This window comes from Sorangium sp. So ce1335, from assembly GCF_051521615.1.
GTDB lineage: Bacteria > Myxococcota_A > Polyangia > Polyangiales > Polyangiaceae > Sorangium.
In genome coordinates this window covers 11614537-11729138 of record NZ_CP150363.1, presented here as the reverse complement: position 1 = coordinate 11729138, position 114602 = coordinate 11614537, and the positions used below count along the sequence as shown (strand labels likewise).

The window sequence follows — 114602 nt, the reverse complement described above, 5'->3', positions numbered from 1 at the left end:
CGTCCGCGGCATCTCGACGGACGTGACGCGGGCGCGGGTCGCCGAGGAGGCGCTCCGCGAGGGCGAGGAGCGCATGCAGGCGCTCCTCGAGTCGACCGAGCAGGGCATGTACGGGCTGGATCGCGCCGGGCTGTGCACGTTCGCCAACCGGGCCTGCGTGCGGCTGCTCGGCTACCGCGACGAGGCGGAGCTCGTCGGGCGCGCCATGCACCCGCTCGTCCACCACTCGCGGCCGAGCGGCGCGCCGCTGCCCGAGTCCGAGTGTCGGATCTGCAACACGCTCCGGAGCGGGGAGCCCGCGCACCTCGACGGCGAGCTGCTCTTCCGCGCGGACAGGACGGGCCTGCCCGTCGAGTACTGGTCGCGCCCCATCCTCAGGCAGGGCGAGGTCGTCGGCGCCATCGTCACGTTCGTCGACGTCACGGAGCGGAAGCAGAGCGAGCAGCTCCTCGCCGTGCAGGCGCTCATGAGCGCGCTCCGGGCAGACGTGAGCGCGGCGCTGGCCCGCTCCGGGACGATGCTCGAGCTCGTGCAGCGCTGCGCCGAGGCGATCCGGGGGCACATCGACGCGGCGTTCGCGCGCATCTGGCTGCTCGACGAGCGCGAGCAGGTGCTCGAGCTCCGCGCCAGCGCGGGGATGTACACGCACCTCGACGGCCCCCACAGCCGCATCCCCGTGGGCGCCTACAAGATCGGCCGCATCGCCCACGAGCGCCGGCCGCACCTGACGAACGACGTGCCGAACGACCCGCAGGTGAGCGAGAAGGAATGGGCGCAGCGCGAGGGAATGGTGTCCTTCGCGGGGTATCCCCTGCTCATCGAGGACCGGCTCATCGGCGTCGTGGCGATGTTCGCGCGCCGGCCCCTGCACGAGCACGTGCTCGACGCGCTGGGGGCGATCGTCGACACGGTCGCGCAGGGGATCGAGCGCAAGCGCGCCGAGGACGCGCTCCAGCGGAGCGAGGCCCGGCGCGCCGCCGAGCACGCGGTGCTCCGGCGCATCGTCGGGCAGAGCGGCGACGGGATCGTCATGGTGGACGAGCACGGCGTCGTCCGCCTGATGAACCCGGAGGCCGAGCGGCAGCTCGGGCCGGCCGCCGAGCGGACGATCGACGAGTGGGCGAGCGCGACGGGCTTCTTCACGCCGGACGGCGCCCCGATGCCCGCGGCGCAGACCCCGCTCCACCGCGCCCTGGGCGGGGAGAAGGTGGAGATCGCCCGCTGGCAGGTCCGGCGGCCGGACGGATGCGTGCGGGTGCTCTCCGCGAGCGCCTCGCCGCTGCGCCGCGCGGACGGCGCGCCCGCCGGCGCCGTGATGAACACGCGCGACGAGACCGAGCGGCTCCGGCTGGAGCAGGATCGCGAGCGGCTCCTCCAGAACCTCCAGGAGGCGGTCCAGGTGCGCGACGAGTTCCTCTCCATCGCGTCGCACGAGCTCAAGACGCCGCTCACCGCGCTCGTCCTCCAGGTGGAGAGCCTGCGCCGGGCGATCCGGCGCGGAGAGGCGGGCCAGATCGTGCCGCGGCTCGAGGCGAAGCTCTCGACCATCCACCGGAGCGTCTCCCGGCTGAGCGACCTCGTGAACGAGCTGCTCGACGTCTCGCGGATCAGCGCGCACGGGCTGTCGCTGCACGTCGAGGATTTCGACCTGATCGCGCTGCTCCGCGAGGGCATCGAGCGGTTCCAGGAGGTGCCGGAGCGGGGCTCGTCGATCCGGCTGCTCGGGAGCCCGGAGGTCCGGGTGCGCTGGGACCGCTCGCGGATGGAGCAGGTGGTGACGAACCTCCTGTCGAACGCCGTGAAGTACGGCGCCGGCGCGCCCATCGACGTGCACGTCGAGGCCGACGCGGAGCGGGTCCGGTTCGCCGTAGAGGACCGCGGCATCGGCATCGCGCCCGGCGACCAGGCGCGCATCTTCGAGCGCTTCCAGCGTGCGGCGTCGGTCATGCACTACGGCGGGTTCGGCCTGGGCCTGTGGATCGTGCGGCTCATCGTGGAGCAGCACGGCGGCTCCGTGCGGGTGGAGAGCGCGCCCGGGCGCGGCGCGACGTTCTCGGTCGAGGTGCCGCGCGCCGTCGCCGCGGCCGCCGCCGGGGCCGGGGCGCAGGCGGAGGGCGGATCGAGCGGGCCGCCTTGAGCGGAGCGATCGTGGCGGCGCCGCGACGAGCGGCGCTGCGTCACTGGCTCGCCGCCAACCTGCTGTGCTTGCGGCTGTAGCCGAAGTAGAGCGCGAACCCGAGCAGGAGCCAGATCGCGAGGCGCAGCCAGTTCTCGTTGGGCAGCGAGAACATCAGGACGAGGCAGATCGCGATCCCGAGGATCGGGGTGAGCGGATAGAACGGCACCCGGAACGGGCGCGGCGCGTCCGGCGCCGTCCGGCGCATGACGAGGACCGCCGCGCAGACGAACAGGAAGGCGAGCAGCGTCCCGATGTTGACGAGCTCCGCCAGGATCCGCAGCGGGAGGAACCCCGAGAGGGCGGCGACGACGAACCCGGTGAGGAAGGTGGATTTCCACGGCGTCTGGAACACCGGGTGCACCGCTCCGAAGAAGCTCCTCGGCAGCAGCCCGTCGCGGGCGATGGCGAGCAGCACGCGCGGCTGGCTGAGCATGAGCACGAGCAGCACGGAGGTGATCCCGGCGATCGCCCCGAGGGAGATGATGAACTGCGCCCACGGGAGGCCGACGCGCGCGAAGGCGTCGGAGACCGGCGCGTCGATGCTCAGCTCGGTGTAGGGCACCATGCCCGTCAGGACCGCCGCGACGGCGACGTAGAGGGTTGTGCAGATGATGAGCGAGACAACGATACCGATGGGGAGATCGCGCTGCGGGTTCTTCGCCTCCTCGGCGTGGTTCGAGACCGAATCGAACCCGATGTAGGCGAAGAAGATGGTCGCGGCGCCGGCGAGCATCCCGAGCGGCTCTCCCCCTTTGCCGACCTCGCCGAGGATCGTGTGACCGAAGAAGCTGAGCCCTCCGAGCCCGTACGGCGCGAACGGCCGCCAGTTGTCCGGGTCGACGTAGAACGCGCCGACGACGATGACGAAGAGCACGACAGCGAGCTTGAGCACGACCATCGCGGCATTGAACGTCGCGCTCTCGCGGATCCCCTTGAGCAGGATCACCGTGACCGCCACCGTCACGAGGATCGCTGGGAGATCGACGATGGCCCCCGTGGACACGAGCTCGCCGAGCACCGGATCGTAGTCGAACGGCGCGCTCCTGAGCTGTCGTGGCAGCTCGACCCCGAAGATCCCGATGAAGTCCTGGAAGTAATGGGACCACCCGTGCGCCACGGCGGCGGAGCCGACGGCGTACTCGAGGACGAGATCCCACCCGATGATCCACGCCGGCAGCTCGCCGAGCGTGGCGTACGCGTACGTGTAGGCCGAGCCCGCGACCGGCACCATCGCCGCGAACTCCGCGTAACAGAGGGCCGCGAACACGCAGGCGAGCCCCGCGACAACGAAGGAGAGCATCAGCGAGGGACCGGCCTTGTCGTGCGCTGCCTGACCGGTGAGTACGAAGATGCCTGTCCCGATGATCGCCCCGATCCCGAGGCTCGTGAGCTGGAGCGGCCCGAGGGCGCGCCGGAGGCGGTGCTCCCCCTCCAGCTCCTTTTTCAGGACGGACAGCGGTTTACGGGCGAACAGCCGACTCCCCATGGCCATTGGTGCGCTGACTCTACGGCCTGGCCCGGAGCACGTCAAGCCAGAGTCGGCCCGATCCGTCGCGATGTTGTTTCTGTTGTCCGCTCCCCGACATCACGGAACATGCCCAAGGACGAATTTCCTGGAGTCGCTCCTCTCCCGCGCACGCCTCCCGCGCACGCCCGCGCGACCTGCGAGCGGCCGCTACCTCGGTGCGTGGAGCAGGCGTCTTGCGGCTCACCGCGCTGACGCTCGCGTGGGCGCAATGTCCCTTCAGCTTTGCCTGCCAGCGTTCGTCTTCGAAGCGACGATTCGAAGCGCGAAGACCAGCTTTTGCGAGCGCTTGACGCTCGCGCGCGACACTTCTATAAGCGCGGGGCCCTCGCAGCCAAAGAATGAAAGGATGTAAGCGTGTCGGTCAAAGACCATCTATCCATCTCGCCCGAGGTCATGAATGCGCTCGCTGACGGCCGGCCGGTGGTGGCGCTGGAGTCGACGATCGTCACGCACGGGATGCCTTATCCGCAGAACCTCGAGATGGCGCGGCGCGTGGAGGGTGTGATCCGCCGGAGCGGGGCCGTGCCGGCGACCATCGCCATCATGGACGGCAAGCTGATGGTGGGCGCGAAGGCGCAAGATCTCGAGCGGCTGGCCGGGCTGGGCGGCAAGGCGGCCAAGGCCTCGCGGCGCGACGTGGCGGCGCTCCTCGTGTCGGGCAAGATGGCCGGAACGACCGTGGCGACCACGATGATGGCGGCGGCGTGGGCCGGTATCCAGGTGTTCGCCACGGGCGGCATCGGCGGCGTTCACCGCGGCGCGGAGGCGACCTTCGACATCTCCGCCGACCTCGAGGAGCTGCGTCAGACGCAGGTGGCGGTGGTCTGCGCGGGGGCCAAGTCGATCCTCGACATCCCCAAGACGCTGGAGACGCTGGAGACCAACGGCGTGCCCGTCCTCGGCTACAGGACCGACGATTTCCCTGCCTTCTGGGCGCGGCAGAGCGGGCAGAAGGTGGACCACAGGGTGGAGAGCGCCGAGGAGGCGGCCAGGGTCATCGCGCTGCAGTTCGAGCTCGGCATGGGCGGTGTCGTCGTGGCCAACCCGATCCCCGAGAGCCATGCCATGGACGCCAGGGAGATCGAGGCGCGCATCGAGGAGGCGATCAAGGGCGCCGAGGCAGAGGGGGTGAGCCGCAAGGACCTGACGCCGTTCCTCTTGAAGCGAATCGTCGAGCTCACCGAGGGCAAGAGCCTCATCGCCAACATCGCTCTCGTCGAGAACAACGCGTCGGTGGCGGCGGAGATCGCGGTGGCGATGAGCGCGCTCGGGTCCGAGGCCGAGGCGAAGCCGAACGCCAGCGCATGAGCGTGGCCGATCGCGTGGTCGTGGTGGGCGACGTGATGACGGACGTGATCGTCCGTCCCGAGGGGCCGCTGGTGCGGGGCTCGGACCGGCGCGCCAGGATCGAGAGCCGGCCGGGGGGCTCGGGGGCAAACCAGGCGGTGTGGCTTGGCTCGATGGGCGCGAAGGTGTCCTTCGTCGCGCGGGTGGGGGCCGGAGACAAGCCGCATCTCGAGGCCTATTTCAAGGGCTTCCACGTCGACCCGATCCTCGTGGCCGACCCGCAGGAGCCGTCGGGCGTGCTCGTCATCCTCGTCGACGCCGACGGCGAGCGGAGCTTCCTCACCGATCGGGGGGCGAACCTCGCGCTCGAGCCTTCGGACATGCCGGTGTGGCTCCTTGACGAGACGCGTCTGGTGCTCGTCTCGGGTTATTCGCTGTTCGCCGAAGGCCCTCGACGGGCGGTGCTGCAGCTCGCCGGAGAGGCGCGGAGCCGCCGCATTCCGATCGCCATCGACGCCGCGTCGGTGAGCTTCCTGCGGGAGGTCGGCGTCGGGACCTTCCTCGAGTGGACGAGGGGGATGTCGACGCTGCTCGCCAATGCCGACGAGGCGGAGGCGCTCTCGGGCACAGGTGACCTCAACGAGCAGATGATCGCGCTGGGGGCCTGTTTCGAGCGGGTGGTCATCAAGCGCGGCGCACGGGGCGCGGCGGTGGGCGGGCGGCAGGGCGTGCGCGTCGACCAGCCGGCGCCGCAGGTGGATGTGGTGGACACGACCGGGGCAGGCGACGCGTTCGCGGCCGGGTTCATCGCCGCGGAGCTCGAGGGCGCGGACGAGGCGGAGTGCCTGCGCCGCGGGGTCGAGGCGGGCTCGAAGGCGGTGGAGCACCTGGGCGGGCAGCCGACGACGACACGCATCGTCCTGGGCCCAGGGCGGCGGGGTCGTCGTGACGACGGGAGATCATGAAGATTGCCATTTACGGTTTCGGATCCATCGGCGGATTGATCGGCGCCCGGCTGGCCAGGGCCGGCTGCGACGTCAGCGCCGTCGCGCGCGGAGAGAACCTCGCCGCCTTGCAACAACGCGGCTTGCTGCTGCAGGTCCAGGAAGAGATCACCCGCGTGCCCATCCGCGCTGCGCAGGATCCGGCCGCGCTCGGCGCGCAGGACGTCGTGATCATCGCCGTCAAGGCCACCGCGCTGACCGAGGTCGCTGCGCGCATCGCGCCGCTGCTTTGCCCGGACACGCTCGTCCTCCCCGCGATGAACGGCGTGCCGTGGTGGTTCTTCGCGCCCGAGGACGTGCCGTATGCCGGCACCCGGCTCGAGTCGCTCGACCCGGGCGACGTCGTGTCGCGCGCCATCCCGCTCCGCCAGGTGGTCGGCTGCGTGGTTCACCTGTCGGGCTCCAGCCCGGAACCGGGGCTGGTGCGCGTCGGCCTCGGCAACCGCCTGATCCTGGGCGAGCCGGCCGGCGGACACTCGGACCGGGTGCGCGCGCTGGTCGAGTTGCTGCAGCGCGCCGGCTTCGACGCCAGTGCCAGCCCCGATATCCGGACCGACATCTGGTACAAGCTGTGGGGCAACATGACCATGAATCCGGTGTCGGTGCTCACCGGCGCGACGTGCGACCGGATCCTCGATGATCCGCTGGTGCGCGGCCTCTGTCTCAAGGCGATGCAGGAAGCGGCAGCGATCGGCGAGCGGATCGGCTGCCCGATTGCACAGAGCGGAGAGGACCGGATGGAGGTCACGCGCAGGCTCGGCGCGTTCAAGACATCGATGCTGCAGGACGCGGAAGCAGGCAAGTCGCTGGAAATCGATGCCCTGGTGACCGTGGTGCATGAGCTCGGCAAGCTGACCGGCGTGCCCACGCCGACGATCGACGGCTTGCTCGGGCTGGTGCGCCTGTACGGCCGCACGCGCGGCCTTGTTGCCGGCTGATCCTCGGGCGAAGCCCCTCGCCGGAGGCCTCCCATCTACCCCCGCCCACGCACAACCACCTCCCCCGCGCGCGGCGCCTCCCCGGCGCCCGGGCCCCGGCGATCCCGCGCTCGCCCATCGGCCGATCGCCCGCGGCAGAGCACTGGGCCCGCCGCCGCGACCTCTGGTAGCGGCATCCGAGCCCACGGCCAACCTGGTGCTCGCCGTGCTCACCGCCCGCCGTATCGCGCGCAACGCGGCGCCGCTCGCCTGCGCGCTCGTCCTCGGGGGGCTCGTGGTCCTCGACGCGGCCGAGCGCCGCCCGTCGCGGCCGCGGCGGCGCTCGTCGTGCTCGTCGCGGCGCTCGTCCAGCGCGCGCGGCGGCGGGTAGTGCGGTACTTTGGCTGAACGTGCGGGACTTTGGGAACCGCCAAGGACGCCAAGAAATCTCAATGATTTTGCGTCCTTGGCGTCTTGGCGGTTCGATCCTCTGCGGCGTGTCTGCGGTAAGTACCGCACCACCCGGCGGCGCGCCGCCGCCATCGAGGCGAACGCGCTGCTCGGCCTCGAGGTCGGCGCCCTACGCCGCGTGTTCATGCCGTGCATCGCCGCGTAGCGGGCGGCCTCGCCGCCCGCTACGCGGCGATGCAGCTCCACGGAGGCCGCGCCGCTGCTCCCGTCGCTCCCTTTGGCGCGCCTCGCCCACCCTCGTCAACGTGACCGCGAGGGGCGCGGGGGGCATCACCTCGCGAGAGCGGCTGACCCCGTGGTCCACGGAGGTGTCCATTCATGGAAGGACTGGCGCGAGCTTATTCCAGCCAGCCAGGGGATCCTGTGACATACCATTCCTGCTTTCGGAGCCATCGCTCATACTCGAAATAGATCTTGCGGAGTCCGTCCGGCTTTGCTCGGTAGTCGTCAAATTCGGCAATGAGCTGAAATAGAACATCAATCGCGTGCCGCTGCGTGGCCACGCTTGATCGATGTGCCGCTTGCGGATCCGGATTGCCCGGAAACGCGGCACGCAGCACCAGCGCGGTCCACGCCAGGTTATTCCCGGTGTCTAACCGCACGATCAACCACTCCCGAAATCCATTCAGCACCCCTCCGTGAGCAGCCAGGTCATAGCCGAGCACGAAGGCCGACGCCGCGGCGTACGTCTCTTCCCGAAGGCACATCCCTGTCCGCGACCGAATCTTCTCGAATAGCACACGAAATGCATTCATTCTCAGAACCCGAAGTCGATGTCGTTGGGATACTCCCAGAGTTTCTTGCACTCGGGAATCGGTAAACCTTGGTGCCCCGTCGTCAGATCGAATATCCGGCCGTCCTTGACCACAACTTCGTGATTCGACCAGTACCAGTTCTTCCCTCGAAATCCTCCAAGCGCCGGAGTGTCCTTGGGCGTGATCCTCACGACCTGGCCACCAATGAGCTTCTGAATCTGTGATGCGACTCCCTCGCAACCGTTCTCGCAGGCGTTGATGTCGCGGGGCTTCCACTTGGGCCCGATCGCGGTGCCCCCCTCGCGGGCCGAGGTGCAGCCGCTTCACGAGCCATCCTGCCAGCCTTGCCGACCTGTCCCGCGCCCTTCACGCTTGAATAAAGCTTGCCGGCATCGCCGACTCCAGGCGTAGCAGCCATGAGGCTCAATGACGCATTCCCCGCGTCACCTTCCCCCCAATAGACGCAGGCATTCACGACGTCGCATGTCGGGCCGATCGGAGGCGGCGCGAAGCCACAAGCGTCGAGGCAAACGTGCGTGAGCTGGCGCACGTCCATGTCCGATGTCGGGCCCACGATGTTGATCCCGGTCTCCCCGACGTCCGCCTCCGACGAGGGGCCGCCCTCGCCGCCGCCACGTCCTCCGCCAGGATCCGCTCCACCGGCGCCGCCGGAGCCCTCGATGGATCCATCGTCCTCGGGGAGGAGCTCCGCACCGTCCTCGAAGACATTCACCTCCTTCGTCCCAGTGCCGTCGCGATCGATGGTGACGCCCGGCGTGGGCGCCATCGTCACGGGCGTAGCGGGCGTGCAATGATTCCCGTCGCACGGCTCGAAGCCCGTCGGATCCCTCAGGTTGAGTGGATCATTCAAGACGTAGGCGTAGGGGTTGTACCCTTGCACCGTCAGCGGCGACGGGATGACGGGATCGGACGTGAGGAACCGACGAAGGCTCGGATCGTAGACACGCCCCTGCATATTGATCCAGCCGAGCTCATCGTCATGCTCGTGCCCCGTGAACCCGGTCCGCACGTCGCTGATCCCGAGGGGCAGACTGACGATCGGCGCCCCGTTCTCGTTCATACGCCCGCCGACCTCCGCGGACTCGTCCCTCACGGCGACCACGCGATCGGTGTCAACACCGCGGTTCAGCAGCACCTCCCAGTCATACGTCGTGGAGTTGACGTGGACCAGGTCCGTCTGCCCATCCCCGTTGAAGTCGCCGACGCGCGACGCGCCCCAGGGCATCTCTCCGTTGGTGAAGAGGACACCCGAGTCGAACGGCAACGTGATGGTCGGCTGGTAGCCGCCCCTGGCCGTTGACAAGGACACCTCGATCTCTCTCGTGGGGTAATCGCGAAAGACGACGAAATCAGCGCGACCATCCCCGTTGAAGTCGGCCATCCGCACGCCCTCGTCGGTGTTCTGATATGCATCAGGGAGCGGTCCATTCGGAACCGTTTCGACGGGCCCGAACCCCCTACCGGTATTCCAACTCACGCCCGTCGACCCGTCGTCGAACAGCGGATAAACCAGATCGTCCAACCCGTCCGCGTTCATGTCGATGAACAGGTCGTCCGTGTTGTCGTAGAGGTCTTCGGCGCTCTCGACGACGAGGGCTCCAGCGTCGGTCGTCGTCAGGAGCTGCATTGATGCGCAGCCGAACAGAACGTCCCCGAGCCCGTCGCCGGTCTTGTCCAGGACCCGCGCCGACGTGGCGCATGGCGCGGCGGCGCCTTCGATGACCTGAGAGTGGGGAGACAATCCCCCTCGGTTCCAGTGGATATGCCACTCTTCGGCGTGATCGCCGGTGTGAGGTCGATGGACGATCTCTGCGCGACCATCGCCGTCGACGTCTGCCGCGACTGCACGCAGCGGCAGGTAATAGCCTCCGGTCACAAAGACTCCTGGGAACGCCAGCCCTGCGGAGTCCAGCCGCTGGGTAGACGGATTGTATTGGAGAAGCGGATAGCTCGGATTCTCTCCCCACCCCTTCGCTGTGAACGCCGGCTTCCCGCTGGCATTCACATCCACCTTGATGGAATCGCCCACGAACAACATGAGCGTATCGTCAACGCCAGCGCCGGCTAGCAGTCGAATGGGCGCCCCCAGGCCGTCAGCGGTCCCCAGGCGCAGCCAAAGCGAGTTTTCCGTGGGATCGTCGTAGCTGGGGGGTGCCTCGGTTTCTGGCGGTGCCGAATATACCGTAGATGAGGTCATCTCGCCCGTCCCCATCCACGTCGATCACGAGCGGCTTCGGCTCGCTGTCCAGCGAGTGCGGCTTCGGCGCGTCGTGCGCGGCGACGGGCTTCGCCTCGAACGCGAGGGGCCGATCATCGTACTCCATCACCTTGGCGCGCAGGCACGACCCCTCGGCTCCGCACCGCTCGACCCGGTGGAGCTGCGAGCGCCCCGTCGTCGGGCTCTCCTCATACGACAGCCGGTACTCCCACGCCAGGGTCGTGTCGGGCGATTGCCAGCCCGGCGCGTACATCTCCAGCCTCTGCAGCCGCCAAGGCTGGCTCAGGCGCACTCCGCAGATGTATCGAAATTCATCGTCTGGGTTCGACTCGTACACGAAGCGGACCTTCCTGCGCGGAGCCTCTCCCTGACGTGACGTGTACTCGATATTTCGGGGCGCATAGGCAAAATCGAACGGCGCGGAGCTGTTCTGCTGCGTCCATGAGCCGGCCGGTCCGCGGACCGGCCGGCCCGCCGCGGTCAGTCCGGCGGCGCTCCGCGCAGCCGCCCGGAGCGACCGAGCTCCCGCAGGCGCAGCGTCAGCCCCCGCTTCGACACCTCGAGACGCGCCGACATGGCGTCGAGATCTCCGCGGCACGCGTCGTGGCAGCGCATCAGCTCGTCCTTCGGGATGTCCGCCGCCTTGCGGACGCGAGGGCTTCGCTCGATGAGACGGTAGAGGGCGGTGCGCGAGACGCCGAGCGTCGCCGCCGCGGGTCCGATCGACCAGTGGCTCTGCCGAAGCGCCCTGAGCAAGGCGTCCTCGTCGACCTTCAGGTCCATGGGGTGGTCCGCTGGATTGGCCGCGGAGGCGTCCGCATCTCGCCTCTCGGCCACGCGCGGTGCATCCGACGGGGGCCGCGCCGTCTGACGCGCCTGCTCCAACATCCGCTCCAGGCTCTCATCGATGACGATGGCGTCGGCGCCGCGGCTGGAGATCACGAGCTGCCGCGCCACGTTCCGGAGCTCGCGCACGTTGCCGGGCCAGCCGTGCTGGATCAGCCGCACCATGAGGGATCGAGGAAACCATGGCAGGGCGCCGTCCACGGGCGGCTCGAGCCGGGACAGCTCCCCGACGCGCGCGAGCTCCTCGCGCAGAAAGTGGAGCAGCAGGCGGGGGATATCCTCGCGGCTCTGGCGGAGCGGAGGAATCGTGAGCGTGTAGCCCTGTAGCCGATGCAGCAGCGGCGCGCGAAACCTGCCTTGCTCGACGGCCTGCTCCAGCTCGGCGTCCGTCGCCGCGATGCTCCGGACATCCACCGCGCGCTGCTCGCCCTCGCCGAGCGGCCGGATCGTGCCGGTCTCGAGCGCCCGGAGCAGCAGCGCCTGGACATCCATCGGCATATCGCCGATCTCGTCGAGGAAGAGCGTCCCGCCGTGCGCGCGCTCGAAGAGGCCCACGTGGCGGTGGTGAGCGCCCGTGAACGCCCCCTTCGCGTGCCCGAACAGCTCCGAGGCGGCGGTGGTCGGGGCGAGCGCGGCCATGTTGACGGCGAGCCAGGGACGACCGGCGCGCGGGCTCGCCTGGTGGATGGCCTCCGCGACGCGCTCCTTGCCTACGCCGGTCTCTCCCCGGAGCAGGACTGGTACCTGTAGATCGGCGACGCGCGCGACCGACCTGAGGACCTCTCGAGAGCGCCGCTGTCGCCGACAAGCCCGTGCCTCGGCGCAGGGGGCGCGGTGGTCACCACATGAACGAGGATCACGATCTGCCTGGAGAGCTGCAAAATCAGGCCGGCGCGCAGGGCCTCCGCTGGAAACCGATGCGCGTCGTCGACGGGCTCTCCTTCCACAGACAGCTGGCCTCGCCCCGCGGGCGTGATGGTCAGCGACCCGTCTTCTCCCCACGTCACAAGGTGAGGTTTCCGGCTCACGTGAGGATCGCAGAGCGGCGCGCGCTCGTGGCTGCGCGGCTGCGCGAGACCGGGCTCGAGGCGGGATAGGGGCACCGCGTACCCGGGGACGGCCAGCACGGTTGCCCGCGCGCCGACCCGGCGCATGTCCGGGTGGTAGAGCAGCGTGAAACGCAGGCCAAGGGGCCCCCCGGAGGCGCACCGCGCCGGCGGCGCGTCGATGTCACTCAGCGTCTCGACCTGATTCCATGACCCCCGGAAGGGGCGTTCCGCCGAGCTGCCCGGCTCGCCTCGCGCTCCCTCGGTCATCCTCGTCGTAAGAGCGGACGCCTGAGCGACAGCCTCGAAGCTGTCACCGCCCCTGATCTCGGTGCTGCACTGACGCTGAGACACGATCCGTTACTCTATCGCTGCTATCCCGGTGTTCGGCCAGCAATCAGTCAATCGCCACACAATCGCCACATTCCTGCGCCGTGCCTCCCAAAGGCCAACCAGCCCCGCTCGATCTCGCGCTCCTCTCGTACCGACCGCCCACGGTCCCGTGGGGTAGCTCAGTCGCGCCCGCAAGATCGTTCACGGTGCCCCCTGGCGATCATCGAGCCGCGCAGGTGTCGACAGGGACCGTTGCCCCGCCTCCGCGTATCCGAGCCACGCGCCTCGACCCCTCCGCCACCCACGACTCCAGGTCACACCTCACCCCCGCCCTCGCTCCTTTCCCCCCACCGGCCGGCCTCTCCCCTTCGCCGGCACAGAACTGGGCCCGCCGCCGCGACCTCTGGTAGCGGCATCCGAGCCCATGGCCAACCTGGTGCTCGCCGTGCTCACCGCCCGCCGTATCGCGCGCAACGCGGCGCCGCTCGCCTGCGCGCTCGTCCTCGGGGGGCTCGTGGTCCTCGACGCGGCCGAGCGCCTCCCGCCCGTCGCGGCCGCGACGGCGCTCGTCGTGCTCGTCGCGGCGCTCGTCCAGCGCGCGCGGCGGCGCGCCGCCGCCATCGAGGCGAGCGCGCTGCTCGACCTCGAGGTCGGCGCCCTCCTCGTCGTCGCGACGTTCGCCGCGGTCCTCCGCCTCGACGGCTCGCTCGACGGCGACGCCCACGCCGGCCTCTATGTCGTCATCGCCCTCGTGAGCGCCTTCGCCCGCCCCGGCGCGTCCCTCCTCGTCGCGCTGACGGCCGCCGCCCTCGAGCTCGGCGTCCGCTCGGCCATGGCCGCGCGCGGCGCGCCGATCGCGTGGGGCGCCGCCGCGCCGCACATCGGCTTCATGAGCATCTTCTCGGTGCTGAACGCGACGGTCCTCCGCGCCGAGATCAGCCGCGTCCGGAAGGCCTCCAACACCCGCCTCCAGGCCGAGATCGATCGGCTCCGCGACGACGCCCGCAGCTACCGCCTGCTCTCCGCCCCCGCCCAGGCGCGCGGCGTGGCCCAGAAGGGCGACGACGAGCGGCTCGCCCGCTCCGGCGTCGAGGAGATCCACCAGTCGGTGCTCTTCGCGCTCCGGCTGCTGCGCGAGTCGCTCGACCTCTACACCGCGATGCTGCTCTGGCAGAGCGACGCCGGCACGCACCTGCGCATCAGCGAGCTCGCGAGCGACGCCCCGAACCTCTCCGAGGGCCCGTTCCTCTCGGGCGACGGCGTCTTCGGCGCGGCGCTCACGCAGCGCGCGCCGGTCGTCATCGGCGGCCTCAAGCCCGGCTACAAGCTCCCGTACTACGTCGGCCCCTCCCCGGTGCGCGCCGTCTGCGCGCTGCCGGTGTTCGAGCACGGCCAGGCCCGCGGCGTGCTCGTCGTCGATCGCGTCGAGGACCGGCCGTTCTCGCCGCGGGAGCTCGAGCTCATCGACGAGGCGTGCCGCTACGCGGTGCGCGCCATCCAGAACGAGCGCGTCTTCGTCCAGCTCGAGCGCGCCAAGGTCGAGCAGGGCAAGCTCTACCGCGCCGCCGAGGCGCTCGGCGCCGCGACGACCGAGGCGGGCGTCATCGAGGCGGGCGTCACGAGCGCCCGCGAGATCACGTCGGTCGATTTCGCGGCCGTGACGCTCTACGACGAGGCGCAGAAGGTCCACGAGATCCGCGCCGTGAGCGGCGACGGCGGCGCCGAGCTGACGGGCCAGCGCTTCCGCCACAACTCCGGGCTCGTCTCGATGGTGCTGCAGAACCGGCACCCGCTCCCGTACCGCGGCGAGTACGACGACAAGCGGCAGGTCGTCTTCACCCGCCGGGTCGCGCCGCCGTCGATGCCGTCGATCATCGTGCTCCCGCTCTGCGTCCACGACCGGCCGCTCGGCACGCTGGTGCTCGGCTCGAAGCGGCGCGCGGCGTTCAACGACTCGGTGCGCAGCACGCTCGAGGTGCTCGCCAGCCACATGGCCGTGTCGCTCTCGAACGCCCGCATGATGCGGCGCCTCGAGGAGCTCGCGACGATGGACGGGCTGACGGGGCTCCTGAACAAGCGCGCGATGCTCGAGGTGGCCGACCAGAAGATCACGGCGGCGCGCCGGTTCTCGCGGCGGCTGTCGGTGCTCGTGACGGACATCGACCACTTCAAGAAGGTGAACGACACGTACGGCCACGACGTGGGCGACGTGATCATCAAGGGGCTCGGCGACGTGCTGCGGCGGGCGAAGCGGACGACCGACGCCGTGGCGCGCTTCGGCGGCGAGGAGTTCGTCGTGATCTGCGAGGAGACGGACGCGCGCGGCGCGATGCTGCTCGCCGAGCGCGTGCGCGAGGAGCTCGGCCGGACGACGTTCCACGCGGCCGGGAGCAACGGCCCGGTGCAGTGCCAGGTGACGTGCTCGATCGGCGTCGCGACGTACCCCGAGGCGGGCACCACGTGGGAGGAGCTCTTCAAGGCCGCGGACGAGTCGCTGTACGTCTCGAAGCGGTCGGGCCGGAACCGCTCCACGGCGTGGTCCCCGTCGATGCGCTCCGGCAGCGGGCACCCGCCCGCGGCGGAGGCGAGCGCGCCGGCGAAGGCGGGCTCGGAGCCGCCGGCGAGGCCGGCGAAGGCGGGCTCGGAGCCGCCGGCGAGGCCGGCGAAGGCCGCCTCGGAGCCGCCGGCGCCGGCGAGGGCCGCGGCGGAGGCGGGCGCCCAGGCGAGGGCCGCGGCCGCGAGGGCCGCGGGGGCGGCGCCGCAGCGCAGGGCGCCCGTGGGCGGCGGGGCCCCGGCGCTCGCCGGGCCGGACAGCGCGCCGGCGGCCGGGAGGCGCGTCGCGGCCTCGGCACCGCCGAAGGTGCCCGGCGCGCCCGGCGAGGCCGAGCCCCGGAGCAAGCCGAGGCGTCCGTCGGAGGCTGATCCGGCAAGCAAGCCGAAGACCGCGGCCTGAGCGCCCGCGCGCCGCTTGCGGCGCCAGCGCGGCGGGAACATAAGCCTGCTCGAGGGAGGCCAAGGAGGAGCGATGAGCTCGGACCCCGAACGCGATGACCCCAGGGAGGATCTGAAGCAGGGGCTGAGCCTGCTCTGGCGCGCGGCGCGCAAGACGGCCGGGGACCTGCGCAAGGACCTCGATCGTACGAGCGTCGGCAAGGCGATCGACGACGCCGGGCGCGAGCTCGTACGGGCGGCGACGAACGTCGTCGGCCGCATCGGCGCCGAGCTGAGCAAGGGCTCGCCGGAGGCGCCGCCGACACCGCCGGCGCCGCCGCGCGACGAGCGCCCCGAGGCCGGCGCGGAGCCCGAGGCGCCGGCGACGCGGCCGGCCGGCCCCACCCCGGAGGACCCTGGGTTCCGCATCGCGGTCGACCCGGAGGACCGGGGCGACAAGCCCCGCTGACGGGCGGCAGCGCGTCGCCGGTCACGGGGCGCGCGCCGCGTCCTTCCCGCCTTCCTGTTCACGCGCGCCGGCCCCGCCGCCGCGCGCAGCCGCCCCGCCGTCGCGCGCAGCCGCCCCGCCGGCGACCTTCGCGGCGGTGAGCCCGTCGGCCTGCACCACGCACGTCTGGACCGGCCGGCCGAGCGACGCGCGCCCCGTCACGGCGCCGCCCTGCGCGTCGAGGAACGTGATCCCGCCGCGCGCATCGCACAGCGCGAACCCGCCTGTGTAGGCCGCGCCGCCGAGGAAGTCGGCCTCGCCCGCGTGGGCCCACGCGGGCGCGCCCGTGCGCGCGTTGATGCCGACCGCGGCCCGGTAGTACGTCGCCACGAAGCGGTTCGCGTCGAAGCCGGGCCGGCCGGAGGCGCGCGGTCGCGCGTAGAGCCGCGCCCTGTCCTCGGCCGAGGCGGTCGGCGCGAGCACCTCGGTCCCCTGGGTCATCCACACCGGCGCACCGGGCAGCTCGCGCGCCGGCAGCCTCGCCGTCGAGGCGCGCCCGGCCGAGCCGAGGCCGATCGCCCCGTCGAGCCGCGTCGCCGCGCGGCCGCCGCCGAAGAACACCGCGCCGCCGAGCAGGAACGCGCGGCTCACCTCGTGGCGCAGCGCCGCCCGCGCGACCTCGCCGCCGGTCTGCAGGTCGAAGACCGTGACGTACTGCCCCTGCCACGGAAGGAACGCGTGGCGCCCCACGACCGCGGGCACGCCGATGTCTGCGGAGTCCTCGATCTGGCGCTGCACCATCCCGTCGTGGCCGATGGCGAGCACGACGCTCGTTGTGCCCGTCGTCGAAACGAGCGACACGACGGTGGTCTCGCCGTCGTCGCCAGCGCCGCGGAGCCTCCCGCCGGCGTTCCGCTGCCAGAGCAGCGTGCCGGTGCGCGCGTCGAGGGCGAACAGCTCGCCCTCGCCGAGCCCCACGACGACGCTCCCCGCGACGGCCGGACGCGCCTCGAGCGGGTGCGCGAAGGTCCACGCCGGGCCGCCGTCGAGCGGCACGCCGACGAGCCGGTGCGGTCCCGGGCCCTCCACGACGCCGACCGCCACGTCCGCGCCGACCGGGATGGGCCTGCCCGCGAACCGCTGCTGGAAGGCCGCGATGCCCGCGCCGCCGTCGTCCTTCCAGCTCGGATCGAACGCCTCGCCCTGCGTCTGTCCGCCGCCGCAGGCGCCCGACAGCGCCGCGAGCGCGGCGCCCGTCGCGAGGAGCAGCGCGCGGGTGTGGGCGCGGGCGGCGGCGCGCGGCGCGCGCGGGGTTCGCATGGGACGTCTCCGGCGGCGGTCGTAGCGCGGCTCCTCCTGGCCGGCCAAGCGCGCGTCGGCGCGGTCCGGGCGGCGGCGGCGACCGGGCCGGCGACCCGGGCGCGGGCCGCGCGGGGAGCGGAGGTCACCCGGGGGGCGCCGCCGCGGCGCGGAGCTTCGCGGCGGGCGCGATGTCGCTCTCCCACGGCCCCCGAGCTTCAGCCGATCACCGCGCAGCGCTCCTTCACCATCGCTTTTCCCAGACGCAGGAGACTCACGATATCGGCGATGTCTTCCGTGGAGAGCTGCTCTGGGATGGTGTCCAGCAAATGACACAACACGGTCGAAGACAGGCGCGCATGCAGCTCCCAGACCTCCTCGGCGCTGCGGGCGAACTCCGCGTGCCCCACCGTTCTCCCGATATCATCGAGCAGATTCCACGCATCCAGGGCGCGGTTGAGAGGAAACGAGGACGGTTCATCCGCTTGCCCTGGCAGGAAGTCCAGATCGAACAAAGCGACCGGACCGCCGTCGAGGGCAAGGCCTCTTTGTAGAGCATGACGCCGTGCCGCGCCTTCGCTGCGCCAGCACAGCAGCCTGCCCCCTTCGGCCATGACGCCGTCCGACCCGTTCGTGTACCAGAGGCAATACAGGCGTTCGCCATCGAGCGTCACGCCGCACGTGTAGTATTTGCGGTCCTCTCCGGTTCCCATACGGATCTCCCCCCGCCGTCGATTGGCCGGTTGCCCATGGATCACCCGCGCAGGCGCGATGGCGCCATCATAGCGGTTCGCGTGCGCCTTGCTCGTCTCGGCCCGATCCCGACGCCGGCCGGCCGGCGCGAGCCTTGAGCGACGGAGGCGCGAGGCGAGCGCCGGCGCAAGGCGGCCCCGTCGTGACCGCGCCGGACGGCCGAGGATCCTCATCCGGGGCTCCCGGCGAGAGGAGATGGGTGCGGGGACTTTCGAGGATCTCCCGGCGAGATGATCTCGGGAGATCGCCGGGCGGGTCGGGCGCTCGGAGGGGAAGTCGGAAGGCGTCGGGCGAGGGGAACCGCCCCCGGGCGGGAGGCTGGCGGCGGCCCGCGGGGCCGGGCTTACGCGCGCCGCTCGAAGGCGAGCTTGACGCCCAGGCCCACCAGCACCGCGCCGCTCGTCTTGTACACCCCCGCCAGCGCTCTGGGGCGCGCGCGCAGCCAGGCCGACAGGACGCCGGCGGAATACCCGACCGGACCCTTCACGAGGAAGGTGAGGAGCGCGAACGCCGAGCCGAGCATGATGATCAGCAGGGTCGGGTGCTGGGCGTCGCTCGGGACGAACTGGGGCAGGAAGGCGAGATAAAAGACCGTGATCTTGGGGTTGGACAGGTTGGACATCGCGCCTTCGGCGAACAGCTTGCGCAGGCTCGCCGTGCTCTTCTGCGTCAACCCGAGCGTGGCAGTGCGCGTGCGCAGGAGGGCGATACCGAGATAGACGAGGTACGCAGCGCCGATGAGCTTGAGCACGAGGAACAGGGGCCCCGAGGCCATGAGGATCGAGCCGAGCCCGAGCGCAGCGAGCATCGTGTGGCCCAGCAGGCCGACGCTGACGCCGGCCGCGGTCACCACGCCCGCCGACGAGCCCTGGGCAAGCGAGCGCGACATGACGAGGATCATGTCCTGACCTGGCGTCACGATGACAACAAGTGAAGTGATCAAGAAGAGTATGATCTGACTGCCCGACATCATACCAGTTCTCCCAAGTGGCTGCCCCGCGGAAGATCCGACTCTACCGAAATCTGCCGCCGATGCAAGCCGTTCCAGGCGCGCCATGTGCCCACTCGGTCGCGGCCATACTGCAACTCTCGAGGTGGCGCGCGGAGCGATGATTGAGTGGCCCGCGCCGCGCGCAGCCACAACGAAAAATTGCAGCCGCGACGCTCGCGCTCCCGCTTGGCCCCGAGCCGCTCTCACGACGTCACGGCAGCGAACCTCACGAGGTGACGGCCTGGCCGTGGTCACCGACGGCCATGCGCCCGAGCTGCTCTTATCGAAGTCCTGACCCGCAGAGTCCACGAGCGCGACCTCCACGCGCGCCAGCCAGGTCGGGCCACCCGTGCTGGGTGCCCGGTCGGCGGCGTTGGCTGGCGTGGGCGACCAACGCCCCCCTGGCGACCGCCTCGTTCATGACCCGACGATGACATTGCACGTGCCTTGCGTGCGAGCATTTCAACGACCGGCGCCGTCATCGCACGAATTCGACGTGCAAGTATTCAGAAGCTACGGCCAGGCGCGACGAATTGCTGCCGTGCACACAATTTTAACTTGAGGTAATTCCGGCCACATGTAAATGGTTGCCCGCGACGAGGCGCCGTGCCTTCGACGCCTGAGCACCGGCGCGCCCTGGCGCTGCCTGTCGCGGCGAGAAGCGGCCGAGGCGCGCGGCTCGGCGATTTCGTCCGTCTGTCAAACGATCGTCATTCGGTTCTGGCTTGCGTACCCGAGGGGAGGGGCGGCTGGCCTCGGCTCCTCCGGGATTCTCATCACTCGGAGGTCGTAACTTGGCTGTTGAGCGCGATATCGACGTTCTGCTGGATGGGCTCGTCCGCCCAGACGATCTGCAGGAAGATTGCCTGCTGAATCGGATCGTCAGGCCGAACGCCCGCTGCGAGTACGGGAGGGAACATCGGTTCGAGGAGATCCGAACGGTCAGCGACTATCAACGGAACGTACCTATCGTCACGTACAGCGACATCGAGCGTCAGATCGCGCGGATGGCGGATGGCGAGCCCGGCGTCCTGACCACCGAGCCCGTGCGCCGGTTCTTTGCGACCAGCGGCTCCACGGGCGCCGCGAAGCTCGTTCCGGTCACGTCGAGCCTCATCGCCGACAAGGCGCGCGCGTTCGGCGTCTACTGGGGACTGCTCTTCCAGAGCCACCCGGACGCCGACAGCGGGAAAGTCGTCGGAAATTTCTCCGACAGCGCCGGCGGCGGCAAGGTCGCCTCGGGCCTCCCGCTCACCTCGGAGGGCGCCTACTGGAACGCCGTCGGCGCCGCGACGCAGAAGCGCGGGCGGTCCCCCTTGCCGAGGTCCGTCAGCCAGATAGCGGACTCCGACAGCCGGTATTACACGGTGGCCCGCATCCTCCTCGAGGAGGAGGTCTCCCTGCTGATGGCGCTCAACCCGAGCACCCTCCTCCTCCTCTTCCGGAAGCTGAACGCGTACGTCGAGGATCTCATCAGGGACGTCGAGCGGGGCGGGCTCAGGAGCGACCTCGCGGTGAGCGCAGAGGTCCGGGACCACATCGCCGCCAGGTATGCGGGGAACCCGGCGCGCGCCAGCCAGCTACGCAAGCTCATGAGGAGCACGGATCCCGTCCTCGCCGCCCACGAGGTGTGGCCGACGCTCAAGCTCGTCGTCTCCTGGCGAAGCCCGATGCAGCAGCCTTATCTGCGCCTGCTCGAGCCGCACCTGGCGTCGATCCCTCAGCGCGACTACATCCTCATGGCCTCGGAGGGCGTCATCGCGATCCCGACGGAGGACCGGACGAGCGGCGGCGTGCTCGCCACTCCATTTCATTTCTACGAGTTCATCCCGGAGGAGGACGTCGGGTCGTCGAGCCCGCGCGTCCTGCTCGCGAGCGAGCTCGAGGTCGGCAAGAGCTACGTCGTGCTCCTGAGCACGACCGCGGGGCTGTACCGGTACAACATCGGGGACGTGCTCCGGGTCACGGGGATGAAGGAACGCACGCCTGTCGTGGAGTTTCTCCACCGGAGCGGATCGACGTGCTCGATCACCGGAGAGAAGCTGACCGAGGAGCAGGTCGTCCAGGCGATGAACGCCGTCGTCCCCCGGTTCGGGCTAGCGGTCGAAGGGTTCACGCTCCATCCAGCGCTCGACGGCTTCCCTCATTATACCCTGCTCCTCGAGCCCTCGGGTTCCCCCACGGTCCAGGAGCTCCGCGCGCTCCTGCGCGCGTTCGACGTGGAGCTCGCGGAGCGGAACATCGAGTACAGCGCCAAGCGAAGGTCCGAGCGGCTCGGGCCGCCCGAACTGTGGGTCGCCAAGAAGGGCTCCTACGACGCGCGTCGCCGGAGCAGGATCGCGGCTGGCGCGAACGACGCGCAGATCAAGCCCATCCACCTCACGCGCAACGCCAATTTTTCTGCCGATTTCCAGGTGAGCGAACGAGTCACCGGGGCGTAGGCCACGGCTGACGCACGCCGCGGCGTGGGCCGCTCGCGCGGCGCGCGCTCGCCAGGTGAGCACATTTCTCGCGGGTAACGCCGCCGCGCCGCCCTGCTCTATCGCCCGCTGACGTCGACCCCATGCGGGTAGGCGACGGTCAGCGCGTCCGCGGCGCGCCGTCGTGTGGAAGCGCGAGCCGGTCGCGTCGACCGTTGAGCCTCTCGTCGATGGCTGGCTCGTTCCGCTCGGGGATCGACGGGAGCACGGCGGCGACGCGGGAGACGCCGTCGCCATGGAGCGGTCATGTCACGGTCTCCTCGTGACACGCCACGATCGGGTCGTGCGGGCCACGCCGCACGATGGCTCAATGGTTGGACCGCGCGTCGCGACGCCACGGCTGGCAAAGCAACATTTTGCCGCGTGGCATTTCCCCCGATACCGACAACACGTCATGAAGAGCACTTGATTTATGTTTTTGATCGTTTAATGGATGGTTCCCACGAAACGAACCAAACGTTTCGGGGGACCCCGGGGGAAGGGGTGGCAGACCAGGCACAGTGATGTGACGCTGGTACGAAAGTCTCGTGGAGCCGATGGCTCCACGTCCAAGGGGGGATACCGTGCGACGGAGGACATCCAATGGAACTCGTTGAGCAGCAGCTTCTGACCCACATCAAGGACGACCTCGCCTCAAGCTTCAAGGGCGACATCCATCCTGATACGGACCTCGCCGGCATCATCGACTCCACGGCCATCATGGAGCTCGTGGTGTGGATCGAGGGCACGTTCGGCTTCACGGTGGAGCTCGACGACATCAACCCGGAAAACTTCGGGAGCGTTCGCCGGCTCAGCGACTGGGTCCGGAGGAACACGGGAAAGGCGGCGTGATGCTCATCCATGATCTGCTGACCGCGGCCGCGAGGCGGTCACCTGACAAGCTCGCGGCGGTGTTCAACCGAGAGCAGGCCACGTTCGCCACGATCCGGGAGCGGAGCCTGAAGGTGGCCGCCCGCCTGAAGCGCCTCGGCATCGGTCCCGGCTCGCGCGTCGCCGTCCTCTACGACAACAGCCTCGCCGCGCTCGTGTTCTACTGGGGCGTGCTTCAGAGCGGCGCGGCGACCGCCGACGTCTCGACGACCGCAGGACAGGCGGTGATCGAGGGGGTGCTGGAGGAGCTGCGGCCGGACGCGCTGGTGGCCCAGCCGCAGCTCCTGAGGAGGATGGTCACGGAGGGGTGGAGCGGGTGCCCGAAGGTCCTGCTCAGCACGACCGAGGCGTCGGACGCCATCGCTCCGCTCCTCGCGGCCGGCACGTCGTTTCACGCGCTCGAGGAGATCCTCGAGACGGAGCTCGAGGCGGATCGGCTGCCGCGCCCTGACCCGTCGAGCGTGGCGATGATCATCTACACGTCGGGAACGACGGGGCGCCCGAAGGGCGTGATGCTCAGCCACGCGAACCTGCTGTTCAACGTGACCGCCTTCAACGAGCGAATCGGGCTCACGAGCGAGGACAGCCTGCTCCTCGTCGCGCCGCTCAACTACATCCACGGGCGGATACAGCTCCTTACCCATACGATGCTGGGGGCGACCATCTTCTTCTCGGCCGGCTTCCGGTTCCCCCAGGAGGTGGTGCTCGAGCTGGAAAAGTACGCTCCTACCGGCTTCTCGGGGGTGCCTTTCCACTTCTCGACGCTGCTGGCCAACAGCAAGCTGAAGACGACCCCGCTGCCTCGCCTCCGGAACCTCATGATCACCGGCGGGGCGCTCCCGCCTCATCGCCTCCGCGAGCTGCAGGACGCGGTTCCGAACGCCGCGCTTCACGTCAACTACGGTCTGACCGAGTCGTCGCCGAGGCTCACCTACCACGGTCCTTCGCACGAGGTCTTCGCGCGCCCGACCTCCTGCGGGCGCGCGCTCCCAGGGGTCGCGATAGAGATCGTCGGCGCAGACGGGCAGCCTCTTCCTGCCGGGGTCGTCGGCGAGGTCGTCGCGAGCGGGCCCGGCATCATGAAGGGCTACGTCTCGGGGGACGAGCGCACGTCGGGACGGATCGACGCGCAGGGGCGGCTCAGGACGGGCGACCTCGGTTACCTCGACGCCGACGGATACCTGTTCCTCTCGGGCAGGAGCTCCGAGATGATCAAGTCGGCCGGCGAGCGCATCTTCCCGCGGGAGATCGAGGAGGTGCTGCAGGCACACCCGAGCGTCGGCGAAGCAGCGGTGTTCGGCGTGCCGGACCCGGTGCTCGGGGAGCGCATCGTCGCTTGCGTCGTTCCGGCGCCCGGCCACGCGCCCAGCGTCCAGGCGCTCAAGACGCACTGCCTGAAGTCGCTCTCGTACGTGCGCACGCCGAAGGAGATCTACGTCGTTCAGGATCTACCGAAGACCGTCTCTGGGAAGACCATCCGTGACGCGCTTCGGGCCAGGGTGCTCTCCTCCCTCGGCGATGCTCCGCTCGCCCAGGTCCCGAGCGCGAGCCATGTCGTTCAACAAGCAACCAACCTCTGAGGGAGGACGCGCGTGAAGATCGATCTGAAGGACAAGGTCGTCCTCGTCACCGGAGCCGGCCGTGGGATTGGACGAGAGATCGCGCTGATGTCGGCCGAGGCCGGCGCCAGCGTCGTTCTGGCGGCGCGATCGCGGGACCAGCTCGACGAGGTCGCCTCGACGATCGAGTCGATGAGCGGCGCGGTGAGGGTCGTCCCCGTGGATCTCCGTGAGCCAGGCGCGACAGACGAGCTGATCAAGGCGACCGTCGCCCGGTTCGGGAAGGTCGACGTGCTCGTGAACAACGCGGGCGCGAACAGCATCGCCAACCTGGTGATGTCGAAGGAGGAAGACTTCCGGGCCGTGTACGAGCTCAACGTGCTCGCGGTCTACCGGCTGACCAAGGCGGCGGTCCGGCACATGATCCGCGCGAAGTGGGGGCGCATCATCAACATCTCCTCCGTGTCGGCGAAGTACGGCTCCGCTTACAACAGCGCCTACGCGTCGTCCAAGGCGGCGGTGCTCGGCTTCACCCGCTCCGTGGCGCGCGAGACGGCGCAGCTCGGCATCACCTCGAACGCGATCTGCCCGTGGCACGTCAGGACCGAGCTGGTCGACGAGGCCATGGGCAGGCGCGCGAGGATGTTCGGGAAGACATCCGAGAGCTACCTGGCCGATATCGTCGCCGCCAGCCCGATGAAGAGGCTGATCGAGGCGCGAGAGGTCGGCAGCCTGGCGGTGTACCTCATGTCCGACCTCGCGGCCGGGATCACGGGACAGTCGCTCAATGTGTGCGGCGGGACGATGATGGAATGAGCGACCTGAGGAGCTTCCTCGAGCGCGTCAAGAGGGAGCGGCCGACAGACCTGCTCGAGATCGAGCGGGAGGTCGATCCGCGCTTCGAGACGACCGCCACCCTGATGAAACTCGAAGAGCGGCAGCGATCGCCGATCCTCGTTTTCAAGAAGGTCAAGGGCACCACCTTCCCCGTGGCGACCAACGTGTGCGGGTCGACGGGCCGGCTCGCGCTCGCGCTGGGGTGCCCGCTGAAGGATGTCTCTGCCCGGTACGCGGAGGGGATCGACGCGCCGATCAAGCCGAGGGTGACGAGCGACGCGCCCGTTCACGAGGACATCGCGGTGGGCGCGGCGGTCGATCTCCACCGGCTGCCCGCGCTCGTCTACCACGAGCACGACACCGACAGGCCCTACATCACGGCGGCCATCGGGGTCGCGCGCGACCCCGAGACCGAGCACGTCAACCTGAGCTTCCATCGCCTGATGATCGCCGGCCGTGACACCACGGGCATCCTGATGGAGCCTGGCAAGCACCTCGACCGCATCTTCCAGAAGTACCGCAAGGCGGGCGCGCCGATGCCGATCGCGTTCTTCATCGGCGCGCACCCGGCGTGGTCGCTCGGCGCGCTCTACTCCGGACCTCTCGAGGAGTACGACGTCATCGGCGGGCTCCTGAAGGAGCCGCTCCCCGTGGTCGAGTGCGTCACGCAGCGCGGGCTGCACGTGCCGGCGCGCGCCGAGATCGTGCTCGAGGGGTTCGTCTCGCCCGACGAGCTCATCGACGAGGGGCCGTTCGGCGAGTGGCCCGGCTTCAGCACCGGGGTCACGAGGACGCCCGTCTTTCACGTGACGGCGATGACGATGCGGAATGACGCCATCTTTCAGGACGTGGTGAGCGGTCATGTCGAGCACCTGATCCTGGAAGTCCCCGCGATCGAGAACCGCGCGCTCAGGAACGCGCGCGCCGTCGCCCCGGGCGTGACGGCCTTCTCGCTGATCGCCCCCTTCACGTCGGTCGTCGCGCTCAACAAGACGTCGGAGGACGAGCCGAAGCGGCTCATGGACGCGCTGCTCACGACGGACATCCAGGCCAAGCACCTGTTCGTCGTCGACGCGGACGTGAACATCGGCGATCTCCGCGAGGTCCTCCGCGCGGCCGGGCTGAACACGCAGGCGACGCGCGACGTGTACATCTATCCCGACGAGCAAGGGTCTCCGCTGGACCCCTCGTGCGCGTCGCACCTCGCGAGGACATCGAAGATGGGCATCGACGCGACCCGCCGGCTGAAGCCGGCGCGCCGCACGACCCGGAACAGCGTGCCCGCGAGCGTGCTCGACTCGATCGACGTGAATGAACTCTTGAAACGCCGCGCTTGATAGGGAGATCCCGACGAGCGCCTGCTCCACGCCTCATGGAGGGCAACAATGCAACCAGGACTCATCGCGAAGACAAAGGAAGGCCTCACCGTCCACGTCGAGACGACCCCGTCCAGCGACGGGCCGGACTGGCGTGACGAGGAAGCGTTCCGCGCGCATTACCGGACCCATGGATACGCGGTCGCGCGCGGGCTCCTCCCGCCGGAGCTCACGGACGAGGTCGTCGACTTCTTCCGGGCGGAGGTCAAGCCTTACCGCGGCCCGATCCTCCGGCAGCTCTCCGTCCGCATGGAGGAGAACAAGTTCTCCCCGGAGGGGTTCATGACCAACACGATCCTCAGCGTGCAGGATCTCACGGCCGAAGAGCTCAGGAATTTCCGGCGCAGCAGCCTCGATGTGCTCACCCATGAGCGCGTCCAGCGCGTCCTGAAGAGCCTGCTCGGCGAGCCGGCGAAGTGCGTCGAGTCGATGTACTTCGAGTCGAACTCCCGCGGGACGATCACCCACCCGGATCACCATTTCATGGACGCATCCATCCCCGGCGAGATGGTGGCCGCCTGGTACGCGCTCGAGGATATCCATCCCGGGGCAGGTCGCTTCTACATCATGCCAGACAGCCATCTCCTCGGCACCGACGCGCCGCGGTTCGCGCACCTCAAGAGGTTCTACGAAGAGTACGAGGCGCTCTCGCTCAAGACCACCGGCAAGTTCCAGGACAACGCCTCGGAGACCAACGCGGCGCTCCGCGTCGAGCACTCGCGGATGCTGGGCAGAGGCCTGGCCGAGCTCTCGTTCTATGCCCCGCTGATGCGGAAAGGCGACGTCGTGTTCTGGGGCTCGCGCGTGCTCCATGGCAGCTTGAAGCCCGACGATCCGAGCCGGACACGGAACTCGCTGACGGCTCACTACATCGGACGCTCCCAGGGATATGTTCAGTACGGGGCGCCGGCCGAGCTCTACCTCCAGGACGTGAACGGCATGCCCATTCATCACCTCCGGCCTGCGCGCTCGCAGAGAGAGGATTGATCCGTGAAGAACTACGAGACGGACGTTTTGATCGTCGGCGGGGGCGGCGCGGCGACCGCCGCCGCCATCAGCGCGCACGAGGCAGGCGCGCGGACCACCATCGCCGTGAAGGGGCGCTTCGGCCTCCCCGGCGCCCGCGGCGCCGGCGCGACGTCGAACCCGCTCGCGGATTTCTGGACGATCCGCACCGTCGGGCCGAAGGGCGGGCTCTTCAATCCGCCTGACCTCGTGCATCGCGACATGGTCCAGGTCGGGCTCGGCATGGCGGACGCCAAGCTGTGCCGCATCTTCGTCGAGGAGGTGGCTGACGCGATCAAACGACTGCGCACGATGGGCCTGGAGCTGCAGAGCAAGATGCTCGCGGTCATCCCGGCGGTCGCGAAGTCCGGCGGCACCAACAACATCGTCGCGCTCCAGAAGGCGGTGATCGAGAAGACGAACACCCAGGTGATCGAGCACGCCAACCTGACCGACCTGCTCGTCGAGCGAGGCCGCTGCTTCGGGGCCGTCGGCGTGGACGACGCGGGCGAGCCCTTCCAGATCCGGGCAGGGGCCGTCGTCCTCGCCACCGGGGGCGTCGGGCAGCTCTTCAAGTACAGCTTCAATCCGCCTGGCAACACCGGTGACGGTTACGCGATGGCGCTGCGCGCTGGCGCCGAGCTCTTCAACATGGAGTTCATGCAGCAGGGCATCGCGACGACCTGGCCTTGCCAGGCGATGGTGATGCTGTACGAGATGCCCGAGCCGTATCGCCTCTTCAACCGCGACGGGAAGTCGTTTGTCCAGAACTACCTGCCGGAGGGGGTGACGCTCGAGGAGGTCTCCAGGTGCAAGGCCATGCACTGGCCGGTGAGCTGCCGCGACAAGGCCATCCACCTTGATCGCGCGATCCACGGGGAAGCACTGGCCGGCCGCGCGACGGCGAACGATGGGGTTTATCTGGATCTCTCGTCCGCGCGCCGAGGTTTCTTGCCCGAGATGTTCGTGCACTACATGGCGGGCTTCGACATCGACCTCAAACGGGATCTGCTCCAGATCCAGAACCATCACCATACGAGCAACGGCGGCATTCGCGTCGACGTACACGGCCAGTCGAGCGTGCGGGGGCTGTTCGCGGCCGGCGAGGCGATGGGCTACCAGGGGGCAGATCGCCTCGGCGGCACGATGCTCGGCGGCTCGCAGGTCTTCGGCTTCAGGGCTGGCAGAAAGGCGGCGGAGGTGTCCAGGGAGCGCCCGGATTGCAGGGCCGACTCGGCGATGCTCGACCGGCTCCTCTACGAGCCGCTCGCGCGCCTCGCCGAGGCGAGCGGGCCAGCCCGCCCCGGCGACCTGCTCGAGCCGCTCCAGCGGAGGATGTGGGCCGAGCTCCTCGTCGACAAGGACGCGGCCAGCCTCAACCACGCGCTCCAGTTCGTCCTCGACGACCGCGAGCGGCTGGCGAAGCGGATCCGCATCGTCGAGCCGATGGACCGGGTGACCGCGCTCGAGCATCGGAACCTGCTCGACGTGGCGGAGGCGATCATCCGGGCTGCGTCGATGCGCACCGAGAGCCGCGGCTCGCACTACCGGTCGGACTACCCCGAGCGCAACGACGCAGCATGGCTGACCAATATCTTCATCACCCGAAGGAACGGCCAGCTCTCCCTGGAGAAGAAGTGGGTCAACGAGGAGTGGTCCGACCATCCGGGGGACGTACGCATCCTGCCATGGGGATGAGCGGGTCGCGGTCGATGGCTTTCGCGCCGGTGCAGCGATCGGTCGTGTGCGGGGACGGCTATCGACTCCGCTACCGGACGTGGTCGCCCGAGGGAGCTCCCCGGGCGACGCTCGTCCTGCTGAACGGCGTGATGAGCCATTCCGGCTGGTTCCAGCCACTGGCCGGGCCCCTGGTCGGTGCGGGGCTGAAGCTCGTCGGCGCGGACCGACGTGGCACCGGGTTGAACAAGGAGGCGCGCGGCGACGCTCCCTCGGCGAAGGCGCTCGTGGACGACGTGAAGAGCATCCTCGACGCAGAGCGCGTCGCCGGCGCCCCGGTCCACCTGGTCGGCTGGTGCTGGGGCGCGGTGCTCGCGATCAACGTCGTGGCAGAGCACGAGAGCTCCTTCGCAAGCCTCGTGCTGCTGGCCCCCGGCCTGTACCCCACAGAGGCGCTCAAGCGTCGGATGAGCGATCAGGAGGAGGTCCGCAAATCGAACCCTCCTGAGAGGCCTTGCCTGGAGAGCCCGATCCGCGAGGACATGTTCACGAGCGGGCCTTGGCTGGCGAGCTTCATCGCGACGGACGAGGATCGCACCCAGCATTTCTCGCCCCGGTTCCACGGCGTCATGACGAAGATGGCGATGGGCGCCGCGGCCCGGCTGAGGCACGTCGGCCTCCCGATGCTCGTGGTCCTGGCCGACGAGGATCGAGCGACAGACAACGCGCAGACCGAGGTCGCCCTTGGCCGCCTCACGAGCACGAAGGTCTCGATCGAGCACGTTCGGAGCGCGCACGGCATCCAGTTCGACGCGCCGGACGAGCTCGCGCGCATCCTCGTCTCGTGGACACGGACGGCAACGAAGGCGGCCACGCAGCCCCGGAGGAACGACAGCCGTGCTGGTTGAGAGCTTCGAGCTTCATCGCATCCAGATCCCGCTGAAGACCGCGTTCAAGCACGCGCGCCACGAGCGGACGGCGACCGACGCCGTCATCGTGGCGCTTCGATCCTCGGACGGCGAGGTGGGCTTCGGGGAGGTCCTTCCCCGCGACTACGTCACCGGCGAGACGATCGAGGGCGTCCTGAGAGAGCTCGGTCCGGCCATGGGCGCTCGCTTCGTGGGCCAGCGGTTCACGCGGCGAGATGAGGTCGTCCACCATCTCCGTCGAGAGCTGGACGCCGCCGGGCGACACCTCGCGACGTTCTCCGGGTTCGAGCTCGCCCTCCTGGATCTCGCGGGGAAGTCGCTCGGCTTCGCGCTCGGCGACGTCCTCGGCGGCGCCGTCCGTCCTCCGCTTCCCGCCGGCGTCGTGATCGGCTTCGAGGTCGAGACGACGGCGCTGCCCAGGTACTGCGCAGTCGTGCGCCTGTCGGGCAGGCGTCATATCAAGGTGAAGGTCGGCCTTCCGGACGACCGCGAGCGCCTGACGATCGTGTCGAGCCTGCTGAAGACGCCGCTCCGCATCGACGCCAATGGCGCATGGGCCTCGGCCGAGGAGGCCATCCGCAGCCTCCGCGCGATGCGGGAGATCCAGATCGCCTCCGTCGAGCAGCCCCTGCCCCCGCGGGATCTCGAGGGCGCCCGGCGGATTCGTGAGGAGCTGGGCCTTCCGGTCATGGCCGACGAGGCGGTATGTACGCTGGAGGACGCCGATCAGCTGATCCGCGCGCGCGCCGCCGATATCTTCAATATCCGCCTCGGCAAGTGCGGCGGAGTCCTCGGATCGCTGCGGCTCGTCGAGCGGGCCCGGGCGAGCGGGCTCCGCTACCATCTCGGGACGCTCGTCGGTGAGACGGGCCTTCTCACGCGCGCCGCGGAGGTCTTCGGCCGCTGCGTGCCCGGGTTCGACTGCCTCGACGGCAAGGCGCAGAACGAACACCTCCTGAGCGAGGATATCCTCGACAACGCTCGCGACGCGGTGGAAGCCCCCGTTCTGGCCGCCGGTCTGGGCGTGCGGGTCTCGAACGATCGACTTCTAAATCACGTGGTTTCAACATGAACCGAAAGCACATCATCGTCGCCCTGACGGGCGCGTCCGGCGGCATTTACTTCCTCCGGACAGTCCGCGCGCTCCTGAGGGACGGGCACCGCGTCGACCTGATCATGTCGAAGTACGGCCTGCTCACGCTGAAGGAGGAGACGGACTTCCGGGATCACGACGGCCAGTTCATCGACTATCTGTACCGCAAGTACGGCGACGAGGTGCGACGCGGCGAGGTCGTGACCTATGCCCAGCACGATCAGACGGCGCCCATCGCCAGCGGCTCGGGCAGCATCGATGGAATGGCGATCGTGCCGTGCACGATGAAGACGCTCTCCGGGGTCGCGCACGGGTCGTCCGGGAACTTGATCGAGCGCGCGGCGGACGTCATGCTCAAGGAGCGAAAGCGGCTCGTCCTCGTGCCGAGAGAGGCGCCCTACAACCTGATTCACCTGAAGAACATGGTCGCGGTGACGGAGGCGGGCGCGGTCGTCCTCCCCGCGAGCCCCGCCTTCTATCAGCGCCCCGAGACTCTCGATGATCTCGGCGATTTCATCGCGCAGCGTGTGCTCAAGCTCTTCGGCATCGACGCAGAGCTCTCTCCGAAGTGGACGGGGCTCCGCTCACCCGCGAGGACGTGAGCTCTCGCCGAGGAACTTCGTCATCCGGCCGCACGCGATCAGCTCCCCTTGCGGCTTGTCCCCCTGGGGCCTGCGCCTGACCTCGACGTCAACGACAGCCAGGGTCAATCCGCACCGGAGGACCTCTGCGTCGATCAGCACCGTGTCGCCAGGCTCGCCGGCCGCCAGGTAGGACACATTGAGGTCGGTCGTCACCCCCGCCCTGCGAAAGTGATCGGCAGTGACGACCGCGATCGTCCCGATGTCGTCGATGAGGGTCGCGATCGCGCCGCCGTGGAGCTTACCGAAGAAATTTTGAACTGATTCGCTGACGGTCAAGCTGGCCCGAACCCGCCCTTTCCCGACCTCTACGAGGTCGAGGCCGGTGAGCGAGCGGTCGAATCCGGCCTCCAGCATCGATTGAATATCCATGAGCACAGTATAGCTTGTCCACGGCAGCTCGCCCACCCCCGTTGTCGTCCGAGAGCCATTTGAGCGTGTCCATGCCCATGGCGACGCGAGCGGCCGCGGCGCGCGGCCTCACGGGTGCGCGACTCTGACCAGATCGCGATCAAGACTGCCCAGGTTCGGACAACCCGCGAGCGCCATGGCGATCGAGAGCTCGTCGCGCAGCGTCGACAGCACGCGCGCGACGCCCTCGCCGCCCAGCGCCGCGAGCCCCCAGAGCACTGGCCGCCCGACCAGCACGGCGCTCGCGCCCAGCGCGAGCGCCTTGAGCACGTCCGTGCCCCACCGCACTCCGCCGTCCAGGAGCACGACACCTCGCCCCGCGATCGCATCGGCGACGGACGGGAGGACGTCGATCGTCGCGGGCGCGCCGTCGAGCTGCCGCGCGCCGTGGTTGGAGACGATCACCCCCGCCGCCCCGCAATCGAGCGCGCGGACCGCATCGTCGGGCCGCACGATCCCCTTGAGCAGGACCGGCAGCCGGGTAAGCGAGCGAAACCATTCGATATCTCTCCACGTCAGCGAGGCGTCGTGTCGCGAGGCGATGTAGGCCGTGAGCGGCGAGCCCTTGCGCTCGACCCCATCGGCCGGGATCGCGCCAACGAGGTTCGCCATGGCGAGCCCCTCCGGCAGCACGAAGTTGTTCCGGACGTCCGCGAGCCGGCGGCCCAGCACGGGTGTGTCGACGGTCAGCATCAGCGCCCGGTACCCCGCAGCCTCGGCCCGCTGGACGAGCGCACGCGTGATGCCGCGATCCTTGTGCACGTAGAGCTGAAACCACCTCGGACCGTCGGACGCCGCCGCGACGTCCTCGAGGCTCGTGGTCGCGAGCATGGAGAGGGTGAAGATGGCGCCGAGCTCCGCGGCCGCCCGCGACGAGGCGATCTCGCCGTCCGGGTGAGCCATCCGGTGATAGGCCGTCGGCGCCACGAGGATGGGGAAAGGCACCTTCGTGCCGAGCAGGGTCGTGCTCATGTCCCGCGCGGCCACGTCCACGAGCACGCGGTAGTGGATCTCCAGGCGGCGGAAGGCGCGCCGGTTGGCCCGGAGCGTCCATCCTTCGTCGGCACCCGACCGATAGTAGTCGTAGGCCATCCTCGAGAGCCGAGCGCGCGCCGCGCGCTCGAAATCGCTCACGGTGAGCAGCGGAGAGGCGGGACGAGCATCCTGCATTGCATTCTCCTGAAGGTCCGGGGGCGCGCCCGCGGGCGCGCGCATACTGTGCGATCAGCGCGGATTTCAAGCCTGCGACACCGATCCGGTGCGCAAGCAATCCGACGCGGCAAAGGAACGTCTTGAAAAGAGGGCTCGACGCGGCGACCTGCCCGGATGGCTATGCTCCGAAAGGCGCAGCCGAGCACCTCCAAGGTGCGTCGATGCGAGCTCGGGTTCAAGAGGACATTATCCTCGTCGTCGTTGCATGAGGATGGCGCAGCAGCATTCAGGCGCATGGTCGCGCTGAACGCGGTTGACACGTGCTCTCCGATAGCGGCTATCGCGCGGTCGCCGAGACCTCGCCCCATCGCTCCCGCGCCGGCCTCGGTCGCTTCAGCAACAACCCCCTGCTCCTTCACGCGCCCGCCGGCCGCGGTGCCCCGCTCGCGACGTCGCTTCGCCGCGTGCTAGAAGGCCCCGTGCACTTCACCATCTGTCACGAGCTCGACGCGCCCCTCGACGCGGTCGAGCTCGCCGTGCTCTCGCGCGAGCTCGGGCCGCGGCTGGCCACCAAGGTCGCCTCCCTCGAGAGCGTCGTCACCGTCGAGCACGCGCTCCACCGCGGCGAGCTGCTCCGCGTCCTGCGCTTCCAGGCGAGCGCGCCGCTGCCGATCTTCGCGAGCTACCCCGTCGCGAAGGACGCGATGTCCTGGGAGGAGCGCTCGACCTACCGGCTCGCCGAGCACACGGCCACGTGGCAGGTCAGCCCCAAGGAGCAGTGGCGCAGCTACTTCCGCTCCGCGGGCACGTACCGGCTCGAGCGCCTGCCCGAGGGCCGCACCCGCCGCCGCGTCGAGGGCGACATCGAGATCCGGCTGCGCCTGCTCGGCCCCCTCGTCGAGCGCCTCGCCCTCGCCGAGGTCCAGCGGACGTACGACGCCGAAGCAGATACGCTCCGGGAGCTCGTCAACGCATGAACGACCTACTCCGCTCCGCGACCCGCCCCGCCCACCGCGCCCCCTTCGCCCGCGCCGCCGCGGCCCTCCTCGGCCTCGCCGCGCTCGCCGGCGCGACCGCCGCGCGCGCCGCGCCGGCCGACGGGCCCTCGCAGCCGATCCCCGACCCGGGCAAGGCCGTCGCCAGCAGCGACGACACCTCGGCGATCGCCGTCAACCCCGCGAACCTCTCCTTCCTGCCAGGCACCGAGCTCCGGTGGACCTGGGTCTCCACGGGCTCGACCTCGCCGCTGCCCGCCCGCGGCCACTCGATCGCGCTCGGCGTGCCGCTCTGGTTCGTGTCCACCGGCCTGCGCTTCGACTTCCTCGACCCGCCCGACGCCGCGGCCGCGCCGCTCGACAGCCCGTCGCGCTGGATCCGCTGGGGCCTCGCGCTCGACACCGGACCGAGCTTCGCCTTCGGGACGACGCTCGGCTGGGGCAGCTCCGACGCGCCGGCGCTCGACGGCTACTTCTCGCTCACGAGCGGCATCACCCTCCGGCCGTTCACCTGGCTCTCCCTCTCGGCCGTCGCGCGCGACTGGAACCGCCCCGAGAGCCGCCTGCGCAACGCCATCGAGCGCAGCTACGACCTCGGCATCGCCGTGCGCCCCGTCGACGGCCGGCGCGCCCTCGAGATCGGCCTCGAGACCGCCTACGTCGAGGACAGCGACCCCGACGAGAGCGGCGCCTGGGTGCCGCGGGCCACGCTCGGCCTGCGCGTGCCCTACGTTGGCACGCTCCGCGGCGACGTGACCCTGCGCGACCTCGCGGAGGACGGCGGCCCGAAGATCGCCGCCATGGCCGGCCTCGACATCAACGTCGACGAGCTGCAGGTCTCCGCCGGCGGCGTCTTCGGTAGCGCCGTCACGAGGAACGGCACCGGCTACTACGTCGGCGCCGCGCTCCGCAGCTTCTCCGAGCCGGGCGTCCGCCTGCCGGCCCGCGTCGTCCGCATCCGCCTCGACTCGACCCCGGGCGTCCGCAGGCACACGCGCTTCCTCCAGCAGCTCTGGCGCCTCGCCGAGGACCCGGAGGTCTCCGGGGTCGCGCTCGTGCTCCGCGCCGAGCCGGCCAGCTCGCTCGCCCACGCCGAGGAGGTCGGCGACGCGATCCGCAACCTGAGGCGCCACGGCAAGAAGGTCCTCTGCCACCTCGAGGACGCCGGCGGGCGCTCGCTCCACGTGTGCTCGCACGCCGACGCCATCGCCATGAACCCGGCGGGCGGGCTGCGCTTCTCCGGCATCTCGTCGAGCTACTTCTACTTCGGCGGGCTCCTGAAGAAGCTCGGCGTCCAGGCGGACATCGTCCGCATCGGCGCCCACAAGCTCGCCGCCGAGCAGTTCGCGCGCGAGAACGGCACCCAGGTCGGCAAGGACGACCACCAGGCGCTGCTCGACCAGTTCAACGGCGCCTTCCTCGCCGAGGTGAGCGCCGGGCGCCGCATCCCCGTCGAGGAGCTGAGGCGCCGGCTCGCGCGCGGCCCGTTCCTCGCGCAGGAGGCGCGGCAGAGCGGCCTCGTCGACCTGCTCGCCTACGACGACGAGATCGGCCGCGTCATCGAGGAGGTGATGGGGCGCTCGTCGCGCGTCGTCGACGACGCCCCGGGCGACGAGGCGCCGGAGCGCTGGGGCCACGCGCCCAAGATCGCGCTCGTGTACCTCGACGGCGACATGATCGACGGCGAGAGCCGGTCGATCCCGCTGCTCGGCGTCAAGCTCGCCGGCTCGTACACGATCGCGGGCGCGCTGCGCCGCGCGCGCGAGGACAGCACCGTCCGCGCCGTCGTGCTCCGCGTCGAGACCGGCGGCGGCTCGACGCTCGCGTCGGACGTCATCCTGCGCGAGGCGATCCTCACCGCGCGCGTGAAGCCGCTCATCGTCTCGATGGGCTCGTCGGCGGCGAGCGGCGGCTACTACGCGTCGGTCGCCGGCGGTCCTATCTTCGCGAACCGCTCCACCGTCACCGGATCGATCGGCATCTTCTACGGCAAGGTCGACGTCACCGGCCTGCTCCAGAAGCTCGGCGTCAGCATCGAGACGTTCCGCTCGTCGAACCGCGCCGACGCCGAGTCCATCTACAGGCCGTACACGGACGACGAGCGCGAGCAGCTCGGCGTCAAGGTGAAGCAGCTCTACGACCGCTTCGTCGCCCGCGTCGCCGAGGGCCGGCGCATGCGGCCCGAGGAGGTCGACGCCCTCGCGCGCGGCCGCGTGTGGACCGGCGCCCAGGCCGTGGAGCGCCGGCTCGTCGACCGTGTCGGCGGCCTGCGCGAGGCGCTCGCGGAGGCGCGCCGGCTGGGGCGGCTCTCGGACGACGCGCCCGTCCTGTCGCTCCCCGAGGAGGACACGTCGCTGCTCGGCTACGCCCTCAGCCTCGTCGGCTTCTCGGCCCAGGCGCAGGGCGAGCTCGCGAAGGCGACCATCCCGCCCGTGATGCTCGACGCCGCGCGCGCGCTCACGCCGTTCCTCGTGTTCGGCGCGGATCGGCCGCTCGCGCGCGGCGAGTTCGCCGGCGAGATCTCGTTCGGCGTCCCCCTCACCGCCCGCGAGGACGAGGAGCGCTGAGCCCATGCCGCCGACCGAGGCCGCGGCGCCGCTGCTCGACGCCCGCGCCGCGCGCATCGCCGTGGACGACGTCGTCGCGATCGACGCGCTCACCGCGGAGGCGCGCGGCGACCGCGTGCTCTGCGCCGGCGACACCGGCGCGCTCTTCGCGGCGCTCACTGGCGTGCCGTTCTCGGCCGTCCGCAGGCACCCGCCGGGCGCCGCGGCGGACGACGCCGCGGACGCGGCGCCCGGCGAGGCGCGCGTCGTCGCCGGGCGCCTCGCCGTCGCGGGCCGCGACGTCGCGCGCTCCGCCCACCGCGCGGCGACCGGGGCGGCGCCGCTCGATCCGCCGCTGCCGCTCGCCTGGACCGCGCACGACTACGTCGCCTGGGGCGCGCGGCTCGCCGGGGCCTCGCCGCGCGCGGCCGCCGAGATGGCGCCCGCCGCCCTGGCCCGCGTGGGCCTCGCGGCCGCCGGCAAGCGCGCCCTCCAGACGCTCGCGCTGCCCGAGCGCCGCGCGCTCGTCCTGGCCCAGGCGATCGCGACCGCGCCCGCCGTGCTGATCGCCGAGGATCCGCTCGCCGGCCTCGACGACGGCGCCGCCGGCTTCGTCCTCGCCGCGCTCGCGGGCGCCACCGACGGCCGCGGCGCGCTGCTCACGACGGCGCGCCTCGACGCCGAGGGCCCGCGGGGCGTCCTGGCCCGCGGCGCCACCGACGTGCTCGTGCTCGCGGGCGGCGAGCTCGCCTTCTCGGGCACGCTCGCGGAGGTCGCCGCCGGGGGCCGCGTCTACGCGCTCACCGTCCGCAGCAACGCCGAGCTCCTCCGCGAGGAGCTCGCTGCCCGGGGCATCCCCCTGCGCGGGGGCCCGGCGCGCTTCACCGCCGCCCTGCCCGAGGGCGCGACCACCCGCGACATCGTCCTGGCCGCGACGCGCTGCCGCGCCGCGATCGTCGAGCTCATCCCCCTCTTCTGAGGTCCGCCCGACATCCCCGCGCCGCCTCGCGCCCCCGCGCCGCGCGCCGCGCTCGCCACTGTTCGCCACCCGCCGGGCGGCGTAGTACCGTGCGCGCGATGTCATCCGAACCCGCCGCGAACAAGCCCTCCGCCGCTCAGGTCACCCCGGGCGGCCCGCCCCCCGGAGGCCGGCTCGCCATGCTCACCGCGTTCGCGGTGGGCGCCTCGTGGATCCCGGTGCCGGTGCTCCCCGACCGCATGCTGGTGCGCATCCGCGGCGCCATCGCGCAGGACACCGTCGCGCGCCACGGCCTGAGCCTCACCACCGACGCGCGCACCCTGCTCGCCCAGCCCGCCGCCGACCAGACCCCGATCCGCAAGGCCGCGCAGCTCGTCACCAAGGAGTTCCTCCGGCGGCTCAACCCGGCCCAGGCGCTCGCCTCCGCCGCGCGCGGCCTCGAGGTCTACGCCCTCGGCCACCTGCTCAACCGCTACATCACGCGCGTCCGAAGGACGAGCGCCGTGCGCATCCACGCCGACGAGGCGCGCTGGATCCGCGACGCCGTCGACCGCGCCGTGCGGCGCTCGCTCTCCCCCTCGCTCCGCCCGGACGTCACCGTCCTGCCGAGCGGCGCCGAGGATCTGCGCGACGAGTTCACGCGCTGGATCGACGCCTTCCTGCTCGCCGGCGCCGCCGCCCCCGAGTACATCGAGCGCCGCCTCGACGCGGCGTTCGACGAGATCGCCGCCGCCGGCCTCCCCCATGATTGACCCCGAGGATCGCACCGCCACGAACGGCGCCGCCGACGGCCCCGCCGCGGCGGAGGGCGACGCGCAGGGCGCGCGCGCCGCGCTCAAGCGCTGCCGCCGCATCATCGTCAAGATCGGCTCGAAGAGCCTCTCCGGCGACGCGTGGGACCGGCTCGCCGCCGAGGTCGCCGCGCTCCGCGGCCGCTCCGGCCGGAGCCTCGTCATCGTGTCGAGCGGCGCCATCGCGCTCGGCGTGGCGAAGCTCGGGCTCAAGGCGCGCCCGAAGGACATGGCGTGGCTCCAGGCCGCGGCCGCGGCCGGCCAGAGCGTGCTGATGCAGCGCTACGAGGAGGCCTTCGGCAAGGTCGGCCTGCTCGTCGCGCAGGTGCTCCTCACGCACGCCGACCTCGCCGACCGCACCCGCACGAACAACGCGAGGAACGCCCTCGCCGCGCTGCTCGAGGCGGGCGCCATCCCGATCATCAACGAGAACGACGCCGTCGCGGTCGAGGAGATCAAGTTCGGCGACAACGACCAGCTCGCGGCGATGGTGACCCCGCTCTGCGAGGCCGACCTCCTGATCCTGCTCTCCGACGTCGAGGGCCTGCTCGACCGCGACGGGCGCCGCGTGCCGTTCGTGCGCAGCGTCGCCCGCGAGGCGCGGCACCTCGCCGGCGGCTCGACGTCCGGCGTCGGCACCGGCGGCATGGCCAGCAAGGTGGAGGCAGCGCGCCGCGCCACGCTCGCGGGCTCGCACGTCGTCATCGGCGCCGCGCGCGAGCCGGGCATCATCACGCGCATCGTCTCGGGCGAGGACGTCGGCACCCTCTTCGCCGCCGTCCCGCAGCGGCTCAGCGCGCGCAAGCACTGGATCGCGTACACGCTGCGCCCTCGCGGCGCGATCCTCGTCGACCGCGGCGCCGCCGAGGCCGTCGTGTCGAAGAACCGCAGCGTCCTCGCCGTCGGCGTCCTCGGCGTGCGCGGCACCTTCCTCCCCGGCGACGCCGTGGCCGTCTTCGACCCCGACGGCGCCGAGATCGCGCGCGGCCTCGCGCGCATGTCCGCCGGCGACGCCGCGCGCATCGCCCGGAAGAAGCGCGACGACGCCGGCGACGACGTCGTCGTCCACCGCGACGACCTCGTCGTGCTCCCGAGCGAGTAGCCCCGCCCCCCGGCCGCGCTGCATGTAGGCGCGCCGCCCACCCGTCTGCGCGCCCCGCGACGATCGCGGGAACCTCCGCGCCGCGCCGCTGTCGCTCCCTCCCGTCGGCTCGTTCGGCTTTGACCGCTGCTTCCGGGAGGTCGGGGATGCGCTTCGGACTGTTCGTCGCCAACGGCTTGGTTCTCGCTGGGGTCGCCTGGACCGTCGGGCTCGGTCCGAGCGTGAAGGCCTCGCGGCTCTTGCCGCAGCACGCCGCGGCCGCGCCCGGCGAGCTCGCGGCGCTCGAGGCCCGCTACGCCGAGCGCCGCACGCCGGAGACGGTCACGGCGCTCGCCGCGGCGTACCTGGAGCGCGATCAGCCCGGCCTCGCCTCCTCCGCCCTCGACGCCGCGCCGCGCGAGGTGCGCGCGCTCCCGGAAGCGTCGCACCTCGCCGCGCGGGCGCTGCTCCGCCGCGGGCGCGTCCGCGACGCGCTCGCCGCGGCCGAGCAGGCGTCGGCGGCCTGCAGGACCGGCGCCTGCCCCGCCTGGCTCGAGGCGAAGTCCGCGCGCCAGCGCGCCTTCCTCGAGCAGCTCGTCGCCGCCGGCGTCGAGGACCCGCAGGGCGATCCGGCGGCCGCGCGCACCGCCTACGAGCGCAGCGAGAGCGAGGTGCGCCTCGTCGCGATGCGCTGAGCGCGCCGCGCACGACGCGAACACGATGGATGCGGCGGAATCGTGCTGGGCACACGGGCACGTGAAGAGTTCTGCCCGGACCCAATGGTTCTGATCTGGCTGAAAGCATTGCAGTCCGCCGGGCGCGCGCTGGGGAACTGGGGGAATCCGGGGGAATCCGGGGAAGGACAACGCGCTCGTGACGATCAGGCGACAGCGCCTGGGCGCCTCGGCGGGCGTGACGAACGTCGAGGTCACCTCCCAAGCTTGGAAACCCTGTCGTTGTCGAATGACGGTTACCGCCTTCTGTCGTAGCCTTGGGTCTTGCTCGGCGCGTCCGCACCGGGGGCGCTGTCCGATGGAACAACCGGTTGCGCTTGGGAGGGTCTCCCTCAGGTGGAACAGCCGCAAGCTCGCACGCGGAGCGTCCTGGCGACCGCATTGAGAGGGTTTTACCGATGCGGCGCCGCGGCCCTCGCCGCGCTCGCCCTCGCCGCCGCCGCGGGCTGCGCGCCGCCGATCACGAACGCCGGCCTCGCGATCCCCGCGGCCAAGCCGGGCCAGGAGGAGCGCCTGGTCCAGCTCCGGCCGCCGTTCGAGCTGGCGACGAACGAGGACGCCATCGTCCGGATCGTCACCGACGTGACGTGCACGGGGACGCTCATCACCGAGGACCTCGTGCTCACCGCGCACCACTGCGTCGCGGCGCGCGACGAGAACGGCAGGACGCTGCGCCGCGACCAGGAGCCCGAGGCGATCTCGATCGAGCTCGGCGGCGACCACCTGCCCTGGGGCGACGTCACGGTGCGCGCGGTGGTGTCGCCGGACTGCGGGTACACCTCGGGCGAGGGCGACATCGCGATCCTCGTCCTGTCGCGCCGGCTGATCGGGATCCCGACCCTCATGCCGCGGATCGAGGCCGAGCCGGAGCCGAAGGAGCAGGTGACGCCGTACGGCTTCGGCCGCTGCGCGCTCTCGCGCGATCCGATCCACCTCGTGCCGCGGCTCGGCGGCGCCATCGACGCGGTGAGCAAGGGGCACTTCGTCGCGACCGCCTCGATCTGCCCGGGCGACTCCGGGGGGCCGGCGCGCAGCGACCAGGGGGGCGACGTCGTCGGCGTGATCTCGTCGAGCGTGATGGACGGCGACGAGCACACGACGGGCACCTCGTACTTCAGCCGCCTCGACGTCTGGCCGGAGCTCTTCTCCGCGGCCCGCGAGATCGCGGCCGGCGCGAGCCCGAGCGAGCTGCCGCCGTACCGGAGCTGCCTCCGGTGACGGCGCCGCGGCGTCCGCGCGCCGCCCTCCCCTGCCGCCCTCGGCCGCCGCTGCGCTAGGCTGCGCTGTCGCATGCGGAAGCTGCTCAACGGGCTGCTGTGGATCCTGGGAACCCTGGTGGTGATCGGCGCCGTGCTCCGCGCGCTGGTCCTCGACGTCTGGACGGTGCCGGACGACCCGCTGCTCGGCGCCTCCATCGCGCCGAGCCTCGCCCCGGGCGACACGGTCGTCGTGCTGACGCGCGGCACGCCCGGCTTCGGCGAGCTCGTCCGGTGCCCGGATCCCGAGGCCCCCGGCAGCCACATCGTGGGCCGGATCGCGGGCGTGCCGGGCGACACGGTCGAGGTCGACCACAGCGCCCTCCTCGTGAACGGGCACCGCTACGACGCCGAGGTCGCGTGCGCCGAGCCGAGGCTGACCCTCACCGACCCGGCCACGGGCAACCCGGTCGAGCTCGCGTGCGACATGGTGATGATGGGCCCCGGCCTCCACCTCCGGGCGACGGGGCGCAAGCCCCCGCTCGAGCGCCGCCACCGCGTGGAGGTGCGGCCCGACACGGTCTTCCTGCTGAGCGACAACCGGAGCTACCACGACGACTCGCGCGACTTCGGCCTTCAGCCGCGCGCCGCGTGCAACCAGCGGATCGTGTTCCGCCTCTGGGGCGGCGGGGGCTGGGGCGACGCCCAGCGCCGCTTCACCTTCGTGCGCTGATCGCTTGACCCCTCCGCTCGTCGACGTCTAGAACCGTGGGTCTCTCCACCCGGGTCCGGGGATCCAGCGCGCCTCGCGGGCCGGCTCCTCCGTCCGGGCTAGCCCATCGGTCGGAGGTCCGCCCCGGCGGCCTTCCACTGGCGCGGGTCGGGGAACCGCGATCCCGCGGTCCTCCAATGCACCGAGGCGACGTTTGCACACCGAGCAGCACGAGATTGGCATCGTCTGTGGCCAGTGCGATCTGTGGAGCCCGATGGGCACCGCGCGTTGCCCTGAGTGCGCGAACGACCTGGCCCTGTTCACGGCGCGCCGGGCGAGCTCGCCGGCCATCCCGTCCCGGCGCTCCCCGACGCCCGCGGCTGGCAGCGCAGGCGGAAGGGCGGAGGCTCGGCTCGACCCGACGAGCTCGCGCGGCCAGGGGCGAGGCCCCAAGACCACGTCGTCCAAGAGCGAATTTGCGGAACTCTCCCAGGAGGAGCTGATGGAGCAAGCCCGTAACTACGTCTGCCGTTCCTGCTCGAGCGGTGTCCCCTCGGGCCACAAGTTCTGCGGGAGGTGCGGGACGGCGGTCCCGCCCGAGATCCTGAGCGCGCAGACGCTGTTCTTCGGGGACATGCAGAACCCGGCGAAGGCGAAGCTGATCCTCATCCGCGGCGAGGGGATGGACGGCCTCTCCTTCCACCTGAAGGCCGAGCAGCACATCGTCGGCCGCAACGGGCAGCTCGTCTTCCCGGACGATCCGTTCGTCTCGCCGAAGCACGCGAACTTCTTCTACCGCGACGGCAAGCTGGTGGTGCGCGACGAGGGCTCGCTGAACGGCGTCTACATCCGCGTGCGCGGCACGATCGACATCACGCCGGGCGACACCTTCCTCGCGGGCGAGCAGCTCTTCCGGCTCGATCCGACGCCGCGCGCCTCCGACGGCCAGGATCCGGACGGGACCTACTTCTACTCCTCGCCGAAGCACCCGAGCCCGTTCCGCCTGACGCAGGTGCTCCAGGGCGGCGCGGTCGGCATGACGGTCTGCGCGCGCGGCACCTCGCTGCAGATCGGGCGCGAGGGCGGCGACCTGAACTTCCCCGTCGACCTGTACATGTCGGGCTCGCACTGCCGGCTCGAGGAGCACAACGGCAAGTTCACGCTCACGGACCTCAACAGCCGCAACGGCACCTACGTGCGCATCAAGAGCGAGCGCGAGCTCGCCCACGGCGACTACCTGTTCATCGGCCGCAAGCTCCTGCGCGTCGAGCTCAACACGAACTAGCGCTGGCCCGCGGGCGCCCGGCCAGGAGGCGCGGCCCGCGCGCCGCGTTGTGGCGGCGCTCGCGCGGGCCCCGGACGCGCACCTCGGCCGAGCACCGGGCACCGGCGCCACGGCGTGCCTGCTAACATCGGCGCACGCCGGTCGACCCGGGCGCGCGTGCGCGCCGGTGCGATCTCCTCCCGGAGGACCCCTCGCCCATGACCACCCCTCGCTGGCCCCTCGACGTCCTCCGCGCTGGACCGGTCGCCGCGGGCGTGAAGCTGTGGCGCAGCCGTGGGCAGCTCCATGTGACCGTCATCGCCAAGGCCACCTTCGCGATGCTCGCCGGCGGCGAGGCGCGGCAGATCGAGCCGCTGGAGCTGATCCAGAGCGAGGTCTACACGCGGGGGCACCCGATGAAGCCGATCCTCGCTGCGAGCGAGCTCGCGCCGTGGCTGGAGCGCGCGGAGGTGGTGCTCATCGGCCACGCGTGGGCGCCGGGCGGGGCGCCGGTCCGGCGGATGCCGGTGCGGCTCGCGATCCTGCGCGGGGCGGCGGCGCTGGTCGACAAACGGATCGAGGTCGTGGGCGATCGGACGGCCACCGCGGCGTCGCCGGCCCCGGAGCCCCAGCCATTCGTGAAGATGCCGATCGAGTACCAGCGCGCCTGGGGCAAGCTCGGCGATCCGGAGAACCCCTTCGGCGTCGGGGCCCTCGAGGACCCGCACGGCAGGACCGCGCTGCCCAACCTGCTGCCGCCGGACGGGCGGCGCGCGCCGATCGGCCTCGGGCCGATCCCGCCGTTCGTGCCGAGCCGGGTGCGCAGGCTCCGCGGCGTCGCGCCCACCGAGCTGGACGGGATCGCGACGATCCCGGACGACTTCGACTGGTCGTACTTCCAGTCCGCGCCCGCGGATCAGCGCTTCGACCGGGTGCTCGGCGGCGAGCAGATCGTGCTGGAGGGCCTGAGCCCGCAGCACCCGGTGCTGGCCACGCGACTGCCTGCGCTGCGGGCGCTCGCGACGATCTACCTGCCGAACGGCGTGCAGCGGTGGGTGCTGCTGACGGGCGACATGCTGATCGTGCACCCCGACGCCGAGCGCTGCGCGGTGGTCTTCCGCGGGAGCTTCCAGGTGGCCCAGGAGGAGGCGCTCCCCGCGCTGCGCGTCGCGGTGGGCGTGGAGGTGGGGGGGCAGCCCGTGCCGTGGCCGGACGTCACCGAGGTGCTCGCCAGCGCGCACATCGCCGCAGCGGCGACGGCGGCGGAGCACGCGATGTCGAGGGACTGGAGCACCACGGTGAAGCTCGATGACGAGGACATCGTGGACGCGCCGGTGAGCGCCGCGGCCGCGCGGGAGCACCCGCTCGTGGGCACGCTGCCGCTCGCCGACGCGGAGCCGCCGCCGGGGATCGCGGCGCGGGCCGCGTCCTCGTCCACCGCAGAGCAGGGGGCTCCGGGCCGGGGCGGCGCGGCGGGCGCGCCGTTTCCGCTCGCCCCCGCGGGGGCGAGCGGCGATTGGAGGAGCGGCGAGCCCCCGGACGCTCCCTGGGCGGCGGCGCGCGCGACGGCGACCCTGGTGGCCGCGTCACCGCTGGAGGGCACGATCGATCTGGGCGAGACGGCCTCCGCGCCGCTGGAGGGCGCGATCGACCGGCACACGCCGGCCGCCGCGCCTGCGCCCGCCGCCGCGCCTGCGCCTGCGCCCGTCGCCGCGCCTGCGCCCGTCGCCGCGCCTGCGCCCGTCGCCGCGCCTGCGCCCGCGCCCGTCACCGCGCCCGCGCCCGTCGCCGCGCCTGCGCCCGTCGCCGCGCCTGCGCCCGCGCTCCTGCCGCCCACGCCGGCCCCGGCGCTGCCCGCGCGGAAACAAGAGCGGCCCGATCTCGTCGGGAGCCTCTACAAACGCTTCCTCAAAAGCTGAGCCGGAACGACGACGGAGGGACCATCATGTCGGAGGGAACCGTGGTTCGAGAGCGCGCCGCGTCCGTGCGGGCCGAGGAGTACCTGGGGCCAGCGCACGTCCTGGAGGCCCGCGGACAGGCGGTGGTGATCGAGCTGCCGGAGGGGGAGAGCGCAGAGGCGACGATGGCGCTGGCGATCCCGTATGCGCCGGCCGTGGGCGACGTGCTCCTGGTGATCGGCCGTGGCGGGCGCTTCTATGGGATCGGCGTCCTCCACGGGACGGGCAAGACGACGCTGGAGCTCCAGGGCGACGTCGACGTCCGGGCCGCGGGCGGGGCGCTGCGGCTGTCCGGGGACCGGGGGGTGGAGCTCCGGGGGCCGGAGGTGGACCTGCACGGCGACAAGGTCAGGGTGTTTGCGGGGTCGCTGGTGCAGAAGGCGGCGTCGCTCGTCCAGCGCGTGACCGACCTGTTCAGCCTGCACGCGCGCGAGAGCCACACCGTGGTGGACGGCTCGGCGACGACCAGGGCCCACCGCGCGACGGTGCTGACCGAGGAGACGATGACGATCAATGGGAAGGAGATCCACCTCGGGTAACAGGGAGGAGGCGCATGAAAAAAGCCCGGCGGCTGAGCCACAACGGGCACAAGCTCGGGACGGATGCCGCGACCGAGACGGAGGGCGGCGCGGCGACCATCCGCAATTCACGATCGATCCAGACGAAAGCCGAGACCCGGACCGACGCCCCCGACGCGAAGGAAACCGGCGAGACGAAGGACGAAGAGAGCGAGCCCGAGCCGCCGAGCCGCAACACGCCAGGCTCCGTGCTGGATCTGGCCCGGGATAAGACGGTCGAGGCGTACCGAGCGTCGTTGGATCGCAGCGACCACACGCCAGAGTTCGAGATGCTCGACGTCGGCCCCAAGCAGCGCGACGCTCTGCTCGATCTGGCGGAGCGTGTCGTCGAAGAGGCGCGCAGGACGATCGCCGAGGTGACCGCTCCGCCCAGCGCGGGGCTGACGTGGTGGCCCTACAAATCCATCAACAAGCGAAACGACACGAGGGACAAGGTACGTCAGAAAGAGCACTCTTATCCGGCGTGGGTCAACGCACGGCAGCTGGCGTACTCGACTGCCAGGCAGGGCACGTCGCCGCTTCACATGAGCATGGACCAGGTGCGCGCCTTTGGAGCTCGGGTCGCGCAGGCGAAGGTCGGCAATTGCCTGGAGCTCTCCGCGTTGGCGATATGGCTCCTCTCCCGCCCGGAGGAAGCCCACGGCGCGAACGTGGACATGGTGCGCCTCGGCAAGCGACTGCCCACCGCGGATAACGGCAACTTCGCGAGCGGAGATCACGTCTTCGTCGTCCTGAACCCGCCGGAGGCCGACGAGAACGGGAGATACCCGGGCAACTTCGACGACTGGGGCGAGGCGATCATCATCGATCCATGGGCGAACATCGCCTGCGAGGCGCGCGACCTCCCGGAGCGATGGAAGGAGAAGATGCGGAAATGGGCGCGCAAGGGGAAGGAGATCGACACCGTGACGAAGCACGGCGCGCGCACGAGACCGCCCGACCAAGAGCCCTGGATCGACGGCATCGTCGTGTTCGAGAAGATCTCGGTCACGAAGTCGCCGGAGCCCGATCCGCCCCCCGCGAGCGGGGCGACCGCCACGCACGACGCGGAGGCGGGCGTTCATCACGATCGGCAGTGCGCCATGTGCCGTGTTATGTGAGCGCGGGACCGGCCTTTCTCACGCCGAACACCGGAAGATCTCGATGCTCACTTCCTGGTCCTTACTGCTATTGTTGTCCAGGTAGATGCCCCCCTGCAGGACCCTCATGACCTCGTCCCAGGACGAACAGGACACAATCCCTGTCTTCTCCGTCTCGACCCATTCGCAGACGTTGATCAGCTTCGCCTGAATGAAGTCCTGGGCTGCCGGCGTCCGGCTCGGGTTCGCTTCCTCCACCGCAGGGCCCTTGCGCCTGGGGGTCGAGAGCGTCTTGGTGGAAGCCGTTCCGCAATTGGCCGTCGTCCTGCCGAGCGGCCTCGACGTCTTCCTACGCCCCATGACCCCCTCCCGAGGTCCCCACGTCGCGCTCCGGTCCCACGCCCACCCCCTGCACCTCTGCCCCATCCGGCAGCGCCACCCGCACCGCCGCCGCCATCCGCGCGCCCCCCTCGCCCGCGCACAGCGCCTGCCCCACCCCCTTGCCATAGGTCCTCTCCCCCGCGATCACCGCCCGCCCGTGCGCCTTGAGGCACCCCGCGAACAGCTCCGCTGCCGAGGCCGTCCCGCGGTTCACCAGGATCGTCACCGGGACCGAATACGGCTTCTCCTGCCGCGAGCGATAGACCATCTCGTCCCCGTCGCCGTCCGTCACCGTCGCCACCACGCTCCCCGCCGGCAGGAAATCCCCCGCGAGCTCCACGAACGCCCGCAGCTCTCCTCCGGGGTTGTCCCGTAAATCGATGATCAGCTCTCGCATCCCTTCCGCCTCGAGCGCCCGCATCGCCCGGTGCACCAGCGCCGGCACGTCCAGCGAGAACACGCGGATCCGGATCACCCCGATCCCATCGCCCAGCGCCGCGTGCGCCACGTTCCCCGCGTCCGGGAGCACCTCTTCCGGTGCCGCCGCGCACGTGTAAAATACGTTCACCGCGCTCGGCACCAGCACCGCGCCCACCGCGTTGTTCCCGGCGTTTCCGGTCGTGGGGCAGGTGAGATTGATCGCCGGCAACCCCTCGATGATCACCTTGGAATTGCCCGCCACGTAGGCCCCGACATCCATGTAGAGCGGGTGCGCCACCCCGGGCTCCATCCCGAAGGTCATCGGGATGGTCGTGCCGAGGTTCAGCGCGTTCATCATCGATACCTTCACCTTCACCGAGAAATTCACCGCCATCGCGTTGAGCGCGAAGTTCGGGTACGGAATCGGCACCACCACCGGCCCCACCGGCGTCAGGCACACGTCCGGAAATCCGATGTTCATCCCGGCGCCGTTGTTGCTTGCAGGCAGCATCCGTTCGCTCCTTCCTCCCGCTGTCATCGGGGCGGCCGCAGGGGTAGCCCTCGAGGTCGCGCGCGTTCTTCGACAGGTACGATATCTGTCCGCCAGCTCAGGCCCTCGATGGGAACAGCTTCGCATTCTTCCAATAGCCGAGGATCGCGCACTTCGACGTGTCGTTGATCGCGACCTCGGGGAATCCCTTACCATTGACCGGGAACCGGACGAAGCCATGGCAATTCGCGCCGTCGCGAGCCCAGGCGCAAAGAAAGTTGTCACTCTTGGCGACGGTCCCCTTCTTGAACGTTCCAGAGATCATGCCTTCCGCGTCGATCGACAAGCCAGTCACCTTCTGCAGATGGGCTCTGAGCTCATCATCGTCATTGCTCCGCAGGAGGCCGCGCACCGTATCCTCATTGCTCAGATCGATCAGCTTCAGCCTCTCGGTGATCTTGACAATCATGATGCTGCCATTTCCATATCTCTGGGCCGTATCGTAGTTCGACAGATAGATCTGCCCACCCGGCTTGAAGGCGTTGAACACCTTGCTGGCGCCATGGAAGAGGACCGCTCCCTCCCCGACCATAAACATCTGTGCCGACTGACCATTGAGCTCCACGCTCTCGAGCGATCCGTGGTCGTCGAACTCTTTGCCTATGGCAGCATTGAAGATAGCATCCAGGGATTCCCTCCGCTCTTCGCTCCCCTCCTCGTGCTGGCCCTCGTCGCTGGCGTTATATTGCCGGACGCGACTCCGGTCGATCCGGGACCGCTGCGATCCATCGTCCCCCCTGTTCGCGTGCGGCTCTTGCGCGACGGCGCTTTCCTCCGGTGTGCTCTTGGGGCGCTTCGGGGCAGGAGCGCTGTTACTGTCCTGCGAGTTGGCGCCGAGCTGCCGTGTTGTCTTGGCCTTGCCGCGGCGGGCGCTGGAATAGGAATTCTTCTTCCGCCTGCACATCTATGCCTCTGCGCCTCTCGATGCCCTCGTCGCGCGAAGGCCGACACCCTCCACCGCCGTCCCGACCGGCAGCATCACCCGCACTGCCGCCGCCGTCCGCGCGTCTCCTTCGGCCGCACAGATCGCCTGCCCCACCCCCTTGCCGTGGGTCCTCTTCCCCGCGATCACCGCCCGCCCGTGCGCCTTCAGGCACATCCCGGCGCCGTAGTTGCTCGCAGGCAGCACGCGTCCGCTCCTACCGCGGCGGCCGCGGGGGCGTGTACGCCTCCGCCTCCAGCCGGTCGACGTCCGTCCGGCGCGCGCCGAGGAGCTTCGCGCCGGAGAAGCGCGCGCCCTTGTCGTGCAGGGCGTGCAGGTTGGCGCCGCCGAGGTCGGCCTCGCTGAAGTCGGCCTCCTCGACCCGCGCGTGCGACAGGTTGGCGCGCTCGAGGCGCGCCGAGAGGAAGAGCGCGCCGCGGGCCTCGGCGTGGTCGAGCATGGCGTCCCGGAGGTCCGCGCCGGCGAGGTTCGCGCGCTCGAGGTCCGCCCGGGTGAACGTGGCGTACCGGAGCATGGCCCGCGAGAGCTTCGCCCCGCGCAGCGAGGCGCCGCCGAAATAGGCGGCCTTCGCGACGACATTCGGCAGGCTCGCGCCGTCCAGCGCGGCCTCGCGGAGCCTGGCCTGCGTCAGGATAGAGCCCTCGAAATCGGCGCCGCGCAGGTTCGCCTTCGAGAAATCGCTGCCCATGAAATCGCAGTCGCGGAGGCTCATCCGCTCGAGGTTCGCCTCCAGGAAGGCGCAGCGGTGCACGGTGAGGCCGGCGAAGGAGACGGCGCGAAGATCGACGCCGGTGAAATCGACGCGATCGAAGATCGTCTTGCCGAGCACGGCGCCATCGAGCGCGGCCCCGCGGAGGAGCGCCTGCTCGAGCACCGCGCGCGTGAGGTTCGCGCCCGAGAGCCGCGCGCGGTCGAGGATGCAGCGGACCAGGCGCGCGGCCGTGAGATCGGCCCCCTCGAGATCGGCCTCGACGAGGATCACCGACTCCAGGTCGCGGCCCGAGAGATCCACGCCGCGGAGGATCGAGCGCGAGAGATCGCAGCCGAGGAGTCTCGCGCCCCGGAGGTCCGCGCCGGTGAGATCGCAGTCCGAGAGGATCGAGCGCTCGAGGCGGGCGCCGCGGAGGCTCGCGCCCCGGAGATCCGCGCCGCGCAGCGAGCAGAGCGAGAGGTCCGCGCCCGTGAGGTCGAGGCCGGAGAGATCCGCGCCCGTGAGGTCGGTCCCGGCGAGGTCCTTGCCCGCGAGCTCGGGCCGGCCGAGCTTTGCCTCGTCGAGGACCACGCCGTGCATGCGCCGCGGGAAGCGGGCGCCGCGGAGGTCGGCCTTGACGAAGAGCGCGCGATCGAGCTCCGCGCCGTCGAGGTCCGCGCCGCCGAGGTCGGCCCCCACGAAGGCGCCGGCCTCGACGCGGGCGCGGACGAGCCGCGCGCCGCGGAGGTTCGCGCGCGTGAAGGAGGCGCGCGCGATGCGGGCCTCCGTGAGATCCGCGCCCTCGAGGTTCGCGAGGTCGAGGCGCGAGCCCTCGAGGGTCGCGCCGGCGAGCCGCGCGCCGGACCAGTCCGAGCCCACCGCCTCGACCTCGACGATCGTCGCGCCGGAGAGATCGGCGCGGGCGAGGCGCTGGTAAGACAGCTTCGCCCTGACGAGCCGCGCGCCGGCGAGCCGCGCGCCCTCGAGGTTCGAGCCGAGCACGAGCGCGCCGTCCAGCGCGCAGCCCGCGAGATCCGCCTCCCGCAGGTCGCACTCGACGAAGTGCGCGCCCGAGAGGACGCTGCCCGAGAGCTGCGCGCCGCGCAGGCGGGTGCGGAGGAACTTGACGCCGGAGAGGTCGAGGCCCGCGAGATCCCGTGCCACGAGGTCGAGGCCGTCGAGGCGGGCGCCGTGGAGCGGCGCGCCGGCGCGGATGCGCTCGAAGAGCTCCCTGACCGTCGTCACGCGCCCTCCAGGCTGGAGCGCCGCAGGTTCGCCCCCTTGAAGTCGCAGCCGGCGGCGCTCGCGCCCTCGAGGCGGGCGCTGTAGAGGCTGGCCCCGGCGAAGGAGGCGCCGTCGAGGCGCGCCTTGCAGAGGTCGGCGCCGAAGAGGTCGGCCTGCGCGAGATCGGCGCGCTCCAGGGAGGCGCGGTAGAAGCGGCTCCCGCGCAGGACCGCGCAGGCGAGGCGCGCGCCCCGTGCCGAGGCCCAGGAGAGGTGCGCCCGGGGGAGGGAGGCATACCGGAGGTCGGCGCCGTCGAGCTTCGCCCGGAGCAGCGCCGCGCCCTCGCCCCGCGCATCCATCAGCGTCGCGCCCTCCAGATCCGCGTCGGAGAAGCTCGTGCGCGGCAGGGAGGCGCCGGTGAGATCCGCGGCCTTCGCGGAGGAGCCGGCGCACATGCACGCGACGAGCTCGGCGCGGCGCAGGGACGCGCGATCGAGCTTCGCCGCCTGGAGGACCGCGCCCTCGAGGCGGAGCCCCTCGCCGTCGATGTCGCGGAGGTCGGCCTCGTCGAGCAATGCGCCGCGCCCGCGCGCCCCGGCCAGGCGGGCGCCGGAGAGATCGGCGCGCGTGAAGATGGTCTGGTCGAGGACGGCGCCGCGCAGATCGGCGGCCGGGGCGCGCGCGCCGCCGAGGTTGGCCTGGGAGAGGTCGGCGCCGGAGAGATCGGCGCCCGAGAGGTTCGCCTCGAACAGCACGGCCCGCGAGAGATCCGCGCCCGAGAGGCGCGCGCCCGAGAGGTTCGCCCCCGACAGGAGCGCGCCCGAGAGCTTCGCCCCGGAGAGGTCGCGGCCAGAGAGGTCCTGGCCAGAGAGATCCTGCCCCGAGAGATCGACGCCGGGGCCGGGCGCGGGAGGCAACGCCGCGGCCTCGCCGGGGGGGTGATAGCCCGGGATGATCTCGCGGAGCCGCGTGTCGGCGAGCAGCGCGTCGAGGCGCTCGACGCCCTCGAGCTTCGTCCCGCGCGCGGCCGCGTCCTGCCGGAGCTCCTCGACGCGCGCGACGAGCGCGGCGAGCGCGCCGCCCATGGGGACGCGCGGCGTGCCCGCGGGCGTGGCCGGGAGGTAGGCGGCCTGCCGCTGCGCCGGGAGCCGCGCGAGCGCCTGCGCGAGGGTGCGCTCGAGGTCGACGCCCTCGGGGGTGCGCAGGGCCCGGAGCTTCGCGACGAGCTGCCGCACGCGCTCCTGCTCCGGCGCGTGCAGGCCGCCGAGCCGCTCGGCGAGGAGCTTCGATACAGGGTCCGCCTCGTCCGCGGCCGGCGGCGGCGGACGAGGCGCGCCGTCGCGGACGAGGTCGTAGGCCTCGCGCACCTCCGGCGGGAGGTCCTCGAGGCCGCGCGGATCGCGGGCGAGCCGCGCGAGCTCCTCGCGGTATCGGTCGAGCGGCAGCGGCGCGGCGTCGAGCGGCTCGGCGGCGATGACGACGGCGCGCACGTCGGTGAGATCGTCCTCGGCCACCTCGGCGTGGCCGCGCCAGGTCAGGGTCACGAGGCCCGCGTCCGGCTCGACGAAGAGGGTGTCGAGGCTCATGCGGGCGTCCTGCACGCGGCCCTGGGTGTCCTCGACGACCGCGCGGATCCGGAGCCCCGGCAGGCGGAACGAGGCCGTCTGCGCGGCGGGGTGGAGGTTCAGCAGCGTGACCTCCTCGTCGCCGCGCAGGTGGCCGGCGAGGCGCTGATCCGGCGGGGCTGCCTGGAAATAGGCCCAGTCGAAGTCCTCGGCGTACCAGGGGGCGCGGGCCTCCCGGTACGAGGGCCCGTACTCCTTGCCGAGCATCCGGCGGCGGTCGGGCGAGTCCGGGTGGATCGGCCCGAAGGGCGCGGGCACCTGGCGGCCCTCCCGCGGCGCCGGAACGAGGAGCGATTTCGACCAGCTCCCGACCGCGAGCCCCACGGCGTGCTCGCGCGGCGGCTCGCCGGGAGGCGGGCGGCAGGCGCCGCGGAGCAGGAGATCCGCGGCCGGCTTCCAGTCGGCGAAATCGCCGGGGTAGGAGCACTCGCCGTCGCGCGCGCCGTCGCCTCCCTCGAAGGTCTCGGCGGTCAGCGCCCCTTGCGCGAGCTGCCCTTCCAGCGGCGCGAGCGGCTCGCCCAGGCGGAGCGAGAACCGGCCGCGGACGATGAGGACCGCCTCGGGCTGCGGCGGCCGCCGCGAGCAGACCTTGGCGCCGAAGGGGAAGGGCGTGAGGTTCCGGGTCTGCATCAGAACAGGTTGATGACCCCGGACATGAGGTTGTACGCCCCGGTGCTCACCGACTCGGCCGACGAGACGCTCGAGCAGATGTTCTTCACGTTGGTGCGGAACTGAGAGAGCTCCTGCCGGTTGGTCAGGTTGAGCTCGGCCTTGGGGCCCATGTTGATCGAGACCCCCGCCGTGAGCGAGACCTCGAGCATCGCCGCGATCGTCAGCTCGACCAGGCCGCCGATCGTGACGTCCTCGGTGGCGCCGACGGTGATCGACGTCGCGTTGCCGATGGTGACGTCGCTGGTATCGCCGATGGTCACCGACTGGACCTCGCCGATGGTGGTGTCCGCGACGAGCGAGGCGGTCGTCGTGCTGGACACGGTGCTCGCGGTGGTCTCGTCGCTGATCGACGTGGCGCTCGTGGTGCTGGAGAGGGTCTGCGCGGTGGTCTCGTCGCTGATCGCGGTCGCCGTCGTCTTGCTCGCGATCTGGTCGGCCCAGGTCTCGTCGAGGATCTGCGGCACTGGGCAGGCCGCGGAGCCGGTGTACGACTCGATCCGCTGGGCCCAGGTGGAGCTCAGGCAGACGGGGTTCGGGCGCTCGGCCGTGGGGGCCTCGGAGCCGGTGATGCTGGTCTGCTTGTTCCCGTAGAAGCGATCGAGCGTATCGCCATGGTAGGTGGTGTCGACGTCGCCCTTCTCGGTCTTCTCGGTGACCTTCCACGTGCCGTTGTAGTTCTGGACCCACTCGATGGTCGTGGCGGCGGTCCAGAGATCGGTGGCGTCCTGGATATGGCCGCCGGAGACGTCCCAGCCGGCGGTGTCTTCCTGCCGGCCGAGGACGAGCATGCGGTAATTGCCCTTGATGACCTCGACCTTGTCGCCGCGCGTGGTGGTGATGCGGTTGCCGTCGGAGTGGTCGCGCCAGCCACCCTTGGTGTGCAGCTTGGCGGTCTCGGCCTGCCGCTCGGCCTCGGGGACGAAATCGGGGCATCCGTCGCGCTTCCGGGTATCGTCGATGAACGAGGTGACCCGGGCGGCGAGGTCCTCGCCGGTCGCCCTCGGCGCGCTCGGGTTTGCCGCCAGGCTCGGGTCCTTGACCGCGCCGAGGCGCAGGTACGAGCTCATCGCCTCGGCCTCGGACGCCGCGTCGTTGAAGTTCGGGACCTCGATGAGGAGGTATTTGCCGTTGATGCCGTCGCCCTCGCGCGTGCCCATGCGTGCCTCCGCATCGGCTACGGTATCAGGCGAGCCGCGGAGGAGGCGCGACGATGAACGGAGAACCGACGGAACCCCTGAGTTGCAGCGAGCCGTCCGCACCCGCCGCCGCCCGGCCGTGCGGTGAGCCCACGGCCGCGACGGCGCACCGCGCGCCCGGCGCCGTGACGGTGGCCGCGGCGTCCGCCGCCGCGCGCATCCGCGAGGCCCCTGACGCAGGGCCCCCGTGCAGTGAGCCGATCGCGCGCGCCGCGTGCGCGGAGGGCCCGGTGGAGGCGGCCGAGCCGGTGGACGATGCCCCGCCGGCGCCGTCTCCGGACGACGAAGAGCTCCCCGCGGCTCCGGCGCGGGCGAGCGCCGGCGGGCCTCGCGAGCTACCGCCCTCGCCGCCGCGGCCGATCCTCGGAGGACCTCGGGGAGCGCCGCCGCCGCGCCCGGGCGCGAGCGCCGGTGGGCCGCGGGAGCTCCCGCCGTCCCACGCCGGCCCGCGGGCGCCCGATCACCTGCCGTTCCGCGAGCTCGGCGCAGCGGGATCGGCGCTCCACGAGGCGGGCGGGGCGCCGGCCGTCGCGCTGAAGGAGGCGAAGGCCGCGCTCCGGGACCGGGCGCGGCAGGCGCCGATCCTGCGGCTCGACTCCGACGATTTCTCCTGCGACCTCCTCCGGGTGCGCGGGGTGCACGGCAAGGAGGCCATCGGCCAGCTCTTCTCGTACGACATCGACGTCGTGTGCAGCGACGGCGCCGAGCTCTCGATCGAGCAGGTGCTCGGGGCGACGGCGTCGCTCGTGTTCGAGGTCGAGGGCGCGGAGGAGCGGGCCGTGCACGGCATGATCGCCGAGGTGGAGGACCGGCACGAGACGGAGAGCGCCTTCCGCTCCTACCGGCTCCGGCTCGCGCCGCGGGCGTTCCGCGCGACGCTGGTGGAGCTCCAGCAGGTCTTCCTCGACATCAGCGTGCCGAAGCTCATCCAGCACAAGCTCGCGATGGTGGGGCTCGGGCCCGACGACGTGGTGATGCGCCTCTACCGCGATCACCCGGATCGGGAGATGATCGTCCAGTACAAGGAGACGGATCTGGCCTTCATCTCGCGGCTCGCCGAGCACCTCGGGATCTCGTTCTTCTTCGAGCACGAGTCCGGCCGCGACGTGATGGTGTTCACCGACGAGCAGACGGGCTTCCAGCCGCTGCCGGGGGGCGACGAGGTGGTGTTCCGGCCGCGGGGCGAGCGGCGCGACGTGTTCGAGCTCAAGGAGCAGGTCAGGGCCTTCCCCGCGACGTACGTCATGCAGGAGTACAACTACCGGACACCGCGGCTCGACATGACGGCGGCGCACGAGTCGCCGGCCGGCCTCGGGGGCGGGGTGGTCGAGTACGGCGCCCACCACAAGACGCCGGAGGAGGGCCAGCGGCTGGCGCAGATCCGCGCGGAGGAGCGGGCCTCGTCGAGCCGCTATTTCGAGTGCCAGAGCGACGATCTCCGGCTGATCCCGGGGGCCGTCTTCGCGCTCGAGGGCCACCCGCGGCTCGACGGCGCGCGGCTCCTCGCCGTCGAGGTCGAGCACCGCGCGGTGCAGCCGGTGGCCATCGAGGGCAGTGGCGGCGGCGAGCAGGAGTACGTCAATCGCGCGCGGCTGGTGCGCGCCGAGCAGGCCTACCGCCCCCCGCGGGCGACGCCGCTGCCGAAGATCCACGGGGTGGTGTCGGCGCTGGTCGATCCGCTGCCGGACGGTGAGATCGGGGAGGCCTCGCCCATCGACGAGCAGGGGCGCTACCGGGTGCGCTTCCACTTCGACGCGGGGGATCCCGCGTCGCGCGCGTTCCCCTCGCGCCTCGTGCGGATGATCCAGCCGCACGCCGGGCCGAACTACGGGGTCCATTTCCCGCTCAAGCCCGGCATCGAGGTGCTGATCGTCTTCGTCGACGGCGACCCCGACCGGCCGATGATCGTGGGCGCCGCGCCCAACCCGATCACGCCGTCCCCGGTGACCCGGGAGGTGAACCTGATGCACCGGATCGAGACGTCGACCGGCATCCTCATCGAGATGCGAGACTGCCCGCCGCGCGGGTGACGCGGGCCGCCGCTGCCGCGCCGCGGCGGCGCTCGCCGCGACCGCGGCCGCGGGCCCCGATCCTCAGTAGCAGATCCCGAACTCGGGGTAGCCGATGTCGCTGCAGATGCCGCCGCTCGCGCACGGGGCGCCGAGGAGCTCCGGCGGACAGAGCGCGATGCAGGTGCCGAAGTCCTCTCCGGTCCCTTCCAGGTCGCCGCACAGCGACCCCGGCACGCAGTCGGTGGAAGCCTCGAAGGTGCAGGCGCCGCCGACGGGGATGTCACCTCCCGCGATGCAGGCCGGCTCGCCGCCGACCAGCTCTCCAGGGATGCACCACTCGGGCTCAGTGCAGCCGGCGCCGAGCGGCGTACACGCGCCGCCGCCGCCGACCTCGGTCACCTCGATGGAGATGTCGAGCTGGCCGTTCCCGATGGTGACGGTCGTGCCGTCGGTCAGGAACCGATAGACAACCTCCGTCGTGGCTCCATCGTAGATCGTGAACGTCGCGGGATTGGCGGAGATGAGGGTCGCCTGCACGGGCACGAACGTCCCCCCCTCGTAGCGCTCAAGGACCCAGCCCGACTCCAGGAAGCCCCAGTAATCGCCGGTGGGCAACGCCGCGCTGAGCACCGTCTCGTCCGGGCGATCCGAGCTGCTGAGGTAGGTGAAGATCGGCCCCTCGATCGCGAAGAGCGCATTGCTCAGCCGGTACACACGCCCGTTGGTCTCCGCCACGAGCGACAGGCTCGCGCGGCCCGTGGACTCCGCGTCTTCCACCTGCTCCGCGCCGCCCGGCGCCGTGGTGCACGCCGGCAGCAGCGGCGCCGCCGCCAGAAGTGCCATGAACCCGAGCCCAACAAACGCTGATCGCCTCATGCAGAACCTCCTGAAGATGAAAAGGACCTCCAACCGTAACGCGGGGCACGGCGCGCTCGTCAGACAAACCGGAGACGAAACCGTGCCCTCATCGCCGGATCAACGCGATGACATGGAGGTGTGGGACGGCCGCCGCGAGGCTGACGCGGCGGGCCTGCGCCGCGCGCGAGGCCGAGCGGCGCTCAGCGCTTCCGGCCGGCGCGGCCGCTCAGCCGGCTGATCGCGTCGCCCGCGGCCCACGCGACGCGGGCGGCGGCGTTCAGGGAGCGGACGACCGCCTCGGGCACCTGCGAGATCAGCCGCTCGAGATCGACGGGGCCGTCGATCGACGGCAGGAGCTGCTCCATGAGCTCCGCGAACAGGTCGTACTTGCGCGACAGGTCGTCGAGCCGCGCGCGCATCGCGTCGGCCTCCGGGCCCTGTGCGTCGCCGAGCAGCGCGAGCGCGCGCCGCGCGAGCGCGCGCTTGTCCTGCACGACGCGGCGCAGGCGGCCGAGGTAGGCGCCGACGATCACGTCCGGGTACTTGCCGCGCAGCGCGAACGAGTCGTGCCGCGCGCCCGACTCGCGCCGGCGCTCGATGATCCCAGCCGCCTCGAGCCCGCGCAGGTTCGCGAAGATGTTGCTCTTGGAGCGGCCGAGCTCCTGGCTCAGCTCATCCATCGAGCGCGGCACGTCCGCCAGGTACAGCGCGGCGACGACCTGCCCCCCGAGGCGGGTGATGCCGGGGAACGAGGCGGCGATCTCGGCGCCGACGCCCTCGAGCAGCGCCTGCCGCGCGGCCGCGACCCGCTCGTCCGAGGAGCGGCCGTCGCCCCCTTCGCCCGCTCCGGGCGGCTGCGGCGGCTGCGCTGTCGGCGACGTCGGCCTGCGGGCGGTCATGATGGGTGACTCACATAACGATCTTTCACGAACGCGCCAAGCAGCAGCGCGAGGGGCGCGCCCCGCGGCCGACGTCCCGCGCGCCGCCGCGCCGGCGCCCGCTCAGGAGTCGTCCGTGCAGACCGAGGCGAAGCCGCCGCGCGGCTGGCCCTTGAAGATGTCGACCGGGCACCCGCCCCAGCGCGAGACCATCTCGCCCACGTCGATGGCCAGGCTGCTCGACCAGTCCCGCGCCCCATCGAAGCGGGCCCGGATGATCCCGTTCGGGTCGATGATCCACGTCTCCGGGTAGAGCTGCGTGCCGTACTTGTCCAGCACGACCTTGGACTCTGGATCGAACAGGACCGGGAACGGCGGATCCCCGTTCAGCGCCACCTTGAGCGCGTCCCGCACGTCGTCCGGCCCCTCGTCGGTCGAGATCGTGAGGACAACGAAGTCGTTCCGGGACTGGGCGATCCGGCCGAGCTCCGCGAGCGCCGGCATCTCCTGCAGGCACGGAGCGCAGGTCTTGGTCCAGAAGTTCAAGAAGACCGTCTTGCCCCGGAACGATGAGAGCCGGACCGGCTTGCCGTCCATGTCGGGCAGCTCGAAGTCCGGCGCGAGCCGGTTGCGGCCGGCGTAGGCCGGGCGCAGCGCGCACATGGCCTTGCAGGCCGTCGTGCGCTGATCATTCTGCGCCGCGTGCACGAAGCCGTAGACGGCGACGGCAGCGACGAGGATGAAGAGGATCTGCGCGATCGTCGTCCACTTCACGGGGTTGGGCATAGCCTAGCGCAGCGCGGGACGAAAGCGGGCGGAACCGTCCTGACGCCGCCCCGGGTCATTCCGGGCTCGTGAGCAGCCGCTCGAGCCGCTGCTCGTCGACGCGGTACTTCATGATCTTCCGCCCCTCCAGCTCGACGACGGGGACCTCCCAGTCGTATAGCGCCCGCTTCTCCGGGGCGGCCTCGCGGTCCAGGTCGACGACGGCGAGCTCGAACGGCAGGCGCGCGCGCACGCGCTCGAGCGCGGCGTGGGCGTCCTCGCAGAGGTGGCAGCGCTCGCGCGTGAAGAGGGTCAGCTTCTTCATGAGGTTCCTCGCGCCCTCCGGGGCGGGCGGCCGCCCCGCTCACCCGGCCGCGAGGAGCGGCAGGCTCTTCTGGCGCGTCGGCTCCGGCCGCTTGATCTGCGCGAACGCACGCTCGTAATCGCGGAACGAGCCGCCCGCGTGCACCGCCTGCAGCACGGCGCGCCCCTCGGCCTCGCCGCCGGCGGCGAGCACCGCCTCGACCCACGCCCAGCGCGCGCTCGTCGCCCGCACGTCCGCGCGGCCGCGCAGCCCGCGGCGGAGCCGGTCGAGCCGCTTGTTCACGACGTCGATGCCCGCGAAGCGCGCGCCGTGCAGCGGCGTGTTGCGCTTCGGGCAAAACGGGGCGATCCCGAGCGCGACAGGCACGATCCGGGAGAGCTCCGTGACGAACGAGACGCACTCGTCGACGTCCTCGTCGGTCTCGCCGGGGACGCCGACCATGAGGTACAGCTTGAGCCGGTTCATCCCGTGCTGCCGCGCGAGCTCGGCCGCCCGCTGGAGGTGCCTTGGCCTCGCGCGCCGCTCCAGCGTCTCGCGGACGCGCTCGCTCGTGCCGTCCATCGCCGTCGTGAGCGTCTTGTAGCCAGCGAGCCTCAGCGCGCCGACGAACTCGTCGGTCAGCCGGTCCGGCCTCAGGCTGCTCAGCCCGACCTCGCACCCCCGCTCGGCGAGCGTGCGGACCACCTCCACGATCTTCGGGTGGTCGCTCACCGCGGCGCCGACGAGGCCGACGCGCCGCGCGTCCTCGGGGATGAGCTCGAGCAGGCGCTCCTTCGGGACGATGCGCATGCCGCCGTTCGTCGAGCGGCGCATCACGCAGTAGGTGCACCCGCGCGAGCAGCCCCGCTCCGCCTCGATGAGGAACATGTTCGAGAGCTCCGTCTCCTCGGCGCGGATCGGCGACCAGGCGGGCAGGAGCGCGTTGTCGCACTGGGCGACCGGGGGCATCTCGGCGCCGTGGCGCGCAGGGACGAAGACGTGCGGCACGCGCGCCAGCTCGTCGAGCGCCGCCTCGCGCGAGGGGGCGTCCCGCAGCAGCCGGAGCACCTCGACCGCCAGCGTGTCGGCCTCACCCATGAGGATCGCGTCGGCGAACACCGCGAGCGGCAGCGGGTTCGAGAACGTGAGCGGGCCGCCCGCGAGGACGAACGGGTGCCGCCCGTCGCGCTCCTCCCGGAGCGCCGGGATCCCCGCCAGCTCGAGCAGGCGGACGACGCCGGCGAGCTCCAGCTCGTACGCCACGGAGAGCGCGATGACAGGGAAGTCGGAGAGGGGGCGGAGCCCCTCGTACGTGACCGGGGCGACCTCGGCGCCGGAGGCGCCCTCGTCGTCGGGCAGGAAGGCGCGCTCGCACGCCATCCCGGGCTCGGCCTGGATCAGCTTGTAGATCTGGAGGAAGCCGAGCGAGCTCATGCCAGCCCGGTACGGGGACGGGTAAGACAGCGCGACGCGGAAGGGCGCCTGCTTGTCGATACGACCGACCTCGCTCGCCAGCCGGCGGCGGATCGTGGTCGTCATCGCGCTACGGGACATCGGCCCCAGCGTCCCTCAGGGGACGTCCAGGCGCAAGGACTCGGGGGCCGGGCTCGGCGGCTGGCCGGGGCGGGACCAGAGGACGCGCTCGCCGTCGGTCTCCCAGATCAGCGCGCCGCCGCGGTCCATGCGCGCGATCGCGACGCCGCGGGCCGAGAGGCGCGCGAGCACCTCGGGGCTCGGGTGCCCGAAGCGGTTGCGGACGCCGCAGGAAACGGCGGCGACCGAGGGGTCGACGGCGGCGAGCAGCGCCGCGCCGGTCGAGGTCCGGCTGCCGTGGTGGCCGACCTTGAGCAGGTCGGCCCGGAGCGCGGCGCCGTACCGCGCGACGAGCGCGTCCTCGGCCTCGTGCTCGGCGTCGCCGACGAGCAGCGCGGACCGAGCCCCGTGGGTGATGCGCAGGACGAACGAGTTGTCGTTGGCGCCCCGGTCGGGGTGGAGCTCGGGGCAGGGCGCGAGCACCTCGATCCTCGCCCCCGAGAGCACCCGCGGCCCGGCGCACAGCGCGGCGGGCCGCACGATGGGCACGCCGCGCCGGCGCAGATCGGACAGCAGCCGCCTGTAGACGGGGCCGGCGCCCTCGGCCTCGCCCTGGCCCGTGTCCCAGAGCTCGCCGACCTCGACGCCCTCGACGACGGCGGGCAGGCCGCCGAAGTGATCCGGGTGCGGGTGCGAGAGGACGACCGCGTCGAGGCGCGCGCGGCGGCGCGAGCGCAGCAACGGCCGGATCACGCGCGCGCCCGGATCGACCGGGCTGCCGACGAAGCCGCCGGCGTCGACGAGCATGGCGCCGCCCCCGGGCAGGTCGATCAGGATGGCGTCGCCCTGCCCCACGTCGAGGACGCTGACGCGCAGCACGCCGCGCGGCGCCCCGGCGCGCACCGCGACGCCCTCGAGCAGCAGCCACGCGGCGGCGCCGACGGCCAGCGCGGCGAGCCGGCGGGCGCGGCGATCCGCCGCCCACGCGAGCGCGATCGCGGCGGCCAGCGCGGCGAGCTGGGCGGGCGACGGCTCGGGCAGGCGCAGCACGACGCCGGTGTCGGCCGAGGCGCGGGCGACCGCGCGCACGGCGAGCAGCGCGCCCGAGCCGACGAGCGCGCACCCGCGCTCGACCGACGGGCACCACGAGAGCACGGCGTGCGCGAGGCAGAACGGGAGCGCGGCCAGCTCGCCGATCGGCGCGGCGACGACGTTCGCGGCCACGCCGAGCAGCGGGAACGTCTCGCCGGTCAGGAGCAGCAGCGGCGCGCAGCCGAACATGGCGGCGAGCGTCGTCGCGAGCGGCGCGAGGAGCCTGCGCGCGAGCGCGCGCGGCGACGCGACCGTGGGCACGCCGTCCGCGCGGTCGCGGCCGGTCGCGCCGCCGTCGGCGTCGCCGCGCGCCCGGTCGCGGGGGACGAGCAGCGCGGCGAGCGGCCGCTGCAGCCACAGCAGCCCGGCGGTCGCTGCCGCGGAGAGGCCGAACGAGAGATCGCACGCGACGAGCGGATCGATGGCCGCGGCGCCCGCGAGCGACAGGGCGAAGTTGCGGACGCCGACAGGGCGGAGGCCGAGGAGCCGGGCGCCCATCGCGCAGGTGAGCATCGCGGCGGCGCGCAGGGCCGATCCGCCGCCGCCGGCGAAGTCGGCGTAGAGCCACGCGGCCGGCACGCACAGGGCCGCGGTGATGCGGGCGGCGTCCCAGCGCGCCGCGATCGGGTCGACGCGGACGAGGATCGCGCGGAGCGCCGCCGCCAGGCCCGCCACCGCGAGGATGAGGTGCGTCCCCGAGACGGCGAGCAGGTGCGCGAGGCCGCTCTCGCGGAAGGCGTCCTGGTCCTCGGGCGCGAGATCGGTCTCGCCGAGCACGAGCGCGCGCCCGAGCGCGGAGGCCTCGGGGTGGAACGTGGCCTCGATGCGGCCGCGCACGAAGGCCCGCGCGCGATCGACGGCGGCGCCGATCGATCGCCCCTCGGAGGTCCGCCGCGCGTCCACGATCGTGCCGCTCGCGACGATCCCGCTCCGCGCGATCGCGGCGGTCGCGTCGCGCAGGCCCTCGTTCCGGAACAGGTGGATGGGCGCGAGGTCCACGACGACCTCGAGCCGGTCGCCCCGCGCGAGGTCGCGCGGCGCGCCGTAGAGGCGCGCCCGCAGCGGCTGCGCCAGCACTCGCCCGCCGCACGTGCCACCGGTGATCTCCACGTCGATGCGCGCGTCCGGCGCCTCGCCGTCCGCCGCCTCGCCGTCCGGCGCCTCCGCCTCGCCGTCGTGCACATGGGCCCCGTGGCCCGCCCGCTGCGTGTCCCCGGCCGCCCGCTGCGTGTCCCCGGCCGCCCGCTGCGTGTCCCCGGCCGCCCGCTGCGCGGCCCCGGCCGCCCGCTGCGTTGCCCCGGCCGCCCGCTGCGCGGCGCCGACCACGACCGGCGAGGCGACGACGGCGCACGTCACCTCGCAGCGCGCCGGCGGCTGAAGCAGCGCGGCGGCGCCCTCGTGGACGGCGCCCGCGCCGTCGAGCAGCGCGCGGGCACGGAGCCCGCCGGCGACGAGCGCCACCGCGGCGACGGCGAGCGCCGCGCGACCGGCCCTGCGGCGGAGCGCCGCCGCGGCGAGCGCCGCCGCGAGCGCGGTGGGCAGCGGAGAGAGAGCGAGCGGCGCGCCCGCGGCGAGCGCGAGCCCGAGGAGCAGGACGGGATCGATCACGGCCGCGCCGCCCCGCAATCCCCGGGCCGCTCACATTTCTGCGGCTTTTCTTGGCGGCGCCGGCCGTCATGGCCCTGGCGCCGCCATGGCGGAACTGGGTAACGTCCGTTACGAGAGTACCCTGCAAGCGCTCTCGGGCAGCCATTTCATGTGGTGCATGCAACGAGCCGAGTCGTTCCTCGCGCGCTGCGCGCGTGCATGACCGCACATTCCCCTCTAGAATCGTTTGCTCGATGCGACGCCACGGAGCTCGTCGCACCTACATTGCAGTACTTGGAGGCTCTCGATGTCGTTTTGCTCGCCCAGAGTCACCTTGATTCTTGCCCTGGGACTCACCGCAACCGCGTGCACCACGGCCCTGGAGCCCCCCGATGAGACCGGCGAAACGCGAGATGCCATCCAGGACGGTTACCTGGATGACGACGACAGGGCCGTCTTGGGCATCTACAACGCCGAGATCGGCGCCATCTGCACCGGCAGCTTGATCGCGCCGAACGTGGTGCTGACGGCCCGCCATTGCGTGTCGGACATGGCCCATGAGACGGACGGACAGATCACCTGCCGTTCCACGAAATTCACGGACACGCACCTGGCGCGGCGGATCTTCGTGACGACGGACGCGGAGATCGGCGAATCGTCGCGGTACTACCGCGGCAGCGAGATCGTCCTGCTCCCTGGCGACGACGTCGACAGCTTCTGCGGCAACGACCAGGCGATCCTGATCCTCGACGAGCTGATCCCGGAGAGCGAGGCCGCGCCGCTCGTGCCGCGCGTCGACGAGCCCCTGAAGGCGGGCGAGGAGTACTACGCGGTCGGCTTCGGCGCGACGAACGACAGGAGCACCGGCGCGGGCCTGCGGCGCCGCCGCGACAAGCTCTTCATCGATTGCGTGGCCGACGGCTGCCCGTCGTCCGTGGTGAAGCGGACGGAGTGGGTCGGCGACACGGGCATCTGCGAGGGCGACTCGGGCGGGCCCAGCCTCGACCTGATGCACCGCGTGATCGGCGTGACCTCGCGCGGCGCCGAGGGCTGCGAGTACCCGATCTACGGCTATGTGTACGGCTGGGCAGAATGGATCAAGGAGACCACCGTGCGCGCGGCCGGCATGGGCGGGTACGCGGCGCCCCGCTGGGCGACCGGCTTCCCCACCGATCCCGTCTTCTCGGCCGAGATCGGCGGCGCCTGTGAGCAGCCGGCGCACTGCGAGACGAACGCCTGCCTCGACGGCTACTGCACGCGGCCCTGCGACGCGATCGCGACCTGTCCGGGCGGGTACGAGTGCCACGCCGAGCTCGGCTTCTGCGCGAAGCTCCCCGAGCCGCCCCCGTCCGAGGACGAGGTCAAGGACGGGGAAGACGCGGAGGACGAGGCGTCGGGCGGCTCGTGCAGCATCAACAACCCGCGGCCGGATCCGACGAAGCCCGTTCCCTGGCTGCTCGGCGCGGCGGGGCTGGGCGCCGTCACGACCCTGCGGCGGCTGCGGCGCGGCCGGGACCGGCTTGGCTGACGATCGCCGCGCATCCACCGCGCCGGGCGCCGTCGGCCCCGCGCTCCCGCGGCGGGCCGCGCTCGCGGCGCTCGCGGCCGTCGCGCTCGCGGCGTGCGGGCGCCGTGCCCCGGCCGCTGCCGGCGGGGCGCGCGTCGTCTCGCTGTCGCCGAGCACGACGGAGGCGGTCTGCGCGATCGGCGCCGGCGCGGCGCTCGTCGGCCGCTCCCGCTACTGCGATCACCCGCCCGAGGTGCTCCGCCTGCCCAGCGTCGGCGGCTACGCCGACCCGAGCATCGAGGCGGTCATCGCGCTCTCGCCGACCCTCGTCGTCGGCGCCCGCGGGCCCGCCGGGCCGGCGCTCGACGAGACGCTCCGCGGGCACGGGATCGCGACCTTCTTCCCCGAGACCGAGTCGCTCGCGCAGATCGAGGACATGCTCGCGGAGCTCGGGCGGCGGCTCGACGCGACCCCCGGCGCCGAGCAGGCGATCGGCCGCATCCGCGCGCGCCGCCTCGCCGTCGAGCAGGCCGTGAAGGGGATGCCGCGCGTCCGCGTGGCGCTGCTGTTCGACACGTCGCCCATCTTCGCCGCGGGCCCCGGCAGCTTCGCCGATGAGCTCATCCGGCTCGCCGGCGGCGAGAACGCGATCGCCCGCGGCGGCCCCTACCCGTCGATCAACGTCGAGCACCTGCTCGCGCTCGACCCCGACGTGCTGCTCGACGGCACGGCCGGCGAGGCCGGCATGGGCGGCGAGGCCGGCACCGGCGGCGAGGCCGATTCCGGCGGCGAGGCCGGCGCGCAGCAGGGCGCCGCGAGGCTGGCCCTGCTCAGGGGCGCGCCCGGCTGGCGGTCGCTGCGCGCCGTGCGCGAGGGGCGCGTGCGCCCGCTCCGCACCGACGTCGTGCTGCGCCCGGGGCCGCGCATCGGCGACGGGCTCGCCGCCGTCGCCCGGGCGCTCCACGGCGACGCGCTGGCGCTCTCCGACACGGCGGCCGTTCCCCCTGTCCCCTCTGTCCCCTCTGTCCCCCATGTTCCCCTCTCCCCCGGCGGCGGGCCGGGCCTCGTGCGCCCGGCGCCCTCGAGGGCGCCGTGAGCCGCGTGCGCGCCGACGCCCTGCTCGTCGCCCGCAAGCTCGTCGGCTCGCGGACCGAGGCGCAGGCGCTGATCATGGCCGGCAAGGTCACCTCGGGGCCCCGCCGCATCGACAAGCCCGGCACGCTGCTCCCGGAGGACGCCGAGCTCCACGTCGCCTCGGGCCCCCGGTTCGTCTCGCGGGGCGGCGACAAGCTCGAGCACGCGCTCGCGGCGTTCGAGGCGCACGGCCTCGACGTGGCCGGCAAGACGTGCGTCGACGTGGGCGCCTCCACGGGCGGCTTCACCGACTGCCTGCTCCAGCGCGGCGCGGCGCGGGTCTTCGCGGTCGACGTCGGCTACGGCCAGCTCGCCAGCAAGCTCCGCGCCGATCCGCGCGTCGTCGTGCGCGACAGGGTCAACGCCCGCGAGCTCCAGCCGGAGGACTTCGACAGCCCCATCGACCTCGTCGTCGTCGACGCGTCGTTCATCAGCATCGCTCGGCTGATCGACCCGATCGCCCGCCTGCTCCGCCCCTCGGGCGACCTCGTCGCGCTCATCAAGCCGCAGTTCGAGGCGGGCCGCGAGGCCGCCGCCCGCGGCCGCGGCGTCATCCGGGACGAGGGCACCCGCCTCGCGGCGATCGCCGAGGCCCGCCAGGCCATCGAGGCCGCGGGCTTCGCTGTCGTCGGCGAGGTCGACAGCGCCGTGCGCGGGCCGAAGGGGAACGTCGAGCACTTCGTCCACGCGCGGCGCGCGGGCTAGCGCCCCCTCCACGCCGCGGGCCAGCGCCCCCTCCACGCCGTGCGCCGCGCGCCCGCGGCGGGTTCGGCGGGCGGAATCCTTGGAGAATCCAGCACTTACGGCGCCCCCTCGCGGAGCGCGCCGCGGCCCGACAAAGCTGACGTGCCGCGTGGACAATGGTAGACGCGACGAGTACACGCGCTCACGGCACCTGCTTGGGCGCGCGCGGCCATGGCCACCGGCGGGCGGCCCCCACGCGAAGCGGCCCGGCGGCAGGGAGGACGACGACATGCTCGGACGACGAGGTTTGGTGAGGATGATCGCCGGGGCGCTCGCGCTGAGCGCGCTGGCGCTCGGGTGCGGCAAGAAGAGCGAGGGCTCGGGCGGCGACCCGGCCAAGCACGCGAAGGACGACCCCGAGTGGAAGGTCGGCGCCTACTTCAGCCTCTCGGGCGAGGAGACGGCGTTCGGCGTCGACTCCAAGGAGGGTATCGACCTCGCCATCGACGAGATCAACAAGGCCGGCGGCGTCAAGGGCAAGCCGATCAACGTCCTCTACGAGGACAACAAGTCGAAGCCCGAGGAGGCGACGAACAAGGTCCTCCAGCTCATCGACCGCGACCACGTGCTCGCCCTCCTCGGCGAGGTCGCCTCGTCCCGGTCGCGCGCCGGCGGCATCGTCGCCAACAAGAAGAAGGTGCCGATGATCTCGCCCTCGTCCACGAACCCGGACGTGACGAAGGTCGGCCCGTTCGTCTTCCGCGCCTGCTTCACGGACGACGTGCAGGGCCAGATGGGCGCGCAGTTCATCGTGAACACGCTGGGCAAGAAGAAGGTCGGGCTCTTCTTCGCCTCCGACGACCTCTACTCGTCGGGCCTCGCCAAGGAGTTCCGCGACGAGGTGAAGCGCCTCGGCGGCGAGATCGTCATGGAGAAGAGCTTCCTCAAGAAGGAGACGAACTTCACGACGTACATCAACGAGCTCAAGTCGGCGAACCCCGAGATGATCTACGCGCCGATCTACTACACCCAGATGGGCCCGATCGCGCGGCAGGCCAAGGCCGCCGGCGTGCCGGGCAGCATGTTCGTCGGCAGCGACGGGTGGGACGCGAACGAGCTGCTGCGCGACGCCGCCGAGGAGCTGGAGGGCGCGTACTTCACGAACCACTACGCGCCGGACGTCCCCTGGCCCAACTCGCAGGCGTTCGTGAAGAAGTACCAGGAGCGGTACAAGCGCACGCCCTCGAGCATCGCCGCCCAGGGCTACGACGCGGCCAGGCTGCTCGCCGACGCGATGGGCCGGGCCAAGGAGATGACGCCGGACGCCATCCGGCAGGCGATCCAGGACACCAAGGGCTTCCAGGGCGCGACGGGGGTCATCTCCATCGACGAGAACCGCAACGCCGACAAGCCGGTGGTGATCGTCCGGATCAAGGACAAGCAGTTCACCTACTACGCGACGGTCAACGAGAAGGCCGCGAAGCCGTAGCGGTCGTGCCGCGCGCGCGGTCGTGTCCACGCCGCGCGCGGTGAAGGGGTATCCATGGAGAAGGTCGTGAGCGCCCTGATCACGGGGCTCGCCCAGGGGTCGATGATCGCCCTCGTCGCCCTCGGCTACACGATGGTTTACGGCATCCTCAAGCTCATCAACTTCGCGCACAGCGAGGTGTTCATGATGGGCGCGTTCGCCGGGCTCTTCGGGATCACGGCGCTCGGCGCGCAGGACGCGCCGCTCGTCGCGGGCGTGGGCGGCACCCTGTGCGCCATGGCCTTCGCGGGCGTCCTCGGGGTGCTCGTCGAGAAGGTGGCTTACGCGCCGCTGCGCTCCCGGGGCCGGGGCCTCGCGAACACCCGCATCACGCCGCTCGTGACGGCGCTCGGGATGAGCGTGCTCCTCCAGAACCTGGCGCAGCTCCTCTTCACCGCCCGCTACCGCGGCTATCCGCAGCTCCTGCCGATCGAGCACACGCGCAAGGTGATCTTCGCCGCGTCGATCCTCGTGATGATCGGGCTGGAGCTGCTCGTGCGGCGCACCTGGACGGGCAAGGCGATGCGCGCGCTCAGCATGAACCTCGAGGCCGCCCGGCTGATGGGCGTCCGCACGGGCCGCATCATCGCGCTCACCTTCCTCACGGGCTCGATGCTCGCGGCCGTCGGCGCGGTGCTCTACTGCCTCGACCAGTCGCAGGTGTACCCCACGATGGGCGTCGTGATCGGCAACCGCGCCTTCGTGGCGGCGGTCATCGGGGGCATCGGCAACATCACGGGCGCGATGCTCGGGGGCATGCTGATCGGGATCATCGGCGAGATGACGAAGCTCACGCCGTACTCCGGCCTGCAGGATGTCCTCGTGTTCGCGGTGCTGATCGGGGTGCTCCTCGTGAAGCCGACGGGCCTGCTCGGCACGACCGGGACCGAGAAGGTGTAGCGCCGGTTCGGCCTGCGTCGCGTCGGCCGGCGTCGCCGGGCGTCGCGTCGGCCGGCGTCGCCGGGCGTCGCGTCGGCCGACGTCGCCGGGCGTCGCGTCGGCCGACCCGCCCGCGGCGCCTGCGGTATGCTCGGCGCATGCGACGCCTCGCTCTCGTCGTGCCGCTCTCGCTCCTTCTGGCGTGCGCCGCGACGCCCCCGGCCAACTGGGCTCGCGGCGGCGCGCTCCTCGACGTCCCCCGCGCCCGCTGGGTGTACGCCGACCTGGCGATCGACGTCATGCCGGACGGCAAGATCTTCGTGAACGGCGACCACCAGCTCAACGTGGATCGCGGCGGGCGGGTGTTCGGCCTGGAGGCCGAGCCGGTGGCCTTGCTGGAGCAGGACGGCCGGGTCACCGGCCCGAACGACGACGCGCTGGGCAAGATCGGCGTGCTGCACGCCTCGCTGCCGGGCGAGGCGAACGCCTGGCTGACGGTCGCCCAGACCGGCGCGGTGATCCGCTACGCCGACGACGGCGAGCGGCAGCCGTTCGGCGTCTGGATGGGGTGCGGCGCGACGCCGCGCGCGCACCAGACGTGCACGCTGATCACGCACGTGCTCGGGATGCGCATCCGCAAGCTGGAGCGTCAGACGACGACGGAGCCTGTCCGGATGGGGCTGGGGAGCGGCTTCGGGCTCGGCTTCGGGACGCCGTTTCCGTAGTGCGGGGAGCGGCGGTGGTGACCCGTTGTCGAACGCAGCTCGGCAAGCGCTTCCGCAGAAGCCGCCGCCCACACGCCGGTGTGCCTCGCCGCCTCACCGGCGGCACAAAGGACGCCTGTGGAGCCTAGCGCGATCTTGGCCTCCGTCTTTTCTTCGTACCGCCCCGATCCGTCGATGCTCGCTGTGCCCCCTCCCCGGGAGCCTGGACGCGCGCCAAGGCGCCGGAGAGCTCCGGAAGCAGATCGTTGCGATCGAGCGCTTCCTCCAGCATGCGCAGCGTGCTCCGGACGAGATCGAGCTTCAGATCCGTACGAGCCGCGATGATCGCGACCACGTCCTCGATGTCCTTTGGTCGCCCGGCGAGGATCTTCATCACGATCACATCCTCGGCGCAGGCGACGGGGACCTGGACGCCATCGAGGTCGTGCAATTGGGCGCGTTGCAGGAACAGCTCTTCGAGCCCCGGTCCAGCGAGCACGACATCCGCGGCGATGCCCGTGGCGAGGTGAAGCGAGGGGAGCACCCGTGTCCGATGCGTGAAGGCGATGTCCTCAACGCGCATCTGGAAACCAGCCGCCGTGAGCGCCTTCGCCAGCACCTCGGGGTCCTTCCCCTGGAGGTCCACGGTGACGTCGACGTCGGCCGTGAGGCGCGCTGCCCCGTGGAGCAGCGCGGCTTGCGCCCCGAACAGGTACCACCCGGCGCCGAGCCGAGAGAAGACGTCGGCCAGCGCTCCCAGGAGCTCAACGAACGGCGAACGCACCAGCCGCCCGGTCCAGAAGACGCTTCAGCTCGATGTGATGCGCCAGATCGTCGGCGCGCTCCCGCTCTGTCGGGAAATCCGGGCGCACGCGTCGCGCGTGATCGTACAGCGCGTGGCCGGCCTGGAGCGTCGCCTGAAAGCCCCGCTCCCGGTACGTGCGACTCCAGTGGTCGAGCTTGCGCTGCTCGACCTCTGCTCGACTCCGCTCGGCGAAAGCTCGGAGGTGCGCGGGATCCATCCGGGCCCCAGTATATCCCGAACGCCCGGCCGGGGCCCCTCAGCGCCGATGGATCCGCACGCGCGCTGTCGGGCCGCCCCGGGCGTCCCGGCGCCGGCTGGGCATGCGCAGCAGCCCGCGCCTACTTCAGCAGCCAGCCGAACAGCATGCGCTTCGTCGTGTCGCGGGCGACCTGCGCGATCGAGTCGACCAGCGGGATCTCCTTCGGACAGACCTCGACGCAGTTCTGCGACTTGCCGCAATCGGTGATGCCGCCCTCGCCCATCACCGACTCGAGGCGCTCGTTCTCGTGCATCGCCCCGGAAGGGTGCATGTTGTAGAGCCGCACCAGGTTGAGCGCGAAGGCGCCGACGAACTTCGTCCCGTCGCTGTACTGCGGGCACGCCTCGACGCAGCAGCCGCACGTCATGCAGCGGGAGAGCGGATAACGCTCCTCCTGGCGCTCCTGCGACTCGCGCGGACCCGGGCCGAGCTCGTGCGTGCCGTCGATGTCGATCCAGGCGCGCACGCGCTTCATGTCCTCGAACATCCGGCTCCGGTCGACGAGCAGGTCGCGCACGAGCGGGAACTTGGACATCGGCTCCAGCGTGATCACCTCGCCCTTCGGCGCGAGCTGGTCGATCAGCGCCGAGCAGGCCTGACGGACACGGCCGTTGATCACCATCGTGCACGAGCCGCACACCTCCTCCAGACAGACCGCCTCCCAGACGACCGGAGCCACCTCCTTGCCGTCCACGGTCCGCGGATCCTTCTGGATCTGCTGGAGCGCGCTGATCACGTTCATCTGCGGCAGGTAGGGGACCTTGAACTCTTCCCACCGCCGCGACTCCGGCTGATCCGCGGTGTCCTGCCGCCGCACGCGCAGGTGCACGAGCCGGCCCTCGCCCCGCGCCTGCGCCGGCGCAGCCGCCGCCGGCGCCGCCGCCCCGTTCGCCTTGTCTCCGCTCGCCTTGGCCATCCTACACGCTCTTCTGCGACAGCTTCCCCGTCGCCTGGGCGCTCGCCGCGCCCGCCTGCTCGTACTTGCGCTCCCGCGGGGCCACCAGCGACGTGTCCACGGCGTCCGTCACGTGGACCGACTGGCCGGCGCACACGTAATCGAACTCGCGCACGAACCGCACGGCGCCCTTCTCCTCGTGCCGCGCCAGCGTTGTGCGCTGCCACTCGGCGTCGTTCCGCACCGGGAACTCCGGCTTGTAGTGCGCCCCGCGCGACTCGTCGCGGCGCCTCGCGCCCTCGGCGATCACCCGCGCGAGCACCAGCATGTTCTCGAAATGGCGCACGAACTGCGCCCCCTGGTTCACCCGCGGGGCCGTGTCCGTGCACCGGATCAGGCCGGCCCGCTCCTCGAGCTCGCCGATCTTCTCGAGCACCCGGTCGAGCGTCGCGTTGTCGCGCTCGATCGTGCAGTCGCGCAGCATCGTCTCGCCGAGCTCCTGGTGCAGCCGGTAGGCGTTCTCCGGCTGCTTCGCGTCCTGGTTCTGCGTCAGGATGCGCTGGTAATCGGCCTCCGCGCGCTTCTCGGCCTTGTCGAAGATCGAGCGCGGCAGATCCAGCGCGCTCCGCCGGATGCTCTTCTGATAGCTCGCGACCGCAGGACCGCACACCATGCCGCCGTAGATGCACGAGAGCAGCGAGTTGGCGCCGAGCCGGTTGGCCCCGTGGTACTGATAATCCACCTCGCCGACCGCGTAGAGGCCGGGGATGCTCGTCGCGTGGTTGCGCGGCGATCCGGCCTTGAGCGACCCGCGCGCGTCCGCCTCGTAGTCGACCCACAGGCCGCCCATCGAGTAATGGACCGCCGGGAAGACCTTCATCGGGTTCCTGTACGGGTCGGTGCCGGCGAACTTCTCGTAGATCTCGAGGATGCCCGCGAGCTTCGCCCGGAGGAACTTCTCGTCCTTGTGCGTGAGGTCGAGGTAGACCTCGTTCTCGTTCCTGCCGGTCGTGGCGTTGAAGATGCCGCGCCCCTCGTGGAAGCACGTCTTGAAGATCGCGCGCGCCGCGATGTCCCGGGGGACGAGGTTGCCGTAGCCCGGGTACATCCGCTCGAGCAGGTAGTCGCGCTCCTTCTCGGGGATGTCCCGCGGCGCCCGCGCGTCCTTCTTGTCCTTCGGCACCCAGACGCGGCCGCCCTCGCCGCGCGCGCTCTCCGAGATGAGCCGCAGCTTGTCGGCGCCCGGGATCGCGGTCGGGTGCACCTGGATGAACTCGCCGTTCGCGTACACGGCGCCCTGCTGGTAGACCGCCGACGCCGCCGTCCCCGTGCAGATGACGCTCAGCGTGGAGCGGCCGAAGACGATGCCGCAGCCGCCCGTCGCGAGCACGACCGCGTCGCCGGTAAAGGCGCGGATCTGCATCGATTTCAGGTCCTGCGCGACGCAGCCGACGCACGTGCCGGCGTCGTCGAGGATCGCGCCGAGGAAGTCCCAGAACTCGTGCTTCCGGACCATCTTCTCGCCCGGGATCGACACGCCGTGCTCGTCGACGACGTCGGCGAGCTCGAAGCGGCGCACCTGCTCGTCGAGCGCGTAGAGCAGCTGCTGCCCCGTCGTCGCGCCGGCGAACGCCGTGCGGTGGTACAGCGTGCCGCCGAAGCGGCGGAAGTCGAGCAGGCCCTCGGGCGTCCTGTTGAACGGCACGCCCATGCGGTCGAGCATGTTCACGATGCCCGGCGCGGCCTCGGCCATCCCCTTGACCGGCGGCTGGTTCGCGAGGAAATCGCCGCCGTAGGCCGTCTCCTCCAGGTGCACCTGGGGGCTGTCGCCCTCGCCCTTCGTGTTCACCGAGGCGTTGATGCCGCCCTGCGCGCACACCGAGTGCGACCGCTTCACCGGCACGAGGGAGATGAGGTCGACCGGGACCTTCGCCTCGCACAGCTTGATCACCGTCATCAGGCCGGCGAGGCCGCCGCCGACGACGACAACGCGCCGAACCTTCCCCCCCTCGCTCCTCGTCGTGCTCTTCGCGGCCATGTTCGATTCCAGTGCTCCCGCGCCGCTCCCACCCGGGCGCGGCCGCTACGATGATCAGTGCGAGGCCGGCGCGACAAGGCCGCGCGCGACGGTCGGGGACGCGATGTCCGCGCAGGTGCGGGCCCCCTCCGCGGCCTGGCTCGGGGTGCCGGGGAGCGGCGCGCCGGTCGCGAAGTACACGACCGTGTTGGCGCCGAGCACGAACACCGCGAGGCCGACGAGCCCGAAGACCACCGCGGCCGTCCGCTGCGCCCGGCGCGAGACGGTGACGCCCCACGAGAAGCAGAAGCCCCAGAGGCCGTTGGCGAAGTGGAACACGCTCGCCGCGATGCCGAAGATGTAGATGAGCGCCATCACCGGCACGCCGCCCACGGTCGACGCCATGCTGGCGCACAGCCGCGGGTAGAACTCCTCGGGCGCCATCCGGCCCAGCCACTTCTGCGCCCAGTACTGCCAGAGGTGGAGCCCGATGAACGCGAAGGCGAGCAGCCCCGTGACCCGCTGCATCGTGTACATCCAGTTGCGCGAGTACGTGTACCGGCCGACGTTCGGCCTGCCCTCGAGCGCCAGCTTCACGCCGTAGACGGCGTGGAACGCGAGCGGCAGCACGACGAGCCCGATCTCGAGAACGGGCAGGTACGGCATGTGCGAGATCTCGGCGACCGCCTCGTCAAACCGCTCCTGCCCCTGGAGCGCCTTCGCGTTGGTCCAGAAATGAAACAGCAGGAAACCGCCCACAGGGAGGGCGCCGGTGAGAGAATGCAGCTTGCGCAGGAGAAAGGACCGGCGGCTCTCGGCGGAGAGCGATCTCGCGGGGGATGCCTCGGACACGCTGACCTCGATGGAAGGCGGGCGCGGCGGGTGTATGGGATGGCCCGGGTGACGTCAAGGTGAACCCAGTCAACACTTTCGGCCGAATTTCCGCGGCCTTCAGCGCGCCGCCCGGCGGCGAGGCGACAGGCGCCGCGCTGGCGGACGGCAGAGCGCCGACCGCCAGCGCGCTGGCCCACCACGCGCCCGCCGGGCCCGCCGTCCGGCGGCGGGCGCGCCTCGCCCGGGTGCCCGCGCTCGCGGCCGCGGCGCTCCTCGCGCTCGGCGCTGCGGCGGCCGGCGCGGGCTGCGGCGCGCCGGAGGGCGGCGCGGCGGTGAGCCCGACCCTCAGCCGGTCGCCCGCGGCGCAGGCCGAGCTGCACCGCATCCTCACGCGCTTCGCGAACGGCGCGCGCGCCGAGCGCATCGCGCTCGAGCCGGAGCTCGTCGCCTTCCGGGAGCGCTACCCGGGAGACGACCTCGTCCGCGTCGCGGACGCCCACCTCGCGTGGATCGCGCTGGAGCGGGGGGACGTCCGCCGCGCCGCGGCGCTCTCGGCGGAGATCGAGGCGCGGGGGCGGGGCGCGACGGGCGCGACGGAGGACATCGCGCGCGTGCTCCGCGGCGCGGCGCTCCGGCGCGCCGGCAAGCCGAAGCCGGCGTTCGGGGTGCTGCGCCCGCTCGTGAGCAAGGTGATCGACGCGTACGTGCGCTCGCTCCTCAACGAGGAGGTCACCGCCGCCGCGATGGAGGCGGGCGCGTGGACGCAGGCGCTCGAGCTGATGGGCGTCTGGCTGCGCGAGGCGGGCGACGACGAGCGCGCCGCCGTCCGGGCGCAGATCGGGGCGCTGCTGCGCAAGGTCCCGATCGACCACCTCGTGGCCGCGCTGCGCGCCGGGCAGGCGGGCGGCGAGGTCGTGGATCCGGAGGTCGACCTGCGCTCGCTCGTCGCCGAGCGCCTGGCGATCGTCGCCCGCGAGCGCCGCGACGTCGCGCTCGCGAAGGAGCTGCTCGACCGGGCGGGCCCGCTGCTCGGCCGCCAGGGCGACGCGGTCTTCGAGATCGCGTCCGGCGCGGGGACAGCGCGCGTCGAGCCGCCCACGGTGGGCCTGCTGATCTCGACGCGCACGCCCGAGTCGCGGCGCCGCGGCGTCGAGATCGCCGCGGGCGTCGCGCACGGGCTCGGGCTGCTGCGGCCGGGGTCGGACGCGCGGCTCGTGAGCCGCGACGTCGGCGCGGAGGGCAGCGTCGACGAGGCGCTGAGCAGCCTGACCGCCGAGGGCGCCGCGGTGCTCATCGCCGGATCGAGCCGGGAGCAAGCGACCGAGGCGGCGAGGTTCGCGCGGACGAACGCGATCCCTGTGCTGCTCGTCCACCCGCCGGAGCCGGCGGCGCTCGACGGCGCGTTCGTCTTCGTCGTGGGCGACGAGCCCGCGAGGAGCATCGAGGTGCTCGCGGCCGCGCTCGCCGAGCGGGGCGCGAGGCCGGTGGCGCTCGTGGGCGGCGGCGCGGGCCAGCAGGGCGCGGGCGCGCCGGCCGGCGGCGCGCAGGCGGGCGCGGCCGGGTCGGCGCCGGGCGCAGCCGGGTCGGCGCCGGGCGCGGCCGCGGGGCCGCCGGGCGCGGCCGAGGGCGGCTTCGCGCTCGCGCTCCCCTGCGACGGGAGCTTCGACCCGCGCGCGCTCCGGACCCTGGGCATCCGGGGGCTCATCCTGGCCGGCGATGCGCCCTGCGCCGAGCAGGCGCTCCGCGCGGCCCCTCGCGCGGCGACGATCGCGCTCGGCTTCGAGGCGGCCATCTCGCCGCCGCCGGGCTCGCTCGTCGCGACGGCGGGGCTCTTCCCGTTCGCCGCGGCTCCCGCCGGCGCGCCGCGCCCCCCGGCCGCCGACGCTCCGGGCGCCACGCCGGATGCACCGGGCGCCTCGGCCGCGCTCTCGGCGTGGCTCGCCAACCACCCGGGGCCGCCGGGCTTCTGGGCGGCGCTCGGGCGCGACGCCGGCGTCCTCGCCTGGGCCGGCGTGCAGAAGCTGCCGAAGACGGGCACCGAGGACCCGGCCGAGGTGAAGGCGCGGCGCCTCGCCGCGGCGAGCGCCGTGAGCCGCGCGTCGGTCGCGCTGTGGACGACGTCGACGACCGGCTTCGGCGGAAAGCGCGTGCTCCCGAGGGAGGTCGGCTACCGCGAGATCGGGAAGGCGCGATGATCGCGCGCGAAGAGCACGCCGCCGCCTCGCCCCGGGGCTGCTCCGGCCTCGCGGGGCGCGTACCATGGCGCCCCATGATCCGCCGAGCCCTCTCCTGTGCCGCCGCCGCCGCGCTGACGGCGCTCGCCCCGGCCGCGCTCGCCGACCGCGTGGCGGTGCTCCCCGCGCGCGGCGGCACCGACGCGGCCGCCCGGAGCGCCGCGGAGGCCGACGTCGAGCGCGGGCTCGCCGCCCTGGGCCACACCGCGATCCCCGACGGCGCCGTCGCGGCCGCGCTCAAGGGCGTCGCCGACGGCGTCGCCGACACGGCGGACGAGCTCCGCGCCGTCAGCGCGCAGACGGGCGCCGACTGGGTCCTCACCGGCACCGTGGAGCCCGCGGTCACCACGGCCCGGGTCGAGCTCACGGCGTACCTCGCCTCGACCGGCCGGGTCGAGTCGGTCGCCCGGGAGGTCGACAGGGACCAGTCGGCCCGGCAGACGCAGGAGATGCTCGCCCTGCTCCTCCGCCCCGAGGGCGTCGGCATCGGCGAGCTCCCCTGGGAGCGCCCCGCGCGCGCGCCCGCGGCGGGCGCGCCGCCGCCGCCGCTCGAGGACGAGACGGTCGTGCTGCCGCCGGTGCCCGCCGCGCCGCCGGCGCCGCCGGCCAAGGAGGTGCTCATGGCCTACCCCCTCGGTCCGGAGCGCGTCTGGCCCGCGTACCCGGGCGGGCGCCGGTTCTCCGTGTCCGCGTCGCTCGGGGCCGCCGTCGCGGCGGCGCGGCTGCCGGGCGCGAGCGGCAGCGCGGCGTCGATGGTCGGCGCGGCGCGCGTGGCCTACGCGCCCGGCGATCGCGGCTTCGAGGTGTTCGCGGGCGGCGGCGGCAACCTCGTCGGCCCGTTCGCCGGCTGGATCGAGGGCGGCGCGCGCCTGATGCTGACGCCGAGCATGACCCCGCACGAGGGCGCCTGGCGCGCGTTCCCGCTGCACGTCGGCCCGGCGATCCACCTCGGCGCGTTCTTCAGGTCGGGCGCCGGCGTCGCGGGGCCCGGCGGCGCGACGTACCGCGGCGACCTCGAGGTGCACCCGGCGCTCGGCGCCTCGCTCGACGTCGCGCTCGCGCTGGGCCCCTCGGTGCAGCTCGAGGCCCAGCTCGGCAACCTCCGGTGGGTGCCCACGGGCGAGGGCTCCCTGATCCTGCTCGGCGCGACGCTCGGCGCCGGCGCCCGGTTCTGACGCATGCGCATCGATCTGCCGACCCGCCGCAGCACCATCCGCCTCGCCCGCGCGCTCGCCGGCCGCCTCGCGGGCGGCGACCTCGTGGTGCTGGCCGGGGATCTGGGCGCCGGCAAGACGTTCTTCGCCCGCGCCCTCTGCCGGGCGCTCGGCGTGCCGCCGGCGCTCCCGGTCACGAGCCCCACCTTCACGCTGGTCCACGAGCACGAGGGCCGCGTCCCCATCGCGCACGCCGACGCCTACCGCCTCGGCGGCGCGGCCTCTGCTGGGGGCGCGCCCGGCGACGCGGCCGCAGAGCTCGCCCAGCTCGGCCTGCGCGAGCGCCGCGGCGAGGGGGCGCTCGTCCTTGTGGAGTGGGGCGAGCCGTTCGTGGAGGCGCTCGGCGGCGACGCGCTCCTCGTCCACCTCGCCGCGCCCGCGGACCCGGCCGCGCCCGGCCGCGCGGCGGAGCTCGGGGCGACGGGCGAGCGCAGCCGCGCGGTGCTCGCGGCGCTCGAGGGCGATCTGGCGGGCCTTGAGGATCCTCGCGCGCCGGGGCCCGTGCGCGGCGGCGTTGCGTGATACAAGAGCGGCACCGTGACCGGAGGCGCTGAGCCCAGCCGCAGCGAGCTGCTCGACAAGTTGCTGGGGCCGGTCCTCGGGTTCTTCGACAACATCGGCAACATCGTCACGCTCACCTTCCAGACGATCGTCTGGCTCGTGCGCCCGCCGTTCCGCCCCGCGCAGTTCCTCGCGGCGATGGACTTCATGGGCGCCCAGTCGGTCTTCATCGTCGGCCTGACGGGCGTGTTCAGCGGCATGGTCGTGACGCTGCAGACGTCCCACGCGCTGCGCGCGTTCAGCGCCGAGGGCCGCGTCGGCGGGCTGGTCGCCGTCTCGCTCGCCCGCGAGCTCGCGCCTGTGTTCTCCGCGATCATGGTGACCGCGCGCGCCGGCAGCGCCATGGCCGCGGAGCTCGGCAACATGCGCGTCACCGAGCAGATCGACGCGATCGCGACGATGGGCGTGAGCCCTGTGCAGTACCTGCTGTCGCCGCGGCTCTTCGCCGCGACGGTGATGCTGCCGCTGCTCTGCATCCTCTACACGAGCGTCGGCATGTGCGGCTCGTACCTCGTCGCCGTGCTCTGGCTGGGCGGCGACGCGGGCGCGTTCTTCCAGAGCATCCGCGACTTCGCGCTCCCGAGCGACATCTCGATGGGGCTCATCAAGGCGTGCGTCTTCGGCTTCATCGTCTCGGCCATCTCGTGCCGCCACGGCTTCTTCGCCTCGGGCGGCGCGCGCGGCGTCGGCGTCGCGACGACGCGCGCCGTCGTCGAGAGCTGCGTCACCGTGCTCGTCACGAACTACATCCTGACGCAGCTCCTGCTCGACATGTGAGCTGCGACATGTGAGCCGCGACGGCGGATGGCGGGCTTCCTGATCCACAGCCGTCGCCCCCCGCGCGGCGCGCATTGCCACCTCGGTGTCGGCTCCCCTCCGAGGACGGCAGAGAGGGAGAGAGGGGATGCCCACCCCCGGCCCGTGCTCGGCGCTTCGCGCCTGCGCGCGGTCCGCCCCTCCCTCATCGCGCGCTCCGCGCGCTCAGGGAGGGGTGCGCCGCCTGGTGCGTACGGCCGGGGTATGAGGTTCGGAGATGGTAAAGCGTGCACGGCGCGATAGCCCGGAAATGAAAGGGAGAAATGACCGATTCTGAGCGGAATTCAGCCCAGGGGACCATGACGCCGCTCACGACATAATACCGAGCGCGAAGAGCGCATCGGACCAGAGCGGCCAGAGCGTACGGTACGGGTGGGTCGCCAGCAGCACGCCACCGCTCGGGAGGCGCCGGACGTGAAACGGGGCGTGGTCGGCCAGGAAGTAGGCGTGCTCGCCGGTCATCTCCACCCGCCACAAGGGTGGGCCTTTGCCTGGCACCGTGACCAGCTCGCCGCTCGCGCGGCTCTGCACCGTCAGGTGGTGGATCTCCTTCGCACGCGGCTCGGCGGCGCGCCACGCCTCGTCGGGCACGTCCGCGGCGGCCATGAGCGCCTCGAGCAGCGCGGAGCCCGGCAGGGCCAGCGCCTTGAGGACGGTCTCGCGGGAGAGCGCGAGAGATCGCCCGCTGTTGTCTCTCGGCAATACGCGGGCCCCGCCGGGTGCAGCGTCGACGCGCGCATGGAGCGCTTCCAGCGACATGCCCGCGATCCGCGAGACCTTTTCCTTGTCGTGGAGGCTGACCCACGACAGCGCGAGATCGCGCGCGACGTCGCGCGCGTCCGCGTGGTACGTCGCGCACATGGAGACCGGCGCGAGCCAGGTCCACGCGCTCGTGCAGCCGCCGGTCGAGACGAGCCCGCTCGCGTCGGGCGCGCAGACGCGGAGCAGCAGGTCCACGAGGTCCTGCAGAACGACGTGCCACGCGATCACGGCCTCGGCCTCCGCCGAGCGCGGGCCGCTGCCCACGGCGAGGTTCATGCGCATGCAGCCAAGGTCCTCGTAGTATCTGGGGCGCAGGTGGATGGGGCCCCTCGGCGTGATGCGTTCGCTCTTGTCGGAGTAGCAGCGAAGAATGAGATCGTAGGACTCTCCGGAGCTCAACGAGGTGGCGAGGTAGGCTTCCGCATCGGCGTGTCCGAGATGGGCACGGATCTTGGCGGCCGTCTCGTCGACGGAGGTCGCGCTGAAACTCGCGTCGGGGTGCATGTCCACGTAGATACGGTGGGATGGGTCATGGACGAGCGCCGAAAACGCCGCACGGAGCGCGTCGACCCTCGCTGCCTCGTCACACCACGCGAAGAAATGCGGTCCTGATCTCATACCTGGATCACCATGATGAAGCTCCTGGTCAGGACATAAGGCCGAGCGCGGAGAGCGCGTTGGCCCAGAGCGGCCAGAGGGAGCAGTACGGGTGGGTTGCCAGCACCACACCGCCGCTCGGGAGGCGGCGCACGTGGAAGGGGTGGTGCTTTTTCACGAAATGGATGTGACCGTGCGTGGACGTGCAGACCGGCCAGGTGGGTGGCCCCTCGCCGGTCTCCGCGATCTGGCGTGTCAGGTCCACGATCGCGGTCGCGCGCGGCGCGGCCGCGCGCCAGGCGTCGTCGGGCGCCGCCGAGGCTTCCAGCGCGTCGAGCAGCGCGGCGGGCGGTGCTGCCAGCGCCTTGAGGACGGTCTCGCGGGAGAGGGAACGAGCGTGCTTGCTCTTGCCTTTCATCGCCACGCGCGCGCCGCGTGGTGCGGCGTCCACCCGCGCGCGGAGCGCTTGCAGCGACATGCCCGCGATGCGCGGCACGCTGTCCTTGTCATGGAGGTGCACCCACGACAGGGCGAGATCGCGGCCGATCTCCTCCGCCTTCGCGTTGTACGTCGCGCACGTGTCGACCGGCGCGTGCCAGTGCCATCCATGCGTGCACGCGCCCGTCGGGATGCGCCCGCTCGCGTCCGGCGCACAGAAGCGGACGAGGAGATCCTCGAGGTCGTCCAGGATGAGCTGCGAGGCGACCACCGCCTCGACCTGGATCGAGCGCGGGCCTCTGCCCCAGGCGAGGTCGAAGTCAGAGGAAAGAAAATCCTGCTTTCCCGACGGATCCAAGGTGAGGGGGCCGTGCGGCACTTGACGTTCCGTTTCATCGGAGTGGCACCGGATGTCGATGACAGCGCGCCTGGAGCCGCTCAGCATCATGCAGAACGATAGGTGGGCACTCGTCTGTCCTCCGAAGCGGGCGCGGGCGATCGCGAGCGCCTCGTCCACGGAGCGCGTTTCGAAGCTCTCGTCCCCCAGCACACCGATGACAGCGCCCGGGGCGATCAGGGCCGAGAGTGTCGCCGCGAGCGCGTCGAGCCGCTCTGGCTCGTCGCACCACGCGAAGAATGCAGGTCCCAATTCCCTCATAGCCAGATCACCTTGATGAACTTATTGAAGCCGTTCAGGGTCGCCCTCTTGCCCTTGTTCTTGTCGAAGAGATAGGTGCCCTGCTCGACGTACGTGTCGCCACCGAACTTCCCGCCCCGCTCCATGAGGAGCTGGGCATCGTCCTCGACATGTCCCACAAGGCCCTTCGCCCGTAGCCCTTCCATCCCGCTCGACAACTGCTCGATCACCCTGCCCCCATCGACGTTGCGGCCCGATTTCGCCTCGCTCAGGATGAGCTTGTTCCGCGCGGAGACCGTCAGGAAGTCGGGCGCCTTGAGGTTGGCGCGCACCTTGTCTGGCAAATCACGCCAGAGCACGACGCGCACGCCGTCGTCGCCCACCCCGAGGAGCGCCCGTCCGTCACGGGAGAGGAACTTCGCCGCCGTCTTCTCGAACGGTTCGAGCGTCTTCTCCGTCACCGCGCCCTTCAGCAGCCCCTTGTACCATGCAACCCTGCGGAGCTTGAGCCCCTGGATGATGACCTCATCGACCTCCGCGATCTCCCCGGCGACCCGGATCGCATCCGGCGTGACGGCGGTGCCCTTCGCCCCGCGCCAGAACGGCCCGGTGGCGGCCGCCAGCACCCCCAGCCCCGAGAAGATCCGCTCCTCGTCGCTGAGCTCTCGCCCCGCCGGCAGGCACCACTCCTTGCCCGTCACGGCCTCGCACAGGTCGAGCGCCGGCCCGACCACCGGCACGAACCCCACCCCGATACGCGTCGTGGCGTGCACCAGCGTCTGCATCACCCCCGCGTACGCCTCGACGCCTTCGCCCACCGTCGACATCGCCCCCGCGAAGGCGCTGATCGTCTGGTAGAGCTGCGTCTGCTCCAGATCGAGCCCGTCGCCGGTCCACTGGTTGAGGCTGTCCTTCATCTGGTCGGCGAGCGCATCGAACCGCGGCTTGAGCACCGTGTCCACGTACAAGCGCAGGTCCGCCGGCACCGGCGTGTCCACGAACCAGTCCGACGCATCCATGTACCGCCGTACGACGCCAGTGATCCGGTTCTGCGCCTTCAGGAACGCGTTCGTCTCCGCCAGCGACACCCCCGTCCGGTCGCGCAGCGCGATCTCCAGCGCCGCGCTGTTCTCTCGCCACGCCCGCACGTTCGCCACGAAGTCCGCCCGCGCGACCACCGCACCCCCGCTCACGGCCGCCTCCAGCGCAGCGATCACCGTGTCCGCGTACGCCGCGTACGGGTCCCGCCCCTCCTCGAACGCACCGTCCACCTCCGCGATGTCCGGCACCTCCACCCACGGCACCTCGCTCTCCCCGAGCGCGTAGTTCCGCGGGTCGTCCGGGTCCCACCCCTCGGCGCGCGCGTCCTGCGTCGCCAGGTCTGCCACCTCGTCCGCCTGCGCGCCGAACTCGTCGAGCAGCCGCGCGAGCTCGCTCTCCAGGTCGCTGACGCTCTTCTTCAGGTCGTCGACGAGCTGCTGCATCGCCGCCCGCGTCTCCGCGTCGACAACGTCCTCGTACCGGTCGAGGATCGCGTCGAGGTCGGTCCGCGAGATCTCGTCCAGCGGCCGGCTCACCAGGTCGTGCAGCTCCGTGTCGAGCTGCCGCAGGAGGTCCATCTTCTCCCGGAGGTCCGCGACCCTGGCGGCGTCGCGGAGGAGCTCCGTCATCAGCCGGGCGACCCTGACCTCCAGCTCCGCGATGTCGCGCGCGAGCTCCGGTTTGATCTCCGCGAGGTTGAGGTCGACGTCGGTGCTCCCCTCGAACCCAGCCCCGTCACGGCGGATGTTGAAGAGCGGTTTCTTGAGGCCGAGCGGCTCCGAGACGAGGTGCACCACGTCGTGCGCGTGGGTGCACCAGTCGTTGCCGTTCACGGTGTGGACCCCGAAGTGGAAGTCGTTCCTGCCCGTGCGGAGCAGCACCGAATCGAACTCCGCTTCGAAGGTGTTGCTCTGGGAGCCATCGGCTTCGATCTGCAGCGCGCCCGGAACCGAGTACGTGGGCAGCGGCGTCCGGTTCACGTCGAAGAAGGCGTCGCCCTCCATCTCCAGCTCGGGGCTCGCGCACGAGGTCGCGTCCTGGCGCTCGTTCCAGAGCACCGTGTACGGCGTGCGGGTGCGGCCCCATGCCAGCGACGGCGCCAGCATCGCCAGCACCGTCATGATGGCGACGAGCTTCTGAAACCCCGCCGCGCTCCAGCCACGCCGCGCAACGTCGTTCGACCGGCTCATGTCCCCTCCGCGCCGCGCACGGCGGCGTCATACGCGATCGCGGCGCCCTTCACGTCGCCAGCGTCGAGCCGCGCCTGCGCCGCGTCGAGCGCCGCCGCGGCCATCCCCTTCTCCCGCAGCGCCGCGAGGCCCGCCGCGATCTTCTTCGGCAGGCCCGTCCTGAGCTCGGCCTCCGTGGCGTCGAACTTCCCTCGAAGCTCCGCGCACCCGGCCTCGCGCCACGACGCCCCCGTCGCCTCGCAGAGCGGCCGCATCTGTGCCAGCGACAAGAGCGCGCCGCATCGCTCGGCAAGCAACGGCAGACCGAGCTTCTCGCTCACCGGCGGCGCCGCCGACAGCGCCTCCGCCCGCGCGCGCGCTGCCTCTCGGAACCTCTCCGACGCCCTCTCGATCCGCGACCGCGCGATCGCCTCGCGCGCCCCCTCGTCGCCCTGCAGTACGCGAATCGCCTGCCGGCGCAGCGCGATGCCGCCGAGCAGCGCCGTCGCGGTCGCGTCGCTGCGGGCGACGCGCCGCCGCGCGTAGCCCAGCATCGCGCCGAGCGAGCGCAGCGCCCCCGAGGTCATGTCCGGCGCCGCCGCGCCGTGGGTCGTGAGGACCTCTTTGTGCGGCGCGATCGCCTCCTCGAACGACGCAGCGAGCGCCTGGAGCTCCGCCGACAGCGTCACGATCTCCGCGGCGAGCTCGGTCGGCGCCCGGCTCGCGTCGCGCGCCGCTGCGAGCACCGCCTGCTCCGCGCCGTCGAGGCCGTCGATCCCCGACCGCGACGCCTCCGCCGAGAGCGCCGCGTACGCCGCCGTCTCCGCCGCCTCGGTGCCGCGGTAGTCCGCGAACCGCACCGCGACGGCCGCGTACCTGGATACGAGCGGCGCGGCGTTGCGCCGGGCCTCGCCGAAGACCGCCTGCACGCCCGCCATCGCCTGCTTGTCGGCCGTGAGCGCAGCGGCGCGCGGCTCCTTCTCGGCGCTCGCCCTGTCGGTCATCGCCCGCGTGAAGTTGTCGGCCGCGCGGACCGGCTCCTCGTGGAGGAGCTCCTCCTGATGACGCCTGTACGTCAGGAGCAGCCCGAGGAGCTCGCCGTGAAGGGTCGCCCGGAGCGACTCGGCGTGCTTCTTCTCATCGCGCACGTAGGCGACGGCCCGATCGAGGTTGTCGAACCAGGCGCTGAGATCCGCCTCGCTCGCGACGAACGCGTCGGACGTGCGAAACGGCGGCCGCGCCCACATCGAGATCGGCAGCGCGCCGTCCTCCTCGGCCTTGCTCCACGCGCTGCCCGGGCCCTCGCTCGCGTCCACGCAGTGCTCGACAACGCTCGTGTTCGCTTGCGCGCAAAACCTGCCGGGCGCGTACTCCTCCCGCGGCCACGAGCAGCCTGTCGCTGTCGCGCCGAGCGCCACGGCTGCCACAACGCTCGCCGTCTGTCGCATCGTTCTCCTTCTCGTGCTCACGCTCATTCCCTCCACCCCTCGACTTTTCTCGCCCGCGCACGCTCGTCCGCCCATTCTCCGGGTGCAAGCGCCCACACAGGAGCGGTAGGACATTGCTCGGCCGAGGAACACACGGAGAGTTTCCCAGCGCTCCGTCCTTGGTGAAGAGGCAGCCGGAGATGCATTGGAGAACGGGGAACGAGCACGGGAACGCGCACGCGGACACCGAGACGGAACGACGGGAGACGAAAGACGAGACGCGTAGTCCGACGGCAGCCCCGAGCACGGGCTCGCACGGGTCAAGGCAGCAAAAAACTAACGGGGATCGAGCGAAAAAGCGGGTTCCAGCCTCGCAGATTCCCATTGTACCTTCCCTCCTCATTGCCGCCGTCCGGCCTCGCCGGGCGGCAGGGAGGAAATCAGCCATGGACTATTCGAATTCAGTCCTCGAGGGCACGCCGGAGCGCGCGACAAAGCTCCTGATGGGGATAGGCGCCGTCGCCACGATTCGCACGTTGATGGCCGGAGCGGGCATGACCGACGACGATCTCCTGGAGGGCCGCACGCTCCTCCTCGACGTCCTCGCCGCCCCGCGCAAGACCGCCGGCGCGCCGGCCGACACCGACGACGCCAGGGCGCAGCGCGCCGCGACAGGGGAGCTCGACCAGTGGGACGAGCCCAACTACGCACGTCATGGCGCCGCGCTCCGCCGGCGATTCCCCGACGTGCACGATTACGTGTTCAAGGACCTCTCGCCCTCCACGGGCACCGCCGCGGTCCGCGGCGTGGCCACCTTCCTCGCGCGGCTCGACGCGCTCGAGAATGGCACCGATCCGGACCGCGCCGCGACGAAGCAGAGCGACAAGAAGGCCGTCGCATTCCTCGCCACCCGCGGGCTCGACAAGACAGAGCGCAAGCGCCTCAAGGGCCTTGTCGACGTGGCGCTCGGCCCGACATCGCCTCTGCCCGAGACGACCGATCTCCCCGAGGCCGCGCGGCGGCGCGAGGCGCTCGTCAAGCTGCGCGCCTGGTTCGACGAGTGGGCGACGACGGCCCGCGCCGTCGTCAAGAAGCGCAGCTACCTCATCCGCCTCGGCCTCGCGAACCGCAAGGCGCCCCAGCGCAAGCCCGCGACAGCGCCGGCCACCCCGGCCAGGCCCACGGCCACGCCGCCCAGGCCGGTCGAAGAGGCCGCCGTCGTCGATTTTGAGTAATCCAGCACACGCTTCAGGGCCTGCGGGGCGCTCCGGAAGCTTCCCGCGCACGCCCGAGACCTTCGCGCGCCGTCTTGAAGCTTCGCGCACGCGCCGAAAGCTTCCCGCGCGCTCCGGAGCACGAGATTTCGCGTACTTGGCGGCGTCCGCCCCGCCCCCGGCGCCGTCCGGCGCGCGCCGGGGGTCGAAATTCCCGGGAAATTCGACCTTCCGACCCGCGCGCGAAGCTTCAGGACCGCGCGCGAAGCTTCAGGACCGCGCTCCGGGAGCTTCCCGCGCGCACGGGAAGGCTCCGCGCTCGGTGACGAGCCCCCTCGCGAGCATGACGGGAGCCCTCCGCCCCCCGCTCCTCCCTCACCTCCACGAGCTCGGCGGCTCCGGCTCGCGCAGCGCGATCAGCGCCGGCGACAGCTGAACCGGGTAGCGCGCCGGCGCGCGAAGGTGCGCGACCGCGTGCGGGAGCAGCGCGCGCGCGGCCACCGAGCGCTCGCGCCCGACGCCCGGCGGCTCCGGCGCCTCCAGGGCGCGGCCGCCGCGCATCACGGCGCGCGCGAGCGGCGCGAGCCGCGCGGCCCCGAGCGCGCGCGGCGTCAGCATCCGCTCGTGCGCCAGGTGGATCACGTCGGTCACCGCGCGCCCCGCCTCGTCGTGGTAGCGCGCCACCATCTTGCGCCCCGCGATCACGTCGCCGCGGCCGCTCGCGCCCTGCCGCAGCGCCCACGCGCCCGACTCCTCGAGCGCCACGAGCTCGTAGCGCGCCGCGGGCAGCCCCTCGGCGGGCTCCGCCAGCCCCGAGGCGACCCAGCCGCCGGCCGTCGTGCCCACGCGCCGCGCCTCCAGGAGCAGGGCCTCCTCGTCGTGGCCGCCGAGGTCGATCACCCGGTCGGCGTACCAGGGCCAGCTCCCCTCGAGCGGCGACGGCGGCGGCGCGAGCTCGCCGAGGTCGATCCCCGCCTCGCCGCGGAACGGGATGCCGAGCGCCGCGGCCGCGAGCGCGCTCGTCGTCGCCGACGCGCCGCCCACGTGCATCGCGCGCGCGAGCGCCAGCGCCTCGTCGGCGAACGGCACGCGCGCCGACGACCCGTCGACGACGGCGCCGCCGTCCGACGCGATGAGCAGCCGCGCGACGCGCGTCGCCGCCGCCGTGCCCCGGCGGAGCGCCGGCACGAGCAGCGCGCCGACGAGCAGCGCCTCGACGAACGGCCCCTCCACCGTCGCGACCGGCGCGCCGGGGAAGGCGATCGTGCCGTCGGGCATCGCGTCGATGTCGACCGAGATCGCCGCGCCGGCGAGCCGCTCGACGAGCGCGTCGCTCAGGCCGCACGCCGCGCGCGCCGCGTAGACCTCCGCCGCGTGGAGGCGCCCGTCGCCGAGCGCGAGCGCGTCGAGCGCCGCCTCGACGCCGGCGACGACGAGGAACCCCGTGTGGGGCGGCGCCGCCGTGAAGGAGAGCTCGAAGCTCGCGCGCCGCTCGGCCACGCCCGCGCGCACGAGGCGATCGGCGTCGAGCAGCGCGCGTCCGTCGCAGAGCAGCGGGCTCGCTCGCACCATCGCCGCCGGCTCGCTCAGAGGCGCTCGGCCAGCATCCGCGTGCCGGCGACCGTCGAGGCCTCGTCGAAGAGGAACGGCAGGATCACGGTCGGCAGGTCGAGCTCGCGGCGCAGGCGGGCCAGGCTCTCGTGCTGCACCGACTCGCGCATCGACCGCCGCGCGCCCGCCACGACGGCGCTCTCGACGGTGTGCGCGGCGCGCGTCGGCGCCCCGATGTCGAGGCGCCGCGGGTCGGCGAGCAGCGCACGGCGCTCCTCGGGCGAGAACAGCGGCGGCAGCATGCCGTTGATGATCAGCCGGTGGACGGGCAGCCCGAGCTCGCCCCGGACCTCCGCGACGAGCTCGACGGTCTCGGTCGCCGGCATCTCCTCGGGCAGGGTCACGACGACGACCCCGCTGCGCGCCGGGTCCCTGAACATCGCCCACGCCGCCTCGGCGTCCCGGCGCAGGATGCCCGGCGGCGCCACGTCGAGGATCACCTTGGGCACGCGCAGCATGTCCACGCCGTGCCCCGTGGCGGGGGCGTCGAGCAGCACGACGTCGAAGCGGTTCGAGCCGTCCTCGAGCAGCTCGGTCGTGTGGAACCACGCCTTGCCGAGCATCGCCCACTCGTAGAGCCCGGGCACCGCGCGGAAGAAGGTGCGCGTGTACTTGTTGTCGAAGACGAGATCGGCCGCGGCGCGCACCTTGAGGACCATCTCGCCGTACTCCCGGAGCGCCTTGTCCGGAGAGATGTTCACCGCCCACACCCGGTCGGCCACGTGGGTGACCTCCTGGCCGATCGGCTTCGTGCCGAGGATGGCCGACAGGCGCTCCTTCGTGTTGCACATGGCCACGAGGACGCGCTTGCCGCGGGCGGCGAACGCGAGGGCGAGCGCGCCGGAGATCGTCGTCTTGCCGACGCCGCCCTTGCCGGTCACGAAGAGGAAGCGCCGGCGCTCGAGCTCCGGGAGCTCCTGGCCGAGTCCGCCGGCTTGCGAGGCTTTGTTGGCGCTGCTCATTCCGCGAAGGCGGAGTTAGGCGCAAGCTCCGGCGAAGGCAACCCGGATCAAGGAAGCGGCCTCTGCTATGCATCGCGTATGCGCATCACCGAGCGACACCTCGAACCGCTGAACCGACGCTTCCAGGGCGCGCCGCCCATCGAGCTCCTCCGCTTCGTCCGCGAGTCCTTCGGCCCCCGCGCCGCCATCCTGAGCAGCATGCAGCGCGCCGGGACGGCGCTCTGCCACATGGCCGACCGCGCCGGGCTCTCGTTCGACGTCGTGTTCGTCGACACCGGCGTGCTCCACGCCGAGACGCTCGCCACGCGCGACGAGCTCGAGCGGACCCACCCGAACCTGCGCGTCGTCACGCTCTCGCCCGAGCGCAGCTTCATGCAGCAGACGCGCGACGAGGGGCTGCTCTACCTCTCGAAGGAGGGCCAGGAGCGGTGCTGCGATCTGCGCAAGTCGGCGCCGCTGAGCGGGATCCGCGGCCGCTACGACGCCTTCGTCGCGGCGCTGCGGCGCGGCGAGGGCGGCGCCCGCGCGAAGGTCGCGCCGTTCGGCCTCGACCCCGCGAACAACGCGATCCGCGTCCACCCCTTCGCCTCGCTGAGCGGCGAGGAGCTCGACGCCTACTTCGCGGCACACCCGGACGCGATCGAGAACCCCCTTCACGCGATGGGCTTCCGCACCATCGGCTGCTTCCCGTGCACGACGCCCGTGCTGCCCGACGAGCCGGAGCGCGCCGGGCGCTGGCGCCACCTGGCGAGCGTCGAGTACTGCGGCATCAACCCGGTCGACCGGGGCGACGGCGACGGCGGCATCGACCTCGACGACCGCTACGAGCGCCTCTTCGCGGCGTGACATTTCGCCTGCGAACCCCGGTTCGCGCCAGCTCGATCTTGACTCAAACGGCATGCAGGGAGATTTGCCCCACATGCCGGCGAGCTACTTCGACGTAGACGGCACCCTGGTCACGACGAACCTCGTGCACCCGACGGTGTTCTACATGCTGAACCAGCCAACGCCGATGCACAGCCTCGCGAAGCTCGGCCGCGCCCTCGTCAAGGCGCCGTGGATGGCGATGGCGGAGCTGCAGGATCGGCGCCTCTTCAACGAGCTGCTCTTCAGCTCCTTCGACGGCGTCTCCGAGGATCGCCTGGTGGCGCTCGCGGAGGAGGCGTTCGCGAAGGTGCTGAAGCCGGCGATCTACGCCAAGGCGCGGGACCTCGTGAAGTGCAGCCTCGACAAGGGGCACGACGTCATCCTGATCTCCGGCGCGCTGGATTTCCTGATGCAGCTGCTCGCCGATCACCTCGGCGCGACGGGCATCATCGCCAACCGGCTCGAGGTGAAGGACGGGTTCGCGACCGGCAAGCTGCTGCGCCCCGTGGTGGCCGGGCCCGAGAAGGCGCGGCTCATCCGGGAGCACGCCCACGCGTACGGGCACAACCTCGACGAGTGCTTCGCTTACTCGGACAGCTACTCGGACGTCCCGATGCTCTCGGTCGTCGGCTACCCGGCGGCGGTGAACCCGGACCGCAAGCTCAAGCTGCTCGCGCAGGCCTACCACTGGCCGATCCTCGATCTCGCCGCATGACCCGGGCCCCCGCCGCGCGGCGGCGGGGAGCCACGCCACAGCCCAACACGCCGCACCACCTGCTCTGAAAGTCCCATGAGCCATCCTTGCGTCGTCACGCTAGACAGCCGCAGCGCCCCCCGGGTGCTCTTCTCAGGCGACCAGCTCGTCGAGGTCGACCTGCCCACCGGCACGCGCGTGCTCTACCCGAAGCCGCCGCTCGAGCCGCTGAAGGACGTCGACGCCGCGATCCGCTACGCGATCAACCACCCGTACAACTCGGAGCCGCTCTACGCGAAGCTCCGCCCCGGGATGAAGGTGACGATCGCCGTCGACGACATCTCGCTGCCGCTGCCGCCGATGCGGCGCCCCGACATCCGCGAGCGCGTGCTCACCATCGTGCTCGACCTCCTGTCCGACTACGGCGTCGACGACGTCGAGATCATCATCGCGACGAGCGTGCACCGGCGGATGAAGGACTGGGAGGTCCGCCACATCGTCGGCGACAGGATCTTCAACGCCTACTGGCCGAAGAGGCTCTACAACCACGACGCCGAGAACCTCGCCAACATGAAGCACATCGGCACGACCGACGTGGGCGAGGAGGTCGAGCTGAACAAGCGCGCGGTCGACAGCGACCTCGTGATCTACGTGAACCTGAACCTCGTCCCGATGGACGGCGGGCACAAGTCGGTCACCGTCGGCCTGTGCGGCTACCGGAGCCTGCGCGCGCACCACACCCCGCGGGTGATGCGCGACTGCTACTCGTACATGGACCCGAAGAGCTCGGCGCTCCACACGAGCGTCGAGCGCATGGGGCGGCTGGTCAACAAGAAGCTCAACGTCTTCACGATCGAGACGACGATCAACAACCGCATGTTCGATCGGCCGCTCGAGTTCCTCGCGAAGAACGAGGACGACCTGAGCGGGGGCGAGAAGAGCGCGCTGCGCGCCCTGCGCTTCACGCTGTCCAAGCTGCCGCAGCCCGCGCGCCAGGCGATCTTCCAGCGCGTCCCCTCGCCGTACGGCGTGACGGGGGTGTTCGCCGGCGAGACCGAGGCCGTCCACGAGCACACGCTGAAGCGCAGCTTCGACCAGTACCTCGTCCCGGTCACGGGCCAGGCGGACATCCTGATCACGGGCATCCCGTTCATCAGCCCGTACAACGTGAACTCGTTCCTGAACCCGCTGCTCGTGCAGGTGATGGCGAACGGCTACCTGTTCAACCTCTACCGGGGCGCGCCGATGCTCAAGAAGGGGGGGACGATGATCATCCTCCACCCCTGCACCGACCTGTTCGACAACGAGCACCACGCCCCGTACATCGAGTTCGTGCACCGGCTCCTGCCCGAGACGCGCGACGCGATGGAGCTGCACAAGCGGTACGAGAAGAAGTTCGCGCAGAACCCTGCCTACATCGAGATGTACCGCTTCGGCCACGCGTACCACCCGACGCACCCGTTCTTCATGTGGTACTGGGGCGAGGCGGGCCGTCAGCACATCGGCCGGATGATCGTCGTCGGCGCCGACAACGAGTACATCCCGCAGCTCCTCGGCTGGGAGACGGCGCGCACGATGGACGAGGCGCTCCGGATGGCGAAGCAGTCGGCCCCGCCCGCGCCCGAGATCATGGCCCTGCACGCCCCGCCGATCTTCATGGCCGACATGACGGCGTAGCGGGCGCGCGGCGCGCGGGAGGAGCCACATGCGGCTGCACCTCATCGACGGCACCTACGAGCTGTTCCGCGCGCACTTCTCGAAGCGGCCGGAGCACCGCGCGCCGGGCGGCTGGGACGCGAAGGCGACGGTGGGGGTCGTCGCCTCGCTGCTCGCGCTGCTGCACCACCCGGACGAGGAGGTCACGCACCTCGCTGTCGCCTTCGACAACCCGATCCGCTCGTTCAGGAACGACCTGTTCGCCGGCTACAAGAGCGACGAGGGGATGGATCCGGCGCTGCGCGGCCAGTTCGACCCGGTCGAGGAGGCGGTGCGCGCGCTCGGGGTCGTCGTCTGGTCGATGGACGCCTTCGAGGCGGACGACGCGCTCGCGACGGCGGCGGCGCGGTTCCAGGGCGAGGTGGAGCAGGTGCGCATCCTGAGCCCGGACAAGGACTTCGGGCAGTGCCTCGCGGGCGATCGCGTCGTGCAGGTCGACCGCCGCAAGGAGCGCGTGATCGACGAGGCGGCGCTGCGCGCGGCGCGGGGCGTGGCCCCGGCGAGCATCCCGGACTACCTGGCGCTGACCGGCGACGACGCCGACGGCATCCCGGGGCTGGCGGGCATCGGCGACCGGACGGCGGCCGCGCTGCTCGGCGCCTACGGGCACCTGGAGCGGATCCCGGACGACCCGGGGGCGTGGACGGTGCCGGTGCGCGGCGCCGACCGGATCGCGCGCGCGCTTGTCGAGCAGCGGCAGGAGGCGCTCCTCTACAGGACGCTGGCGACGCTCCGCACCGACGTGCCGCTCGCGGAGCGCCTCGACGACCTGCGCTTCGGCGGCGTGCCGCGCGGCCGCTTCGAGGCGTGGTGCGACGCGCTCGACGCGCGCACGCTGAAGGCGCGCCCGACGCGCTGGGCCCCGGAGGGGTGAGCGGGAGCGAGGAGCGCGGCCGAACGGCCGTCATCGAGGAGCGCGGCGGAAAAGCCGTCACCGCCGAGCGTGGCCGAAAGGCAGTGAGCGAGGAGCGCGGCCGAAAGGCCTTCGTCAGGGCTCTTTCTTTTCTGGTTCCCTGAGCTCCGCGAGCACGCGCTCGCGGAGGAGCGGCACCGGCGGCGAGCCGTGCGAGAGGAGCGCGTCGTGGAAGCGGCGGAGCGAGAACGCGGGGCCCATCGCCGCCTTCGCCTCCTCGCGGAGCTTCAGGATCTGGAGCTTGCCGAGCGTGTAGGCGAAGTAGCCGGGGTCGAACGTCGCGCGCGCCGCCTGTTCCCGCGCCGTCGCGCGGTCCTGGAAGCAGTCGTCGACGAAGCGGCGCTCCGCCGCGTCGAGGCCCATGCCCTCCGTGTGCACCCCGAGCGAGACGACGACGCGGCAGTTGCGCAGCAGCGCGTCGGCGAGCTGGCCGAGCCGGCTCTGGGGGTCCTCCTTGCCGAAGCCCTCCTCGATCATCATCTGCTCGGCGTAGTGGGCCCAGCCCTCGACGAACGAGTAGCTCCCGAACATCTTCTGCACGGCCGTCGGCGCGCGGTTCTCCCAGAGGCCCTGGACGAAGTGCCCCGGGTAGACCTCGTGCACGGTCGTCGAGAGCAGCGTCCCGCGCGGCATCACGTACTCCTCCTGCTCCTTCCTTGGCCAGGAGGGGTCGGGCTTCGTGATGTAGTAGAACGCCTCGAGCCCCTCCCGCTCGAACGGCCCCGGCGCGTCGAGGAAGGCGGAGTTCCAGCGCATGTACGGCGGCGTCTCCTTCACGACGGCCCGCTCGTCGGACGGGAGGCTCACGATGCCCCTGTCGACGATGAACCTGCGCGACGCCTCCATCACCCGCGTCGCCTCGGCGAGCAGCAGCTCCGCCTTCGGCCGGGAGGCCTTCACCTTCTTCGCGAGCGCCTCGTAGGCCGCCTTGTTCGCCGCGAGGTCGTCCTCGCCCATCTTCTTGAGCTCGGCGAGCGGCGTCGAGAGCCCCTCCTGCGCGAGCAGGAGCTTCTTGTACCGCGCCTCCCCGAGCACGTGGCTCGCGTCGCCCTTCGGCAGCTCGACGGTCGCCAGGTGCTCGGCGAGCCTGTCCGCCGCGGCGGCGAGCGCGGCGTTCGTCCGCTGGAAGTCCGCCTGGAACGCGGCGTCGCCGACACCCTGGAGCAGCTTGACCACGTCGCCGCGCAGGTACTCGGCGTAGCCGCGGAAGATCTTCACGGCCACCTCGATCACCGGCCTCGGCATCGGGCTCACGAGGTTCTCGAGGACGCGCGGCACCTGCGCCAGCGCCGCCTTCTCGTGCTCGAGGAGGCGCCTCGCGCGTTCGGGCAGCGGCGCGTAGGCGCGGTCGAGGTAGTCGTTCACGCCGAACAGCTCGCCGTAGAACTGCGGCCGCCGGCGCCAGTCCTCGACGTCCCTGCCGCTCCACAGCCGGAGGTCGATCTGCTGGAGGAGGATCGCGCGGTCGAGCGCCTCGTCCGGCGAGAGCGCCGCCGGGTCGACGGCCGCGAGGGCCGCGCGATCGCGCTCGAGGCGCGCGAGCCGCCGCTCGATCGCCGCGGCGGAGTGATCGCCGACCTTGCCGTCGTGCTCGTGCAGCCCGCGCGAGCGCGCGAACGCCGGCTCGTCCGCGACCCACTCGCGAACGATCCGGTCGCGCAGCGCGGCGAACGGCTCCCGCGGCGCCTCGGCGGGCGCGGCGCTCGACGCGACGGCCGTGGGCGCCGCGGGCGTCGGGGCCGCGCCCGCGGGCTGCGGCGGCGCCGGGGCGCTCCCGCTGCAGGCAGCGAGCGCCACGAGCGGCGAGAGCGCCGGCAGGAGGCGCGGGAGCGAGCGGCGGAGGCGGCGCAGATTGGAGCGACGGGCGGCGGCCATGACGGGCCGGAGCCTCTCAGAGCGCCCGATGCAGATCAACGGCGTCCGCCAGTCGCGGAGCGCGCGATGCGTCCGCGACAACAACGATCACGTTGATCGAGCGAGAAGTGAACCGCCAAGGCGCCGAGGACGCCAAGAAGGAGAATGTATCTTGGCGTCCTTGGCGCCTTGGCGCCTTGGCGGTTCGAAGTTCTGCGCGCTTCAGGCGGGTTCAACCCGTCTGTTGCTCTAATCGCGCAGCGCGCGATCGATGATCGCGTCGACGTGCGACAGCGCGTGATCCAGATCGAAGCACCGCGCGATCTCGTCCGGGCTGAGCAGCGCGGCGACGTCCGCGTCGGCGGCGAGGTTGTCGCGGAAGCGGCCCTCGCCCGCGATGGCGCGCATCGCGCAGCGCTGCACGAGCTCGTAGGCCGCCTGGCGCGGCCTGCCCTTCTGGACGAGCGACAGCAGCACCGCCTCGCTGAAGAAGAGCTCGCCCGTGCGGTCGAGGTTCTGCCGCAGCCGCTCGGGGTAGACGACGAGCCCGTCGACGAGCCCGGCGGCGCGGTCGAGCATGAAGCCGAGCGTCGAGGTCGCGTCGGGCGCGATCATCCGCTCGACCGACGAGTGCGAGATGTCGCGCTCGTGCCACAGCGGCACGTTCTCGAGCGCGGGGATGACGGCGGCACGCACGATGCGCGCGAGGCCGCACAGGTTCTCGCTGAGGATCGGGTTGCGCTTGTGGGGCATCGCGCTCGAGCCCTTCTGGCCGACGGAGAAGCGCTCCTCCGCCTCCCCGACCTCGGTGCGCTGCCAGTGCCGCACGTTCGTCGCGAGCCGCTCGATGCCCGCGGCGATGAGCGAGAGCGCGGCGAAGAACTCGGCGTGGCGGTCGCGCGCGACGACCTGCGTCGAGACCGTCTCGGGGCGCAGCCCGAGGGCGGTGAGCGCGCGCTCCTCGATGCGCGGCGACAGGTGCGCGTACGTCCCGACGGCGCCGGCGATCTTGCCGACCGCGATCGCCTGGCGCGCGGCCGCGAGGCGCGCCCGGCCGCGCTTCATCTCGGCGAGGTGGCCGGCGAGCGCCAGGCCGAACGTGATCGGCTCGGCCGCGATGCCGTGGCTCCTGCCGATCATCGGGGTGCGGCGGTGCTCGTCCGCGCGCCGCGCGAGCGCGTCGCAGAGCTTGTCGAGCCGCGTCGAGAGCAGGTCGGCCGCGCGGACGAGCAGCATGGCGAGGCTCGTGTCGAGCACGTCGCTCGAGGTCATCCCGCGGTGCAGCCACCGCGCCCCCTCGCCCGCCAGCTCCTCGACGTGGGTGAGGAAGGCGATGACGTCGTGCTTGACCGTGCGCTCGATCGCGTCGATCCGCGCGGGATCGAGCGAGAGCTGCTTCGCCCGGATGCCCTCCGCGATGCCGGCGGGCACGAGCCCTTCGGCCTCCATCGCCTCGCAGGCGGCGAGCTCCACCTCTAGCCAGGTCTTGAATCGGGTGGCGGGCGACCAGAGCTCTTCGAATTCGGGCGGGGTGTAGCGGGGAATCATGGGCGGGACGCTGCGAAGGTCTGGAGGGTGCGTCAAGGATGGAGTGGCCCGGGGCGGCCCCGGACGGCTCGCGCTGTCCGCCTGCGCGCGGTTCGCCTGCGCGCGGTTCGCCTGCGCGCGCCGTGCGCGACGCGCCTTGCGGGCGCGCGGCGTGTTGCGAACGTTGCGCGCGATGTCGACCGAAGCAACGGCGCCCGCGCGCGCCGAGGAGGGCGGCGCGCTCGCCCGGCCGCCGCACGCGGCGGGCGGGGCGATGCCCGACGAGACGAGCGAGCCGACCGGCGGCGGCAAGGCGCCGCACGGTCCCCCGGGCGAGCCCGGGCGCGGCGCGCCTCCGGGACGCGGCGGCGGCGAGGCCGTCCCGGCGCGCGATGTCCCTGGCAGCGAGCCGATCCCGGCGACGGAGCGGGTCCCCTCAGGCGAGCCCGCTCCCGTGAACAGGCGCGCCCCGGCGGGCGAGCCCGCTCCCGTGAACAGGCGCGCCCCGGCGGGCGAGCCCGCTCCCGTGAGCAGGCGCGCCCCGGCGGGCGAGCCCGCTCCCGTGAGCGAACGCGCCCCGGCGAGCGAGACGGCCCGCTCGAGCGTGCGCGGCGGGCGCCGGGTGAAGCCGTACATCGTCGTTGTCGCGATGGACCTGTCGGAGCCGGGCGGGCGGGCGTGGCGCTTCGCGTTCGAGCTGGCGGCGCTCCGGGGCGAGACGGAGATCCACGCGGTGGTCGTCGGCCCGCGGCAGGTCGCCCCCGCGGTGCGCGACGTGACGACGCCCGGCGCTTCCTCGCCGCCCTCGCTCCGGGTGCTCCAGCACCGCTTCGCGGACGGCCAGCCGCGGCTCATGGCGATGCACTTCCGCACCGGCCGGCCCGACCGGGCCATCGTCTCGCTCGCCCGCGAGCTCAGCGCCGATCTCATCGTCGTGGCCACGCACCCGCAGTCGTCTTTCCAGCGGCTCTTCGGCGGCTCGACCGCCGACCGGATCGCGCGGAACGCGCCCTGCCCGGTCGTCGTCGTGCGCCCCAAGGAGGACGACGACGCGGACGCGGCCGAGTACGACCCCAGGCTGCGGTGACGCCGCCGCGCGGGGCGCCGCCCGCGCGTGGGGCGCCGCCCGCGCAGCCTACCGCGCGCTCGAAGCCTCCGCCGCGGCGGCCTGCGCCGCCGCGGCGGGCTTTCCGGGCGCGCTGACGCCCTCGGCCGTGCCCCCCTCGCGCGTGTCGGCGTAGCCCCACGCAACGCCGGCGGCGTCGACGAGGATGTTGTTCGCGTCCCCGATCGGCATCGGATCCAGCACGAGGGCGTGCCCGCGCCGCGCGAGGTCGTCGAGGGCGGCCTGCGGCGGGGGCGTCAGCCGCTCGACGCGCACCCGGTCCGGCAGCCACTGGTGGTGGACGCGCGCGCGGCGCACCGCCTCGTCGATCGTCATGCCGTGATCGACGAGGTTGCGGAGCACCTGCGCGACGGTGTTCGGGATCGTGTCGCCGCCCGGCGAGCCGAGGACGAGCGCTATCTTGTCGTCCCGGCTCACGAGGGTCGGCGTCATCGAGCTCGCCATGCGCTTGCCGGGCGCGACAGCGTTGATGCCCGTCTCCGAGAACGCGCCCAGCGCGTTGCCGAGCAGCACGCCCGTGCCGGGGATCACGATCTTCGCGCCGAAGCTCGCCGACTGCGTCGTCGTGCACGCGACCGCGTTGCCCTGCGCGTCGATCACCGAGAAGTGCGTCGTCTCCGGGGACTCCGGCGCGATGGCGCCCGCGACCGGCGCGATGTCGGCCGCCGGCGTGGCGCGCTCCGGATCGATGGCCGGCGCGCGGCGCATCAGGTAACCGCCGTCGAGGAGCGTCGCCAGGAGCTGCGACGTCTCCGGACCGACGAAATCGGGATCCGCGCTCACCTGGCGCCGGTCGGCGTACGCCCGCTTCGCCGCCTCGACGAACAGGTGCAGCGACAGCCCCGAGTCGACAGGCGCCTCGTGCGCCTTGATCCGCTCCAGCGTGAGCAGGATCTCCGCCAGCGCGACGCCGCCCATCGAGGGCGGAGGCATCGTGTCGACCGTGAAGCCGCGGTAGGAGAACCGGAGCGGCGCGCGCCACTTCGCCTTGTAGGCGCGCAGGTCGCTCTCGGTGATGTGCCCGCCGCGCTCGCGCATCGCGGCGGCGATCTTCGCGGCGATCGCGCCCTCGTAGAACGCGCGCGGCCCCTCCGCGGCGATCGTCTCCAGGGTGCGGGCGAGATCGAGCTGGCGCACGAGCGCGCCCTGCGCGAGCGGCGCCTTGCCGCGCCCCCAGATCGCGCTCGCGGCCCTGTCGGCGCTCAGCCGGGGCCACGACCAGCGCAGCGTGAGCGCCTGCCGCGCGCCGAGGCGGTGCCCCTTGCGCGCGAGCTCGATCGCCGGGGCCAGGAGCTCGGCGAACGGCCGGGTGCCGAACCGCTCGTGCGCCAGGGCGAGGCCGGCGACCGAGCCCGGGACGCCGGCGGACGCGTACCCGTACCCGCCCGCGCGCACCATGGCCATGATCGACGCGGTGGTCACCGACGCTGGCGCGGCCTCGCGGAAGTCGACGGCCTGCGTCTCGCCGCTCGCGAGGCGGATCATCATGAAGCCGCCGCCGCCGATGTTGCCCGCGCCCGGGTGGGTCACCGCCAGCGCGAACGCCACAGCGACCGCGGCGTCGATCGCGTTGCCGCCGCGCCGGAGCACGTCCGCGCCCGCGCGCGTCGCGTTCTCCTCGACCGAGGTCACGAGCCCGGCCTCCCCGCGCACCGCCCGCGCGCCGCCCGAGGCGAGCGCGATCGGCGGCTCCGGCGGCAGCGGCTCCGGCGGCGCGGGGGCCGCCGCGGGCGGCGCTTTCGGCGCGCCCGCGGCCTTCGGCGCCGCCGCGGCGCTGGCGAGCGCCGGCGCCGCGGCGGGCGCGGGGGCTGCCGCGGGCGGGGCGGGCGGCGTGCGCGCCTCGCAGCCGGCGAGCAGCGCGAGGGCGAGCGCCCAGCGCGGGCTCGAACGACGATGCAGGGTCATCAGGGTGGTCGCGAATCTACTACGGCGGCGGCCAGAGCCAGGCCGCGTCGCTGCGGCGCCATCGTTGAAGCGAAGCCGGGCCGCGCAGGGCTCCGTACAAAACCGGGCCGGCCGCGCAAGGCTCCGCACAAAACCAGGCCGGGCCGCGCAGGGCGACCCGGCCTGGGGATCGGTCCAGGGAGCGCCGGCGCGCGCCGTCAGGCGCGCCGCCCGCGGCTCAGGACCGCTTGCGGCGGCGCGCTGCGGCCACGCCCACGCCGGCGACGAGCGCCGCGATCCCGGTGCCCGCGAACGGCGCGGTCGAGGTCGACCCGGGCGCGGCCGCGCACGAGACGCTGGCCTCGGCCTCGGCCTCCGCCTTGAACTCGACGTCGATGCCCTGCGTGAGCAGCCAGTTCTTGCACTCCTCCATGGTCCCGGCGATGTCGACGTACTGCCCGTCGCAGAACAGCGCGCCGTCCGGCGTCGAGCACTGCACTTCGCACCCGCCCCGGAGATCGGCCGTGCAGTCGGCGTTGCACTCGATGTTCGCCTCGACGTTGCACTGCCCCTCGCAGCTCGCCTCGCACTTCGCGTCGCACGAGGCGCTCGGCGGCGTCCCCTCGCAGCTCACGTCGCACTCGGCGTCGCAGTTCGCCGAGCACGCCGCCTCGCAATCCGCCTGCGCCCCGCCGCCGTTCGCCTGGGCCGAGCACTCGGCGCTGCAGTTCCCCTTGCAGCTCGCCGAGCAGCTCCCTTCGCAGCTGAGGCTCCCCGGGTCGACCTCGCAGTCCGCCCGGCAATCCGCTTCGCAGCTCCCCGTACACGACGCCGACGCGGTGCCATTGCACCGCGCGTCGCACTCCGCCGTGAACTGGACCGGCTCACAGTACCCTTGGCAGCCCCCCGAGGTGCGGATCTCGCACCGTCCGGCCGCCGCGGCCTGGAGGGTGCCGCAGGGATTGGACTGGGCTGATGCGGAAGAAGCAACGAGAACGGGAACGGCAAAAGTAAACGCACTCACAAAAAGCTGAGCAATGGTCCGTCGCATTCGAATTCTCCTGGGTTTTGGTGCGCGGGGTCCGCGTGTGGTCACTGCGGCCGTTGCAATCGGACGACCAGCGCCACCCTTTGAAGCATTTCGCGAAAAAAAAGTCTCTGCGGCCGTGCCCGCTCCGTCGCGGCGTGTAGCTGTGTTCACGGCGCGATGATGCGACATGCCACACTGCGCGCATGTCCGGCCAGGTAATACACGTAAGACGATCTGCCGCGCGGTGATCAGCGGCTCACCGTGTCGGCGACCTGCCCTTTTCCGTGGCGCGCCACCACGCCCTTCCGCGCTCTGCCCGGGGTCGGCTGGCTCAGGAAGTCCCCGCCGACCGCCCAGAAAGCGCCCTCCCCGTCGGCCCAGACGGCGTGCAGGTCCGCGTACGGCTCTTCGGTGAACTCATCGATCCAGGCCCCGTCGACGAGGCGTTGCTTCAGGCCGCCATAGCCGACGATCGCCACCTCGCCCGGCCGCCCGCAGGCGACGCCGTTGACGTCGTTGGTGAGCTCCACGTCGAGCCGGCGCCACGTCGCGCCGTCCGAGCGGAGCACGTCCCTCCCGCCGACCGCGTACACCTCTTCACGGCTGCAGCCCGCGACCGTGAAGAGGGTTCCCTGCGCGAGCGGCGGATCGGACTCTAGCTCCCAGGTCGAGCCCTTGCGGTGCCAGATCACGCCGAACTCACCGACCGCATGGAGGTCCTCGGAGGACTCGCCCCACACCTTGTAGAGGGCGCGGCCGGTCTCCTGCGGCAGCGCCTCTCTGGACCACGCCGTGCCGTCCCAGTGAAGGACGATGTCCTTCTCCAGGCCCTCGCCGATGCCGGGCGTGCCGCCGACCGCCCAGGCGTCGTCGGGTGCGAACGCGATGACGCCCCACAGGGTGGTCTCGGTCCCGGTCTCGTGCTCGGTGAAGGCGCTTCCGTCCCAGCGCACGGCGCGGCCGCGCTCGCCGACCATCCACACATCGGTCGGCCCCGAGCCCGCCACCCACCAGAAGGTCTCCTCGCCGCCCGCGGGGAGCTCGCGCCACGTCGCGCCGTCGTGGTGCAGCACGAGCGACGACAGGCCCGTATTGCCGAGCGGCCCCCCCACGGCGAACACATCGTCGGGCCCCGTCCCCCAGATCGACAGCACCGCGCGATCGAGGTCGCCCTCGTCGAGCAGCACGCGCCACGCGGCCGGCCCCTCGTCGGGCGGCGCCGCAGGGTCGTCGGGGCAGCCGGCCAGGGCGATCGCGCCGAGCGCCGCCGCGGCAATCCGAGCCATCGAAGCGATCGAAGCGATTGGAGCAGCCCGGGCGACAGGAGCGATGGACGCCATCGAGGTCATCGCCCCGATCCGAGCATCCCGGTGCAAGCAGGTGCGCATGGCCCAGAAGAGCAGCCTGGGGAGCTCCTGTCGAGGCGCGCGCCGGGCGAGACGCGCAGCGCGCGCCAGCGCGGGAGGCTCAGTTGCAGAACACGTCGTCCTGCTTCGGATAGTAGTAGACGAAGATGTTGCAGTGCTCGTTCTTCTCGACGATCGGGCCGAACGTGTAGCAGCAGTCGAGCTGCTCCTCGGGCGTCAGGTTCTTCGTCGCGTCGTACTCGTCGAGGCCGCTGCAGCCGACCGCGGGATCCGGCCGCTGCCACTCGTAGGTGCAGCCGTACCAGACGCCGCCGTTCTCCGGGAGCTCCAGGTCGAGCTCCGGCGAGATGAGCATGGGCGGGTCGTCCCACGCCGTCGAGGTATAGAATCGATCCGATTCGGCGGGCGTGCCGATCGAGGTGCCGTCCCACGCGTACATGTCGAACCGCGTGCCGCGGCTGTGGAAATGGCCGTTGGCGCCGATGATCCTCACGGGAGAGGGGCTGTTGATCTGACACGACCCCTCGAAGGTGGGCCGCGGGTTCGACTGGCAGACACGGATGGACTGCTTCGTCGCGAACACGGTGCCCATCTCGGCCGTCACCTGCTCCTTCGCCAGCGACCAGAAGTTCACCCGGACGCGGCCTACCTCGCTGGGCGTCTTCTGCGACGTCGCGTTCACGTAATGCGTCTGCAGCATGAGCCACTCGTCGGGCTGGAGGACGTTCGCGACGCCCTCGGGGAACGTCCAGTCGAGCTGGCCGTCCTGCTGCGAGTTCGCGATGAGCGGCCAGTCGGCCCAGTTGGGGCTCTTGAAGCACTCGCCAACGCCGTTCTGGTTCTTCTGGATGAGCCCGCCTTCGGGCCCCAGCCCCTTGATGGTCCGCACGCGGAAGATGTTCATGTGGTGCGAACCGTCACGCTGGGCGATCTGCACGCGGTGGAGGTTCACGGGCTCATCCGGGTTCATCCCGTTCGTCGCGGCGAGGTCGCGGACCCTGAAGAAGTAGCAGTCCTGCTGCTCCACCCCCGGCGGCACCACGATCTCCTCGGTCTCGATCTGGAAGCCCTGGCCCTCCGGGGGCATGGCCAGCAGCGACTTGTCGACGGACGTGCCGGGGAGCGGGTCCTCGGGCTCGTCAATGCAACCGAAAACGCCCAGCACAACGGGCAGCGCGCCCAACGTCAGCCACCGAGCAACCATGAGTCCCTCCAGGCAATCAAGCAGCGATGATGGAGATATACACGGTTTTGCAAATTCAGGACCATCGTGTCAGGAAGACGGCAGCGTTCCGACGCGGCCGGGGCGTCTTGGCCGAACGGGGGCAGAAACTGCTAGGATGTGGGAGAGGTTCAACGATGGCGGCGACCAAGAAATGCGGTCCACACACGGAGCTTGCGTCCAATGACGCGACGCGCGTCACCCGGTGCGCGTGCGGTACTGTTCACGTGACGCTCCTCGGCCCGGGCGTGACGTTTCGCATGCCAGCGGACGCGTTCCGCGGCGTCGCTTCCGGGCTCAAGGCGGCGGCCGAGCGGCTCGACGACGACCCCCGTTTCGGGGCGACCTCCATCAATTAGCTTGCGCGCCTGCCGCGGTGCGGCCTACGAGTTGCTTCGCCGCTGAGCTTCTCTCTCCGGATGGCGGCGGCTCGCACAAGGGCGCCTGGCGTGTACGACGACGACGCGGAGCACTGGGTCGGCAAGACGTTCGCTGGACTGTGGCGGATCGAGCGCGTGCTCGGCACCGGCGGCATGGGGAGCGTGCTGCTCGGGCGGGCCGCGGACGGATCGCAGGTCGCGCTGAAGGTGCTCCACCCGGAGCTCAACGCGATCGCCGAGGTGCGCAAGCGCTTCCTGCGCGAGGGGTTCATCGGCAACACGCTCGGCGGGGCGGACGCCGTGCCCGGCGTCGTGCGCGTGCTCGGCTCCGGCGAGACGCCCGAGGGGCTCGCGTACCTGACCATGGAGGTGCTCCAGGGCGAGACGCTGTTCGACCGGATGGCGCGCACCGGGACGATGCCGCCGGGCGAGGTGCTCGCGCTCGCCGATCAGGTGCTCGAGACGCTGGCCATCGCGCACGCGCGCGGCGTCGTGCACCGCGACCTCAAGCCCGAGAACATCCACCTCGGCGTCGACGGGCGCGTGCGCATGCTCGACTTCGGCATCGCGCGCGTCGTCGACGGCCTCACGGGCCTGCCCGAGAAGACCGCGACGAAGACGGGCATGATCATGGGCACGGCGACGTACATGGCGCCGGAGCAGGCGACGGGCCTCATCCACGACATCGACGGGCGCACCGATCTGTTCGGGCTCGGCGCGACGATGTTCCGGCTGCTGTCCGGGCGGCAGGTGCACGGCGACGTCACGGAGGCCATGGAGGTGATCGCCGCCGCGACAGAGCCGGCGCCGGCGCTCGCCTCGGTCGCGCCAGGGGTCCCTCACGCCGTCGCGGCCGTCGTCGATCGGTCGCTCGCGTTCATCAAGTTCCACCGCTACCCGAACGCCGAGACGATGCGGGCGGACGTCCGCGCGGTGCTCGCGGGCGGCCTGCCCCCGTACGCCCAGGCCGTCCTCGACGGGAGGATCCGCGCCGGCCAGCCGCTGTCGCAGCCGCCGCTGCCGCTGCAGCCCGCGCCGGCTCCGGCCGCCGTGTCGCCGAGCGCGCGGCCGCAGCCGACGGTGACGGAGCCTCCGCCGCTCTCCGGCGCGATGACGGGCCGGCCGGAGCGCACGCTCGACGACAGCCTCGCGGCGCCCTCCGCGGTCGGCGCGCCGCGCGCGCAGCTCTCGACCGGCAAGCTGGTGCTGCTCGTCGGCGGCGCCTCGCTCGCCACGGGCGTCATCATGGCAGTGGTCGTCGTCCTGCTGCTCGTGAACTGCTGACGCGCCGCTGACGCACGGGCGGGCCGCGCGGGCCCTGTCGGTCGGGCGTGCTGTCGGTCGGGCGCGCCGTCGCGCGGCGCAAGGCGGTGATGGGGTGGCGCGCCGGCGGGGCCGCCGCCGGCGGGGCCGCGGGGCCCCGTCGGTCGGGCGCGCCGTCGCGCGGCGCAAGGCGGTGAGGGGTGGCGTGCCGGCGGGGCCGCGCGGGCCCCGCCGCTGTCAGCCGCGCTCGTCGAGCGGCGTGTAGTCGGTCTTGTTCTCGCCGGTGTAGATCTGGCGCGGGCGGCCGATCTTGCCGGTCGGGTCGTCGTTCATCTCCTTCCAGTGGGCGATCCAGCCGGGGAGGCGACCGAGCGCGAACATGACGGTGAACATGTTCGTGGGGAAGCCGAGCGCGCGGTAGATGATCCCGCTGTAGAAGTCGACGTTCGGGTAGAGCTTCCGCTCGACGAAGTACGGATCCTTCAGCGCCGTCTCCTCGAGCCGCTGCGCGATGTCGAGCAGCGGATCCTTGATGCCGAGCTTCGCCAGGATCTTGTCGGCGGCCGCCTTGATGAGGACCGCGCGCGGGTCGTAGTTCTTGTAGACGCGGTGGCCGAAGCCCATCAGGCGGAAGCCGGAGGTCTTGTCCTTCGCGAGCTTGACGAACTTCGAGACGTCGCCGCCGTCCGCGCGGATCGCCTCGAGCATCGTCACGACCTCCTGGTTGGCGCCGCCGTGCAGCGGGCCCCACAGCGCGCAGATGCCCGCGGCGATCGAGGCGAAGAGGTTCGTCTTCGCGCTGCCGACGAGGCGCACCGTCGACGTCGAGCAGTTCTGCTCGTGGTCGGCGTGCAGGATGAGCAGCAGGTTGAGGACCTTCACGATGTCCTCGTCGATCTCGTACGGCTCCGCCGGGACCGAGAACATCATGTTCAGGAAGTTCGCGCAGTACGAGAGCGAGTTGTGCGGGTAGACGAACGGCTGGCCGATCGACTTCTTGTACGAGAACGCGGCGATCGTGCGCACCTTCGAGAGCAGCCGCGCGATGGTGATGTCGAGGAGATCGGTGTTCTTCACGTCGATCGCCTCGGGGTAGTAGCTCGACAGCGAGAGCACCATCGCCGACAGGATCGCCATCGGGTGCGCCGTCGACGGGTAGCCGTCGAAGAAGCGCTTCATGTCCTCGTGGATCAGCGAGTGGCGGGTGAGCAGCGTGGAGAACCGGGACAGCTCGCTCTTGTTCGGCAGCTTGCCGTAGATCAAGAGGTACGAGGTCTCCACGAAGGTGGACTTCTCGCCGAGCTGCTCGATCGGGATGCCGCGGTAGCGGAGGATGCCCTTCTCCCCATCGAGGAACGTGATGGAGCTCGTGGTCGAGGCCGTGTTGACGAACGCCGGGTCGATGCAGACGTACCCGGTCTTCGATCGTAGGGATGCGACGTCGATCGCCTTCTCCCCTTCGGTGCCCGTGATCACCGGAAGCTCGATCGTCTGCTCCACACCGTTCTTGTTCAGCGTTAACTTCGCGGTCTCCTGCACGCCTCCTCCTTCCGCCGCAGCGCGGCGTAAGCTATCACGAGCTGAGGGAAGATTGCTTCCCCAAGAAATTGAGGTGATGCGTTTGAGCGAGCCGGTCGTGCGGGGGGAGCTGTCCCACCACCCGGAGGCGCTTCGGCTGGCGGCCGAGGTGCGCCGGGTCCACGGGCGTTACGCAGACGAGGTCGTCGCCTGCTATCGCCTCTGCCCGTTCATGCGCGACGCCGCAACCGGATTCGGACGCTTTTACGTCCTGCTCGACCGCGAGCCCGTCCTCGAGACGGCGCTGGCGGCCGTGGCGGAGGCGGAGTCCGCCGTGGTGCACCTGGTTTTCCCGTGCATCCACGCTCCGTCGCCCCAGTTCGAGCGGTTCGCGTCGCGCCTCGGCGAGCAGCTCCGGCGGGTCCGCAGCCCCGCGCCGGTCCTGGCCGCGTTTCACCCCGAGATGGCCGGGGACGAGTCGAACTCGCACCGGCTGGTCGGCCTCCTCCGGCACGCGCCGGACCCGTTCATTCAAACGATTCCAGAGGGGCTGAACCATTCGGGGACTGTCCTTGCCGGGGCGGGCGTCGAGCCCGTGGCCGATCCGGCAGAGGACAATTACCGACGCCTTCAAGGGGCTGGAATCGCCGCGGTCAAGGCCAAGCTCGCCGAGATCATGGCAGATCGGGACACGAGCTATGCGCCCTCGCTCGCCCGACTCGGGCTGAGCCGCCCCGGTCCGCGCTTCGCTCCCCTCCCCTCGCGGTAGCGCCGCGCCGCGCGACGAACCGGCGCCCCCGGACTGAGCCGCTCACGAAACATTCCGGAAACAAGGACGCTCGCGACAACGTGGCTAGCGCACGGGCGAGCGGCGAGGCGCCTGGATCGAGCCGCCGGACTCGGCCCTGGCCTCGCGCTCCGCCATCAGCGGCATCAGGTACGGAAAGCCGGCCGCCATGGTGTCGAGGTTCGGATCGATCTGGGCGGCCAGCCAGAACAAGAGCACGCACGCGCGCTCGACGTAGAACCAGTCCTCCGGGTACTCGAACGAGCGCATCAGCTCCTGGAGCTCGCCGCGCTCCAGCTCGGGGTCTGCCAGCTTCTCGAGCTGCTCGGGGCGGGCGCGCATCAGCGCCGCCGGCGTGCGATCGCGGAGCTTGAGGAGCTTCGCGAAATACGTCTTCACCGTGCGCTCGAGGAGCGCGTCGTTGCCCCCGGGCGCGACGAAGCCCATCCGCCGGAAGCCGCGCACGACCGCCGCGTCGTCCTGCGCGAAGATGCCCTTCAGGATGTCGAGCAACCCGTCGATGAGCTCGTCCCGGGCCTCGCAGATCGCGCCGAAATCGAGCACGACGAGGCGGAAGCCGCCGCCCTCCTCCGCGCTCCGCGGGGCGACGAGGAAGTTCCCCGGGTGCGGATCGGCGTGGAAGAAGCGATCCGCGAAGAGCATCTTGTAGAACACCTGCACGAGCCGGAGCGCCACGTCCGACGGCTCGACGCCCGCGCTCCTCAGCGCGTCGAGGCGCGTGATCTTGATGCCCTCCATGAAGGTCATCGTGAGCACGTCGCGCGTCGTGAGCTCGTGGACGACCTCGGGGAACGCGACGCCCGCGTCGCCCTCGAAGTTCTGCGCCATCCGCTCCATGCACGCGGCCTCGTGCAGGTAGTCGGTCTCGCGGCGCAGCAGGTCGACGAGCGACTCGTGCACCCGCTCGATGTGCCCGACGGGGACGAACCGCTTGTAGACGAGGATCGCGAGGCGCAGGACGCGCAGGTCGACCGCGATGATCCCGCGGATGCCCGGGTAGAGGAACTTCACGGCGACCTTGCGGCCGTCGCGGAGGCGCGCGACGTGGACCTGCCCGAGCGACGCGGCCGCGAGCGGCGCGCGCTCGATCGAGGCGAACAGCTCGCCCGCGGAGCGGCCGAAGCTCGCGCGAAGCGCGGCCTCGAGGTCGCTGAAGGGGTGGGGCGGCACCTGGTCCTGGAGCTGCTCGAGCTCCTTGCCGTAGGCCCGCGGCAGGAAGCCGCCCATGATCGACAGCACCTGGCCGAGCTTGATGAAGACGCCGCGCAGCTTGAGCATCACGCGCAAGAGGCGCCGGGCGTTGTTCTGATCGACGCGGGCGCGGCGCTCGACGAGCCAGCCGGGCAGCTCACGCGCGGCGGCGCCGCTCCCGAGGCGCCTCGCGAACACCCGGACGAGCCCTAGCTGGATGAGGTAGCTCGTCAGGATGACCGAGAACGCAAAGAGCGCGCGGAGGAGTCGGACGGCGAGCGTCATGTGCGGCGAAGCAGCCGCACCATGCTACCGCAGGGGCCGCGCGGGGCCAGCCATGCTCGCTCTCCAGGGGTGAATCCGCCCCGGAGAGGGGGCCGCCGCGGGCCTTCGCCGCGTCCAGGGCCCTCCGGCGGGCCCGGCGAGCTCAGGAGAGCGCGTCCTTGATCGCCTTGATCGGGCGGGCGCGGACCGACTTGCTGGCCGGCTTGGCCGCGAACGTCATCGGCTGCTTGGTGAACGGGTTGATCCCCTCGCGGGCCTTGGTCGCCGGCTTCTTGACCACGCGGAACTTCGCGAAGCCGGGCATCGTGAAGATGCCGTTCTTCTTGAGCTCCTTGTACGCGATGTCGGTCAGGGCCTCGAGGATCGCCTTCACCTGCTTGCGCGACACCTCGTTCTCGTTGGCCTCGACGACCGCGTTGATCAGCGCGCTCTTGCTGAGCGACGTGCTCTTCTTCGGGGTCTCTTTCTTCGTCGCCATCTTCGTTCCTCCTGAGGTTTGTGCCCTCTTGCGCGCCAAAGGAAACACAACGGCCGCCACAGATCCAGTGTCGAATCGTCGATCCGAGCGACAAAAGAAGGGGTTTCGCGCCCCGGGGGGCGCGTCGCTCCGCCGGAAGGACGGCCGGTAGCCCCCGTCGTGAGGCGCCAAAACCCCTGAAAAACGGCCAAAATCGACCGCTCTTCAGGCTCACGCGCCCGCCTCGAGGGCGGCCCGACGCCGGGAGCTCGGGGTAGGAAATCACCCGATCCCCTTCCGTTGAAGGCGATCCCGACCGCGCGGGGCCGCGCTCGGGTCGAGCGCCCTCGGCCGACGCCCCTCCGCCGCCGCGCCCCCGCGCGCGATCGCGCCGCGCCGATCCGCACGGATCGACGCACGGGAGCGCGCCCCGCGCCCGCGCGGCGCCGCCCGCGCCGCTCGCGCCGCTCGCCGACCGCGCGAGCGTCGCCGTTCGCGCGCCCTGCGGAGGGCGTCTAGCGGCGGCTGGCCGCCGAGCCCGCGCCCCACTTCCGCTTCGCGGAGAGGCCCAGGATCGTCAGCGACTGGGGCGCCTGCGTGAACTCCATGACGTCGCCGAAGCCGACGCTCACCGCGTGGATCGGCCCGTCGAAGAAGAGCTTCGCGTCGTGCGTCTTGCTCCGCACGACGAGCGAGGAGCCGGGCTGGATCAGCGCGTGGCGGAAGCGGTATTCCTCGCCGTGCGGGGTGTAGGGCTCGCGCACGACGAGCTGGAGGCGCTTCGATGTGAGCGGCAGGACGCGGCCGCCGGCGGAGCGCTGCGCGGCCGTGGAGCCGGCCGCCGGGCCGATCCAGAAGCCGCTCGACTTCTGCTCCTCCTCGGCGCGGCCGAGGCGGATGATGTAACGCGACGTCGCCGCGGGGGAGACATGACAGAAGAGCGCGTCGTTCAGGACGCGCGCGGTGGCGACCTTGTCGTTCACCGTGACCTGCATGCGGGTGAGCACGGTGGCGCGCAGCGAGCCGCGCAGCGCCTTCGCGATCGCGTCGGCCGCGTCGCCGCTCGTCGCGCCGCAGAAGAAGCCGACCGAGTGGCCAGGCGCGCTGTTGATGCCGAGGATGGGCACGTCGCCGACGTTGTGGGACGCGCTGAGGAGCGTGCCGTCGCCGCCGACCGTGATCACGAGGTCGAGCTCGGCCGTGTCGAAGCACTGCGACGTGCCGGTGATGACGTCGACCTCGGCGCCGAGGTCGTCGAGCGCCGCCGTGACCTCGCGCACGGTCTGCTCGTGCGCCTCGTGCGACGCCTTGAGGCGCGCGATGGAGGCGTCACCGGACTCGATGAGCCGCGTGATCCGCGGGTCCTTGCGCTCCTCGCGGTAGATCCTCCAGGCAGAGCGCTTCACGACGAGCGCGACGCGGGGGCGCCGCTGCGCGGGCGCGAGGGGTTGTTCCGCCATCAGAGCTCCGCGAGGCGCCGGAGCGCCACCTCCGTCTTCCCGTCCTCGATCACGCCGCGCCGGGTGAGCTCGATCGCCTCGTCGAGCGGGATGGCCGCGATCGCGGCGAGCCGCTCGAGCGGGGATCCGTCCTCGGTCGGCGCCCCCTGGCGCGCGGGGTCGACCTCGACGTGGAAGTAGAAGTGCCGCTCGCCGACCATGCCCGGCGCCGGGAACGTCGACGGGCCGAGCGGCACGAGCGCCGAGGGATCCATGTCGAAGCCGATCTCCTCGAGGAGCTCGCGCGCGGCCGAGCGCTTCAGGCCCTCGGGGCTCCGCTCGTCGACCTCGACGAGCCCGGCGGGCAGCTCCCACAGGGCGCCGAGCGTCGGCGCTTCCGGGAAGGGGCACACGGCGGGCGCGCGCGTCGCGGCCGGCGGCCGGAGCGCCGTTCGCAGGTAGACATGACGGCGGCCGTCCGGGCCGCGGTAGTGCGGCGCGATCACCACGGCGTCGAGGCGCTCGCGATCGACGCTGTCGTAGGTGAACGGGTCGCTCAGCGTGCCGTCCGGGAACTCGACGCGGAACACCTGGCGCCGCACGTTGAGGAAACCGGGAGCGTCGAGCGAGGGGAGCGTCTGGACCAGCTGGAGCGCGAGCTTCGGGAAGGGAGGTAGCGGCATGCGTCGAGGCGCGAAGCATAGCGCCAAACGGCCGCCGATCGCGATGCGCGCTCGCCCGCCCGATCCGGACGGCCCTCCGGCGCCCGACCGCGCCGCCCCCTGCCTGCCCGCGCGGGGCCGGGAGCGACGGGGCACCGGCAGAGCCGGCCCGGCGCCACGGGAAGCTGCCTCACCCGCGCGGGCGCGCGGCGGCGTCCGGGGAGATCAGCGGAGCACGAGGACCCAGACGTCGTAGAGCGCGTGCGTCCAGACGGCCGGCGCGAAGCCGCGGAAGACGTAGATGCCCGTGAGCACGAGCCCGCACACCATGCGAAACACGAAGGAGGGGAGGTTCCAGGGGTCGCCCAGCGCCCCGACGTAGTGCCAGCCGGAGAAGACGGCGGCGGCGACGAGCGCCCAGCCGACGAGCAGCACGACCCCCTGGAGCCCCCGGCCGAAGAAGAGCTTGATCGCGAGCGCGCCCAGCCCGTAGAGGCCGGCGCGGAAGGCGATCTCCTCGTAGAAGCCGGCGCCGAGCGACATCACGACCCCGGTGAAGATGTCGTCGGACAGGACGGGCGGGCCGAGCCGGAGGGAGCCGACGACGTAGGCGCCGGCGAAGCGCATCAGGATGGCGTAGAGCGCGCCCTCGGCGGCGAGCAGCGCGAAGCGCCGCGTCTGGAGGGCGTGGCCCCGGCCGAGGATGGAGAGGACGAGGACGAACACGGCGCCCACGGCGACCGTGAGGCCCGCGTACATCGGCAGGCTGTGCTTGGCGAGCGCGCGGAGCTCGGCGGTCACCGGATCCGCCGCGTTGCGGATGGGGAGGAAGGCGACGCCGAGGTGGTAGAGGACGAAGATCGGCATCGTCAGCGCCAGATCCGTCAGCGCGTCGCTCTTCGAGGTGGTCTTCTCGCCGGCAGGCGCTGCCCCCGGCCGGGCGAGCTCCGGGCCGGCGGCGAGCATCAGGACGGCCTCAGGCGGTACACGATGACCAGCACCTCGGCGGACCACAGGACGAGGTTCAGCACGAAGGGGGTATCCCGGAGGATCTCCTGGGTGGGGCTCTCCGCCTTGGCGCTGCCCGCCACGAGCTGGAGGAACCGGATCACCCCGAAGAGCGGGTGGATCGTCGTGAGCCAGAGGTGGGGGTTCTGGAAGAAGCGCTGCGTGTCGTGATCGAGCGTGTACGCCAGGTACGTGGCGATCGTGGCGATACCCGTGACGGCGAGCGCCGCCGTGAGGGCGCCGGGCGTGTAGGCGTCCAGCGCCGCGCGCTGCTTCGAGGCGTTGACCCCCGCGAGCTCGTGGCGCCGCTTGCCGAAGCCGAGGAAGAGCGCGAGCAGGGCGGTGCAGGCGATCATGAAGCCGGAGAGCGGCGTCTTCGTGGCGAAGCCGCCGGCGAGCACGCGCAGCACGAAGAAGACAGCGATACAGCCGACGTCGAGGTACGCGATCTTCTTGAGCCGGAAGGAGTAGGCGACGTTGAGGACGTAATAGCTTGCGGCGACGAGCGCGAAGAGCGGCGGGCCGAGCAGGCTGGCGCCGAGCGCGATGACCGCCAGGCCGACCGCCATCGCCTTGGCGACCGGGATCGGCACGCGACCCGACGCGATCGGGCGGTAGCGCTTGACCGGGTGGATCCGGTCGGCCTCGGCGTCGACGATGTCGTTCAGGATGTAGACGGCGCCGGCGAGGAGGCAGAAGATCGCGAACGCCCCGACCGCGCTCATGATGATCGAGGGGTGGGTCAGGTGCTTGGCGAACACCACCGGGGCGAGGACGAAGAGGTTCTTCACCCACTGGTGGGGGCGCATCGCGCGGATCATCCCGCGCACGCGCCAGAGCATCGTGCCCTTCGGGGAGTCGGGCAGGATGGGCGGCTGCGCGATGAGGCTGCCCGAGGGGGGACCGCTCTCCGGCGCGCGGGAGCCCGGCGGGCGGGAGCTCGGGACGCCGCTCCGTGGAGGCGACGATGTAGGTTTGCTGGCGGGTGCGGAGCTCATGGCGACGACCGGGCCGGCCTGCTCGGCAGGCGCGGGCACGTCCAGCGCGGCTGTATCCGGGCGAGCATCGGCGCCGGGCGCCTCCTCGGAAGAAGAAGGAAAGCCTGCGGCGCTGTGGCGAAAAAGGGGACCCGAGGCGGACACGGCGGGCGGAGCATACCCGGGAGCACCGCCCCCGGCCATTCCGCGGCAGGCAAAAGAGCCGGGCCGGCGGGCGCCCGAAAGCAGGCGGCGAGAGACGGCGCGACGGCCCAACCTCGGTCGGGGCGGCCCAACCTCGGTCGGGGCGGCTCAACCTCGGTCGGGGCGGCCCAACCTCGGTCGCAGCGCGGCTCAACCTCGGTCGGGGCGGCCCAACCTCGGTCGGGGCGGCCCAACCTCGGTCGCAGCGCGGCCCAACCTCGGTCGGGGAGAGGAGATCGTGACGTAGCGCACGTCGCCCCGGCCCCTGCGGCGCGGGTCCGGGGCCGAGGTCGCGAATCTGCGTTCGCACTGGCCGGCCCGGACCGTGGAACGCAAAATGCGCATCCCCGCAGGCTGGCCGTAACCTCGTGCTACCATCGCCCGTGATGACATCAGCGCTCTCGGTCGCGCGTGAAGCTTCGCCCCTTCTTTTGAAGCTTCGCGCTGCCGTGGAGCAGGCCCTCGAAGGCAAGCCAGAGGCGGTCGAGCTGGCGCTCATCGCGCTGCTCGCCCGGGGCCATGTCCTCATCGAGGACGTGCCGGGCGTCGGCAAGACGACGCTGGCCCGGGCGCTGGCGAA

100 protein-coding genes and 1 pseudogene (2 of these 101 only partly in view) are annotated in these 114602 nt (G+C 71.8%); 52 read left to right on the top strand and 49 right to left on the bottom strand.

Annotation, left to right across the window (positions count from 1 at the left end):
• Positions 1-2137: the 3' portion of a PAS domain S-box protein gene (locus WMF24_RS43875; RefSeq protein WP_437733438.1), read on the top strand. Its footprint begins 410 nt before the window's first position; only the last 2137 of its 2547 coding nucleotides appear in the window; the start codon falls outside the window, past its left edge; its stop codon occupies positions 2135-2137.
• A 40-nt stretch (positions 2138-2177) separates the two neighbouring features.
• Here WMF24_RS43875 and WMF24_RS43870 read toward each other — a convergent pair whose 3' ends face one another.
• Entirely contained in the window at positions 2178-3665 is a 1488-nt protein-coding gene (locus tag WMF24_RS43870) for an amino acid permease (RefSeq protein ID WP_437738927.1), read from the bottom strand.
• Between the two features lie 435 nt (positions 3666-4100).
• Here WMF24_RS43870 and WMF24_RS43865 point away from each other — a divergent pair, with 435 nt between their 5' ends.
• The 5 genes from WMF24_RS43865 to WMF24_RS43845 all read left to right on the top strand — a co-directional run bounded on the left by WMF24_RS43865 (position 4101) and on the right by WMF24_RS43845 (position 7531).
• Complete coding sequence (locus tag WMF24_RS43865) at positions 4101-5015, top strand: pseudouridine-5'-phosphate glycosidase (protein WP_437738926.1); 915 nt, start codon at positions 4101-4103, stop codon at positions 5013-5015.
• Positions 5012-5959, top strand: a complete 948-nt coding sequence (locus WMF24_RS43860; protein WP_437733437.1) for a carbohydrate kinase family protein — start codon at positions 5012-5014, stop codon at positions 5957-5959. Before WMF24_RS43865 ends, WMF24_RS43860 begins: the two co-directional genes overlap by 4 nt.
• Positions 5956-6936, top strand: coding sequence for a 2-dehydropantoate 2-reductase (locus tag WMF24_RS43855; RefSeq protein WP_437733436.1), 981 nt, complete (start codon positions 5956-5958; stop codon positions 6934-6936). Before WMF24_RS43860 ends, WMF24_RS43855 begins: the two co-directional genes overlap by 4 nt.
• Positions 6937-7141: 205 nt before the next feature.
• Positions 7142-7306 (top strand): hypothetical protein, encoded by a 165-nt coding sequence (locus WMF24_RS43850; protein WP_437733435.1) that lies wholly within the window; start codon positions 7142-7144, stop codon positions 7304-7306.
• Positions 7307-7381: 75 nt separating this feature from the next.
• Entirely contained in the window at positions 7382-7531 is a 150-nt protein-coding gene (locus WMF24_RS43845) for a hypothetical protein (RefSeq protein ID WP_437733434.1), read from the top strand.
• A 193-nt stretch (positions 7532-7724) separates the two neighbouring features.
• Here the strand turns inward: WMF24_RS43845 and WMF24_RS43840 are convergent, their stop codons facing one another.
• The 6 genes and pseudogenes from WMF24_RS43840 to WMF24_RS43815 all read right to left on the bottom strand — a co-directional run.
• Entirely contained in the window at positions 7725-8126 is a 402-nt protein-coding gene (locus WMF24_RS43840) for a hypothetical protein (RefSeq protein WP_437733433.1), read from the bottom strand.
• Positions 8127-8143: 17 nt separating this feature from the next.
• Positions 8144-8332, bottom strand: a complete 189-nt coding sequence (locus WMF24_RS43835) for a hypothetical protein (protein ID WP_437733432.1) — start codon at positions 8330-8332, stop codon at positions 8144-8146.
• A complete protein-coding gene (locus tag WMF24_RS43830) occupies positions 8329-10200 on the bottom strand; it encodes an FG-GAP-like repeat-containing protein (protein ID WP_437733431.1) in 1872 nt (623 codons plus the stop codon). The genes WMF24_RS43835 and WMF24_RS43830 overlap by 4 nt, the downstream gene beginning before the upstream one ends.
• 55 nt (positions 10201-10255) lie before the next feature.
• Positions 10256-10717, bottom strand: a complete 462-nt coding sequence (locus tag WMF24_RS43825; RefSeq protein ID WP_437733430.1) for a hypothetical protein — start codon at positions 10715-10717, stop codon at positions 10256-10258.
• Between the two features lie 143 nt (positions 10718-10860).
• Positions 10861-11163, bottom strand: a complete 303-nt coding sequence (locus WMF24_RS43820) for a helix-turn-helix domain-containing protein (protein WP_437738925.1) — start codon at positions 11161-11163, stop codon at positions 10861-10863.
• Positions 11164-11532: 369 nt separating this feature from the next.
• Positions 11533-12012 (bottom strand): annotated as a pseudogene (locus tag WMF24_RS43815) (sigma-54 factor interaction domain-containing protein); the annotation flags it as partial.
• Positions 12013-12071: 59 nt separating this feature from the next.
• On the opposite strand from WMF24_RS43815, the gene WMF24_RS43810 reads away from it, so the two are divergent.
• The 3 genes from WMF24_RS43810 (at position 12072) to WMF24_RS43800 (ending at position 16005) form a co-directional block, all read left to right on the top strand.
• Positions 12072-12323 carry a hypothetical protein gene (locus WMF24_RS43810; RefSeq protein ID WP_437738962.1) on the top strand — a complete coding sequence of 84 codons (252 nt, stop codon included), beginning with the start codon at positions 12072-12074 and terminating at the stop codon, positions 12321-12323.
• A gap of 706 nt (positions 12324-13029) precedes the next feature.
• Positions 13030-15558 (top strand): sensor domain-containing diguanylate cyclase, encoded by a 2529-nt coding sequence (locus WMF24_RS43805; protein WP_437733429.1) that lies wholly within the window; start codon positions 13030-13032, stop codon positions 15556-15558.
• A 72-nt stretch (positions 15559-15630) separates the two neighbouring features.
• Positions 15631-16005: a hypothetical protein gene (locus WMF24_RS43800; protein WP_437733428.1), complete on the top strand. Its 375-nt coding sequence runs from the start codon at positions 15631-15633 to the stop codon at positions 16003-16005.
• Between the two features lie 21 nt (positions 16006-16026).
• Here the strand turns inward: WMF24_RS43800 and WMF24_RS43795 are convergent, their stop codons facing one another.
• The 3 genes from WMF24_RS43795 to WMF24_RS43785 all read right to left on the bottom strand — a co-directional run bounded on the left by WMF24_RS43795 (position 16027) and on the right by WMF24_RS43785 (position 19006).
• Positions 16027-17304: an outer membrane protein assembly factor BamB family protein gene (locus WMF24_RS43795; protein WP_437733427.1), complete on the bottom strand. Its 1278-nt coding sequence runs from the start codon at positions 17302-17304 to the stop codon at positions 16027-16029.
• A 197-nt stretch (positions 17305-17501) separates the two neighbouring features.
• Complete coding sequence (locus tag WMF24_RS43790; RefSeq protein ID WP_437733426.1) at positions 17502-17996, bottom strand: hypothetical protein; 495 nt, start codon at positions 17994-17996, stop codon at positions 17502-17504.
• A gap of 383 nt (positions 17997-18379) precedes the next feature.
• On the bottom strand, positions 18380-19006 hold the full coding sequence (locus tag WMF24_RS43785; protein WP_437733425.1) for a LysE family translocator: 627 nt from the start codon (positions 19004-19006) through the stop codon (positions 18380-18382).
• 815 nt (positions 19007-19821) lie between these two features.
• On the opposite strand from WMF24_RS43785, the gene WMF24_RS43780 reads away from it, so the two are divergent.
• The 10 genes from WMF24_RS43780 to WMF24_RS43735 all read left to right on the top strand — a co-directional run bounded on the left by WMF24_RS43780 (position 19822) and on the right by WMF24_RS43735 (position 31455).
• On the top strand, positions 19822-21468 hold the full coding sequence (locus WMF24_RS43780) for a GH3 auxin-responsive promoter family protein (protein WP_437733424.1): 1647 nt from the start codon (positions 19822-19824) through the stop codon (positions 21466-21468).
• A 621-nt stretch (positions 21469-22089) separates the two neighbouring features.
• A complete protein-coding gene (locus tag WMF24_RS43775) occupies positions 22090-22338 on the top strand; it encodes an acyl carrier protein (protein ID WP_437733423.1) in 249 nt (82 codons plus the stop codon).
• Complete coding sequence (locus WMF24_RS43770) at positions 22338-23957, top strand: class I adenylate-forming enzyme family protein (protein WP_437738924.1); 1620 nt, start codon at positions 22338-22340, stop codon at positions 23955-23957. The genes WMF24_RS43775 and WMF24_RS43770 overlap by 1 nt, the downstream gene beginning before the upstream one ends.
• 12 nt (positions 23958-23969) lie before the next feature.
• Positions 23970-24752, top strand: a complete 783-nt coding sequence (locus WMF24_RS43765) for an SDR family NAD(P)-dependent oxidoreductase (RefSeq protein ID WP_437733422.1) — start codon at positions 23970-23972, stop codon at positions 24750-24752.
• The gene (locus WMF24_RS43760; protein WP_437733421.1) at positions 24749-26110 is read left to right on the top strand and encodes a UbiD family decarboxylase; all 1362 of its coding nucleotides are present in this window, start codon (positions 24749-24751) and stop codon (positions 26108-26110) included. The genes WMF24_RS43765 and WMF24_RS43760 overlap by 4 nt, the downstream gene beginning before the upstream one ends.
• 48 nt (positions 26111-26158) lie before the next feature.
• On the top strand, positions 26159-27136 hold the full coding sequence (locus tag WMF24_RS43755) for a phytanoyl-CoA dioxygenase family protein (protein ID WP_437733420.1): 978 nt from the start codon (positions 26159-26161) through the stop codon (positions 27134-27136).
• A 3-nt stretch (positions 27137-27139) separates the two neighbouring features.
• Positions 27140-28852 carry an FAD-binding protein gene (locus WMF24_RS43750; protein ID WP_437733419.1) on the top strand — a complete coding sequence of 571 codons (1713 nt, stop codon included), beginning with the start codon at positions 27140-27142 and terminating at the stop codon, positions 28850-28852.
• Between the two features lie 14 nt (positions 28853-28866).
• On the top strand, positions 28867-29739 hold the full coding sequence (locus tag WMF24_RS43745) for an alpha/beta hydrolase (protein WP_437733418.1): 873 nt from the start codon (positions 28867-28869) through the stop codon (positions 29737-29739).
• A complete protein-coding gene (locus WMF24_RS43740) occupies positions 29729-30832 on the top strand; it encodes a mandelate racemase/muconate lactonizing enzyme family protein (RefSeq protein WP_437733417.1) in 1104 nt (367 codons plus the stop codon). Before WMF24_RS43745 ends, WMF24_RS43740 begins: the two co-directional genes overlap by 11 nt.
• Positions 30829-31455: a UbiX family flavin prenyltransferase gene (locus WMF24_RS43735; RefSeq protein ID WP_437733416.1), complete on the top strand. Its 627-nt coding sequence runs from the start codon at positions 30829-30831 to the stop codon at positions 31453-31455. Before WMF24_RS43740 ends, WMF24_RS43735 begins: the two co-directional genes overlap by 4 nt.
• On the opposite strand, the gene WMF24_RS43730 is transcribed toward WMF24_RS43735, so the two are convergent.
• Together WMF24_RS43730 and WMF24_RS43725 are read right to left on the bottom strand one after the other, a co-directional pair.
• Positions 31438-31866, bottom strand: coding sequence for a PaaI family thioesterase (locus WMF24_RS43730; protein ID WP_437733415.1), 429 nt, complete (start codon positions 31864-31866; stop codon positions 31438-31440). The genes WMF24_RS43735 and WMF24_RS43730 overlap by 18 nt on opposite strands.
• Before the next feature lie 108 nt (positions 31867-31974).
• Positions 31975-33075 carry an alpha-hydroxy acid oxidase gene (locus tag WMF24_RS43725; RefSeq protein ID WP_437733414.1) on the bottom strand — a complete coding sequence of 367 codons (1101 nt, stop codon included), beginning with the start codon at positions 33073-33075 and terminating at the stop codon, positions 31975-31977.
• Between the two features lie 302 nt (positions 33076-33377).
• Here WMF24_RS43725 and WMF24_RS43720 point away from each other — a divergent pair, with 302 nt between their 5' ends.
• The 12 genes from WMF24_RS43720 (at position 33378) to WMF24_RS43665 (ending at position 46991) form a co-directional block, all read left to right on the top strand.
• Positions 33378-34034 (top strand): DUF2505 domain-containing protein, encoded by a 657-nt coding sequence (locus WMF24_RS43720; RefSeq protein WP_437733413.1) that lies wholly within the window; start codon positions 33378-33380, stop codon positions 34032-34034.
• Positions 34031-36619 (top strand): signal peptide peptidase SppA, encoded by a 2589-nt coding sequence (gene sppA, locus WMF24_RS43715; protein WP_437733412.1) that lies wholly within the window; start codon positions 34031-34033, stop codon positions 36617-36619. Before WMF24_RS43720 ends, sppA begins: the two co-directional genes overlap by 4 nt.
• Positions 36620-36623: 4 nt before the next feature.
• Positions 36624-37577 (top strand): ABC transporter ATP-binding protein, encoded by a 954-nt coding sequence (locus tag WMF24_RS43710; protein ID WP_437733411.1) that lies wholly within the window; start codon positions 36624-36626, stop codon positions 37575-37577.
• A 98-nt stretch (positions 37578-37675) separates the two neighbouring features.
• Positions 37676-38329, top strand: coding sequence for a hypothetical protein (locus WMF24_RS43705; RefSeq protein ID WP_437733410.1), 654 nt, complete (start codon positions 37676-37678; stop codon positions 38327-38329).
• On the top strand, positions 38322-39470 hold the full coding sequence (gene proB / locus WMF24_RS43700) for a glutamate 5-kinase (protein ID WP_437733409.1): 1149 nt from the start codon (positions 38322-38324) through the stop codon (positions 39468-39470). Before WMF24_RS43705 ends, proB begins: the two co-directional genes overlap by 8 nt.
• A gap of 146 nt (positions 39471-39616) precedes the next feature.
• Positions 39617-40144: a hypothetical protein gene (locus tag WMF24_RS43695; protein ID WP_437733408.1), complete on the top strand. Its 528-nt coding sequence runs from the start codon at positions 39617-39619 to the stop codon at positions 40142-40144.
• 420 nt (positions 40145-40564) lie between these two features.
• Positions 40565-41401 carry a trypsin-like serine peptidase gene (locus WMF24_RS43690; protein ID WP_437733407.1) on the top strand — a complete coding sequence of 279 codons (837 nt, stop codon included), beginning with the start codon at positions 40565-40567 and terminating at the stop codon, positions 41399-41401.
• Between the two features lie 72 nt (positions 41402-41473).
• A complete protein-coding gene (gene lepB, locus WMF24_RS43685; protein WP_437733406.1) occupies positions 41474-42112 on the top strand; it encodes a signal peptidase I in 639 nt (212 codons plus the stop codon).
• A 481-nt stretch (positions 42113-42593) separates the two neighbouring features.
• Entirely contained in the window at positions 42594-43376 is a 783-nt protein-coding gene (locus WMF24_RS43680; RefSeq protein ID WP_437633919.1) for an FHA domain-containing protein, read from the top strand.
• Between the two features lie 197 nt (positions 43377-43573).
• Positions 43574-45274 (top strand): DUF2169 family type VI secretion system accessory protein, encoded by a 1701-nt coding sequence (locus tag WMF24_RS43675; protein WP_437733405.1) that lies wholly within the window; start codon positions 43574-43576, stop codon positions 45272-45274.
• Between the two features lie 26 nt (positions 45275-45300).
• A complete protein-coding gene (locus WMF24_RS43670) occupies positions 45301-45852 on the top strand; it encodes a DUF3540 domain-containing protein (protein WP_437733404.1) in 552 nt (183 codons plus the stop codon).
• 14 nt (positions 45853-45866) lie between these two features.
• Positions 45867-46991 (top strand): hypothetical protein, encoded by a 1125-nt coding sequence (locus WMF24_RS43665; protein ID WP_437733403.1) that lies wholly within the window; start codon positions 45867-45869, stop codon positions 46989-46991.
• 18 nt (positions 46992-47009) lie between these two features.
• Here WMF24_RS43665 and WMF24_RS43660 read toward each other — a convergent pair whose 3' ends face one another.
• The 7 genes from WMF24_RS43660 to WMF24_RS43630 all read right to left on the bottom strand — a co-directional run bounded on the left by WMF24_RS43660 (position 47010) and on the right by WMF24_RS43630 (position 54633).
• Positions 47010-47228, bottom strand: coding sequence for a hypothetical protein (locus WMF24_RS43660; protein ID WP_437733402.1), 219 nt, complete (start codon positions 47226-47228; stop codon positions 47010-47012).
• A 91-nt stretch (positions 47229-47319) separates the two neighbouring features.
• A complete protein-coding gene (locus WMF24_RS43655; RefSeq protein WP_437733401.1) occupies positions 47320-48282 on the bottom strand; it encodes a S41 family peptidase in 963 nt (320 codons plus the stop codon).
• A 97-nt stretch (positions 48283-48379) separates the two neighbouring features.
• Positions 48380-49225 (bottom strand): hypothetical protein, encoded by an 846-nt coding sequence (locus WMF24_RS43650; RefSeq protein ID WP_437733400.1) that lies wholly within the window; start codon positions 49223-49225, stop codon positions 48380-48382.
• Entirely contained in the window at positions 49226-49450 is a 225-nt protein-coding gene (locus tag WMF24_RS43645; protein WP_437733399.1) for a hypothetical protein, read from the bottom strand. It abuts the gene before it with no gap.
• Positions 49451-49460: 10 nt separating this feature from the next.
• Positions 49461-51200: a pentapeptide repeat-containing protein gene (locus WMF24_RS43640; protein ID WP_437733398.1), complete on the bottom strand. Its 1740-nt coding sequence runs from the start codon at positions 51198-51200 to the stop codon at positions 49461-49463.
• Positions 51197-53434, bottom strand: coding sequence for a DUF2169 family type VI secretion system accessory protein (locus tag WMF24_RS43635; protein WP_437733397.1), 2238 nt, complete (start codon positions 53432-53434; stop codon positions 51197-51199). Before WMF24_RS43635 ends, WMF24_RS43640 begins: the two co-directional genes overlap by 4 nt.
• Positions 53434-54633 (bottom strand): hypothetical protein, encoded by a 1200-nt coding sequence (locus tag WMF24_RS43630; protein WP_437733396.1) that lies wholly within the window; start codon positions 54631-54633, stop codon positions 53434-53436. The genes WMF24_RS43635 and WMF24_RS43630 overlap by 1 nt, the downstream gene beginning before the upstream one ends.
• Before the next feature lie 53 nt (positions 54634-54686).
• On the opposite strand from WMF24_RS43630, the gene tssI reads away from it, so the two are divergent.
• Positions 54687-56702 carry a type VI secretion system tip protein TssI/VgrG gene (gene tssI, locus WMF24_RS43625; protein ID WP_437733395.1) on the top strand — a complete coding sequence of 672 codons (2016 nt, stop codon included), beginning with the start codon at positions 54687-54689 and terminating at the stop codon, positions 56700-56702.
• A gap of 63 nt (positions 56703-56765) precedes the next feature.
• On the opposite strand, the gene WMF24_RS43620 is transcribed toward tssI, so the two are convergent.
• From WMF24_RS43620 to WMF24_RS43595, 6 genes are all read right to left on the bottom strand, one after another.
• A complete protein-coding gene (locus tag WMF24_RS43620) occupies positions 56766-57560 on the bottom strand; it encodes a hypothetical protein (RefSeq protein ID WP_437733394.1) in 795 nt (264 codons plus the stop codon).
• 182 nt (positions 57561-57742) lie between these two features.
• A complete protein-coding gene (locus WMF24_RS43615; protein WP_437733393.1) occupies positions 57743-58441 on the bottom strand; it encodes a GbsR/MarR family transcriptional regulator in 699 nt (232 codons plus the stop codon).
• A gap of 102 nt (positions 58442-58543) precedes the next feature.
• The gene (locus tag WMF24_RS43610) at positions 58544-59194 is read right to left on the bottom strand and encodes a TlpA family protein disulfide reductase (protein WP_437733392.1); all 651 of its coding nucleotides are present in this window, start codon (positions 59192-59194) and stop codon (positions 58544-58546) included.
• A 67-nt stretch (positions 59195-59261) separates the two neighbouring features.
• Positions 59262-59510 (bottom strand): glutaredoxin family protein, encoded by a 249-nt coding sequence (locus WMF24_RS43605; RefSeq protein ID WP_437733391.1) that lies wholly within the window; start codon positions 59508-59510, stop codon positions 59262-59264.
• Positions 59511-59549: 39 nt separating this feature from the next.
• Positions 59550-61028, bottom strand: a complete 1479-nt coding sequence (locus WMF24_RS43600) for a B12-binding domain-containing radical SAM protein (RefSeq protein ID WP_437733390.1) — start codon at positions 61026-61028, stop codon at positions 59550-59552.
• Between the two features lie 30 nt (positions 61029-61058).
• Positions 61059-63722: a DNA internalization-related competence protein ComEC/Rec2 gene (locus tag WMF24_RS43595; protein WP_437733389.1), complete on the bottom strand. Its 2664-nt coding sequence runs from the start codon at positions 63720-63722 to the stop codon at positions 61059-61061.
• A 436-nt stretch (positions 63723-64158) separates the two neighbouring features.
• On the opposite strand from WMF24_RS43595, the gene WMF24_RS43590 reads away from it, so the two are divergent.
• The 6 genes from WMF24_RS43590 (at position 64159) to WMF24_RS43565 (ending at position 70158) form a co-directional block, all read left to right on the top strand.
• Complete coding sequence (locus WMF24_RS43590; protein WP_437733388.1) at positions 64159-65229, top strand: trypsin-like serine peptidase; 1071 nt, start codon at positions 64159-64161, stop codon at positions 65227-65229.
• Positions 65222-66304 (top strand): ABC transporter substrate-binding protein, encoded by a 1083-nt coding sequence (locus WMF24_RS43585; RefSeq protein WP_437733387.1) that lies wholly within the window; start codon positions 65222-65224, stop codon positions 66302-66304. Before WMF24_RS43590 ends, WMF24_RS43585 begins: the two co-directional genes overlap by 8 nt.
• Positions 66301-67047 (top strand): TlyA family RNA methyltransferase, encoded by a 747-nt coding sequence (locus WMF24_RS43580; RefSeq protein ID WP_437733386.1) that lies wholly within the window; start codon positions 66301-66303, stop codon positions 67045-67047. The genes WMF24_RS43585 and WMF24_RS43580 overlap by 4 nt, the downstream gene beginning before the upstream one ends.
• Before the next feature lie 268 nt (positions 67048-67315).
• Positions 67316-68515 (top strand): ABC transporter substrate-binding protein, encoded by a 1200-nt coding sequence (locus tag WMF24_RS43575; protein ID WP_437733385.1) that lies wholly within the window; start codon positions 67316-67318, stop codon positions 68513-68515.
• Positions 68516-68581: 66 nt separating this feature from the next.
• Positions 68582-69454 carry a branched-chain amino acid ABC transporter permease gene (locus tag WMF24_RS43570; RefSeq protein ID WP_437733384.1) on the top strand — a complete coding sequence of 291 codons (873 nt, stop codon included), beginning with the start codon at positions 68582-68584 and terminating at the stop codon, positions 69452-69454.
• A gap of 137 nt (positions 69455-69591) precedes the next feature.
• Positions 69592-70158, top strand: coding sequence for a hypothetical protein (locus tag WMF24_RS43565; protein WP_437733383.1), 567 nt, complete (start codon positions 69592-69594; stop codon positions 70156-70158).
• A 124-nt stretch (positions 70159-70282) separates the two neighbouring features.
• Here the strand turns inward: WMF24_RS43565 and WMF24_RS43560 are convergent, their stop codons facing one another.
• From WMF24_RS43560 to WMF24_RS43540, 5 genes are all read right to left on the bottom strand, one after another.
• Positions 70283-70921: a DUF6036 family nucleotidyltransferase gene (locus WMF24_RS43560; RefSeq protein WP_437733382.1), complete on the bottom strand. Its 639-nt coding sequence runs from the start codon at positions 70919-70921 to the stop codon at positions 70283-70285.
• Entirely contained in the window at positions 70902-71159 is a 258-nt protein-coding gene (locus tag WMF24_RS43555; protein WP_437733381.1) for a hypothetical protein, read from the bottom strand. The genes WMF24_RS43560 and WMF24_RS43555 overlap by 20 nt, the downstream gene beginning before the upstream one ends.
• Positions 71160-71280: 121 nt before the next feature.
• Positions 71281-72117 carry a succinate dehydrogenase iron-sulfur subunit gene (gene sdhB / locus WMF24_RS43550; RefSeq protein ID WP_437733380.1) on the bottom strand — a complete coding sequence of 279 codons (837 nt, stop codon included), beginning with the start codon at positions 72115-72117 and terminating at the stop codon, positions 71281-71283.
• Position 72118: 1 nt separating this feature from the next.
• On the bottom strand, positions 72119-74134 hold the full coding sequence (sdhA, locus tag WMF24_RS43545; protein ID WP_437733379.1) for a succinate dehydrogenase flavoprotein subunit: 2016 nt from the start codon (positions 74132-74134) through the stop codon (positions 72119-72121).
• Between the two features lie 54 nt (positions 74135-74188).
• Positions 74189-74965 (bottom strand): succinate dehydrogenase cytochrome b558 subunit, encoded by a 777-nt coding sequence (locus tag WMF24_RS43540; RefSeq protein WP_437733378.1) that lies wholly within the window; start codon positions 74963-74965, stop codon positions 74189-74191.
• A gap of 59 nt (positions 74966-75024) precedes the next feature.
• On the opposite strand from WMF24_RS43540, the gene WMF24_RS43535 reads away from it, so the two are divergent.
• The 4 genes from WMF24_RS43535 to WMF24_RS43520 all read left to right on the top strand — a co-directional run bounded on the left by WMF24_RS43535 (position 75025) and on the right by WMF24_RS43520 (position 79733).
• Complete coding sequence (locus WMF24_RS43535) at positions 75025-77142, top strand: hypothetical protein (protein WP_437733377.1); 2118 nt, start codon at positions 75025-75027, stop codon at positions 77140-77142.
• A gap of 74 nt (positions 77143-77216) precedes the next feature.
• On the top strand, positions 77217-78356 hold the full coding sequence (locus WMF24_RS43530; RefSeq protein ID WP_437733376.1) for a hypothetical protein: 1140 nt from the start codon (positions 77217-77219) through the stop codon (positions 78354-78356).
• A gap of 3 nt (positions 78357-78359) precedes the next feature.
• A complete protein-coding gene (tsaE, locus tag WMF24_RS43525; protein ID WP_437733375.1) occupies positions 78360-78917 on the top strand; it encodes a tRNA (adenosine(37)-N6)-threonylcarbamoyltransferase complex ATPase subunit type 1 TsaE in 558 nt (185 codons plus the stop codon).
• 15 nt (positions 78918-78932) lie between these two features.
• A complete protein-coding gene (locus tag WMF24_RS43520; RefSeq protein ID WP_437733374.1) occupies positions 78933-79733 on the top strand; it encodes an MlaE family ABC transporter permease in 801 nt (266 codons plus the stop codon).
• 348 nt (positions 79734-80081) lie between these two features.
• Here WMF24_RS43520 and WMF24_RS43515 read toward each other — a convergent pair whose 3' ends face one another.
• Genes WMF24_RS43515 through WMF24_RS43500 form a run of 4 tightly spaced genes read right to left on the bottom strand, consistent with a single transcriptional unit; the run spans position 80082 to position 85864 of the window.
• Complete coding sequence (locus WMF24_RS43515) at positions 80082-81152, bottom strand: hypothetical protein (RefSeq protein WP_437733373.1); 1071 nt, start codon at positions 81150-81152, stop codon at positions 80082-80084.
• Between the two features lie 28 nt (positions 81153-81180).
• Entirely contained in the window at positions 81181-82227 is a 1047-nt protein-coding gene (locus tag WMF24_RS43510; RefSeq protein WP_437733372.1) for a hypothetical protein, read from the bottom strand.
• On the bottom strand, positions 82224-84437 hold the full coding sequence (locus WMF24_RS43505; protein WP_437733371.1) for a hypothetical protein: 2214 nt from the start codon (positions 84435-84437) through the stop codon (positions 82224-82226). Before WMF24_RS43505 ends, WMF24_RS43510 begins: the two co-directional genes overlap by 4 nt.
• Positions 84434-85864, bottom strand: a complete 1431-nt coding sequence (locus WMF24_RS43500; RefSeq protein WP_437733370.1) for a hypothetical protein — start codon at positions 85862-85864, stop codon at positions 84434-84436. The genes WMF24_RS43505 and WMF24_RS43500 overlap by 4 nt, the downstream gene beginning before the upstream one ends.
• Before the next feature lie 425 nt (positions 85865-86289).
• On the opposite strand from WMF24_RS43500, the gene WMF24_RS43495 reads away from it, so the two are divergent.
• Positions 86290-87078, top strand: a complete 789-nt coding sequence (locus tag WMF24_RS43495; protein WP_437733369.1) for a hypothetical protein — start codon at positions 86290-86292, stop codon at positions 87076-87078.
• Positions 87079-87432: 354 nt separating this feature from the next.
• On the opposite strand, the gene WMF24_RS43490 is transcribed toward WMF24_RS43495, so the two are convergent.
• Both WMF24_RS43490 and WMF24_RS43485 read right to left on the bottom strand, forming a co-directional pair.
• The gene (locus WMF24_RS43490) at positions 87433-88629 is read right to left on the bottom strand and encodes a hypothetical protein (protein WP_437733368.1); all 1197 of its coding nucleotides are present in this window, start codon (positions 88627-88629) and stop codon (positions 87433-87435) included.
• Positions 88630-88643: 14 nt separating this feature from the next.
• Positions 88644-89630: an ArsA family ATPase gene (locus WMF24_RS43485; protein ID WP_437733367.1), complete on the bottom strand. Its 987-nt coding sequence runs from the start codon at positions 89628-89630 to the stop codon at positions 88644-88646.
• Positions 89631-89708: 78 nt separating this feature from the next.
• Between WMF24_RS43485 and WMF24_RS43480 the strand changes: the two genes are divergently transcribed.
• The 4 genes from WMF24_RS43480 (at position 89709) to WMF24_RS43465 (ending at position 93781) form a co-directional block, all read left to right on the top strand.
• Positions 89709-90476, top strand: coding sequence for a phosphoadenylyl-sulfate reductase (locus WMF24_RS43480; RefSeq protein WP_437733366.1), 768 nt, complete (start codon positions 89709-89711; stop codon positions 90474-90476).
• A 52-nt stretch (positions 90477-90528) separates the two neighbouring features.
• Positions 90529-91212, top strand: coding sequence for an HAD family hydrolase (locus WMF24_RS43475; RefSeq protein WP_437733365.1), 684 nt, complete (start codon positions 90529-90531; stop codon positions 91210-91212).
• A 75-nt stretch (positions 91213-91287) separates the two neighbouring features.
• Entirely contained in the window at positions 91288-92868 is a 1581-nt protein-coding gene (locus WMF24_RS43470; protein ID WP_437733364.1) for a lactate racemase domain-containing protein, read from the top strand.
• 28 nt (positions 92869-92896) lie between these two features.
• A complete protein-coding gene (locus WMF24_RS43465; protein WP_437733363.1) occupies positions 92897-93781 on the top strand; it encodes a 5'-3' exonuclease in 885 nt (294 codons plus the stop codon).
• Positions 93782-93895: 114 nt separating this feature from the next.
• On the opposite strand, the gene WMF24_RS43460 is transcribed toward WMF24_RS43465, so the two are convergent.
• Together WMF24_RS43460 and purB are read right to left on the bottom strand one after the other, a co-directional pair.
• Positions 93896-95695, bottom strand: a complete 1800-nt coding sequence (locus WMF24_RS43460) for a DUF885 domain-containing protein (protein WP_437733362.1) — start codon at positions 95693-95695, stop codon at positions 93896-93898.
• A 228-nt stretch (positions 95696-95923) separates the two neighbouring features.
• A complete protein-coding gene (gene purB / locus WMF24_RS43455) occupies positions 95924-97222 on the bottom strand; it encodes an adenylosuccinate lyase (RefSeq protein WP_437733361.1) in 1299 nt (432 codons plus the stop codon).
• Between the two features lie 172 nt (positions 97223-97394).
• On the opposite strand from purB, the gene WMF24_RS43450 reads away from it, so the two are divergent.
• Positions 97395-98288, top strand: coding sequence for a universal stress protein (locus tag WMF24_RS43450; RefSeq protein ID WP_437733360.1), 894 nt, complete (start codon positions 97395-97397; stop codon positions 98286-98288).
• Between the two features lie 48 nt (positions 98289-98336).
• On the opposite strand, the gene ggt is transcribed toward WMF24_RS43450, so the two are convergent.
• From ggt to WMF24_RS43430, 4 genes are all read right to left on the bottom strand, one after another.
• Complete coding sequence (gene ggt / locus WMF24_RS43445) at positions 98337-100232, bottom strand: gamma-glutamyltransferase (RefSeq protein ID WP_437733359.1); 1896 nt, start codon at positions 100230-100232, stop codon at positions 98337-98339.
• 217 nt (positions 100233-100449) lie between these two features.
• The gene (locus tag WMF24_RS43440; RefSeq protein WP_437733358.1) at positions 100450-101235 is read right to left on the bottom strand and encodes a hypothetical protein; all 786 of its coding nucleotides are present in this window, start codon (positions 101233-101235) and stop codon (positions 100450-100452) included.
• A gap of 254 nt (positions 101236-101489) precedes the next feature.
• A complete protein-coding gene (locus WMF24_RS43435; RefSeq protein ID WP_437733357.1) occupies positions 101490-102527 on the bottom strand; it encodes a WD40/YVTN/BNR-like repeat-containing protein in 1038 nt (345 codons plus the stop codon).
• 181 nt (positions 102528-102708) lie between these two features.
• Positions 102709-103812: a hypothetical protein gene (locus WMF24_RS43430; protein ID WP_437733356.1), complete on the bottom strand. Its 1104-nt coding sequence runs from the start codon at positions 103810-103812 to the stop codon at positions 102709-102711.
• 155 nt (positions 103813-103967) lie between these two features.
• On the opposite strand from WMF24_RS43430, the gene WMF24_RS43425 reads away from it, so the two are divergent.
• Both WMF24_RS43425 and WMF24_RS43420 read left to right on the top strand, forming a co-directional pair.
• A complete protein-coding gene (locus WMF24_RS43425; RefSeq protein WP_437733355.1) occupies positions 103968-104189 on the top strand; it encodes a hypothetical protein in 222 nt (73 codons plus the stop codon).
• Between the two features lie 90 nt (positions 104190-104279).
• The gene (locus WMF24_RS43420) at positions 104280-105494 is read left to right on the top strand and encodes a serine/threonine-protein kinase (protein ID WP_437733354.1); all 1215 of its coding nucleotides are present in this window, start codon (positions 104280-104282) and stop codon (positions 105492-105494) included.
• Between the two features lie 216 nt (positions 105495-105710).
• On the opposite strand, the gene WMF24_RS43415 is transcribed toward WMF24_RS43420, so the two are convergent.
• Positions 105711-106988, bottom strand: a complete 1278-nt coding sequence (locus WMF24_RS43415) for a citrate synthase (RefSeq protein WP_437738923.1) — start codon at positions 106986-106988, stop codon at positions 105711-105713.
• A gap of 100 nt (positions 106989-107088) precedes the next feature.
• Between WMF24_RS43415 and WMF24_RS43410 the strand changes: the two genes are divergently transcribed.
• Positions 107089-107760, top strand: coding sequence for a hypothetical protein (locus WMF24_RS43410; protein WP_437733353.1), 672 nt, complete (start codon positions 107089-107091; stop codon positions 107758-107760).
• An 84-nt stretch (positions 107761-107844) separates the two neighbouring features.
• Here WMF24_RS43410 and WMF24_RS43405 read toward each other — a convergent pair whose 3' ends face one another.
• The 6 genes from WMF24_RS43405 to WMF24_RS43380 form a co-directional block, all read right to left on the bottom strand.
• A complete protein-coding gene (locus WMF24_RS43405; RefSeq protein ID WP_437733352.1) occupies positions 107845-109275 on the bottom strand; it encodes an ABC1 kinase family protein in 1431 nt (476 codons plus the stop codon).
• A gap of 142 nt (positions 109276-109417) precedes the next feature.
• Positions 109418-109753 carry an HU family DNA-binding protein gene (locus WMF24_RS43400; RefSeq protein WP_437733351.1) on the bottom strand — a complete coding sequence of 112 codons (336 nt, stop codon included), beginning with the start codon at positions 109751-109753 and terminating at the stop codon, positions 109418-109420.
• Positions 109754-110247: 494 nt separating this feature from the next.
• Positions 110248-111192 carry an NAD(+)/NADH kinase gene (locus WMF24_RS43395; protein WP_437733350.1) on the bottom strand — a complete coding sequence of 315 codons (945 nt, stop codon included), beginning with the start codon at positions 111190-111192 and terminating at the stop codon, positions 110248-110250.
• The gene (locus WMF24_RS43390) at positions 111192-111854 is read right to left on the bottom strand and encodes an NUDIX hydrolase (RefSeq protein WP_437733349.1); all 663 of its coding nucleotides are present in this window, start codon (positions 111852-111854) and stop codon (positions 111192-111194) included. Before WMF24_RS43390 ends, WMF24_RS43395 begins: the two co-directional genes overlap by 1 nt.
• A 204-nt stretch (positions 111855-112058) precedes the next feature.
• Positions 112059-112799 (bottom strand): CPBP family glutamic-type intramembrane protease, encoded by a 741-nt coding sequence (locus tag WMF24_RS43385; RefSeq protein ID WP_437733348.1) that lies wholly within the window; start codon positions 112797-112799, stop codon positions 112059-112061.
• The gene (locus tag WMF24_RS43380) at positions 112799-113683 is read right to left on the bottom strand and encodes a decaprenyl-phosphate phosphoribosyltransferase (protein ID WP_437733347.1); all 885 of its coding nucleotides are present in this window, start codon (positions 113681-113683) and stop codon (positions 112799-112801) included. Before WMF24_RS43380 ends, WMF24_RS43385 begins: the two co-directional genes overlap by 1 nt.
• Before the next feature lie 725 nt (positions 113684-114408).
• Between WMF24_RS43380 and WMF24_RS43375 the strand changes: the two genes are divergently transcribed.
• Positions 114409-114602, top strand: the start of a protein-coding gene (locus WMF24_RS43375; RefSeq protein ID WP_437733346.1) for an AAA family ATPase. Its footprint extends 772 nt past the window's final position; 194 of the gene's 966 nt are visible here — the first part of the coding sequence; its start codon is at positions 114409-114411; the stop codon falls past the right edge of the window.

Excerpts from the sequence above, each read along its gene's own strand:
- WMF24_RS43870 (WP_437738927.1), bottom strand. The coding sequence starts at position 3,665 with ATGGGGAGTCGGCTGTTCGCCCGTAAACCGCTGTCCGTCCTGAAAAAG.
- WMF24_RS43865 (WP_437738926.1), top strand. The coding sequence starts at position 4,101 with ATGAATGCGCTCGCTGACGGCCGGCCGGTGGTGGCGCTGGAGTCGACG.
- WMF24_RS43860 (WP_437733437.1), top strand. The coding sequence starts at position 5,012 with ATGAGCGTGGCCGATCGCGTGGTCGTGGTGGGCGACGTGATGACGGAC.
- WMF24_RS43855 (WP_437733436.1), top strand. The coding sequence starts at position 5,956 with ATGAAGATTGCCATTTACGGTTTCGGATCCATCGGCGGATTGATCGGC.
- WMF24_RS43830 (WP_437733431.1), bottom strand. The coding sequence starts at position 10,200 with ATGTTGTTCGTGGGCGATTCCATCAAGGTGGATGTGAATGCCAGCGGG.
- WMF24_RS43820 (WP_437738925.1), bottom strand. The coding sequence starts at position 11,163 with ATGGACCTGAAGGTCGACGAGGACGCCTTGCTCAGGGCGCTTCGGCAG.
- WMF24_RS43810 (WP_437738962.1), top strand. The coding sequence starts at position 12,072 with ATGAACGAGGATCACGATCTGCCTGGAGAGCTGCAAAATCAGGCCGGC.
- WMF24_RS43805 (WP_437733429.1), top strand. The coding sequence starts at position 13,030 with ATGGCCAACCTGGTGCTCGCCGTGCTCACCGCCCGCCGTATCGCGCGC.
- WMF24_RS43800 (WP_437733428.1), top strand. The coding sequence starts at position 15,631 with ATGAGCTCGGACCCCGAACGCGATGACCCCAGGGAGGATCTGAAGCAG.
- WMF24_RS43795 (WP_437733427.1), bottom strand. The coding sequence starts at position 17,304 with ATGCGAACCCCGCGCGCGCCGCGCGCCGCCGCCCGCGCCCACACCCGC.
- WMF24_RS43790 (WP_437733426.1), bottom strand. The coding sequence starts at position 17,996 with ATGGGAACCGGAGAGGACCGCAAATACTACACGTGCGGCGTGACGCTC.
- WMF24_RS43785 (WP_437733425.1), bottom strand. The coding sequence starts at position 19,006 with ATGTCGGGCAGTCAGATCATACTCTTCTTGATCACTTCACTTGTTGTC.
- WMF24_RS43775 (WP_437733423.1), top strand. The coding sequence starts at position 22,090 with ATGGAACTCGTTGAGCAGCAGCTTCTGACCCACATCAAGGACGACCTC.
- WMF24_RS43770 (WP_437738924.1), top strand. The coding sequence starts at position 22,338 with ATGCTCATCCATGATCTGCTGACCGCGGCCGCGAGGCGGTCACCTGAC.
- WMF24_RS43760 (WP_437733421.1), top strand. The coding sequence starts at position 24,749 with ATGAGCGACCTGAGGAGCTTCCTCGAGCGCGTCAAGAGGGAGCGGCCG.
- WMF24_RS43755 (WP_437733420.1), top strand. The coding sequence starts at position 26,159 with ATGCAACCAGGACTCATCGCGAAGACAAAGGAAGGCCTCACCGTCCAC.
- WMF24_RS43745 (WP_437733418.1), top strand. The coding sequence starts at position 28,867 with ATGGCTTTCGCGCCGGTGCAGCGATCGGTCGTGTGCGGGGACGGCTAT.
- WMF24_RS43735 (WP_437733416.1), top strand. The coding sequence starts at position 30,829 with ATGAACCGAAAGCACATCATCGTCGCCCTGACGGGCGCGTCCGGCGGC.
- WMF24_RS43730 (WP_437733415.1), bottom strand. The coding sequence starts at position 31,866 with ATGGATATTCAATCGATGCTGGAGGCCGGATTCGACCGCTCGCTCACC.
- WMF24_RS43725 (WP_437733414.1), bottom strand. The coding sequence starts at position 33,075 with ATGCAGGATGCTCGTCCCGCCTCTCCGCTGCTCACCGTGAGCGATTTC.
- sppA (WP_437733412.1), top strand. The coding sequence starts at position 34,031 with ATGAACGACCTACTCCGCTCCGCGACCCGCCCCGCCCACCGCGCCCCC.
- WMF24_RS43710 (WP_437733411.1), top strand. The coding sequence starts at position 36,624 with ATGCCGCCGACCGAGGCCGCGGCGCCGCTGCTCGACGCCCGCGCCGCG.
- WMF24_RS43705 (WP_437733410.1), top strand. The coding sequence starts at position 37,676 with ATGTCATCCGAACCCGCCGCGAACAAGCCCTCCGCCGCTCAGGTCACC.
- proB (WP_437733409.1), top strand. The coding sequence starts at position 38,322 with ATGATTGACCCCGAGGATCGCACCGCCACGAACGGCGCCGCCGACGGC.
- WMF24_RS43695 (WP_437733408.1), top strand. The coding sequence starts at position 39,617 with ATGCGCTTCGGACTGTTCGTCGCCAACGGCTTGGTTCTCGCTGGGGTC.
- lepB (WP_437733406.1), top strand. The coding sequence starts at position 41,474 with ATGCGGAAGCTGCTCAACGGGCTGCTGTGGATCCTGGGAACCCTGGTG.
- WMF24_RS43680 (WP_437633919.1), top strand. The coding sequence starts at position 42,594 with ATGGAGCAAGCCCGTAACTACGTCTGCCGTTCCTGCTCGAGCGGTGTC.
- WMF24_RS43675 (WP_437733405.1), top strand. The coding sequence starts at position 43,574 with ATGACCACCCCTCGCTGGCCCCTCGACGTCCTCCGCGCTGGACCGGTC.
- WMF24_RS43670 (WP_437733404.1), top strand. The coding sequence starts at position 45,301 with ATGTCGGAGGGAACCGTGGTTCGAGAGCGCGCCGCGTCCGTGCGGGCC.
- WMF24_RS43665 (WP_437733403.1), top strand. The coding sequence starts at position 45,867 with ATGAAAAAAGCCCGGCGGCTGAGCCACAACGGGCACAAGCTCGGGACG.
- WMF24_RS43655 (WP_437733401.1), bottom strand. The coding sequence starts at position 48,282 with ATGCTGCCTGCAAGCAACAACGGCGCCGGGATGAACATCGGATTTCCG.
- WMF24_RS43650 (WP_437733400.1), bottom strand. The coding sequence starts at position 49,225 with ATGTGCAGGCGGAAGAAGAATTCCTATTCCAGCGCCCGCCGCGGCAAG.
- WMF24_RS43635 (WP_437733397.1), bottom strand. The coding sequence starts at position 53,434 with ATGCAGACCCGGAACCTCACGCCCTTCCCCTTCGGCGCCAAGGTCTGC.
- WMF24_RS43630 (WP_437733396.1), bottom strand. The coding sequence starts at position 54,633 with ATGGGCACGCGCGAGGGCGACGGCATCAACGGCAAATACCTCCTCATC.
- tssI (WP_437733395.1), top strand. The coding sequence starts at position 54,687 with ATGAACGGAGAACCGACGGAACCCCTGAGTTGCAGCGAGCCGTCCGCA.
- WMF24_RS43620 (WP_437733394.1), bottom strand. The coding sequence starts at position 57,560 with ATGAGGCGATCAGCGTTTGTTGGGCTCGGGTTCATGGCACTTCTGGCG.
- WMF24_RS43615 (WP_437733393.1), bottom strand. The coding sequence starts at position 58,441 with ATGACCGCCCGCAGGCCGACGTCGCCGACAGCGCAGCCGCCGCAGCCG.
- WMF24_RS43605 (WP_437733391.1), bottom strand. The coding sequence starts at position 59,510 with ATGAAGAAGCTGACCCTCTTCACGCGCGAGCGCTGCCACCTCTGCGAG.
- WMF24_RS43600 (WP_437733390.1), bottom strand. The coding sequence starts at position 61,028 with ATGACGACCACGATCCGCCGCCGGCTGGCGAGCGAGGTCGGTCGTATC.
- WMF24_RS43575 (WP_437733385.1), top strand. The coding sequence starts at position 67,316 with ATGCTCGGACGACGAGGTTTGGTGAGGATGATCGCCGGGGCGCTCGCG.
- WMF24_RS43565 (WP_437733383.1), top strand. The coding sequence starts at position 69,592 with ATGCGACGCCTCGCTCTCGTCGTGCCGCTCTCGCTCCTTCTGGCGTGC.
- WMF24_RS43555 (WP_437733381.1), bottom strand. The coding sequence starts at position 71,159 with ATGGATCCCGCGCACCTCCGAGCTTTCGCCGAGCGGAGTCGAGCAGAG.
- sdhB (WP_437733380.1), bottom strand. The coding sequence starts at position 72,117 with ATGGCCAAGGCGAGCGGAGACAAGGCGAACGGGGCGGCGGCGCCGGCG.
- sdhA (WP_437733379.1), bottom strand. The coding sequence starts at position 74,134 with ATGGCCGCGAAGAGCACGACGAGGAGCGAGGGGGGGAAGGTTCGGCGC.
- WMF24_RS43530 (WP_437733376.1), top strand. The coding sequence starts at position 77,217 with ATGATCCGCCGAGCCCTCTCCTGTGCCGCCGCCGCCGCGCTGACGGCG.
- tsaE (WP_437733375.1), top strand. The coding sequence starts at position 78,360 with ATGCGCATCGATCTGCCGACCCGCCGCAGCACCATCCGCCTCGCCCGC.
- WMF24_RS43515 (WP_437733373.1), bottom strand. The coding sequence starts at position 81,152 with ATGAGATCAGGACCGCATTTCTTCGCGTGGTGTGACGAGGCAGCGAGG.
- WMF24_RS43510 (WP_437733372.1), bottom strand. The coding sequence starts at position 82,227 with ATGAGGGAATTGGGACCTGCATTCTTCGCGTGGTGCGACGAGCCAGAG.
- WMF24_RS43505 (WP_437733371.1), bottom strand. The coding sequence starts at position 84,437 with ATGAGCCGGTCGAACGACGTTGCGCGGCGTGGCTGGAGCGCGGCGGGG.
- WMF24_RS43500 (WP_437733370.1), bottom strand. The coding sequence starts at position 85,864 with ATGCGACAGACGGCGAGCGTTGTGGCAGCCGTGGCGCTCGGCGCGACA.
- WMF24_RS43495 (WP_437733369.1), top strand. The coding sequence starts at position 86,290 with ATGGACTATTCGAATTCAGTCCTCGAGGGCACGCCGGAGCGCGCGACA.
- WMF24_RS43490 (WP_437733368.1), bottom strand. The coding sequence starts at position 88,629 with ATGGTGCGAGCGAGCCCGCTGCTCTGCGACGGACGCGCGCTGCTCGAC.
- WMF24_RS43485 (WP_437733367.1), bottom strand. The coding sequence starts at position 89,630 with ATGAGCAGCGCCAACAAAGCCTCGCAAGCCGGCGGACTCGGCCAGGAG.
- WMF24_RS43480 (WP_437733366.1), top strand. The coding sequence starts at position 89,709 with ATGCGCATCACCGAGCGACACCTCGAACCGCTGAACCGACGCTTCCAG.
- WMF24_RS43475 (WP_437733365.1), top strand. The coding sequence starts at position 90,529 with ATGCAGGGAGATTTGCCCCACATGCCGGCGAGCTACTTCGACGTAGAC.
- WMF24_RS43470 (WP_437733364.1), top strand. The coding sequence starts at position 91,288 with ATGAGCCATCCTTGCGTCGTCACGCTAGACAGCCGCAGCGCCCCCCGG.
- WMF24_RS43465 (WP_437733363.1), top strand. The coding sequence starts at position 92,897 with ATGCGGCTGCACCTCATCGACGGCACCTACGAGCTGTTCCGCGCGCAC.
- WMF24_RS43460 (WP_437733362.1), bottom strand. The coding sequence starts at position 95,695 with ATGGCCGCCGCCCGTCGCTCCAATCTGCGCCGCCTCCGCCGCTCGCTC.
- purB (WP_437733361.1), bottom strand. The coding sequence starts at position 97,222 with ATGATTCCCCGCTACACCCCGCCCGAATTCGAAGAGCTCTGGTCGCCC.
- WMF24_RS43450 (WP_437733360.1), top strand. The coding sequence starts at position 97,395 with ATGTCGACCGAAGCAACGGCGCCCGCGCGCGCCGAGGAGGGCGGCGCG.
- ggt (WP_437733359.1), bottom strand. The coding sequence starts at position 100,232 with ATGACCCTGCATCGTCGTTCGAGCCCGCGCTGGGCGCTCGCCCTCGCG.
- WMF24_RS43435 (WP_437733357.1), bottom strand. The coding sequence starts at position 102,527 with ATGGCTCGGATTGCCGCGGCGGCGCTCGGCGCGATCGCCCTGGCCGGC.
- WMF24_RS43430 (WP_437733356.1), bottom strand. The coding sequence starts at position 103,812 with ATGGTTGCTCGGTGGCTGACGTTGGGCGCGCTGCCCGTTGTGCTGGGC.
- WMF24_RS43425 (WP_437733355.1), top strand. The coding sequence starts at position 103,968 with ATGGCGGCGACCAAGAAATGCGGTCCACACACGGAGCTTGCGTCCAAT.
- WMF24_RS43410 (WP_437733353.1), top strand. The coding sequence starts at position 107,089 with ATGCGTTTGAGCGAGCCGGTCGTGCGGGGGGAGCTGTCCCACCACCCG.
- WMF24_RS43405 (WP_437733352.1), bottom strand. The coding sequence starts at position 109,275 with ATGACGCTCGCCGTCCGACTCCTCCGCGCGCTCTTTGCGTTCTCGGTC.
- WMF24_RS43400 (WP_437733351.1), bottom strand. The coding sequence starts at position 109,753 with ATGGCGACGAAGAAAGAGACCCCGAAGAAGAGCACGTCGCTCAGCAAG.
- WMF24_RS43395 (WP_437733350.1), bottom strand. The coding sequence starts at position 111,192 with ATGGCGGAACAACCCCTCGCGCCCGCGCAGCGGCGCCCCCGCGTCGCG.
- WMF24_RS43390 (WP_437733349.1), bottom strand. The coding sequence starts at position 111,854 with ATGCCGCTACCTCCCTTCCCGAAGCTCGCGCTCCAGCTGGTCCAGACG.
- WMF24_RS43385 (WP_437733348.1), bottom strand. The coding sequence starts at position 112,799 with ATGCTCGCCGCCGGCCCGGAGCTCGCCCGGCCGGGGGCAGCGCCTGCC.
- WMF24_RS43380 (WP_437733347.1), bottom strand. The coding sequence starts at position 113,683 with ATGCTCTGGCGCGTGCGCGGGATGATCCGCGCGATGCGCCCCCACCAG.